Source organism: Brevibacillus sp. AG (assembly GCF_028369215.1).
In the GTDB taxonomy this organism is placed as follows: Bacteria; Bacillota; Bacilli; order Brevibacillales; family Brevibacillaceae; genus Brevibacillus; species Brevibacillus porteri.
Window position 1 is genome coordinate 173,015 of record NZ_JAQMYO010000001.1, and the last position, 115,343, is coordinate 288,357.

The 115,343-nt window shown below is 46.8% G+C and carries 117 protein-coding genes and 4 riboswitches (1 of these 121 cut by a window edge); of the genes, 84 read left to right on the top strand and 33 right to left on the bottom strand.

All coding sequences use genetic code 11. The features are described 5' to 3' along the window. Positions 1-278: 278 nt before the first annotated feature. On the top strand, positions 279-566 hold the full coding sequence (locus tag POF51_RS00650) for a hypothetical protein (RefSeq protein ID WP_069844810.1): 288 nt from the start codon (positions 279-281) through the stop codon (positions 564-566). A 111-nt stretch (positions 567-677) separates the two neighbouring features. Continuing rightward, complete coding sequence (locus POF51_RS00655; RefSeq protein WP_069844811.1) at positions 678-1,595, top strand: aldo/keto reductase; 918 nt, start codon at positions 678-680, stop codon at positions 1,593-1,595. Between the two features lie 10 nt (positions 1,596-1,605). On the opposite strand, the gene POF51_RS00660 is transcribed toward POF51_RS00655, so the two are convergent. The 4 genes from POF51_RS00660 to POF51_RS00675 form a co-directional block, all read right to left on the bottom strand. Continuing rightward, positions 1,606-2,247 (bottom strand): DUF3885 domain-containing protein, encoded by a 642-nt coding sequence (locus POF51_RS00660; protein ID WP_069845462.1) that lies wholly within the window; start codon positions 2,245-2,247, stop codon positions 1,606-1,608. Between the two features lie 88 nt (positions 2,248-2,335). Continuing rightward, positions 2,336-2,728, bottom strand: coding sequence for a YkvA family protein (locus POF51_RS00665; protein ID WP_017249055.1), 393 nt, complete (start codon positions 2,726-2,728; stop codon positions 2,336-2,338). Between the two features lie 113 nt (positions 2,729-2,841). Further along, a complete protein-coding gene (locus POF51_RS00670; RefSeq protein ID WP_271753242.1) occupies positions 2,842-3,825 on the bottom strand; it encodes a zinc-dependent alcohol dehydrogenase family protein in 984 nt (327 codons plus the stop codon). 280 nt (positions 3,826-4,105) lie between these two features. Further along, complete coding sequence (locus POF51_RS00675; protein WP_069844813.1) at positions 4,106-4,315, bottom strand: CDGSH iron-sulfur domain-containing protein; 210 nt, start codon at positions 4,313-4,315, stop codon at positions 4,106-4,108. A gap of 190 nt (positions 4,316-4,505) precedes the next feature. On the opposite strand from POF51_RS00675, the gene POF51_RS00680 reads away from it, so the two are divergent. Then, positions 4,506-4,676, top strand: a complete 171-nt coding sequence (locus POF51_RS00680) for a tryptophan RNA-binding attenuation protein (RefSeq protein ID WP_271753245.1) — start codon at positions 4,506-4,508, stop codon at positions 4,674-4,676. 89 nt (positions 4,677-4,765) lie between these two features. Here POF51_RS00680 and POF51_RS00685 read toward each other — a convergent pair whose 3' ends face one another. After that, a complete protein-coding gene (locus tag POF51_RS00685) occupies positions 4,766-5,140 on the bottom strand; it encodes a DoxX family protein (RefSeq protein ID WP_106833228.1) in 375 nt (124 codons plus the stop codon). 142 nt (positions 5,141-5,282) lie between these two features. Continuing rightward, a complete protein-coding gene (locus POF51_RS00690; RefSeq protein WP_271753248.1) occupies positions 5,283-5,810 on the bottom strand; it encodes an isochorismatase family protein in 528 nt (175 codons plus the stop codon). Between the two features lie 117 nt (positions 5,811-5,927). Between POF51_RS00690 and POF51_RS00695 the strand changes: the two genes are divergently transcribed. From POF51_RS00695 to POF51_RS00760, 14 genes are all read left to right on the top strand, one after another. Then, positions 5,928-6,572 (top strand): hypothetical protein, encoded by a 645-nt coding sequence (locus POF51_RS00695; protein WP_271753250.1) that lies wholly within the window; start codon positions 5,928-5,930, stop codon positions 6,570-6,572. Between the two features lie 104 nt (positions 6,573-6,676). Beyond that, positions 6,677-7,036 (top strand): YmaF family protein, encoded by a 360-nt coding sequence (locus POF51_RS00700; protein ID WP_083261511.1) that lies wholly within the window; start codon positions 6,677-6,679, stop codon positions 7,034-7,036. A gap of 130 nt (positions 7,037-7,166) precedes the next feature. Beyond that, positions 7,167-7,868, top strand: coding sequence for a YjjG family noncanonical pyrimidine nucleotidase (locus POF51_RS00705; RefSeq protein ID WP_069844819.1), 702 nt, complete (start codon positions 7,167-7,169; stop codon positions 7,866-7,868). Between the two features lie 73 nt (positions 7,869-7,941). After that, entirely contained in the window at positions 7,942-9,771 is a 1,830-nt protein-coding gene (locus POF51_RS00710) for a UbiD family decarboxylase (protein WP_069844820.1), read from the top strand. A 189-nt stretch (positions 9,772-9,960) separates the two neighbouring features. Then, positions 9,961-11,931 carry a BglG family transcription antiterminator gene (locus POF51_RS00715; protein ID WP_069844821.1) on the top strand — a complete coding sequence of 657 codons (1,971 nt, stop codon included), beginning with the start codon at positions 9,961-9,963 and terminating at the stop codon, positions 11,929-11,931. After that, positions 11,891-13,036 (top strand): amidohydrolase/deacetylase family metallohydrolase, encoded by a 1,146-nt coding sequence (locus POF51_RS00720; protein WP_069844822.1) that lies wholly within the window; start codon positions 11,891-11,893, stop codon positions 13,034-13,036. The genes POF51_RS00715 and POF51_RS00720 overlap by 41 nt, the downstream gene beginning before the upstream one ends. Next, positions 13,027-13,398, top strand: coding sequence for a hypothetical protein (locus tag POF51_RS00725; protein ID WP_069844823.1), 372 nt, complete (start codon positions 13,027-13,029; stop codon positions 13,396-13,398). The genes POF51_RS00720 and POF51_RS00725 overlap by 10 nt, the downstream gene beginning before the upstream one ends. Before the next feature lie 32 nt (positions 13,399-13,430). Next, the gene (locus POF51_RS00730; protein ID WP_069844824.1) at positions 13,431-13,793 is read left to right on the top strand and encodes an SFCGS family glycine-rich protein; all 363 of its coding nucleotides are present in this window, start codon (positions 13,431-13,433) and stop codon (positions 13,791-13,793) included. A gap of 3 nt (positions 13,794-13,796) precedes the next feature. Next, complete coding sequence (locus tag POF51_RS00735) at positions 13,797-14,135, top strand: DUF4312 family protein (RefSeq protein WP_069844825.1); 339 nt, start codon at positions 13,797-13,799, stop codon at positions 14,133-14,135. 21 nt (positions 14,136-14,156) lie between these two features. Beyond that, entirely contained in the window at positions 14,157-14,945 is a 789-nt protein-coding gene (locus POF51_RS00740) for a DUF4311 domain-containing protein (protein ID WP_069844826.1), read from the top strand. Next, a complete protein-coding gene (locus POF51_RS00745; RefSeq protein WP_017249034.1) occupies positions 14,945-15,595 on the top strand; it encodes a DUF4310 family protein in 651 nt (216 codons plus the stop codon). The genes POF51_RS00740 and POF51_RS00745 overlap by 1 nt, the downstream gene beginning before the upstream one ends. Positions 15,596-15,635: 40 nt before the next feature. Further along, positions 15,636-16,751: a DgaE family pyridoxal phosphate-dependent ammonia lyase gene (locus tag POF51_RS00750; RefSeq protein ID WP_069844827.1), complete on the top strand. Its 1,116-nt coding sequence runs from the start codon at positions 15,636-15,638 to the stop codon at positions 16,749-16,751. A gap of 5 nt (positions 16,752-16,756) precedes the next feature. Beyond that, positions 16,757-17,479 (top strand): KDGP aldolase, encoded by a 723-nt coding sequence (locus tag POF51_RS00755; RefSeq protein WP_069844828.1) that lies wholly within the window; start codon positions 16,757-16,759, stop codon positions 17,477-17,479. A 33-nt stretch (positions 17,480-17,512) separates the two neighbouring features. Beyond that, on the top strand, positions 17,513-17,770 hold the full coding sequence (locus POF51_RS00760) for an HPr family phosphocarrier protein (RefSeq protein ID WP_017249031.1): 258 nt from the start codon (positions 17,513-17,515) through the stop codon (positions 17,768-17,770). Positions 17,771-17,837: 67 nt separating this feature from the next. Here POF51_RS00760 and POF51_RS00765 read toward each other — a convergent pair whose 3' ends face one another. The 5 genes from POF51_RS00765 to POF51_RS00785 all read right to left on the bottom strand — a co-directional run bounded on the left by POF51_RS00765 (position 17,838) and on the right by POF51_RS00785 (position 21,241). After that, a complete protein-coding gene (locus tag POF51_RS00765) occupies positions 17,838-18,524 on the bottom strand; it encodes a DUF4386 domain-containing protein (RefSeq protein WP_069844829.1) in 687 nt (228 codons plus the stop codon). A 148-nt stretch (positions 18,525-18,672) separates the two neighbouring features. Next, positions 18,673-19,017 carry a YkgJ family cysteine cluster protein gene (locus POF51_RS00770; RefSeq protein WP_069844830.1) on the bottom strand — a complete coding sequence of 115 codons (345 nt, stop codon included), beginning with the start codon at positions 19,015-19,017 and terminating at the stop codon, positions 18,673-18,675. A gap of 260 nt (positions 19,018-19,277) precedes the next feature. Continuing rightward, positions 19,278-19,826 (bottom strand): GNAT family N-acetyltransferase, encoded by a 549-nt coding sequence (locus POF51_RS00775; RefSeq protein ID WP_069844831.1) that lies wholly within the window; start codon positions 19,824-19,826, stop codon positions 19,278-19,280. Positions 19,827-19,901: 75 nt separating this feature from the next. Next, positions 19,902-20,393, bottom strand: coding sequence for a GNAT family N-acetyltransferase (locus POF51_RS00780; protein ID WP_069844832.1), 492 nt, complete (start codon positions 20,391-20,393; stop codon positions 19,902-19,904). A gap of 173 nt (positions 20,394-20,566) precedes the next feature. Continuing rightward, the gene (locus tag POF51_RS00785; RefSeq protein WP_069844833.1) at positions 20,567-21,241 is read right to left on the bottom strand and encodes an O-methyltransferase; all 675 of its coding nucleotides are present in this window, start codon (positions 21,239-21,241) and stop codon (positions 20,567-20,569) included. Between the two features lie 612 nt (positions 21,242-21,853). Between POF51_RS00785 and POF51_RS00790 the strand changes: the two genes are divergently transcribed. Continuing rightward, positions 21,854-22,306, top strand: a complete 453-nt coding sequence (locus tag POF51_RS00790; protein ID WP_069844834.1) for a YhcN/YlaJ family sporulation lipoprotein — start codon at positions 21,854-21,856, stop codon at positions 22,304-22,306. A gap of 136 nt (positions 22,307-22,442) precedes the next feature. On the opposite strand, the gene POF51_RS00795 is transcribed toward POF51_RS00790, so the two are convergent. Then, positions 22,443-22,679 carry a hypothetical protein gene (locus POF51_RS00795; protein ID WP_069844835.1) on the bottom strand — a complete coding sequence of 79 codons (237 nt, stop codon included), beginning with the start codon at positions 22,677-22,679 and terminating at the stop codon, positions 22,443-22,445. Between the two features lie 178 nt (positions 22,680-22,857). Between POF51_RS00795 and POF51_RS00800 the strand changes: the two genes are divergently transcribed. Together POF51_RS00800 and POF51_RS00805 are read left to right on the top strand one after the other, a co-directional pair. Then, positions 22,858-23,832 carry a bile acid:sodium symporter family protein gene (locus POF51_RS00800; RefSeq protein WP_069844836.1) on the top strand — a complete coding sequence of 325 codons (975 nt, stop codon included), beginning with the start codon at positions 22,858-22,860 and terminating at the stop codon, positions 23,830-23,832. A 230-nt stretch (positions 23,833-24,062) separates the two neighbouring features. After that, positions 24,063-24,314: a hypothetical protein gene (locus tag POF51_RS00805; protein ID WP_017249020.1), complete on the top strand. Its 252-nt coding sequence runs from the start codon at positions 24,063-24,065 to the stop codon at positions 24,312-24,314. 215 nt (positions 24,315-24,529) lie between these two features. Here POF51_RS00805 and POF51_RS00810 read toward each other — a convergent pair whose 3' ends face one another. Next, positions 24,530-24,763 carry a hypothetical protein gene (locus tag POF51_RS00810; protein WP_069844837.1) on the bottom strand — a complete coding sequence of 78 codons (234 nt, stop codon included), beginning with the start codon at positions 24,761-24,763 and terminating at the stop codon, positions 24,530-24,532. Between the two features lie 176 nt (positions 24,764-24,939). On the opposite strand from POF51_RS00810, the gene POF51_RS00815 reads away from it, so the two are divergent. Together POF51_RS00815 and POF51_RS00820 are read left to right on the top strand one after the other, a co-directional pair. Next, positions 24,940-25,500, top strand: coding sequence for a GNAT family N-acetyltransferase (locus POF51_RS00815; RefSeq protein ID WP_069844838.1), 561 nt, complete (start codon positions 24,940-24,942; stop codon positions 25,498-25,500). Further along, a complete protein-coding gene (locus POF51_RS00820) occupies positions 25,497-26,549 on the top strand; it encodes a P1 family peptidase (RefSeq protein ID WP_271753275.1) in 1,053 nt (350 codons plus the stop codon). The genes POF51_RS00815 and POF51_RS00820 overlap by 4 nt, the downstream gene beginning before the upstream one ends. A 62-nt stretch (positions 26,550-26,611) precedes the next feature. Here POF51_RS00820 and POF51_RS00825 read toward each other — a convergent pair whose 3' ends face one another. Beyond that, on the bottom strand, positions 26,612-26,800 hold the full coding sequence (locus tag POF51_RS00825; RefSeq protein ID WP_017249016.1) for a hypothetical protein: 189 nt from the start codon (positions 26,798-26,800) through the stop codon (positions 26,612-26,614). 72 nt (positions 26,801-26,872) lie between these two features. Continuing rightward, entirely contained in the window at positions 26,873-27,880 is a 1,008-nt protein-coding gene (locus POF51_RS00830) for a glycerophosphodiester phosphodiesterase family protein (RefSeq protein ID WP_069844840.1), read from the bottom strand. A 165-nt stretch (positions 27,881-28,045) separates the two neighbouring features. Between POF51_RS00830 and POF51_RS00835 the strand changes: the two genes are divergently transcribed. Together POF51_RS00835 and POF51_RS00840 are read left to right on the top strand one after the other, a co-directional pair. Then, a complete protein-coding gene (locus POF51_RS00835) occupies positions 28,046-28,291 on the top strand; it encodes a hypothetical protein (RefSeq protein WP_017249014.1) in 246 nt (81 codons plus the stop codon). Between the two features lie 19 nt (positions 28,292-28,310). Then, positions 28,311-28,661, top strand: a complete 351-nt coding sequence (locus tag POF51_RS00840) for a DUF952 domain-containing protein (RefSeq protein ID WP_017249013.1) — start codon at positions 28,311-28,313, stop codon at positions 28,659-28,661. A 3-nt stretch (positions 28,662-28,664) separates the two neighbouring features. Here POF51_RS00840 and POF51_RS00845 read toward each other — a convergent pair whose 3' ends face one another. Then, positions 28,665-28,880, bottom strand: a complete 216-nt coding sequence (locus tag POF51_RS00845) for a hypothetical protein (RefSeq protein WP_069844841.1) — start codon at positions 28,878-28,880, stop codon at positions 28,665-28,667. A gap of 124 nt (positions 28,881-29,004) precedes the next feature. Between POF51_RS00845 and tlp the strand changes: the two genes are divergently transcribed. The 4 genes from tlp (at position 29,005) to POF51_RS00865 (ending at position 31,378) form a co-directional block, all read left to right on the top strand. Continuing rightward, on the top strand, positions 29,005-29,223 hold the full coding sequence (gene tlp, locus POF51_RS00850) for a small acid-soluble spore protein Tlp (RefSeq protein WP_017249011.1): 219 nt from the start codon (positions 29,005-29,007) through the stop codon (positions 29,221-29,223). 139 nt (positions 29,224-29,362) lie between these two features. Next, positions 29,363-30,475, top strand: coding sequence for a tRNA 2-thiouridine(34) synthase MnmA (gene mnmA / locus POF51_RS00855; RefSeq protein ID WP_069844842.1), 1,113 nt, complete (start codon positions 29,363-29,365; stop codon positions 30,473-30,475). 21 nt (positions 30,476-30,496) lie between these two features. After that, the gene (locus tag POF51_RS00860) at positions 30,497-30,826 is read left to right on the top strand and encodes a hypothetical protein (RefSeq protein ID WP_144615083.1); all 330 of its coding nucleotides are present in this window, start codon (positions 30,497-30,499) and stop codon (positions 30,824-30,826) included. Between the two features lie 39 nt (positions 30,827-30,865). Next, a complete protein-coding gene (locus tag POF51_RS00865) occupies positions 30,866-31,378 on the top strand; it encodes an ACT domain-containing protein (protein WP_069844844.1) in 513 nt (170 codons plus the stop codon). 31 nt (positions 31,379-31,409) lie between these two features. Here the strand turns inward: POF51_RS00865 and POF51_RS00870 are convergent, their stop codons facing one another. Then, positions 31,410-32,231 (bottom strand): alpha/beta hydrolase, encoded by an 822-nt coding sequence (locus POF51_RS00870; RefSeq protein ID WP_069844845.1) that lies wholly within the window; start codon positions 32,229-32,231, stop codon positions 31,410-31,412. 170 nt (positions 32,232-32,401) lie between these two features. Continuing rightward, positions 32,402-32,602: riboswitch (cobalamin riboswitch) on the top strand. A 162-nt stretch (positions 32,603-32,764) separates the two neighbouring features. On the opposite strand from POF51_RS00870, the gene nrdI reads away from it, so the two are divergent. The 5 genes from nrdI to POF51_RS00895 all read left to right on the top strand — a co-directional run bounded on the left by nrdI (position 32,765) and on the right by POF51_RS00895 (position 39,423). Then, on the top strand, positions 32,765-33,124 hold the full coding sequence (nrdI, locus tag POF51_RS00875; protein ID WP_271753287.1) for a class Ib ribonucleoside-diphosphate reductase assembly flavoprotein NrdI: 360 nt from the start codon (positions 32,765-32,767) through the stop codon (positions 33,122-33,124). After that, entirely contained in the window at positions 33,111-35,195 is a 2,085-nt protein-coding gene (gene nrdE, locus POF51_RS00880; protein ID WP_069844846.1) for a class 1b ribonucleoside-diphosphate reductase subunit alpha, read from the top strand. The genes nrdI and nrdE overlap by 14 nt, the downstream gene beginning before the upstream one ends. Before the next feature lie 54 nt (positions 35,196-35,249). Beyond that, entirely contained in the window at positions 35,250-36,200 is a 951-nt protein-coding gene (nrdF, locus tag POF51_RS00885) for a class 1b ribonucleoside-diphosphate reductase subunit beta (protein WP_017249005.1), read from the top strand. An 87-nt stretch (positions 36,201-36,287) separates the two neighbouring features. Then, a riboswitch (cobalamin riboswitch) is annotated at positions 36,288-36,486 on the top strand. Positions 36,487-36,631: 145 nt separating this feature from the next. Further along, a complete protein-coding gene (metE, locus tag POF51_RS00890; RefSeq protein WP_069844848.1) occupies positions 36,632-38,914 on the top strand; it encodes a 5-methyltetrahydropteroyltriglutamate--homocysteine S-methyltransferase in 2,283 nt (760 codons plus the stop codon). A 14-nt stretch (positions 38,915-38,928) separates the two neighbouring features. Further along, positions 38,929-39,423, top strand: a complete 495-nt coding sequence (locus tag POF51_RS00895; protein ID WP_069844849.1) for an acyl-CoA thioesterase — start codon at positions 38,929-38,931, stop codon at positions 39,421-39,423. Between the two features lie 144 nt (positions 39,424-39,567). Here the strand turns inward: POF51_RS00895 and POF51_RS00900 are convergent, their stop codons facing one another. Next, on the bottom strand, positions 39,568-40,020 hold the full coding sequence (locus tag POF51_RS00900) for an SgcJ/EcaC family oxidoreductase (protein ID WP_069844850.1): 453 nt from the start codon (positions 40,018-40,020) through the stop codon (positions 39,568-39,570). Between the two features lie 316 nt (positions 40,021-40,336). Between POF51_RS00900 and POF51_RS00905 the strand changes: the two genes are divergently transcribed. From POF51_RS00905 to POF51_RS00925, 5 genes are all read left to right on the top strand, one after another. Then, complete coding sequence (locus POF51_RS00905; RefSeq protein WP_069844851.1) at positions 40,337-40,711, top strand: hypothetical protein; 375 nt, start codon at positions 40,337-40,339, stop codon at positions 40,709-40,711. A 558-nt stretch (positions 40,712-41,269) separates the two neighbouring features. Then, complete coding sequence (locus tag POF51_RS00910) at positions 41,270-41,497, top strand: hypothetical protein (RefSeq protein WP_211434889.1); 228 nt, start codon at positions 41,270-41,272, stop codon at positions 41,495-41,497. Then, positions 41,497-43,353: a J domain-containing protein gene (locus POF51_RS00915; RefSeq protein ID WP_069844853.1), complete on the top strand. Its 1,857-nt coding sequence runs from the start codon at positions 41,497-41,499 to the stop codon at positions 43,351-43,353. The genes POF51_RS00910 and POF51_RS00915 overlap by 1 nt, the downstream gene beginning before the upstream one ends. Positions 43,354-43,366: 13 nt before the next feature. Beyond that, positions 43,367-44,032, top strand: coding sequence for a DUF1266 domain-containing protein (locus tag POF51_RS00920; protein WP_069844854.1), 666 nt, complete (start codon positions 43,367-43,369; stop codon positions 44,030-44,032). 269 nt (positions 44,033-44,301) lie between these two features. Beyond that, positions 44,302-45,996, top strand: a complete 1,695-nt coding sequence (locus POF51_RS00925) for a YcdB/YcdC domain-containing protein (RefSeq protein ID WP_271753302.1) — start codon at positions 44,302-44,304, stop codon at positions 45,994-45,996. Positions 45,997-46,545: 549 nt separating this feature from the next. Here POF51_RS00925 and POF51_RS00930 read toward each other — a convergent pair. The 3 genes from POF51_RS00930 to POF51_RS00940 form a co-directional block, all read right to left on the bottom strand. Further along, a complete protein-coding gene (locus POF51_RS00930) occupies positions 46,546-49,449 on the bottom strand; it encodes a hypothetical protein (protein WP_069844857.1) in 2,904 nt (967 codons plus the stop codon). Continuing rightward, positions 49,446-54,770 (bottom strand): hypothetical protein, encoded by a 5,325-nt coding sequence (locus tag POF51_RS00935; protein ID WP_271753304.1) that lies wholly within the window; start codon positions 54,768-54,770, stop codon positions 49,446-49,448. The genes POF51_RS00930 and POF51_RS00935 overlap by 4 nt, the downstream gene beginning before the upstream one ends. A gap of 174 nt (positions 54,771-54,944) precedes the next feature. Further along, entirely contained in the window at positions 54,945-56,162 is a 1,218-nt protein-coding gene (locus POF51_RS00940) for a hemopexin repeat-containing protein (protein ID WP_069844859.1), read from the bottom strand. Between the two features lie 351 nt (positions 56,163-56,513). On the opposite strand from POF51_RS00940, the gene POF51_RS00945 reads away from it, so the two are divergent. The 7 genes from POF51_RS00945 (at position 56,514) to POF51_RS00975 (ending at position 63,274) form a co-directional block, all read left to right on the top strand. Continuing rightward, entirely contained in the window at positions 56,514-56,666 is a 153-nt protein-coding gene (locus POF51_RS00945) for an SH3 domain-containing protein (protein ID WP_170831547.1), read from the top strand. 158 nt (positions 56,667-56,824) lie between these two features. Next, positions 56,825-57,712, top strand: coding sequence for a MurR/RpiR family transcriptional regulator (locus POF51_RS00950; protein WP_069845463.1), 888 nt, complete (start codon positions 56,825-56,827; stop codon positions 57,710-57,712). A gap of 40 nt (positions 57,713-57,752) precedes the next feature. Then, complete coding sequence (locus POF51_RS00955) at positions 57,753-59,054, top strand: CapA family protein (protein ID WP_069844860.1); 1,302 nt, start codon at positions 57,753-57,755, stop codon at positions 59,052-59,054. A 46-nt stretch (positions 59,055-59,100) separates the two neighbouring features. Next, positions 59,101-60,360 carry an MFS transporter gene (locus POF51_RS00960; RefSeq protein WP_069844861.1) on the top strand — a complete coding sequence of 420 codons (1,260 nt, stop codon included), beginning with the start codon at positions 59,101-59,103 and terminating at the stop codon, positions 60,358-60,360. A 63-nt stretch (positions 60,361-60,423) separates the two neighbouring features. Beyond that, the gene (locus POF51_RS00965) at positions 60,424-61,932 is read left to right on the top strand and encodes a fatty acid--CoA ligase family protein (protein ID WP_271754163.1); all 1,509 of its coding nucleotides are present in this window, start codon (positions 60,424-60,426) and stop codon (positions 61,930-61,932) included. A 122-nt stretch (positions 61,933-62,054) separates the two neighbouring features. Next, a complete protein-coding gene (locus tag POF51_RS00970; RefSeq protein ID WP_244521666.1) occupies positions 62,055-62,531 on the top strand; it encodes a GNAT family N-acetyltransferase in 477 nt (158 codons plus the stop codon). Between the two features lie 179 nt (positions 62,532-62,710). Beyond that, positions 62,711-63,274, top strand: a complete 564-nt coding sequence (locus POF51_RS00975; protein WP_069844863.1) for an NAD(P)H-dependent oxidoreductase — start codon at positions 62,711-62,713, stop codon at positions 63,272-63,274. A gap of 67 nt (positions 63,275-63,341) precedes the next feature. Here POF51_RS00975 and POF51_RS00980 read toward each other — a convergent pair whose 3' ends face one another. Next, entirely contained in the window at positions 63,342-63,707 is a 366-nt protein-coding gene (locus tag POF51_RS00980; RefSeq protein WP_069844864.1) for a winged helix-turn-helix transcriptional regulator, read from the bottom strand. A 228-nt stretch (positions 63,708-63,935) separates the two neighbouring features. On the opposite strand from POF51_RS00980, the gene POF51_RS00985 reads away from it, so the two are divergent. Beyond that, positions 63,936-64,760, top strand: a complete 825-nt coding sequence (locus tag POF51_RS00985) for a MerR family transcriptional regulator (RefSeq protein WP_069844865.1) — start codon at positions 63,936-63,938, stop codon at positions 64,758-64,760. A gap of 27 nt (positions 64,761-64,787) precedes the next feature. Then, positions 64,788-65,807: a serine hydrolase domain-containing protein gene (locus POF51_RS00990; RefSeq protein ID WP_069844866.1), complete on the top strand. Its 1,020-nt coding sequence runs from the start codon at positions 64,788-64,790 to the stop codon at positions 65,805-65,807. Between the two features lie 81 nt (positions 65,808-65,888). On the opposite strand, the gene POF51_RS00995 is transcribed toward POF51_RS00990, so the two are convergent. Next, positions 65,889-66,626 carry a MerR family transcriptional regulator gene (locus POF51_RS00995; protein WP_069844867.1) on the bottom strand — a complete coding sequence of 246 codons (738 nt, stop codon included), beginning with the start codon at positions 66,624-66,626 and terminating at the stop codon, positions 65,889-65,891. 132 nt (positions 66,627-66,758) lie between these two features. Between POF51_RS00995 and POF51_RS01000 the strand changes: the two genes are divergently transcribed. Beyond that, positions 66,759-67,763 (top strand): phosphotransferase enzyme family protein, encoded by a 1,005-nt coding sequence (locus POF51_RS01000; RefSeq protein ID WP_271753316.1) that lies wholly within the window; start codon positions 66,759-66,761, stop codon positions 67,761-67,763. A gap of 55 nt (positions 67,764-67,818) precedes the next feature. Here POF51_RS01000 and POF51_RS01005 read toward each other — a convergent pair whose 3' ends face one another. Then, the gene (locus POF51_RS01005) at positions 67,819-68,976 is read right to left on the bottom strand and encodes a GNAT family N-acetyltransferase (protein ID WP_069844868.1); all 1,158 of its coding nucleotides are present in this window, start codon (positions 68,974-68,976) and stop codon (positions 67,819-67,821) included. 311 nt (positions 68,977-69,287) lie between these two features. Further along, positions 69,288-71,411: a helix-turn-helix domain-containing protein gene (locus tag POF51_RS01010; RefSeq protein WP_271753320.1), complete on the bottom strand. Its 2,124-nt coding sequence runs from the start codon at positions 71,409-71,411 to the stop codon at positions 69,288-69,290. Positions 71,412-71,513: 102 nt separating this feature from the next. Here POF51_RS01010 and POF51_RS01015 point away from each other — a divergent pair, with 102 nt between their 5' ends. From POF51_RS01015 to POF51_RS01085, 16 genes are all read left to right on the top strand, one after another. Continuing rightward, positions 71,514-72,986, top strand: coding sequence for an aldehyde dehydrogenase family protein (locus tag POF51_RS01015; protein ID WP_069844870.1), 1,473 nt, complete (start codon positions 71,514-71,516; stop codon positions 72,984-72,986). Between the two features lie 32 nt (positions 72,987-73,018). After that, positions 73,019-73,909 (top strand): NAD(P)-dependent oxidoreductase, encoded by an 891-nt coding sequence (locus POF51_RS01020; protein ID WP_069844871.1) that lies wholly within the window; start codon positions 73,019-73,021, stop codon positions 73,907-73,909. 407 nt (positions 73,910-74,316) lie between these two features. After that, entirely contained in the window at positions 74,317-74,421 is a 105-nt protein-coding gene (locus POF51_RS32145; protein ID WP_017248976.1) for a class III lanthipeptide, read from the top strand. 141 nt (positions 74,422-74,562) lie between these two features. Then, positions 74,563-77,184 (top strand): class III lanthionine synthetase LanKC, encoded by a 2,622-nt coding sequence (gene lanKC / locus POF51_RS01025; RefSeq protein ID WP_271753323.1) that lies wholly within the window; start codon positions 74,563-74,565, stop codon positions 77,182-77,184. A 158-nt stretch (positions 77,185-77,342) separates the two neighbouring features. Further along, a complete protein-coding gene (locus POF51_RS01030) occupies positions 77,343-77,651 on the top strand; it encodes a thioredoxin family protein (protein WP_069844873.1) in 309 nt (102 codons plus the stop codon). A gap of 64 nt (positions 77,652-77,715) precedes the next feature. Next, positions 77,716-78,999, top strand: coding sequence for a LysM peptidoglycan-binding domain-containing protein (locus POF51_RS01035; RefSeq protein ID WP_017248973.1), 1,284 nt, complete (start codon positions 77,716-77,718; stop codon positions 78,997-78,999). Positions 79,000-79,095: 96 nt separating this feature from the next. Continuing rightward, entirely contained in the window at positions 79,096-79,323 is a 228-nt protein-coding gene (locus POF51_RS01040; protein ID WP_069844874.1) for a 50S ribosomal protein L7ae, read from the top strand. Between the two features lie 83 nt (positions 79,324-79,406). Next, positions 79,407-80,618 (top strand): alanyl-tRNA editing protein, encoded by a 1,212-nt coding sequence (locus POF51_RS01045; protein ID WP_271753327.1) that lies wholly within the window; start codon positions 79,407-79,409, stop codon positions 80,616-80,618. Between the two features lie 33 nt (positions 80,619-80,651). Further along, positions 80,652-81,035 (top strand): kinase-associated lipoprotein B, encoded by a 384-nt coding sequence (locus POF51_RS01050; RefSeq protein WP_069844876.1) that lies wholly within the window; start codon positions 80,652-80,654, stop codon positions 81,033-81,035. Between the two features lie 41 nt (positions 81,036-81,076). After that, a riboswitch (TPP riboswitch) is annotated at positions 81,077-81,187 on the top strand. A 199-nt stretch (positions 81,188-81,386) separates the two neighbouring features. Beyond that, a complete protein-coding gene (gene thiS / locus POF51_RS01055; RefSeq protein ID WP_007729348.1) occupies positions 81,387-81,590 on the top strand; it encodes a sulfur carrier protein ThiS in 204 nt (67 codons plus the stop codon). Positions 81,591-81,595: 5 nt separating this feature from the next. Beyond that, positions 81,596-82,369, top strand: coding sequence for a thiazole synthase (locus POF51_RS01060; protein WP_069844877.1), 774 nt, complete (start codon positions 81,596-81,598; stop codon positions 82,367-82,369). After that, positions 82,362-83,657, top strand: a complete 1,296-nt coding sequence (locus POF51_RS01065; protein ID WP_271753335.1) for an acetylornithine deacetylase — start codon at positions 82,362-82,364, stop codon at positions 83,655-83,657. The genes POF51_RS01060 and POF51_RS01065 overlap by 8 nt, the downstream gene beginning before the upstream one ends. Before the next feature lie 7 nt (positions 83,658-83,664). After that, positions 83,665-84,345: a thiaminase II gene (tenA, locus tag POF51_RS01070; RefSeq protein ID WP_017248965.1), complete on the top strand. Its 681-nt coding sequence runs from the start codon at positions 83,665-83,667 to the stop codon at positions 84,343-84,345. Beyond that, on the top strand, positions 84,330-85,112 hold the full coding sequence (locus POF51_RS01075) for an ABC transporter ATP-binding protein (RefSeq protein ID WP_020477525.1): 783 nt from the start codon (positions 84,330-84,332) through the stop codon (positions 85,110-85,112). Before tenA ends, POF51_RS01075 begins: the two co-directional genes overlap by 16 nt. Further along, the gene (locus tag POF51_RS01080; RefSeq protein WP_069844879.1) at positions 85,112-85,870 is read left to right on the top strand and encodes an ABC transporter permease; all 759 of its coding nucleotides are present in this window, start codon (positions 85,112-85,114) and stop codon (positions 85,868-85,870) included. Before POF51_RS01075 ends, POF51_RS01080 begins: the two co-directional genes overlap by 1 nt. Beyond that, on the top strand, positions 85,867-86,898 hold the full coding sequence (locus POF51_RS01085) for an ABC transporter substrate-binding protein (protein ID WP_271753338.1): 1,032 nt from the start codon (positions 85,867-85,869) through the stop codon (positions 86,896-86,898). Before POF51_RS01080 ends, POF51_RS01085 begins: the two co-directional genes overlap by 4 nt. A gap of 76 nt (positions 86,899-86,974) precedes the next feature. Here POF51_RS01085 and POF51_RS01090 read toward each other — a convergent pair whose 3' ends face one another. Continuing rightward, a complete protein-coding gene (locus POF51_RS01090) occupies positions 86,975-88,357 on the bottom strand; it encodes a sensor histidine kinase (RefSeq protein ID WP_271753340.1) in 1,383 nt (460 codons plus the stop codon). Next, entirely contained in the window at positions 88,358-89,071 is a 714-nt protein-coding gene (locus POF51_RS01095; protein WP_069844882.1) for a response regulator transcription factor, read from the bottom strand. Between the two features lie 152 nt (positions 89,072-89,223). Here POF51_RS01095 and POF51_RS01100 point away from each other — a divergent pair, with 152 nt between their 5' ends. From POF51_RS01100 to POF51_RS01110, 3 genes are read left to right on the top strand one after another with little or no spacing between them, the layout of a single operon-like run. Next, a complete protein-coding gene (locus tag POF51_RS01100) occupies positions 89,224-90,135 on the top strand; it encodes an ABC transporter ATP-binding protein (protein ID WP_069844883.1) in 912 nt (303 codons plus the stop codon). Continuing rightward, entirely contained in the window at positions 90,135-90,884 is a 750-nt protein-coding gene (locus POF51_RS01105) for an ABC transporter permease (protein WP_069844884.1), read from the top strand. Before POF51_RS01100 ends, POF51_RS01105 begins: the two co-directional genes overlap by 1 nt. A 12-nt stretch (positions 90,885-90,896) precedes the next feature. Beyond that, positions 90,897-91,628, top strand: coding sequence for an ABC transporter permease (locus POF51_RS01110; RefSeq protein ID WP_069844885.1), 732 nt, complete (start codon positions 90,897-90,899; stop codon positions 91,626-91,628). A gap of 263 nt (positions 91,629-91,891) precedes the next feature. Here the strand turns inward: POF51_RS01110 and POF51_RS01115 are convergent, their stop codons facing one another. Then, positions 91,892-92,434, bottom strand: coding sequence for a hypothetical protein (locus POF51_RS01115; protein ID WP_069844886.1), 543 nt, complete (start codon positions 92,432-92,434; stop codon positions 91,892-91,894). A 179-nt stretch (positions 92,435-92,613) separates the two neighbouring features. Between POF51_RS01115 and dacB the strand changes: the two genes are divergently transcribed. The 10 genes from dacB to POF51_RS01165 all read left to right on the top strand — a co-directional run bounded on the left by dacB (position 92,614) and on the right by POF51_RS01165 (position 105,513). Then, the gene (gene dacB / locus POF51_RS01120; RefSeq protein WP_271753346.1) at positions 92,614-95,508 is read left to right on the top strand and encodes a D-alanyl-D-alanine carboxypeptidase/D-alanyl-D-alanine endopeptidase; all 2,895 of its coding nucleotides are present in this window, start codon (positions 92,614-92,616) and stop codon (positions 95,506-95,508) included. Between the two features lie 166 nt (positions 95,509-95,674). Then, positions 95,675-96,739, top strand: a complete 1,065-nt coding sequence (locus tag POF51_RS01125) for an Ldh family oxidoreductase (RefSeq protein ID WP_271753348.1) — start codon at positions 95,675-95,677, stop codon at positions 96,737-96,739. 84 nt (positions 96,740-96,823) lie between these two features. Then, complete coding sequence (gene panD, locus POF51_RS01130) at positions 96,824-97,231, top strand: aspartate 1-decarboxylase (protein WP_069844889.1); 408 nt, start codon at positions 96,824-96,826, stop codon at positions 97,229-97,231. Between the two features lie 23 nt (positions 97,232-97,254). Continuing rightward, complete coding sequence (locus POF51_RS01135) at positions 97,255-97,947, top strand: YheC/YheD family protein (RefSeq protein WP_069844890.1); 693 nt, start codon at positions 97,255-97,257, stop codon at positions 97,945-97,947. Positions 97,948-98,135: 188 nt separating this feature from the next. Continuing rightward, positions 98,136-99,479 carry a branched-chain amino acid transport system II carrier protein gene (gene brnQ / locus POF51_RS01140; protein WP_069844891.1) on the top strand — a complete coding sequence of 448 codons (1,344 nt, stop codon included), beginning with the start codon at positions 98,136-98,138 and terminating at the stop codon, positions 99,477-99,479. Positions 99,480-99,610: 131 nt separating this feature from the next. Next, on the top strand, positions 99,611-100,816 hold the full coding sequence (locus tag POF51_RS01145) for a DUF418 domain-containing protein (protein ID WP_271753354.1): 1,206 nt from the start codon (positions 99,611-99,613) through the stop codon (positions 100,814-100,816). A 220-nt stretch (positions 100,817-101,036) separates the two neighbouring features. Then, positions 101,037-102,449 (top strand): FMN-binding glutamate synthase family protein, encoded by a 1,413-nt coding sequence (locus POF51_RS01150; RefSeq protein ID WP_106833166.1) that lies wholly within the window; start codon positions 101,037-101,039, stop codon positions 102,447-102,449. Between the two features lie 5 nt (positions 102,450-102,454). Then, a complete protein-coding gene (locus POF51_RS01155; RefSeq protein ID WP_271753357.1) occupies positions 102,455-103,249 on the top strand; it encodes a YqjF family protein in 795 nt (264 codons plus the stop codon). A gap of 127 nt (positions 103,250-103,376) precedes the next feature. Beyond that, complete coding sequence (locus POF51_RS01160; protein WP_069845466.1) at positions 103,377-104,552, top strand: acyltransferase; 1,176 nt, start codon at positions 103,377-103,379, stop codon at positions 104,550-104,552. A gap of 61 nt (positions 104,553-104,613) precedes the next feature. Beyond that, the gene (locus POF51_RS01165; protein ID WP_271753359.1) at positions 104,614-105,513 is read left to right on the top strand and encodes a DMT family transporter; all 900 of its coding nucleotides are present in this window, start codon (positions 104,614-104,616) and stop codon (positions 105,511-105,513) included. A gap of 134 nt (positions 105,514-105,647) precedes the next feature. Here POF51_RS01165 and POF51_RS01170 read toward each other — a convergent pair whose 3' ends face one another. Further along, positions 105,648-106,955, bottom strand: coding sequence for an aminotransferase class I/II-fold pyridoxal phosphate-dependent enzyme (locus POF51_RS01170; protein ID WP_271753362.1), 1,308 nt, complete (start codon positions 106,953-106,955; stop codon positions 105,648-105,650). A gap of 178 nt (positions 106,956-107,133) precedes the next feature. On the opposite strand from POF51_RS01170, the gene def reads away from it, so the two are divergent. The 3 genes from def (at position 107,134) to POF51_RS01185 (ending at position 108,941) form a co-directional block, all read left to right on the top strand. Further along, complete coding sequence (gene def / locus POF51_RS01175) at positions 107,134-107,655, top strand: peptide deformylase (RefSeq protein WP_069844897.1); 522 nt, start codon at positions 107,134-107,136, stop codon at positions 107,653-107,655. A 19-nt stretch (positions 107,656-107,674) separates the two neighbouring features. Beyond that, a complete protein-coding gene (locus tag POF51_RS01180; RefSeq protein WP_069844898.1) occupies positions 107,675-108,685 on the top strand; it encodes a homoserine dehydrogenase in 1,011 nt (336 codons plus the stop codon). A 100-nt stretch (positions 108,686-108,785) separates the two neighbouring features. Further along, the gene (locus tag POF51_RS01185; RefSeq protein ID WP_017248920.1) at positions 108,786-108,941 is read left to right on the top strand and encodes a hypothetical protein; all 156 of its coding nucleotides are present in this window, start codon (positions 108,786-108,788) and stop codon (positions 108,939-108,941) included. 64 nt (positions 108,942-109,005) lie between these two features. Here POF51_RS01185 and POF51_RS01190 read toward each other — a convergent pair whose 3' ends face one another. Together POF51_RS01190 and POF51_RS01195 are read right to left on the bottom strand one after the other, a co-directional pair. Next, positions 109,006-109,740, bottom strand: coding sequence for a CAP domain-containing protein (locus tag POF51_RS01190; RefSeq protein WP_069844899.1), 735 nt, complete (start codon positions 109,738-109,740; stop codon positions 109,006-109,008). Between the two features lie 7 nt (positions 109,741-109,747). Beyond that, positions 109,748-109,900: riboswitch (cyclic di-AMP (ydaO/yuaA leader) on the bottom strand. 84 nt (positions 109,901-109,984) lie between these two features. Further along, positions 109,985-110,329 (bottom strand): rhodanese-like domain-containing protein, encoded by a 345-nt coding sequence (locus tag POF51_RS01195; protein WP_244521669.1) that lies wholly within the window; start codon positions 110,327-110,329, stop codon positions 109,985-109,987. Positions 110,330-110,759: 430 nt separating this feature from the next. Between POF51_RS01195 and POF51_RS01200 the strand changes: the two genes are divergently transcribed. After that, positions 110,760-110,963 carry a cold-shock protein gene (locus POF51_RS01200; protein WP_007729289.1) on the top strand — a complete coding sequence of 68 codons (204 nt, stop codon included), beginning with the start codon at positions 110,760-110,762 and terminating at the stop codon, positions 110,961-110,963. Positions 110,964-111,207: 244 nt separating this feature from the next. On the opposite strand, the gene POF51_RS01205 is transcribed toward POF51_RS01200, so the two are convergent. Further along, the gene (locus tag POF51_RS01205; protein ID WP_020477524.1) at positions 111,208-111,477 is read right to left on the bottom strand and encodes a hypothetical protein; all 270 of its coding nucleotides are present in this window, start codon (positions 111,475-111,477) and stop codon (positions 111,208-111,210) included. A 444-nt stretch (positions 111,478-111,921) separates the two neighbouring features. Next, positions 111,922-112,293, bottom strand: a complete 372-nt coding sequence (locus POF51_RS01210) for a hypothetical protein (protein ID WP_271753373.1) — start codon at positions 112,291-112,293, stop codon at positions 111,922-111,924. Positions 112,294-112,482: 189 nt separating this feature from the next. Between POF51_RS01210 and POF51_RS01215 the strand changes: the two genes are divergently transcribed. The 3 genes from POF51_RS01215 to POF51_RS01225 all read left to right on the top strand — a co-directional run. After that, positions 112,483-113,223: a 2-phosphosulfolactate phosphatase gene (locus POF51_RS01215; RefSeq protein WP_271754166.1), complete on the top strand. Its 741-nt coding sequence runs from the start codon at positions 112,483-112,485 to the stop codon at positions 113,221-113,223. Between the two features lie 80 nt (positions 113,224-113,303). Next, positions 113,304-114,893: a catalase gene (locus tag POF51_RS01220; protein ID WP_069844902.1), complete on the top strand. Its 1,590-nt coding sequence runs from the start codon at positions 113,304-113,306 to the stop codon at positions 114,891-114,893. 146 nt (positions 114,894-115,039) lie between these two features. Beyond that, positions 115,040-115,343, top strand: the 5' portion of a protein-coding gene (locus POF51_RS01225) for a TetR/AcrR family transcriptional regulator (RefSeq protein WP_069844903.1). It continues 272 nt past the right edge of the window; 304 of the gene's 576 nt are visible here — the first part of the coding sequence; it begins with the start codon at positions 115,040-115,042; the stop codon falls past the right edge of the window.

Sequence of the window (115,343 nt, forward strand, 5' to 3'; positions counted from 1 at the left end):
TCTCCTCCAGATATTTTTCATTAGGTGAATTTCCACAAATAACTTAATATCCCCTTTTTTGAAAGTTTACTTTCATGAACAATGGAGATGCCTTGCCCATTAGTTGAATAATTTACCATCAGTCTAGTACTTGATTTTCTAGTCTAAAACTTTATTTTCACGGAACAAGCGAAACTTTTAAGTGGTTCATGAGTATTTTCATGTAGATAAACCCGAAGGAGGGTGTGCGATGAAGGAGATGAATTACGGTCATTAACTTCCCAAAAAGGAGGTTAGTGATGAGTAGAAGTTATAAGAAGTTCCCGGTTGTAAAGGACAAGACTGGACCAAGTAAAAAGTTTGCAAAACGGTTAGCAAGTAAGGCTGTAAGAAGATACAGCTCTGGCATTCATGCGGGACGCATGTATCGAAAAATTTTTTGCTCATGGATTATTAATGATTTCTGGTTTTACAAGTCATTTCGAGAGGCTATTCGAGATTGGGAGACAAGCGATGTCCCTAAGGTGAAGGCGAAGACGAGAAAACAAATCATCAACGAATGGGCGAAATATTACTACCGAAAATAGAAGAATCACGGGTGTACAGGGAAGTTACACCAAACAAAGAGTCCTTCCAGGTAATTGGGGAAGGCTCTTTGCTCTATCGCACGACCCACTTATTAGAATCGGAGGTTTGACATGAGAACCATACCACTCGGCACGAGCAAGTTAGAAGTACCAGTCATCGCAATTGGGTGCATGAGGATAGGGTCACTAGACAAGCCGCAAGCGGAGCGCTTCGTACAAACGGCGCTTGAAGAAGGTGCGAATTTCTTCGACCATGCAGATATTTATGGAAAGGGCAGATGTGAGGAAGTATTTGCAGAAGCGATTCAGATGAGCCCTAGCGTTCGTGAGCGTATCCTTTTGCAATCGAAATGTGGCATTCGGCCCGGCATGTTCGACTTTTCCAAAGAATATATTTTGAATGCTGTGGATGGCATTCTACAACGTCTAAAAACGGAATATTTAGATGTATTGCTGCTGCATCGCCCAGACACTCTTGTCGAGCCGGAAGAAGTAGCGGAAGCGTTCGATCTTCTGGAAAGCACGGGTAAAGTACGCCACTTTGGCGTCTCCAATCAAAATCCGATGCAGATCCAGTTGTTAAACAAGTATGTGAAGCAACCAATCGTCGCTAACCAGTTGCAACTCAGCATTATGAACGCGACGATGATTTCGCAAGGCTTCAACGTCAATATGGAGAACAACTCGGCTGTGAACCGCGATGGCAGTGTACTCGACTTTTGCAGGCTGCATGATATTACGATTCAGCCTTGGTCGCCGTTCCAGTATGGATTTTTCGAAGGATCTTTCCTTAGGAACGAGAAATTTCCTGAGTTGAACAAAAAAATCGATGAAATGGCAGCTAGATATGAAGTATCCAACACAACAATCGCCATCGCTTGGCTACTACGGCACCCGGCGAACATGCAACCTGTCATTGGCACGACGAATATCGACCGAATGAAAGAGTGCATGAAAGCGACCCATATTCGTTTGACGCGAGAAGAGTGGTATGACATCTATCGCTCTGCCGGAAATGTTTTGCCGTAACTGATTTCATTTACAAAAATACCTGATCGATCTTGGCTCTGTCATAATCTAATATCCAATGAGGATAGGTGTCATATATCCCTCTGATTGTTTCAGGAGAAGTGGCTAATAAATCACAGCCTCGATCATCATAGATGTGAAAGATGGTATGTTTGCTCGTATTGATAAAGTAGACCCGATGAAAAATACGTGGTTTTAATCCCATATCCTGACGGGAGATTGCTTTTATCATGGGAACATAGGCAAAGTCCGACGTCTTACACTTCAAGAAGAACCGATGCGTTCGATAGACTTCATTTTCATCGTCTTCTGGAAAAACATAAGGAATGGTATTTTGCCTAAGCTTATACAAAAGTGATTTATTCTTCACATACTTGGAAAAGGCGTTCAATTTACGGTTAAAAGCCCCACCGTCTCCAAAATCGTTTACATCCACTACAATATAGATGTCATCGTTAGGTGCATGTAAAGTCTTAAATAAAGTAATTGCTCGCCTATTAACCCCCTGTAAATAAGGGCAATTTTCATAAACGTTATGGTAATCGTAGTTCACCCCCAGCTCAAAACGGATTCCAATATCCCAGCTATAAAACAAGGGTGGTCTAAGCAATAACGTTGGAAATGTATGATGTAAATACTCGGGTAACGTCATCAAAGTACCTCGCTCTACTAGAATCATTCGGATAAAAAAATAGGAGAGAACAGAGACTCTCCTACTATCCATTGAATGGATTGTTCCTCTATTCCTGTAAAAAATCTTTTTCTTTCCACTCTTTGTACAGAGTAAGGTCGCTGCTCACTTGTCGAAACACCAATCCTATGATTGTCGCGTCATCTAGTAAACCAGCAACAGGAATAAAATCTGTGATGGCGTCTATGGGTGAAACAAAGTATAAAATCCCGCCAATAATCATCAATATGGATTTAACAGGGATTGTTCGATATTTTCCACTCGTCCAATCCCCGAAAATATGAAAGAGGAGCTGTAAATTCTCCCAAGCATCTCCGATCGCTTTTTTATCTGCTTTTTTCATTGCTTTTTTTAGGAGATTTGATGCTTTTTCTTTATCGTTCAGATATTCAGAGGCTTTTGATTCATAATTTTTAAGAAACATCTTTTCATGTTTAGCCATAGGACCTCCTATGTTTCGTCAAAGCCAAAAAGGGCGAGAATACGCTCATTTTTGGCTTCATGTTATGTAAACCACTTGTACATCCCTACAGAACGAGAGCCGTATAGGACCAATTACAGCAAGATGATTTTCCCCGTACGCTGACGGCTCTCCGCAAATTGCACTGCTTCTTTAACATCATGCAAAGCAAATTTCTCTCCAGGCTCTGCTAAAAGGAGCTTCCCATTCTGAACGAGCTCGATGACTTTCTCAAACGTTTCGTGCCAGGTAGACACGGAAACTCGTTGATTCCAGTGGCGCAATAAAAATAGTTGAGGGAGAACGCCAAGCTCTTTCGAAATGATCGACCAATCCACTTGAACTCCCGATAAAAGGCCTAACGATAAGAAAATCCCGCCGGCACGTGTAGACTTTGCCAGCTCTAAACCATCTGGGCCGCCAATGGAATCAATAGACGCATGAGCACCTTGTCCGTTCGTTACACTCATGATGGCATCATAAATAGACACACGTGAACTGTCGATGACATGCCACGCCCCAAGTTGCATCAACTCCTCGGTATATCTTGCGTTTCGGACGATGGCGATCACTTTAAAACCAAAAAGAGCGGATAGCTGAATAAATAAACGGCCAATGGCTGAGTTGACTGCATTGACTAACAAAAACTGATGGGAAGACAGTTGAAGCGTCTCATTGCAGATGACCCACGCAGTGATGGGATTGATGTACAATCGACAGGCGATATCATCTGGGATCGAATCGGGAACCGCAATGGCTAGCTCGGCTGTCGTTTTTACGTATTCTTGCCATGTACCCTCACCGCGCAAAGGCAGAACACGTTTACCGATAAGAGAGCGGGGAGCAAAAGGACCTGTATCCATAACGGTACCAACCCCCTCATACCCAGGAATGGCGGGAAGGTTGATGCGATGCTTGTAGGCACCACGAATCGGAATGACGTCAGAAGGATTAATAGGACGTGCGCTCATTTTTACCAAAATTTCATCTTGTTTAAGAGGTTCAATCAGCCGCTGTTCAACCTTCAATACTTCATGGGGTTCGCCAAATTGATCGTAACGTACTGTTTGTGCGTACATGGTTGTGAACTCCTAACTTTGTCAGGCATAACTGAACGAAGGATCGTTCTTCGTCAAAGCGTATGGGATCGGAATGTCATTATTGTAGGTATAAAAAATAAACGCCGTCAATCAAAACGAGAACTTGGCTTGCGGAATGTTAGAGAATCTGGACAATCATGAAAAATAAGACGGCTCTCCTAAAAATGCCGTGGTTCTTCAAAATTATACCAATGAGGAAACAAATTTACATCATAAGTGATCGATAAGTGAAAAAAGAGCGCATCTGCGCTCTTTCAAATCATGCTTTTGCCCGTGGTGCACTTTCAAAACCTACTTTTTTATGCGTGCCATCACAGAACGGTTTCTTCTCGGATTGACCGCATCTACAGAGTGAAAAAGATGAACCGACTTCATACTTGTCGCCTGCTCCATCCAGCAATTCAACTGCACCAGTAACACGAATTGATCCATTGTCGTTAATCTTGATGGTTACTTTTTCTTGATCCACATGTCATCCCTCCTTTTTTACTATCTTTACCTACTATGATTGCGAGCAGAAGGGTATGTGATAAATAATTGTTTGACTACATAGGAAGAGCCAGCCATCGCGATAGTGAACTTGCTGGCAGAACATGACGAATTCGTGTTAAAATCAGGACAAGGTACGGTTATTTTTAGCAGGGAAAGGGTTTTGCCTCATGACGATTTCAATGGATGACTTAGAGCAATCCTGCTGGGAATGCGAAGGCAAGGGGACTCTAGTGAATGAAAACAAGCGAGAGGAATCATGCCCCAAATGCCAAGGTAAGGGAGCGATTCTTACCGCACAAGGTCAGACCCTCTTACACTTTATAAAAAAGCATTTGTAAACGAACGAGCTTGAAGAAAAAGCGGGAGGCCGTCAGATCCTCACCTGGCTACGGGTGGGAACTGACGGCCTTTTTTGTGAGCAGTCGGATTAAATCGGCGTAGCGTTATTCGGCTGTTTTTTGCTACCACTCTGGCGACCGATAAGCAAGAAAACAAGGAGTAAGACAAACGGAATCGCTACAGTAGTCATATCACCGCGTAAAAGAAGAGTGATTGTAGCACCAAGCATAATCACTGCGAGCGTATAGGCGGCGTACCGCGCATACTTTTTCATCAGTAAGCCCAGTCCGCCGAGCACTTCACCTAAACCGATCACAACTTGGAACCAATGGGGAAACCCCAATGCTTGGAAAGCAAGTGTTGTCTCTTGATGTCCAATCAGCTTATAAATACCAGCTGAAAGGAACATCAAGCACAACCCTACGATCATTACCCATTTTGCAAAAATACGCAGACCTATCATACTGAAATCCTCCAATCGTTTCGTTGATGGATTCAGTATAAACCGACCATTATGACATCTTTTGTCATATAGCAATGACTGAACGTTCTACAAAGGATCGTGTATCTGCGAGTCCTCGGATAACAGGTACGACCTGCTCACATCACTTGTATTTTTCAGTGTACTCAGTGTAGTTTACTACTTCAATGACACTTGACCAATGGAGAACGGTTCCTACAAACTGTTTAACGTCTAATCCTTGCATGCCGTATGATTCAGCGGTATTGGTTGTTCCAGTTGCGTCCTTAATGAACGTCACGTTATATCCGCGATCATAGGCAGCGATCGCCGTAAACATACAACAAAATTCCGTCTCAAAACCAATGATAAAAAGATGATCGACCCCTAACTTTTCTAAAGTCTGTGTGAGTTCAGTTTGGAAGAAAGAACTAGGGGTTTGCTTCTCAATGATGAAGTCGGAATAGTCTTTTAATGAAGAGTGTATTTCAGAACCGATAGAGCCTCTTTTCAGGGGACTTTCTTCTGCATCATCCACATGCTGGACAAAAATGACAGGACAATTGCTATCTTTAAAATCTTTGATCACCTGTTCCATCAAAAAAAGTTCCTCTTTGTAATCCCCACAACTCACAATTCCGTTTTGCACATCAATCACTAAGAGTGCGTTCATTGTTTCACCTTCCTTCTACCATGTAGAGAGAGAATTCGGAAGGAAAGGGTGGACTTCCTGCAAGGGAAATACCATGAGATAATGAGGGGAAGGAAATAATAGGAAAGGTTGAGTGAGATGAGAATTTCATTTTCTTATGCATTCATTTTTGTCGCATTCATTCTCGTTACAGGATGTGGTTCAACGAATTCAAGTACTTCTTCCGTGTTTTCCAATTTAGCCAAACAAGGCTCTTCTTCCACGAGTGAAGGTACAGAGGCAGTTGCGGAATCAGAAAATAATAATGTCGCTATGTACTTTTCGATGGCTGTACTCGCCTTACATGAAGTGAATGGCTTTGAAGCTGGAGAAGAATTTCCACCGGAATCCAAAGCGTTTTTGGCAAAGCATGCTCATCTGTTTCCGGCAACTGGGGACAAAGTGAAGGAAGCTCAGCAGTTAGTCGATCAAAATGTGCAACCGAAACATATCAATAAAAACATTTCCAAGTATCATGCTTCGATGATTCGAGATAAAGGAACAGTGTTGAGCATCGAAGAAGAAGAAATACCGGAAATCGGGATGATTTCCGTCTTGCATGTCGTCAATGACGAGGAGGATAGCTACCAAGTTGTTTACCTAGGTGCATTAGATGTCTATGAAGATGATACGGTTGAATTTGTTGGGGTCCCAACCTTGCTCTCAGGTTTCGAAAATGTAAGTGGTGGATACACGAATTCGATCATCATGGCAGGGAGCTATGTAGGAAAAAGCGCGAATTAAGTTAGGGTAGTATGGATTTTCGTAGGAAACAAGCTGTTGACCAGTTCGCCTCCTTGTCACACTGAATACAGTGATAGCAAGCCAGGGATGGAAGGATGAAAACAATGGCTAATAAAAAAAGATTAAAATGGAAGTTAAAAAGTAAACGTACAACAAGAATTCAGAGACATGTTCATGAGTTTTTAGGTAGCACGCAGCTTGCAGAAGAAGGAGCAGATCGACACAATCACCGTTTTGCTGGCGTCACTGGTCAAGCAATCCCCAGAGGAAAAAGCCACGTTCATGTCATTCGGTCCAATACAGACTTCTTCAATCATCTCCATCGCGTACGAATTGTAACTGGACCCGCAATTCCGGTTGGAAATGGAAAACATGTTCATTTCGTAAGTGGGAGGACCACGTTTAACGACGGACATGTCCATCGGTTCAAATTCGCCACGTTGATCCAGAAGCCGCTCCTCTAATAAATCTCTCACGGCCTCGAATGATACAGTTCGAGGCTTTTTGTATGCAGGTTGGCCTGCTGTTTTTGATATGATAGAAAGGTGTTAGTTCGTACGAATACTTGATCAGTAAAGATTTATGGAGGTTACCATGCGCTATCAAGTCATATTATTCGATGTAGATGATACACTTCTCGACTTCAAAACGACAGAAGAAAATGCTTTACAAAAGACGTTTTCTCAGTTTGGACTCGCTACGGGATCTTCTGATTATGGAGTGACTTACAAAGAGATCAGTAAAGGATTGTGGGAGGATTTAGAAAAGGGGCGAATCACTCTAGCAGAGCTGGGTGTAGAGAGATTTCGAAGACTTTTCAAAGCTGTTCAGCTAGACGTCGATGCAGAGGCGTTCGGCAGCGCCTATCTCGAATCCTTGGGCAAAGAAGTGCATTTGATACCGGGAGCGGTTGAATTGTGCAACAGTTTGGAGGATTGCCGCTTGGCGATCATTACGAATGGGTTCGCCTCTGTGCAAACGGCAAGAATTGCCGCTTCACCGCTTAGCAACTCTTTTGAGCACCTGATTATTTCCGAAGAGGTCGGTTACAAAAAGCCGGATCGGGAAATTTTTGAATACGCGTTCTCCAAACTGCAATGGACAGAGAAGGCGAACGTATTAATGGTGGGAGATTCGTTGACCTCTGATATACAAGGGGGAGCCCTTTACGGGATCGATACGTGCTGGTTCAATCCTCTAGGCAAGGAAAATCAGACGAGCATTCAGCCAACCTACGAAATCAGAGAACTGAGCGACCTTCAAGAAATTGTGCGGAAGGGTAACGTGAATTTGTAGGATCTTTCCTGTATGATGAGAAGGTATTGATCTACAGGTAAATCTAGAAACTAGTGATTGGAGCCTTATAGATATGTATCAGAATTTAGAAGAGTGCATCCTTGACTTGGAAAGGCACGGACATTTGGTCCGTATTTGCGAAGAAGTTGATCCCTATCTAGAAATGGCCGCGATTCACTTGAAGGTGTACGAAGCTGGCGGGCCAGCCTTACTGTTTGAAAATGTAAAAGGCTCAAAGTTTCGTGCGGTATCGAATCTTTTTGGCACAATCGAGCGCAGCAAGTTTATTTTCAGAAGCACCTGGCAAGCCGCTGAAAATATCATCGCTATGCGCAATGATCCGATGAAAGCGCTAAAGCAGCCATTTAAAAATATCGAAAACGGCTTTGCTGCTCTAAAGGCTTTGCCTGCAAAAAAATCGACTAGCATGCCGGTAACCGCACAGGAAATCAGCATAACAGACCTGCCACTTATCCAAAGCTGGCCGATGGATGGCGGAGCTTTTGTCACGTTGCCCCAAATCTATTCGGAAGATCCGGACAAGCCTGGAATCATGAATTCCAATTTGGGTATGTACCGTGTGCAGTTGACTGGTAATGAGTATGAGGTAAACAAAGAAATTGGCTTGCACTATCAAATCCATCGTGGAATTGGTGTCCACCAAGCCAAAGCGACCAAAATGGGGATGCCGCTGAAAGTAAGTTGTTTCGTTGGCGGTCCGCCTGCCCATACTTTATCGGCTGTAATGCCGTTGCCAGAAGGCTTGAGCGAAATTACTTTTGCCGGTTTGCTTTCTGGGCGTCGTTTTCACTACAGCTATATCGATGGTTACTGCGTAAGCAATGATGCGGATTTTGTAATCACGGGAGATATTTATCCGGGAGATACGAAACCAGAAGGACCATTCGGCGACCATTTGGGCTATTACAGTCTGATCCATCCATTCCCTGTGATGAAGGTAAAGAAAGTGTACGCCAAGCCGAATGCGATCTGGCCATTCACAGTTGTGGGCCGTCCACCACAAGAAGATACGTCATTCGGTCAACTGATTCACGAGTTAACGGGCGATGCGATCAAGCAAGAAATCCCAGGTGTAAAAGAAGTACATGCTGTAGATGCTGCCGGTGTGCATCCGCTGCTGTTTGCCATCGGAAGCGAGCGATATACGCCGTATCAGCAAGTCAAACAGCCGACGGAGATGCTCACCATTGCCAACCGCATTTTAGGAACTGGCCAATTGAGCTTGGCCAAGTATTTATTCATTACCGCAGAAGAAAATCGACCATTGACGACGCATGATGAAGTTGATTTTATGACCTATATTTTGGAGAGAATCGACCTGCATCGCGATGTTCATTTTTATACGAACACGACCATTGATACGTTGGATTATTCGGGAACAGGCTTAAACAGCGGCAGTAAGGTTGTCCTCGCTGCTTACGGCGATCAAAAACGAGAGCTGTGCAAAGAGGTGCCGGATGAGCTGAAGGATTTGCGAGAGTTTGAGAATGCCCGCTTGATTATGCCAGGTGTGGTGTCGATCCAAGGTCCTGCTTTTACCGATTACGCGAGCGCCCAGCAGCAATTACAGAATCTGTGTGACGCGATTCAAGCGAGAGGTCCGATCCCGTCTTGCCCGATGATCATCCTTTGTGACGACAGTACATTCATGAGCGCGTCTCTTCAAAACTTCCTGTGGGCAACCTTTACACGCAGTAATCCATCCCACGACATTTACGGCGTGAACAGTTACTACGAGAACAAGCATTGGGGTTGTGATAATCTGATTATCGATGCACGTACCAAGCCCCATCAAGCACCGCCATTGGTACCCGATCCAACTGTCGAGAAAAATATCGAACGACTGTTTGTCAAAGGTGCGAGCTTGGGTGGAATCCTGTAAGTGAGCTCTTTTTAAAAGTAGAGGTCCGTAACCTTTCGTTGCGGGCTTTTTTATGCGCTGTCGAATCGAACTGATAATTGCAAAAATTGCACGATTGATGGGGAAAGGAATCGTTCTTTACCACCGAGAAAGCGTTTTCTATAATGAATCTCAAGTAAGGACACAGCTTTTTATGGAAAGGAGAAAGGAATGGTCTTTTTAACCACACGTTCCCATGCATTACTGAAGGTGATACTCGACAGCTACTATCCGCTGAAAATTAAGGACGTCGCGCGCGATTTCCAGGTAAGCGAACGCACCGTCAAGTACGACCTGGATAACGTCAGGCAATGGCTAAAGGAACGAAATGTCATCCTCCATTCTCAACCGAATAAAGGGCTGTGGATCACGGAAGAGCAAGAGCATCGAAATGCTTTGAAGGAAAATTTGCAAAGGGATGACAGCAAGACACTCATTCTGCCGCAAAAGGATCGGGTCAAGCATTTTTTGTTCATTCTTCTGCTGTCAGAAGGGTATCAGCGGATGAACGATTTGGCCGACCATATGGGAGTCAGTCGCAATACTGTCGTGGCCGATGTCAAGGACGCGGAAAAGCTGCTCGATGGCTGGCGTCTCGAGCTCGTCACGAAGCAAAGGTACGGTGTACGTGTGGACGGGAGTGAGCGGCACAAGCGGTATGCTCTCGAAAACTTGATTCACGATCTGCTGGATGGAATCGACATGTATCGGATGGTACAGGGAATGCTTTTAGAGTATGGACAAGAAGCGCGAACAGGTCCGTTATTGGAGAAATGGCTGATCAGCCGGACAGAGTTAGGGGAGATCATTCACAGCATCAAAGCATGGATGAATGCTGCTGCGGAGACGCTGGCAGACCGAGTGTTGATTAGTTTACTGATTCGCTTATGCATTGTCGTCCATCGTGTACAAAGGGGCCAATTGGTCACTGCGGATGATGCCGAGATGGGAGAAGCGAGGCATTGGAGCGGGTACGAGCTATTTTCACACGAGGTTCGAGCATTCTGTCAGCGATTGAACGTCGATATTCTCGAACACGAGATTGCGTATGCGTGCCTTCCGCTACTAGGGACTGAACAGGTGCCAAGAGAAGCGCGTGCAGGTAGGATCGTTTTGGACGTTTTCCAGGCAACCAAGGAGCTGACAGAAGCGGTTAGCAGTCGGATGTTGGCACCGTTGTACGAGGATCAGGAGCTGGTCAGACTGCTTTTTGCTCATCTGGATGATAGTTTGAACCGTTATCGTCAGGGAGTTCTTTTTGCGAATCCACTGACGGAGGAGATTCGCCGTTCTTACGCACGCATGTTTGATGCAGTCAAACGCTCTTGCGAAGAAGTATTTTGGCATCGGGGGGTCTATTGGCTTGATGCAGACATTGCTTACTTTGTCCTGCATTTCCAGGCAGGTTATGATCGCTGGCTGGAGCAGAAAAAGGCAGATGCGCTTGTCGTTTGCGGAACAGGCAGAGGAACTTCGCGGTTTTTGAAAACGTATCTGGAAAGCGAATTGCGTTCACTTCGGGTCGTAGGTCTGTGTTCCAGCACAGAGGTAGAGAAGTATTTGGCGAGTCGTCGCGTGGATGTCATCATCAGTGTCCTGCCGATCAAAGCCGAGGTGCCTGTTGTGATTGTCAGTCCTCTTCCAACACGCCAAGATATCAACCAGATTCAGAACTGTCTGGAAGCTTTGCAAGTGGCGGAAGGAAATCGACAACAGGCTGTGAATGCTCGCAAGGAAGCTTGGTTCCCAACACTGACTACTGATCTCAATCCGTCAGATTTGCCGGTGGTGGAGAGATTGTCCCAGGATGTCATCTGCAAAGGGTATGAGATCAGTCAAAAAATCGTGACTGCTTTTCGGGAGTACGTAACGGAACAAATGGCAAGCGGACTGACGCTGCACCTGCTGTTGATGGTGAATCGACTGGCTTTTGGCTCACCCTATCAGGAGGAGTGGGAATCGGCGACTGAGGCAGAATCGAAAGAATGGAAGGCATGGCGTGAAAAGCTGAACCAATTGATGGCTGCGGCAAACCTCCAAGTTCCGCCTAGTGAAGTGACGGCCATTATGCGCTATTTTTTAGGAAAGGGGACGGTAGAGAGTGAAAGTGGATCTACTCATACGCAACGGACAGGTCATTGATCCTTCCCAGAACGTGAACGGGCACTATGATCTTGCTATTCGGGAAGGGCGGATCGTTGGGTTGTATGAGAAAGGGAAGACAACCGATGACCAAGGGATGAATCTGGAAGGCAAGGAAACGATCGATGCAGGGGGATACGTGGTGACTCCCGGTCTAATCGATCTGCACGCTCACGTTTTCCCGACAAAGACGAGTTTGGGCGTAGTCGCGGATCGGGTCGGCGTCGAGCAAGGAGTGACAACCGTAGTAGATGCTGGCAGTGTCGGGCTATGGTCGTTTGATGCTTTTCTTGAAGAAGCAGTGTATCCTTCTGTTACTCGTGTTCTGGCATTTCTGAACATTTCAGGGGATGGCTTGTGCACAGGCGGCGGGGAGCTCGCAGACATGTCGCGGTTAACCCCGAGAGAAGCAGCAGCCCTCATAAGAAAACAACCGATATTACGAGGGATAAAAGCCCGCATGAGCGGTTCTGTCGTCAAGCAAAACGGGATCCATCCCTTGCTCGTAGCCAAGGAAGCGGCGAGGGAAGCGGGCGTACCCATGATGGTACACATCGGAAACGCTCCGCCAAAACTCACGGAAATATTGCCTCTGCTAGACCGAGGGGACGTGGTGACACATGCGTTTCACGGAAAAAAAGGAGGGATGTTCGACGAACGAGGCGAGTTGATTCCAGAGGCGCAAGACGCGTTGGAGCGGGGAGTCTTACTCGACATCGGGCACGGCGAAGCGAGCTTCAGCTTCCAAACACTGCGTCATGCGCAGGCCCATGGTATTATGCCACATGTCATTAGCACGGATGTTCACCAGCGCAACATCGATGGTCCTGTGCACAGCTTGACGCACACACTTACGAAGTTTCTCGCTATGGGCTACTCGCTCGACGATGTGATTGCGGCGAGTACGCTAGGTCCATCACGAATTCTCGGGCTGGAAAACGAGATTGGAACGTTGAAAGTAGGGGCATGCGCGGACGTATCCATTTTGCAGATCAAAAAAGAGCCGACAATTTTGATGGACAGTGAACAAGAAACATTGGAGACAAAGGAAAGAGTAGTGGCTTATCAAGCGATTACTTCAGGAAAGGTACTGACATGCAAATGATTGATGACATTCTCAAGGAACTGGCTGAGACAAAATCGGATTATTTATCTGAAATTTCTGAATCAAAACAGATTCTCCAAAAAATAGAGGAGGAGTTTCGCCTCTTGGAGATTCATATACCGCGAGATCGCTGGCTAGCCATCGGGGCTCATGTAATGGCATTTGTACGACGGATGACAAACGGTGAAAAGCTGCCCGTGATTGAAGCGGAGTTATTCGCCGAAATTCATCCCGATATGGTTACGCTCTCGCACAAAGTCCTCTCGGAAGAAAAAAGTGCGTGGCAGGCAGATGATACAGAAGCGTTTCTGTTGGCTGTCCATTTTGAAGCCATTCGTGCCATGCAGATGGGACCATCGTAAAACATCGCTGTGAATAAAAGGAGGTTATGTATATGTCTAAGGTAAAAATCGTGATTGGTGATCGTCTCGGAAAAGGACAGAACATCGCAAAAGGAATCGAAGCTGCTGGCGGGACCGCGATCGTCATTCCAGGTGTTGGCGCTGATATGAAGGTAGGAGATGTCATGGTCAGTGAGAGTGCAGATCTCGGGCTGTCTTTTTGCGGAAGTGGTGGGGCTGGGGCACTGACTGCCAAGACCAAGTATGGTTTTCCGGTCGAGTACGGCTTGCGCTCAGTAGATGCTGGTATTACTGCCTTGCGTAGCGGCAAAAAAGTGATTGGTTTTGGCTTCATGGATATAGAAGAGCTGGGCAGACGCATGGTGGAAGAATACATCAAGCTGGGAGGGAAGTAATCCATGTACACGGAGACGACGCAGACCTTGCGATTATCCGGCAGTGGCGATACGAAAGAAGGGGCCTTCAACAAGATTTTTTCCCAAATCAAGCATGTCGTAGCGAGACAGACGAGTGATTTGGTCGTGCGAATCGAACCAGTAGGAGTTTCCATTGTGTCTGCGACAGAAACAGTGAAGCATGAGCGGTTTTTTGGATTGTTCTTTCCACGCAAACGAACGCGGTATGACATCACTGTAGATATTCAAGTGAGGCTGGGACTGGTCCAGGTAGAAAACATAACGTTTCAGCAGCAGACCGAGCAGACTGCGGGTATGGGGCAGTTGGTTCGTCAGCGATAGAAGCAGACAGGGGGTAGGTTCATGGTTACTTTGATGATTGTGTTGAAGTCGATCGTCATCGGGGCATTGGTCGGCTTCGGTGTTGGTGCGGGGGCGGCGAGGATGTTCCATGCACCCAATGTCCAAGGGATGGGAGCCTTCCGGACTTTTGGAGAGCTGAACGCATGTTCGGGCGATCCCATTTCCCACTTTTCATTTGGACTTGGCTTTTTGTTCAACTCATGGGCGTCTGTTGTCGGTGCCGGTGCTTTGACGCAAGATGTGGATCATCGCGTCATCCCGAACTGGGCAGCGGCTGTGCTGCTCTGGCGTAACAAGAATGTGGCAGAGACGTTGCACAATCCAAAGCAAATGGCAATTGCCGGGGCGGCGGTTGGTGTCGTGGTTGTAACACTGCTGAACTCAACCGCTACGGCGATTCCCGAATCGATGCAGCTTGTAGCGACGAAGGTACTGGTTCCTGCTGCGAACTGGTTGATCAACCCGATCATGCCGATTGTGTTCTGGATGGCGGCAATGGATGCAGGCAAACGGACAGGGATTTGGGGAACGGTCTTGGGCGGTTTATCGCATTTAGTCATGGGCAATGCGGTGCCTGGAATCGTCTTGGGTATATTGATCGGTAAAGGCTTGGATGACAGTGGTTGGAACAAAATTACGAAATCCATGTTTATTGCAGTCATTCTCTTGTTTGTATTCAGTGGCTTCTTCCGCGGTTTTGACGTCGCGCTCTTGAAGAGTATGTACGTGGAAATTCCACAGTGGTTGATAGAGCTCCACGAAACATTCGGATCGGTGGTGAAAAAGTAATGGGTGAATTGCAGGCAAAAGGGTTTTGGTATTCAGAATGGGCATTTCCCCTCTTTGTGGCGTGCTTGTCTTCAGGAATCTTTGCGGGTACTCATTTGTACTATGTGTATCATGTCGGTGCTTTTAACGATATCGCCATCGTTGCGATGCTGGAGGCAGGGATCAAGGGTGGCGGATACGGTGCGGCTGCTGCGTTTGGTGCGAGCTTTTTGTTCGCCCGCGTTTTGGAGGGACCGCTGGTTGGAATTCTCGATATTGGCGGCTCGTTGCAAACAGGTATCGGGATTGGCGTTCCAGCGTTGATGTTGGGAGCAGGCTTTACAGCTCCGTTGACTTCTTTTCCTTTGGCGCTGGCGACAGGTGCACTCTTGGGCTTCATCATTGGTACCGTGATTATTTTGATTCGGAAGTACACGATCAACGCATCGAACTCCACCTTTGGTGCGGATGTCATGATGGGAGCCGGAAACGCAGCAGGTCGTTACTTAGGTCCATTGATTGTCATTTCGGCGATTATGGCTTCGATTCCAGTTGGACTCGGCGCAACAGCAGGTGCAGCGATTTTTTACTATTACAACAAACCGATTGCGGGTGGTGCGATTATCGGAGCCATGATCCTCGGAGCCATTTTCCCGATCCCGACACAATGAGGGAAGAGCGAAGAGTTTTCACAGGAAGGATGGGCAAACCATGGGAATCTATCAGCAGCTAGGGTTGAAGCAAGTCATTAACGCAAGCGGTAAGATGACGGCACTGGGTGCAAGTGCCGTCCATCCTTCTATCGCACAGGCTATGGGAGAAGCGGCCATGGATTATGTAGAAATTAGCGAGCTGATGATTGTGGCAGGTCGTCATATCGCAGAGGCGACCGGAGCAGAAGACGGTTGTCCTACCTCGGGAGCAGCTGCAGGCATTGCCATTAGTGTAGCGGCAGTCATAGCCGGTCGCCATCTGAGTTTGATCGAACGGCTTCCTCTTTCCGACGGGTTGAATAACAAGATCATCATCCAAAAAGGACACGCGGTGCACTTCGGTGCTTCCATTCAACAGATGATTGCACTGGGCGGTGGGAAAGTCGTAGAGGTCGGGCATGCCAATCACGTAGAAGAAGACCATTTGCGAGAAGCCATTGATGATCAGACCGCAGCGCTGCTCTATGTCAAATCTCATCATGCGATTCAAAAAGGGATGCAGTCGCTCGACACGATGCTTCAACTCGGTCGGGAGTTTGGACTTCCGGTAATCGTAGACGCAGCGGCGGAGGAGGATCTGCGGCGCTATGTAGCGATGGGTGCCGATCTAGTCATCTACAGTGGCGGAAAAGCAATCGGCGGGCCAACGTCTGGGTTTATCACAGGTCGTGCCGATCTGGTGGCTGCATGTCGCGCGCAATATAAAGGCATCGGTCGTGCCATGAAGGTAGGAAAGGAAGCCATTGCGGGTTTACTTGCAGCGATTGGACAGTACGACCCCGAAAAGCAAAATGTTCCCGAGCAGCGTAGACGAGTGGAGTGGCTGGCAGGGGAACTGAACAGCTTGCCTGGTGTGAAAGCAGTGATCGCACAAGATGAGGCAGGCCGGGCGATCTATCGTGTGCAAGTTCAGCTTGACGAACGAGTGACGGGAATGACTGCTCGGGAGCTTACACGCCAACTGGAGCAAGGAAATCCAGCTATTTTTACCCGCAACCATTATGTGAATACGGGTATGATTGCCTTTGATCCACGACCGTTTCACCAGGGGCAAGAGCACATCATCGCAGCGCGAATGAAGGAACTACTGCTAAAACAGAGAGAAGGAGAATAACAAAAGTGGGCACACCGAAAATTCGTTTAAACGTTTTGGCAAGGGATGTAGAAAACGCAAAACAAATATGTTCCGTGGCTGATGGCCGCGCTCTTATCGGAATCTTAGTCAAAGGATTTGCGTCCGTAGAAGCAGCAATAACCGCAGTTGAACAATATCAGCAAGCAGGTGTACCAGTGTCTGTAGGGCTGGGCGCAGGTGATCCAACTCAATGGAAAAAGGTCGCTGAAGTCGCGGTGCAGACACAGCCAGATCACGTCAATCAGGTATTTCCGGCAGCAGGCTATACGCTCGGGGGGCTACAGGCAGTCGGCAACTCGCATACCATCGTGAATGCATTGATTGCCCCCGGCGGACAACCAGGAAAGGTTCAAGTCACAACGGGACCAATGAGCAACAAAGTGTCTGAATGGCTCTCTTGCGATGCAGCCACCGCGATGTTGGCGGAGATTGGCGTACACTCGGTCAAATTTTATCCAGTTGACGGGCTGGAGAGGCTCAATGAAATCAAGGCGATGGCAGAAGCAGCCGTACGTTACGGGATTCCCGTTTTTGAGCCGACTGGCGGGATCGATGCAGCTTCGATTCGCCCGATTGTGGAGGTATGCCTTGCCGCAGGTGCAAAGCAGGTCATTCCGCACATTTATACATCGATCGTCGACAAGGAAACGGGATTGACTCGTTTGGATCAGGTAGAAGAACTGCTGACTGCTATAGAAGGACTGTAGCAATTTTACGAGAAAGGGGTAGGAGTGAATCAGATGAGAGAGAGACAGGTCATCGTCGGGTTGGCACAGGGATTACACGCGCGTCCGGCTACTTTGTTTGTGAAAGTGGCAGCTTCCTTTTCCAGTGAAATCGGATTGAACAAGGATGAGAAGAAGGTGAATGCCAAGAGTATTATCGGCGTCATGTCCCTTGCTGTTTCAAAAGGACAGTCGGTCGTCTTGACTGCGGATGGTGCAGACGCGGAACAGGCGCTGGATGCATTGGAGCGCGTTTTGGTAAGTGTGGAGTAAAGGGATGCGTGAATGCGTGTAACAGAAAAGGGATGTCTCCAGTGAAAAGTCAGGAGACATCCCTTTCTCAATCCTGTTTCGTTGAGTTGAATCCTTTCATGATTAACCATATAGCCAAAACCAATTGTTGAAAGGCTATTGGAATGTTCAACGTCATGTAGGTTGCATCCAGACCGATGAAGCGAACCATAAAGAATAAGCTTGCCGATATGGACAATGTAGACCCAATAAGACCCCAGACTGACAACCAACGTGGAACTAATTTTGTTTGGTAAAATACGCAGGTAAACAAGAACATAGCTAGAACAAATGCCAGTGTCGTTGCCACATGGTTAACCAAATCACGTCCTTCCCGTAACAATCCACCCAGGATCTGAAAATACGATACATGCAAAGTTCCAAGTTTTGCAAATTCGTGACTTACTGTCAATAGCAACAGAAGAGTGATTACACCAATAATAATGAACACACCCGCAATGATCCCAAAAGCAACAGAGCCAAGAGCTAAACCTTTATGATGCTTACTTAAAATCGGATACAACAAAATAGGTATACCAACATAGGCAACGACCATTAACAACTGGAAAAACGCACCTATTCGTACCTGATTTTCATTTGTAGAAGCTTCGACAAGGTAGTTTGTTCCATCTATAACAGGAACAACACTACATATACCTGTAACTAACCCGACTATTAATAACACCCCAGTCATTACTGCTGACCTTCTACCTGCATTTGTACTCTTCCTCAGCATAATGAGCCTCCTTCTCATACACTACCTTTGGCGGATGAAATGAAGTGATGCTGCCTTCCTCGATATCAATATTATTCAGTTGAGATCCATGATTTGCTTCATTCTGAAATTCTGAAAGCAAAACCGAATATCTCCGAGCTCCGTTTCTTTAAAAATGCTGCCAAGTAAAATCAATACTCAAATACCCAATCTGTTTCTCCTTGAAGGTCAGCGCTTCTTTCGTTGCCAATTCCGGTTTGCGAAAACAGACAAGCTCTTTGTAATACCCAAAAGCGCGACACACTTCCGGTCGAACGCTATGGATGCCACACTGATCTTTTTGCATGTCGTAGAAGATACAAGTTCCAAACATTCTCGGTTGATTTTTCAGATCGTCACGTAGCTTTTTTGGAAGCGCTTTCAATTTTTTGTGTATCATTTTATACTCCTTCTCTGTTATGGGAACTGGACCACAGCACAATCCTTTACAGCCTTGGCAAGGCAATGCATCCATATCATCTACAACCTTTCGTCATGTGATGTTTGCTAGAAAGAACAAAAAAGATGATCCTCGCTGTTTCAGGAGATCATCTTAAGAACTACCGCATTCAATTGTGTTGGTTATTCAAAAATTCGGTAAGAAGAGAATACTGTACTTTTATTATAACACATGTAGGAAGATTTTGACGAATGCTTTCGAAAGAATGGCGGAACATTTGGGGAGGGGAGTGAAGGGGCTGCCATACAGCAGGCCCCTTTTGTATGCTCTCTTGTTTATTTCGTCAAAACATACAACCATTCACCGTTACAGTCCTCGTCGTCCTCAGTCAGGCCATCTAAGACGCGTTCAAAAGAGAAGCCGAGTTTCTCAATGATGCGTAGCGATGCTTCATTGTCTGGGTGTGCTTTTGCGTACAATCGATCCAATCCGATTACATCAAATGCGTACGTAGTAAGAGCGGAGGCAGCTTCAAAAGCATAGCCGTTCCCCCAATAATCCCGTCCGATTAAATAATAGAGCTCTTTTTCCGGAGCCAGAAAATCGAGAACGCCAACACCACACCAGCCAATGAACCTGCCAGTAGCCTTTTCGCGTATGGCCACAGAATATTTAAAAGGCTTGTCAAAAGGGGTTTCATAACTGCTTCGTAGCCAGCGAAATAAGCGCTTGTAGTTTTCCAGAGGCATTACGTCCATGGGCAGGTAGGTAAACAACTCCGGGTTTTGCATGAGTTCAAAAGATTCCATCAAATTATCTTCTGCGTAAGGACGGATGATGAGGCGTTCTGTTTCTAAATGCATGGCAGATATCGTTGCTTGCATGTAGGATGTCCCTTTCCATTTAGAAATGATCGCTGCATAAAAAAAGGAGAAGCGCTCACGGAAGCGCTTCTAACCTCATGTGTGTTTGATCAAAATGAGTTCTTCCACTTCTTCACTTCGTGCCTCCGAAAATGCCCGATCGACACCAAAAGGCTGAAAACCGTTTTTTTCTAACACTCGTATGGATGCAATGTTGTCATGAGCGACACGCGCATATACAGGACGTGTTCGGAGTTCCTCTAAAAAGAGGGTAAGTGCATTTGTCGCGATTCCTTTACCCCAAAAGCTTTTGTCAATCCAGTATCCAATCGTAGGCAAGCCAAACAGTTCAAAGCACAAAACATGACCGACAATCTGCCCATTCAAGACAATGGCTTTTTTCACAATCGAATCATTGTTCAAAATCCTTGTCCAATGAGCGGTGAATCCGTCTCTATCTTCAGGGTCCTTGACAGTAAAGGCCGCCATCTCATGAGCAGATTTGTCCAATTGTTGCCTGTAAAATATAGGGAGATCTGCCTCTGTTACTTCACGTAAAGCAAGGGACTGAGCACGCAATGGCTCCAAGGAAAAGCACCTCCAAAAAACATCAGCTATTCTCTCTTCACCAACACTTTGATAATCAACGAAAGTACCGCGAGAACCAAAATGACATTAGCGATGAGCATAAAGCTAGGTAAACCAAGCCTAAACAAGATGTACACACTCCTACTCGTTACAACCTTTGAAAGTGAAAAAGACTAGTTCTCTCCGGTGACAAGCATGATCGCAAAGCCATCATAGCCCTTGCTGCCAACTGTCTGTACAACGGTTCCACTGACACGCTGCTCTTCCGCTACCATATCGGTGAATTGACGTACACCGACAATATTAGGATCCGTGCTTGTTTCGTCCAAGACTTGACCACTTCGTACAACATTATCCGTGATAATCACAGTACCTTTGCGAGAGAGCTTCAATGCCCATTGGAAATAGTCGGGGTTTCCTTTTTTATCTGCATCTATAAAAATCATATCAAAAGGACCCTGATTTTCTTTGTGAAGTTGGATGAGGGAATCAAGGGCAAGTCCGACTTTCACTTCTACGATTTGATCGAGTCCTGCGCGGGCAATGTTCGATTGTGCAACTTCTGCATGCTTCGGATCATATTCGAGAGTAATGAGACGCCCGTCAGCAGGGAGTGCCCGGGCTAGCCAGATGGTACTGTATCCACCAAGAGTGCCAATTTCCAAGATCGAACGAGCGCCTTGGATCCGTGCTAACAGATGAAGGAATTTACCCTGATTGGGTGCTACATCAATAGCTGGAAGGCCTGCAGCTGCGTTCTCTTGAAGAACTGTGTCTAGAACGGAATCGGCTTCTAGTAATTTATCCGTAAAATAGTGATCAACCGCTGTCCATTGCTCTCTATTCATGATCTCAACTCCTCAAGATTTTACAGGGATATCATAACACGATTAGAAACTTCTGGCTGGCTTTTTTGTAGCGAATCACACATTTCAGCGGAAGGTTTCTATAGTGGATCAAGCCCTATAGGTAATATTTTCACTTGTTACCATTATTTTCGCATAGCGTGAACGATGAGTTTTCAAGATAATAGAAAAGTAATCCAAGCTAGCTAGTATAATCCAACCTTGGGGATTCTATTCAACGCGTTCGACTAAATGATGCAGTCAAAGTCGGCGCAATTTTTTTGTTCCATCGATAGGCAAATGTACCTATTATTGTTCGTTGTCAATTGAAGCGAAGTCCTATATGCTTATATCATTCACGTATGATATATGCGTACTACCCCGTACGCCCCAACCACTTTTTGTTGGTTGGGATTTTTTTTGTTCCATGTTATATCCAGCTATCTCCTATCGCGTTTCGATGCGATTTTTTATATCCTTATACATAGGACTTGCAATGTTCTTGGGGTCCGCGGTGACTCAAATTATGCAGAGGAGTCACCGCTTTTTTTTTACATACTTCCTCCGTTCCAGGTCAAGCTAGTAACAGGTGATTTTGGTCAGGAGGTGTTTTGTGTGCGGGCAACTTTCGTGGTGCTGACGCTGGCTTTTGCTTTGATTGTAACGGGGTGTACGAAGCAATCTGGTACAGAAACGAAGCAAAAAACGGAAGTGGAGTCGTTGTGCATGCCTGTTCCCGTTAGACATTATCAATGGGAAGAGCGCGCTAGATCGATTACAGCGAGCGTGAAGGGCATAGACAAAATAGTGGCAGTGCAAATCGACAAAGAGCTCGACGTAGCTATTCAAGTAACGAATTTTAATCGGTTCAAGTTGGAATCGATTCAAAAAGAAGTCGGAAAGAAATTAAAAGAGGCCTTTCCAGATGCCGATATTCATGTGACAGCTGACAAGCGATTGATAAAAGATTTGCAAAGGCTAAGTGACGAACCGTGGCCAACCGATGTAAAAGCGGCATGCCAGAAGAAGAAATCCTTAAAAGAAATAGAAAAGAAAATGAAGGGCTAGCCTATTTCAAAAACCTCACACACTATATGGGTAGAGTGAGGTTCTTGCTGTCTGTTTTGACAGAATGATCAAGGTGAAATGAATATTCTGTGATTACCTAACGAAGAAGAACTCCCTAACTGGGAGTCTATATAGGCTAGTGGTGATCATGATCGTAATGATGCGCGCGCTCTCGATCTCGATGGAAGTCGATGCCGCGTAATTCACCCTTGGCTTTTTCCACAAGTACTTGATAATCTCTTACCACTTCCGTCAAGGTCGTAACGGATTCCTTATAGTCGGGATCATTACAGATTCCATCTATCGCTCGATGGAGGTGATACATCTTATCTTCGGTTTTTCGGATAAATTCTACCCAATCCATTCCGTTCATAAAATACCTCCTTTCCGTCATAGGCTTTACTCCCATGCGCGAAAGTATGCAAGGTGAAATTGCGAATATATGACTTGTATGTAATCTACTAATGAACTTTGGTCTTGTAACAATAATCTGTTCATGATAACATACCTCACATCAATAGCATCAAAGGACGAGACTTGAGGTGTATCAGATGAGCGGGTTAGCCAAACTGAATCGAACGCTAGAGAAAATCATGCCCATACTCACGCCGAGTAGTGTTGCCATTGGCGTAATAGCAGGAACACATTTGCAACCGTTTGCTTTTTTGTCTCCTTGGGTATTTGCCTTCATGACATTTGCCGGCAGTCTGGGTTCAGGATTTAAAGAATTTGCAAAGGTACTGACCAGACCACTGCCTTTAATCGTCAACTTATTCATTCTACATGCACTTATGCCGCTAATTGCTTGGTCAATGGCACGGTTGTTTTATCCAGATGATATCCATGTCATCACGGGCTTTTTATTGGCTGCTTTAATTCCAACGGGGATCACGAGCTTTTTGTGGTCATCGATTTATTTCGGGAACATCGCATTAACGCTATCCATTATTTTGTTGGATACGATGCTCTCCCCATTGATTGTTCCGTTGGGGATGTCCTTGTTTTTAGGGGCAACAGTGGAGATGGATTTGGCTGAACTGATGAAGGGTTTATTTTATATGATCGTGTTGCCATCGCTTGTCGGTATGCTGCTCAACCATTTATCAAAAGGGAACGTCAAAAAAACGCTGGCACCAAAATTAGCGCCATTTTCTAAGATGGGAATGGGTGTTGTCGTCGCGATCAACAGCTCGATGGTCTCGTCTTACTTTCATATGATGGACGCAAAACTGGTGGGGATGGCGATCCTTGTGTTGTTTGTAGCTATTTTGGGTTATTTGATGGGGTGGGGGATCGCAAGGCTGTTCGGATGGGAGCGGGATGTGATCGTCACGTTAACCTTCAACAGTGGAATGCGAAACATTAGTGCTGGGGCAGTTATGGCGATCACGTACTTTCCTGCGCCTGTTGCGCTTCCCGTTGTTCTCGGTATGCTTTTTCAGCAAATACTCGCTTCTACCTTCGGAAAGTTTTTGGAGCTGGTCGAGAAAAGACCGCAGCATCAAACACAGGAATTATCCAGTTAAAAGTAAGAACCGTTTTCCAATTAATTTTTGGAAAACGGCTTTTTTCTTATGGTCCTCAAGACTTGGCAGAACAAATGGGGAGACTTTTAGAGAGGAACCTCTCATAAGGCAAGTACCTACCGTTTTCTCTCACCGTTCATGAGGAATTGAAAAAAAGGTTGCGAACTTGTGTTCGTAATCACTATAATGGAAATACAATTTCTCACACAGGATGAGGCGGGTGGAAACGCGTGGCTAACGGCGATCTTGAAGTAACGGACAAAGAAAGAGAGGCATTTATGTACATGCTGCGAGATTCGGGAAGAGAAAATTATCCATTGAATGTGAGCTGGTGTGTGTCCTTTGAGGGGGAGCGGGGGAATACGTGCAGCATGTGGGGTGTGGTTAAATGGGTAGACCCGAAGGCCAGGCGTGTTCAATTAGCAAACCAAACGATTAGTCAATGGATCGAGATGGAGAAAATTATCAATGTCCATGCATAGCTGTGCGTGTGGAAACCTTACATGAAATTCAACTCATGTAGGGTTTCTTTCTTTTCGCACAAAAATCCAAGTCTATATGTAATGAAATCTAACACAAAAATACAGAAAATTCGAAAGTTTGGTTGACATCCGTTCTTTTCATGTTAGAATATGTTACATAGCATGCATTCTCTCCACTTCCTATTTGACCCAATCATTGGGTCCTTTTTTTTTGCCTATGTTTCATTCGTCGGATATGGCTTCCCATCGGCTTGAAATAACTTGCTCACCATTCCATAAAGACGACCTGACATGTTAGGAAAAACGAAGGAGTATTCATTCGCTCCTTGATTTAGCAAGACGATCGGTGCTTCCACGATGTAGGGGACTTTCATTAGATCAAGCATCTTTTTATATTCCTCTACCTTGGAATGGTCGACCATATAATAAAATGATTTGGAAAAATTCATGCGAGCACGCTCCTTTCCCTTATTGTAGCATATCCACAGTCAGGCGAATAAATAAACATAATAAATATTATGTAAACAATGTAATTTCCTCTTTCTAATATGAAGAGAGAAGATTCACAAAGACTTCTACCTATGATAGAATAAAAGACCGAAATTTTACCAATAGGAGAAAAATGATGATAATCAGCCAACAACTACTTTCTGTGAATGGGTTATCCTACACGATTCGCTCTGCAATAGAAACAGATGCAAAACAGTTGTCGGAATTGCGACTGCAAATCGATGGAGAGACTGAAAATTTGGACAGAGAAAGAGGAGAGGCTTTCATTGATGTGCAAGGATTCGAACACATCATCAATACGGATGCAGAAAGTCCAAGAAACTTGTTTTTAGTTGCGGTTGTACAGGATCGGATTGTCGGGTTTTCCAGATGTGCAGGTGTTTACTTAAACAGATTTGCACACAAAGTAGAGTTTGGTGTATGCGTCTTACAAGAGTTATGGGGTTATGGCATAGGGAAGAATCTCTTGCAAGAATCAGTTGCCTGGGCAGACGCCAACCACATTACCAAAATGACGTTGAATGTGATGGAAACGAATGAGAAAGCCATTGAGCTGTACAAACGATTTGGTTTTGAAATCGAAGGGGTACTCAGGGGTGACAAAGTTCTTTCCGATGGCAATTACTACAACACCATTATTATGGGAAGATTCATAAATGACAGGAGAGTAACATGACGAGAAAACGAGCGAGAGAATGTGGCGTATTGATTGGGACGGGTACCCCAGGTGTGTATAATGCAATTACAGATGTAAAAGGAGTCCGAGTCGGCCACAAAACGATTCACAAGGAAGACGTTTGTTCAGGTGTCACGGTGATAGTTCCCAACGACGGACAATTGGAGGGGCAGCATTTTCCTGCTGGTTTTTTCTCCTTTAACGGTACGGGAGAGTTTACGGGAAGTCACTGGATAGAAGAGACCGGTACGCTTGTGACACCGATCTTATTTACGGGAAGCCATCTGCTAGGGCTGGCACATCATCATCTTGCTCGTGCGACGAGAAAAATCGAGGGGCTTGAACCGTTTTCTAATGGAATCGTCGCGGAGACATGGGATGGTTGGTTAAGTGATCTCGAAAAGACGCAGATTCAGTATGAGGATTTGGAAGAAGCGATTGTAGAGGCGCATACAGGAAATGTCGAGGAAGGCAATGTAGGCGGAGGTACCGGGATGATCTGCTTCGAATTCAAGGGCGGAATCGGAACCTCCTCACGCATCGTCGAGACTGAATGTGGCACTTTTACTGTTGGGGCATTAGTGCAGACGAATTTTGGCAGAAGACAGGATTTGAAAGTGAATGGCATTCCTGTGGGCCAGATGATCTCCGAAAATGAAGTTCCTTTGCCGTGGGTAACACCAGAAAATGATGGTTCTTTCTTAGTCACGATTGCGACAGACGCGCCTCTCTTGCCGACACAATGCAAGCGCATTTCCAAGCGAGCGTCACTCGCGATGGCACAGCTCGGCGCGATTGGCGAGGAGGGTAGCGGTGATTTCTTTCTGACCTTTTCCACAGGAAATTGCTATTCATATGGCGACGAGCAAATGAGCACAATGAAAATGTTTCCGTCCGAACAACTGGATGCACTGTTTGAAGCAGCAATCGAAGCGGTCAAGGAAGCGATCCTGAACTCCATGTTAATGGCGGAAACGATACAAGGCCAGAAAAACAGAACCGTACATGCATTACCACTTGATCGTTTCGTAGAAATCATGTCTCGTTAAATGAAAAAACTCCGCTAGCGCTTAGCGGAGTTTTGTTGTCAGCTCATTTGTTAAACAATTGTTTAACTACTGAAGAAGCTACGGCTGGAACGCTTTCTTTTATAATGAGAGCTGCCGTGATGGGAATGGCCGTACCGATTACTACTAGAGCTGTATTTTCTGCGATGTTTGTAATCGCTGCTGCTGTATTTCCGGTACTTGTGCGAAGATGAGTGATTACCGAGTAAATTTTTCAAAAGCTTCTTGAGCATATCAATCACTCCTAGTTAGGTTGGAAGTCTATTCCGTATAAGTATATACGAATATGTTAGAGAATCGTTTCATTATTTTTCTACGTTTTCGTGAAAGGCTGGACCGATCAGATCAATCCGGTTCGTCCATATGCCCCCTGTAAAGCTTGCAGGCACTCGTTTTAAATCAGTCGGAACATCAAAGCCTTGCGACACATCTCCACTGCCTGCGACTAAGATCACGCGGGTGTCTTTTGCTTCCATTCTTGCCATGAAACGATTCGGCCAACCCCAGAGCCATGGGGCAATCTGATCGGGAATATGTAGTTGAGTCTGTGAACAAGCATCGGGCACATATCCAGACCAACCTACTGCCATGTACGGAATGAGGCAGCTTTTTAGTGATGCTTTGGACATGACACGCAGCTCTGGCATTTGTTGTTTCAGTATCTCAATAGGATTGTCACCGCCATAAACAGAAAGCTGTGCCAATCGTTCAGCGGGCAATGCTGCCAAAACATCCGCCAACGCTTTCCCCTCAAGTGGGTCATTGCTTTTGATATGAATAAGCAGGGAGCGATCAGGGAAAGTTTGTAGCACATCATCGAGAGAGGGCATCATACCAATCCCTTTTCCACGGAAGGGAAAGGTCTTCCCTTCATCCGCTGTGTAATTGTGGCCAATGTCGAGCTGTTGTAATTCGGCCAAGGTATAATCTCTCGTGACACCTGTACCATTTGTCCGACAGTCGAGCGTCCAGTCATGAAACACGGCGAATCGATTGTTTTTGGTCCATTGCACATCGAGCTCGACGACGTCCGCGCCTGCATCAAAAGCCGCTTTCATGGAAGGAATCGTATTTTCCAGGTACGGGTGCTCCGGTGGATAAATCCGTTCTGCCGTACAAGTTTCATTGGTGATGTTCTCCATATGAAAGGTTTGTGCCATCCCGCGGTGAGCAAGTAAAAAAGGCTCGCCTTCAGGCTCTTTTGCAAAATAAGAGCTGTTACCCAGAAACAGGAATGCGATGAAAAGAAGGGGAATCCAGATGCGTTTTCGCTGGAACCATCTCTTTCGTGGTTGATCTCGTTGTTTTGACATGATGGGATACCGCCCCTTCCTTGTAATACTGTGTTCATTGTAGCAAAACGCAAGGGAGGAAGGTACAACCTTTGGGAGTAGTGCTAGGGGCTTGGCATCATTCGAAAAGACTGGCACAATAGACGGAAGATAAGATGTATCCATGCGAAAGCAAGGGGAGGTTCCATGAAAATCGCATTACACCAAATCGCTTATCAGATCGGCATGCACCCAACCGAGATGGCGAAGCTTGTCTACGAGGGTGAAATAACAGGAGACGTACCTGACCGCAATCCGCAAGCGAAGGATGCCTGGGTGGATTTGCACTCTCTGCGTAACTTTATTCAATGGCGATATGATCAAGGGCAGATGGACCAGATGTTCTATGATAAAGCTATGCGTCACCTGAACAAAGCAATGCCAAAAAAATAATCAAATTTGGAGGAGAAACATGCAAGACTCTATCATTTACTGCATGGTACCAAAAGCATATTGGGAAAAGTGGATGGACAAGGATCACTACTTACCGCGCGATTACGAGCAGGAAGGCTTTATTCACGCGACAAAAGGGGACGAGCTGCTTGAAAAGGTAGCAAACCGCGTCTACGCACAGTTTGACGAGGAGTTGTATGTACTCGTTGTCGATGAAACCAAAACGACTTCGGAAGTAAAATACGAGGCAGCGAAGGATGGATTGCTGTATCCGCACATCTACGGACCGTTGAATCAAGATGCGATTGTGGATATGAAGCAATTAAATCGGATAGACGGCCAGTGGCGTCTGGGAACGTCCATCCGCTAATCTCTACCAGTTAAACCATTTGAGTAGCGCAAGCACTTCTTGGCGCTTGGCCTCAGGTAGCTTGTCGAGTCTGCGCAAGAGAAGATCGATTCGCATGCGCTGTTCCACCTCGGATACAGGTACCTTTTGCCCCTTCACCCATTGTCGTTTCAGGCGGACGGGATCTGTATCAGAGATGATCCGAAGCAGCTTTCTTTCCAGCAAATCTAAGGAAGCCATAGGGGAAACCCTCTTTTTCGTTTAATCCGTTTCTTCTATTATAACACGGGTACATAAAGAAACCATGATTGGCGCACAATGGTAAAGGTGTTGCATATAACCCTTTGTAGGAGGCATATCGATCATGGCGAAGCCGGATGACCGTTCTGACAACGCAGAAAAGCTGCAAAACATGATTTCTAATACGGAAGAGAACATTCGTGAGTCCGAAGCTTACCTAGCGGCTAATGCTGGCGAGATTTCCGAGGAGGAAAGAACAAACCTCGAAGCGAAAAATCAGCGTCGTGAAGAAAGCATCGAGGGATATCGCGCGGAAATCAAGGATGAATCTTCGCAGGCTTAACCTTACTACCAAACGTCTGGCGCCAACTATGCGTCAGGCGTTTTTTCATTCTATTGGGCAAAAGTGTAACAAAACATGATTTGTTTTGCGAAACATGGTAATCTGTAATGGTACAAATTGAATAAGAGGAGAAAGACTTATGAAGCGACCAGAAGATACACGCGTCGTTGTCGGCATGTCCGGCGGAGTCGACTCCTCCGTGACGGCTTACCTGCTTAAACAACAGGGATATGACGTCATCGGCATCTTCATGAAAAACTGGGATGATACCGATGAATTCGGCCACTGCACGGCGGAAGAAGACTTCCAGGATGTCCGGCGCGTCTGTGAACAGATCGGCATTCCATATTACACGGTAAACTTTGAAAAAGAATACATGGATAAGGTATTCCAGTATTTTTTGGATGAATATAAACGAGGCCGTACACCGAATCCGGATGTCATGTGCAACCGTGAAATCAAGTTCGGCGAGCTTCTTGCCAAGGTCATGGATCTTGGGGCGGATTATATTGCCACCGGCCATTACGCGCAGGTCAAGCACATTGATGGCGAATACAAACTCATTCGTGGCGCTGACAACAACAAGGATCAGACTTACTTCTTGAATGTATTGGGCCAAGAACAGCTTTCCAAAACGATGTTCCCGATTGGTCATCTCCCGAAACCTCAAGTAAGGGAGATCGCAGAGAAAGCAGGACTCTATACAGCGAAAAAGAAGGATAGTACAGGGATCTGCTTTATTGGAGAGCGCAACTTCCGTGAGTTCCTGCAAAACTATTTGCCTGCCAAACCAGGAAATATCGAGACCGTAGAAGGAGCAATCATCGGCACGCACGACGGACTGATGTACTATACATTGGGTCAACGACAAGGCTTAGGAATAGGTGGAGGTCATGGCACGAGCGGACAGCCTTGGTTTGTTGTAGACAAAGATCTGGAGCGTAATGTCCTGATCGTAGGTGAAGGCTCTGATCATATTCGTCTGTACTCGAAGAGCCTCTTGGCAACCAACGTTAGCTGGGTGAGTGATAAGAAGCCTTCCGAAACGTTTACTTGTACAGCGAAATTCCGTTATCGCCAGCCAGATCAGGGAGTAACTATTCACCTGCTGGAGGACGGAAACGTGGAGGTCATTTTTGACCAGCCGCAAAAGGCGGTAACACCTGGTCAGGCTGTCGTCTTCTACGATGGGGAAGTGTGCTTGGGTGGCGGTACGATTGACAAGGTACGCTTAGTTGATAAAGAGAACTAAGATAGACGGGGGAAGCACTCGGTGGATGCTACGAAAAAATCAAAAGTGATTATCGTTTCGTTTTTGGCGGGAGCGGTTCTCTTGGCGATCATCTCTTATTTCGGGATGGCCTCCATGGGTAAAGAGCATATGGCGACGATCCAAAACGTCATCAAGGAGAACGGCGGGGTTGTAGTTGCGGGTGGAGTGACAGCGGTTCCGAAGGAGGAAAGTCCTTTTACCAATAGCGGAAAAGGCAATACCATCTACCGAATCTACTATACGAAAGATGGACAAACGTTGACGGCTTGGTATCGTGCTGATAACGAATCCTCCATCAAGAAAGAGCCGGAAGCTTGGATTCTGCCGTGAAAACAAGGATAAACCTGACTGGGAGAGTGAAGGCAACACATGACCCAATATGCTGGACTGCGTGAACTAGCTGAACTGATTCAAAGACTCGAGCCAGAGTTAGCGAGTGCACAATTAAGTATTCTTGCTCATGAAAATAAAGAGGAAATCGCAACGCAGTTAGTGGAAGGACTCGGGACGAAGGTTCCTGTCCAACATAGCTCCGGCGAATATGCGAATCATTTGGCGGTGTTGCGGGTAGGAGCGAATAAGTACACCTTGGCGCAAGATTGGAGAGAAGTGTACATCAGTGAAATCAATTACTGTGCGTGTCGCATACCTCCAGGGGCCCATGGATTGTTGGTTCGCCATATCGATTATCCAGGTGTGATTTATGATGTCTCACGAAAACTGGCCGAACATCAAATCAATGTTTCCAAGTTGAATGTATCGCGTGAGCAAAAAGGGAAGAATGCCCTGCTTATCTCTGTGACCGATGAAGAGATTACACCGACGATTGTATCTGCCATCGAAGAGCTGCCCCAAATCACCAAAGTGTTATCTCTACAGTAAGCGAATCATGATAAACAAAAACTGCCCGTTTTTAGCGGGCAGTTTTTTTCGTAGCGAATTTGAGTCCTTGGCTAATTAAGACTGGCAAGACGGACGAATGATTTTCGTCAGCAAATTCTTTAAAGGATGCCTTGATCTGACCTTTGCCCATGGAGGACAATCGTTCGATCATCGCCAGAGATTTTTCTTTGACCAAGAATCGCCCATCGTTTTCCAACTCCCCGATGGTGAGGAGTGCATGGACGTCGAGGTCATCTGTCAGCAGGCTCGGTAATTGACTCTCCTTCGCAAGCAGTACGCTCTCATTCCAATGGATCGAAGGACTGCCAGCTATATAACGCTGAAAAGCGTGTGGTCTCGACAAAAGTACATGCAAGACAAACAAGCCACCTAACGAATGTCCAAAAATCGCTTGTTGCGTCCGATCGATGGGGAAGTCGTTTTCGATACTCGGCTTGAGCTCCTCCTCTAAAAAGGTGAGGAACTGCTCTGCTCCCCCCATCTGAGGCCAGTCTGCTCCTTGTGGGTTGCCAGGAAGCTCTGAGACGGGAACTTCATACGTGTAATCAAAGAAACGGGCAGGGTGGTACGGACCGTCCGTTGGATACCCAATCCCGACGATGATAGCAGGATACACGCCAGTTCGTTCAGGGCCACGTGATTGTATCCGTATCGCTTCGGTCATGGTTGCAAAAACAGAGTTGCCATCTAGCAAATATATGACGGGAAAGCCTGATTCCGGAGGGGGATCGGCAGGTATACTTACGAAAATGTGATAGTCACGCTCTTGATAAGTCATGATTTTACTGTAAGAACGAGGAATGACGACAGGTTGATAGTCGGTGCTTTTCATGAGGGCTACTCTCCAATCTATCCAAGGCTAACCAACGCACACAAAATCTATTATATGAACGATAACCAGAGATTGGCAATAGCCGAAAAAGGAGAATAGTTAGTTTTCGAAAAGAGCGCATACTGAGCTTGACTCCTACGATATATTGAGGTAAAGTAAGTTTTACCAACTACATATTGATGCGGTGAGGTGTTTACCAGCCAGATTTGGTAGACTTAATAGGGAAGTCGGTGAGAATCCGACGCGGTCCCGCCACTGTAATGAGAGAGTTCCATTTGGGGAAAGAATGCCACTGATCTTGAGGGATCGGGAAGGTGAAAATGGAGCGATGATCCTAAAGCCAGGAGACCTGCCTAACCGCTTGCACTGTTTAACCTACGGGAGATAGGGAAGTGTTCGAGCGCGCAATTCGTATTGGCGAATTGCTGATGGAAGTCATCACGCGCATTCGGCATGTAAACGTCGGATGCGCTTTTACTTTGGCTAAATAACATACATACAGAGTAAAAATAGCAGGGGATAGGATGAGGGACATGCTAATCGCTTATGATTCAAAAACAGGAAACGTCCGAAGATTCGTCAACAAAATTAATTTGCCACATGTGGAAATTAGTCAAGATATGGTGTTGGACGAGCCATTCATTTTGATAACATACACGACGGGATTCGGACAAGTGCCGGAGAAGGTGGCGACGTTCCTGAAGCGAAATCATGTCCATCTGCGGGGAGTATCCGCCAGCGGTAACCGCAACTGGGGAACCAGCTTTGCCAAAAGCGCGGATACGATCGCGAGCCAATATGGCGTTCCGGTGATTTCTAAATTTGAACTGTCCGGTACCGGCCGTGACGTGGAACAATTTACGAGTGGGGTGGCAGCAATTGCGGCATATTGAATTGAACAACGAACTGATGCAGCGTGGCAATGACGGATTTTATCAACTGGAAAAGGATCGGGAAGCGGTTGCGGTCTTCATGGAAGAAGTGCAGTCCAATACGATGACTTTTGGCAGTGTCAAAGAGCGCATGGACTATTTGATCGAGAATGACTTCTATGAAAACGTCTATGAAACATACACTGTTGAGCAGGTCGATGAAGTTTACCGTTTGGCCTATGACGCTGATTTTCAATTTGCTTCGTACATGGCTATCTCCAAATTTTATAAAGATTACGCTTTGAAAACGAACGATAAATCGATGTATTTGGAGCAGTATCCAGACCGGGTGGCCGTTGTGGCACTGTCCCTTGGACAAGGTGACTTTGAGCTCGCCAAGCGTTTGACAGTATCCATGATGGATCAACGCTTGCAACCAGCGACACCAACCTTCCTGAATGCAGGCAAAAGCCGCCGTGGAGAAATGGTCTCCTGCTTCTTGCTCGAAATGGATGATTCACTGAACTCCATCAACTTTATTTTGGGAACTTGTATGCAGCTATCCAAAATTGGCGGCGGTGTGGCCGTGAACTTGTCCAAGCTCCGCGGACGAGGAGAGCCGATCAAAGGCGTCGAGGGCGCAGCAAAAGGTGTTATGCCCGTTCTCAAGCTGTTGGAAGATGCGTTTTCCTACGCAGATCAAATGGGGCAACGTAAAGGCTCGGGTGCAGCGTACTACAACATCTTCGGTTGGGATATCAACGAGTTTCTCGATTGCAAAAAGATCAATGCCGATGAAAAAGCACGCATCAAAACATTGTCCATCGGCCTGATCGTACCAAACGTGTTCTACAAGCTGGCTGAGGAAAACAAGCCATTGAATGTGTTTGCTCCGTACTCCGTGTACAAAGAATACGGTGTGCATCTGGATGATATGGACCTCGATGACATGTACGAGGAGCTCTTGGCAAACGATCGCATCAAGAAAAAGACCGTGATGAGCGCACGCGAGATGTTGACCAAAATCGCGATGATTCAAATGGAATCGGGCTATCCGTACATCATGAACAAAACGAATGCGAACAACAACCATGCACTGAAAGATCTTGGTTCGGTGAAAATGTCCAACCTGTGCACGGAAATCTTCCAGTTGCAGGAGACTTCGACGATCACCAATTACGGCGAGATGGATATCATCCGTCGCGATATTAGCTGCAATCTAGCATCGCTCAATATCGTCAACGTGATGGAACGCAAAATGATCCGTGAATCCGTCCACGAAGGAATCGAAGCCATTACAGCCGTGAGTGACATGACGCGTGTAGAAAACGCTCCAGGCGTTCAAAAGGCAAACAGTGAGCTGCACTCAGTAGGTCTCGGTGCGATGAACCTGAACGGTTATCTGGCAAAGAACAGAATCGCTTACGAAAGTGAAGAAGCCAAGGATTTCGCTCGTACGTTTTTCATGATGATGAACTTCTACTCCTTGGAAAAAAGCATGGAAATTGCCAAGGAAACAGGCAAGACCTTCTTGGGCTTTGAACAATCGGAATATGCAAAAGGCACTTATTTTAACAAGTATTTGACGAACGATTACAGCCCGCGGACGGAAAAAGCAAAGCTTCTCTTTGAAGGAATGCACATTCCGACGTCAGAGGATTGGGCGGAACTACAGCAAAAGGTGCAAAAGTATGGCGTTTACCATGCGTACCGTTTGGCAATTGCACCGACACAGAGTATTTCCTACATTCAGAATGCGACTTCTAGCGTGATGCCAATCGTTGAGCACATCGAAACGAGAACGTATGCCAACTCTACGACGTATTACCCGATGCCGTACTTGTCGCAGGAAAACTATTTTTACTACAAATCGGCGTATGTGATCGATCAATTCAAAGTGATTGATCTGATTGCCGAAATTCAAGAGCACATTGACCAAGGAATTTCGACTGTGCTGCACGTGAACAGCAATATTTCAACCAGAGAACTGGCTCGCTATTACATTTACGCAGCGAAAAAAGGTCTGAAGTCACTCTACTATACGCGTACGAAGCATTTGACTGTAGAAGAGTGCATTAGCTGCGCGATTTAGTGAACGAGCTTCACAAAAGGAAAAGCATCAGCAAAAAGAGAAGAGGAACGCCATATGAAAGCAGTCAATTGGAACAGGCCGGACGACGATTTTACGATGACGTTTTGGAATCAGAACATCATGCAGTTCTGGACGGATGATGAGATCCCACTGTCAGATGACAAGATGTCCTGGATGGAGCTCAGTGCGACTGAACGGGACACGTATAAAAAAGTATTGGGGGGTCTCACCTTGCTGGATACGGTCCAGGGTGGAGTAGGGATGCCGAAGATCATGGAGCATGTCGATGGACTGCAAAGAAAAGCGGTTCTCGCCTTCATGGGCATGATGGAGCAAATCCATGCCAAATCGTACAGCAGTATTTTTACAACGCTGGCATCGACAGAAGAGATTGACGGTATTTTTTCGTGGGTGGAAAACAACCCGCATCTGCAAAAGAAAGCGGCCCTCATCTCGAAACGCTATCAAGAAATTGAGAAACCGAAAGACTTGTACATGGCGATGGTAGCCTCTGTCTTCCTGGAAAGCTATCTGTTTTACAGCGGCTTCTTCTATCCGCTCTATTTGGCGGGGCAAGGAAAGATGACAAGCAGCGGGGAAATTATCGACCTGATTGTTCGCGACGAGAGCATCCACGGACTCTATGTCGGCGTTCTCGCGCAAGAAGTATATCAAGGTCTGAGCGTGGTCGAGCAGACCGCAGCAAAAGAGGAGCTGTATGCCCTTTTGCATGAGCTGCAAGAAAATGAAGAGGCCTATACGACTTCGTTGTATACGGAAATCGGATTGGCTGACGAGGTTCATGTGTACGTGCGTTACAACGCGAACAAAGCATTGATGAATCTGGGGCTGGACCCGTTATTTCCAGAGGAAGAAGTGAACCCGATCGTACTGAACGGCATTCGCACGCAGACGAAGCAGCATGACTTCTTCTCGAAAAAAGGAAATGGTTATGTCCGCACGCTAAACGTAGAGCCGTTGACCGATGATGATTTTAAATTTTAGTATGACAAAAAATGGATTCTGTGTTACTGTATGAACAGTATGCTGCCCTGCTAGTTTATGGGGGGCACTTCACAGAACCATGACAATTTCATAAGAGTGGAAACAGGTTCTTTGGTCATCAAGCTTGACCAAGGATGAAAAGGGAAGTCGGTGAGAATCCGACACGGTCCCGCCACTGTATGAGGGGAGTCGGCACATTTTTCAGCCACTGATCCAAACGGATTGGGAAGGCATGTGCAGATGATGATCCCAAAGTCAGGAGACCTGCCTGTTTCGACGACACTGCTTAACCTACGGGAGATAGGGAGGTGTTAGGATGCTGTGATCTCAGTGCTTATTTGGCATTTCTAACGTTCTTTTTGATCGTTGGAGATGCCTTTTTTATTGGGCGGATTCAAATCAAGATCGAATAAAGAATGGAGAGGAAGCTCATGAAAAGCAGCAATTTGGGATATCCACGGATCGGGAAGAACCGCGAGTGGAAAAAGGCATTGGAAGCATTTTGGGCAGGCACCATCGATGAGGTGAGCTTGGAGCAGCAAATGGAACAAATCCGTCATCAACATCTACTGAGTCAGCAGGAAAAAGGGGTCGAGCTGATCCCTGTGGGTGACTTTACGAACTACGATCACATGCTGGATATGGCTGTGATGTTTGGAATGATCCCCAAGCGTTATGAATACGAGGGTGGCCCGGTTTCGTTAGCCACATACTTCGCCATGGCTCGCGGTTCGAAGGAAGCTGTCGCCAGTGAAATGACGAAATGGTTTAACACGAACTACCATTATATCGTCCCGGAGTTCGGTGAACGCCAACCATCCATTACGGAGAACAAGCCTCTCCAGGCATATTTGGAGGCCAAAGAAAAGTTTGGGATCATCGGAAAGCCTGTCATTGTAGGCCCGTATACGTTTGTCAAATTGTCCAAAGGATATGAGAAAAACGAATTTGAGCCCATCGTGGATCAACTCGTTCCGCTTTACATAGAAGTTCTCCGGGAGTTGGAGCTGCACGGCGTGGATTGGGTGCAAATCGATGAGCCTGCATTTGTACTGGATGTCTCGGTGCATGATCGCGCCATCATCAAACGTATCTATACGCAAATCGGTCAAGCACTACCGCATCTCCAGTGCATGCTGCAAACTTATTTTGAAGCGGTGGATTGGTATGAGGAGCTAGTTTCCTTACCGGTAAAAGGAATCGGTCTTGATTTTGTACACGGAGCGAAGCGTAATCTGACCAATCTCAAAACACACGGGTTTCCAGCAGAAAAGATTCTCGCAGCGGGAATCATCGACGGTCGAAACATATGGCGTGCATCGATTGAGGAGAAGTGGGAACTGGTCAAAGAAATTTCCGAGATTGTTCCACTCGAAAAGCTGTGGTTGCAGCCGTCCAGTAGCTTATTGCATGTACCAGTATCGGTTGAAGCAGAGACGGACTTGCCTGAGGAAGTCATGCCTGCATTGGCTTTTGCGGATGAAAAGTTGGGGGAAGTTCAGCTTTTAGTCCAAGGATTCCGATATGGAAAATATGTCATTTCAAAAGAGATTGCTCAAAATGAAGCGGACTTGCTCAAGCTGGCACTATCCCCAGCGAGGAATCGTCAAGAAGTGAAGAATGAGCTACGCCAAATGGCAGCTGGAAAACCTGAAAGAAGCGTTCCATACCAAGAACGTCGTGAGATTCAACAAAATACGTGGAAGTTGCCACTGCTGCCAACGACCACAATTGGTAGCTTCCCGCAGACGTCAGAGGTTCGCCAAGCCCGACAACAGTTTAAAAAAGGTAACTGGGCAGCGGAGCAATATGATGCTTTCATTCAAGCGCAAATCAAGGAATGGATCGATATACAAGAAGAGCTCGGTCTGGATGTCCTCGTCCATGGGGAGTTCGAACGAACAGATATGGTCGAATATTTTGGAGAAAAGCTCGATGGCTTTTTGTTCACGAAAAATGGCTGGGTGCAGTCGTATGGCTCCCGTTGCGTAAAGCCACCTGTTATTTACGGAGATGTGGAGTTTGTTGCACCAATGACAGTCAAAGAAAGTGTGTATGCAAAATCATTGACGGACAAACCAATGAAGGGTATGTTAACTGGTCCAGCGACCATTTTGAATTGGTCGTTCGCGCGGGTCGATGTCTCCAGACAAGAAGTGTGCGAGCAAATCGCCTTGGCATTGCGAAAAGAAGTAGAAGCCTTGGAAGAGGCGGGTATTCTCATGATCCAAGTCGATGAGCCAGCACTGCGCGAAGGATTGCCGCTCAAAAAAGAAGAGCAAGCAGCTTATCTCGAATGGGCCGTCAGAGCGTTTCGTCTAGCGACCTCTACCGTTGCACCAAGTACCCAAATTCATACCCATATGTGCTATTGCGAATTCCATGATTTTATGGATGTCATCAGCGAACTCGATGCCGATGTAATTTCGATTGAGACTTCCCGCAGCCATGGAGAGCTCGTGTCTGTGTTCGAAACAGGTACGTATGACAAAGGCATCGGGCTCGGCGTATATGATATCCATAGCCCCCGAATTCCAGCTGTCTCAGAAATGGAAGATATGGTAGCACGGGGTGTACAAGTACTTCCACCCGATCAATTTTGGATTAACCCGGATTGCGGGCTGAAGACAAGAGGGAGAGAAGAAACCGTTCAGTCATTACGAAACATGGTTGCGGCAACGAAGGCGATTCGGAATCGTTTGACATCCCAGTAGGGAAGGTGCACACGATGAGAGGAGCCACACAAATGATGACAGAAGCACGACCGATCCAACAATCGAGAACCTTTTTGACTGATCTCGTCTTGCCACCGGATACCAATCACCACCATACCATTTTCGGCGGGAAAGTCATGGCATATGTAGACAAGATCGCCTGCATCGCAGCCATGCGACATTGCCGTAAACCTGTTGTCACTGCGTCCAGTGATTCCTTCGATTTTCTCGCACCAATCAAAACAGGGGAAGCGATCAACCTGGAGGCCTATGTCACCTGGACTCATAAGACATCGATGGAGGTATTCGTGAGAGTGGAAGCGGAGAACTTGTTGACGGGGGAAAAGCGCATGACAGCACGTGCGTATCTGACGATGATTGCCCTCGACGATCAAGGAAAGCCGACGATCGTACCTGGTGTCATTCCTGATACAGAAGAAGAGCGCATACAGTATGAAAAAGCAAAGGAACGCCATGAATTGAGAAGAAAGCGTAAGGTAGAGATGTAAAGAAGACGATGCCTCCATTGACCTTGTATGCAACAGGTTACTGGAGGCATCTTTATTCGCATTCATACACCATTTTCAAAAATTCAAAATGACTTCCATTTCGTAAAACGCATACTGCATGATGCATGATGCGTAAGTCCCTCCTTAAAGCAACCCTTGCCGCAGCTCTTCTGTAAACTGCTCGACTAGCTCGGGTCTACCGTGGAACTGAGCAGGGGTATTTTGAAAGAGTGTGACTTCCCATTTGTCGCCTTGCTTTGCCGCTACGAGCGTCTGATGCGTATTCAATGCGGGGTCCAACTCGCTTTTTCCTGGTGGAATCATGCCTGCTATTGCTCGGACGATACCAACTTCTTCGCTCAACAACCGTACCGACCGGATTTTATAGACAAAGGGAGGTGTTTGATGATGGGAGAAAATTTCGTCGAGATGACTGAAAATCTCGTCACGCCCAATGATCTGACTGCCATCAAAGCCAATCAATTCACCTTCTGTTGCAAAAGGAGTGGACATGCCGGTAGCACTGCGATCATTCCAGCCTGTGATGAGTTGCTCATAAAGGGTGCGTATCGCATTTGCGCTTGTTGTTTTTTGCATGTTTGTTTCCTCCTGCTTTTCCAATTGGAAGATAGCTTATCATAAACGATCTTTTGCATGCAAAAAAGCCGCTGTCATACTCAGCGTGGAGAATCTTATGTCAGGAAGGGTGAGAACTCAAGCTTCTTTCCAAAACACAGGTCAACAGATGATGTAATGACTGCTATTTCCCTCCATAAAGAAAAATGGAACGGAAATGATACAAAAATGGGAAGGTAGTCATTCATCTGGCATTAAAATTGAAATGTGGCTAGACAAAGATGGAAGGATTACTACAGCTTACCCAATTTATGAACCGTAATCTAGGAGGATTCTTATGATACCTTACAAAATTTTTTTCGATGATAAAGCTGATAAACTACGAATAAGCTTACCTGATCACCTCACCTTAGTGGAAGAGTATTTGGAAGGCCAGGTTAGATCGGAACTTTCAAAAAACTTAATCTTAGATAGGATACAACGAGTTGTTTCCGGGGAAACAGAAGTATCAGAAGGGACAGGAAATTTATACAGTTCCGAAATACGGAGGGATTATACTCGAATTTATAACTCATACGTTGAGGAACAGCTAGAAGCGGGTATAGACACTGGCGAGGAATTGGAGTCGTTCATTGAAACAAAGTATTTTGCGGAGCTCGTTACGATTTGGATGGATGCTCTAAATGAGCATCGACAACAACGTAAGAACTGATAGTATTTGAGAAGACCGAAGTAGATAGCCACATAAAGCCGCTTGTTTAGTTAAGCGGCTTTTTCATATATGCCTTCATGTACGCATAATATGATCGCGATTGAATTATACCCATGTTGAGAGCTCAAAACCCCCTGTAGGAAATGTTGTTTTCCTGTATGGGATATGAAAGGGTACAGAGTGTAACTTTCTGTACCTTTTTTTATGTTAAATAAAATGTTCGCATAACTAATCGTTATTATCTTACCACTTTAACGTTTTCCTCCCTTTCCACCATCCACTAAAAAAACATTTACGCCTTATCCCTAAATATGGTATAACCGTCTCCATGATCAATCTTCCAATAAGGAAGCCGGTTTCATTCGCTTTCTCAGGGATGACGTGCCACTCTCCTGAAGATTCCCGTCTCTCCCAAATGTTCACGCGCTCAAGGGCATCTCGCTGGAAGTTAGTCAAGGCGAAGTCGTCACGCTGATCGGGGCGAACGTCGCGGGAAAATCTTATCATGATCGCCAAACTGCGACACCTTGCCAATCCGCGTCAAGTGGCCTTAACGAATTGAGAGATATCAAAATCCATCGGTGTGACAGGGCCGAAAATAGACTGTTGCTTGCTCGGGGTGAACGGATGTATGAAGAATCCCTTTTGGACAAACGCACAGAAATTGCATATTTACTGGAAAAGTTCGAAGCTGTGTTAGCCACACAAGAGCAGCAACTGATAAAAAAGGCAACTTTAGCGTTTAAAAAACAACTGGATCATGTAGAAGGGCGGTTCGACTACTAATGGGTGTGTGGGAAGTACTGGGGATTGAACCCACAGAAGATATTCAATCGATTAAAAAAGCCTACTCCAAAAAACTGAAGGTTCACCACCCAGAGGATGATCCGGAAGGCTATCAAAGGCTAAGAGAAGCATATGACCATGCAGTGAAGGCTGCGAAAAAGGGAGACATCAAAGAAACTGGCCCGTCGTTCAGCGATGAAAACAACATCCATATCTGGCCCAATCCTCCCAACACAGTCGAGCTAACAGTTGAAACTATAGACCGACTAGAAGAGATTGACCCAGTAGATGAATTCATGGAACAAGTTGAAGAGCTGTATTCTGATTTCTCTTCCCGTATCAGGCATGAACAATGGTCAAAGCTTTTAAATAACGATATTGTCTGGAATGTAAGGCTCAAAGAAATAGTAGAAGTAACATTATTGGATTTCTTGCATGAACATCGGTTTCTCCCTAAAAGAGTTTGGGAATTCATCGAATACTGTTTTCGTTGGCGTGAACTAGCAACAGAAGATCCGGATGATCGAATGGAGCATTTCACCGAAGAGTTTTACCATTTTTATTGTGGACAATTGGATGAACCTGCTCTTCGTTATACCTTTATACAGCATGCAGCCGATTTAGACTACGATGTGTTTCTGAACAAGCGGGAGACGGCATATCAGGCACTTAAGGAAAACAATCTGGAACTGGCAGGTCAATCGCTTGATGAAGCATATGCGATGTATTCAGATGATCCTGACTTGCTTCGGCTACAGGGTGAATACTTCCTTCGAATGGGTGAAAAGGAGTCTGCTCTTGCTGCAATGGAACACGGGATCCGAATTTATCCAGATGACATCGATTGGTATCTGATTCGATCTCGGATATGGTATGAAACCCATCAATTCGTAGAAGCAAAAGACGAATGTCTGTACATCCTCTCAAGTATGCCTGCCAATATGGGTACCCTGCGTCTGTTGGGGAAATGCCTCATTCAACTTGGTGAGTTAGAGAAGGCAGAGGAGAACTACTTGAAGATATTGGAGAGTTTTCCAAATGATATTGATGCCATAACCAGCCTTGCACATATCCGTTCTGAGATGGTGGAGCGGGCCAAGCGGAGGCCCTTTTTCACCAGAAGATCAGTCATAAAGAGATTGTATAAAAAGCTTGGGAAGCCAAATTTTTTTGGCAGTGTGAAACTGTTTTGGATGCAGTTGCCCAAAGTAGGTGTCGTATTCACTCTATCCTTAATTCTTTTTCTACATGTTTTGTTATCTAATTCTTCCATCAATGATACCGAATTAACACCTATCTCCTATCTAAAAAATATGATTCATCCTGTAGAACTATCTTCCACTGAGGTGCTGAATCAACTGGATTATTCTGATATCGCCCAATTAAAGCTTCCCAGTGTTCATTTTCTAGGAATAACAGAGTATCAAGCAAAAGCCCAAACCGGTGCTATCAGTACTCGATATAATTCTTCCTATAGTAAGCAACGTAATTGGGCTCGAAGCATTCTCTCCACAGGATGGTTTTATGTTGCTAAGATTGATAACTCATCAATCGTTTTATTGGTCTCAGATGCCAATCAAGCAGTGCAGATACAAAAAAGTAATTTCATTGATTCGCCAGGAACAATCGTGAAAATGCCGCAAGAGTTACCTGAGTATGTATGGGAAGTTTTACAGATTACAGACTTTGGATCCAAATACAAAGATTCCAAATTTGTTGTCGATAAACTAATTGTTGTACATAATGTCACTAATGAAGTTCCCGTTAAAGCAGTGATTTATTCCGTATTGTTACTAGTTCTCTATGCATTTTTGCTTCGACTGTTTGTCAGAACCTACAAAACGGTCCGATTCTAATAAGGAGGAACCGATGGCACCCACCGTTCTTACATATAATCAGAAGGGTCACAGATTATTTCTGCGAGCTCTTTCGTCTGTTTGCTTTAGCAAAAGTGGAGCCTACTATCATGCGTTATATCATGAAAATTTAAGTAGACGAACGTGCCTATTTCTTCTTAAGGAAAAACAGATTACAGATAAGAACGCACTAATTGATACAATAAAATGGCTCATATCGGAAGGGAAGAGGGAAGAATTCAATCGTCTCCGTCATTTCTTATTTACTTTTTCCGAATCAGAACGAACGGCATACATTCAAGCGTTACCCGAGGACCATCAATCGAAATCTCAGTTGATTCTTGTCGATTACTATTCGAGATGTCTACCTTCAGAGGGGATTGCTGCTCATGACTATGCTTGGTGTATCCTTTTATCCAGAGCTGGTTTGAAACTGGGTTACTTGCAAAAGGATCAGGCAATCGAATATATGTTGAGTGCTGCAAGACTGGCACAACAAGCGTATTCCGGATGGAGTGAATATATTGCCGGTTTTGTGGCAGGAATTGATTTTTTAATTCCGGATACGTCTTTCCAAACTGCTAAAGAAAATCGAGGTTTCTACACCAAGCTGCTCGCCTCTAGGCACAGTCCCATGCGTCAAGTTGATTGGAATGTAGCTCTCAACAGTAATGAATGATCTGACCTTCGTGAAATAGCAGTCCTCAATCGTATCAAGAAGATGAAGGGCTGGCTTGATTTTGAGTAAGCCAAACAAATGTTCACAACATAGAGTGGTTACCAACACGTCCTCGTCGTTTAACACGAGGGCGTGTTTTTCAATAGAGGTATGGGATTATCTTAAAATACTGGAATAATATGTGACACAAATAATTGCCCCTCCGTCTTACCAGTGGTAAGGTCAAACCGAACTTATCCGCAAATCTGAACACTATTTGGAGGTGCCCAATGAAACTAAATCCATCCATGATGACGGTTATAGCGGCGTGCTTACTTGCCTCTGCACCTGCATGGACTACCCATCAACCAACGGTACAAGCAGCAAGCGATGTGAAAAAGGCAGAGTCTCAAAAAAATGATTATTCCCAAGATGTTCAGAATTCTCTGGACAAGCTATTTGAGACGATTCCAGAGTTGAAAGGGTATCGGCTAATTGATAAACATTATGAGGAAGACAGCTTTCGCGGTTATCCGTCACCGATCTGGAGCTTGCACTTCACCAACATGCCAAAAACAGACGAAAAAAAAGAGTATGACGCATACTCATCCGTTAGCCTTGAGCTGGATGCGCATACGGGCCGACTGCTTTCCATGGATATCCAAAATCCAGCATGGGCTTCAGCCGATTATCCGGAAGAAAAGCTTGCCAGAGACAAGGCTGCAACTTTTATCGAGGAATTATTCCGTACGGAAGCAAAACAGTTGAAAGCCGAACAAAAACTCGGCAGAGGAAAAGCAGGATCAGGTGACGGGAAAGGCAACAAGCTGGAGTGGGCTCACTCTACCGTGAAATTCCACTCTATTATCAATGACCTCCCTCTGTCCAACAATTCTATCTCCGTATTCGTTGATTATGCTGGCCATATTATTGGTTATGAAGCGTATGATTTCATCGATCCTAGCAAAGTGAACTGGCCTGATCCGAAAAAAGCGATAACACTTGAGGAAGCAAGCAAAATCTATAAGGACAAGCTTAAGATGGACCTGGTATACGTATCGGAGCAGCCGATTTCCTATGCTCAAAATGGAAAACCGGCAGAAAAGAAACCAATGCTTATTTATCAACTGAATACCATTGGTTGGATCGATGCTCTAACCGGCAAAGTCATAGGGGAAGAAGCCGAACTGGCAGGGGAGGGTGTTCGTGTAAAAGGAGAAGGGAAAAGCATCAAAATAGCTTCCCGCGAACAAGGAGAGAAATGGCTGAAAACACAGTTTGGTATTGATGTTTCAGGTGCGACCTTTGAATACGATGATCACAAGGACAATCTTTTAGAAGGACTTCAGACAATCGAATCCTATCGTTGGATGAACGATTCAAATAAAGGTACGCCTGCATTTGAGTTGGTGAGCCTCACGACAGATGAACAGAGTGATCGGCTCATCGGCTTCAATCTGATTTTGCCAGACCAACGAAAAACAGAGCAGAAAATCAGTGTAGAGGAAGCGAAGAAAAAAGCGATCGCAGCACTCGTACCTTATCTTGACCCGGCGTTAACGGAGCTATCGCTTATCGTAGAGACTCCTGAAGCAGATGTTCCGGAGTGGGTAGACAAGAACAAGCTGGATAAGGAAGAGGATAAAGAGTATTCATTCACTTTCCTCGTAAAACGCAACGGAATCGAAGTATCTGACGAGTCTTATATGGTGGGGGTAGACAAGGCAACGGGTACGATTACAGAGTTAAACCTCCACCCTCTCAACCCGGGCATTACCCTTCCAGATTCCAAGAAGATTGTAAGTGCAGCAGAAGCAAAAGAAACGATCCAACAAGAAATTGAGCTGGAGCTGGTCTACGTGTGGGAGCAGTTTGATGGTCAAAGAGCTCCCGAACCGCAGTTGGTCTATCAGCGCAAATGGAAGAATGGCTATAGCTTTATCGATGCTTCGACAGGGGAGCTCGTCAAGGTGTCCCGCCAATAAATGACGTAACAGCCGATTTGCTCTCACAGCAATATCGGCTGTTTTTGGTGAGCCTAGCATGGGCGTAGTCTCAAGGGGGAAAGTCCCGAACAGGGGCTGGCGAACAAGGCAGCGTCCAAAGCAGCGTCCAAAGCCGCCAAGGGCTATTTGGGCGACCGCCAACATAGTGCCGATATTGTACTGTGAGACCTTAGCGGTCGTTAACGTGGTTTTTTCGCGTTTTGCTGGCGGTACCATAGCTAATTACGGGGTACAGCGGAGATATGCATAAAAATGGGTCACAGTTGAAGGGGCTAGCCACATAAAGGCTACGCCCCCTTATTTATGGGTGATAAGGTTGTAGGTGATATCGATAGAACCGTGAACATGACAAGCCTTCATTTCCACAGTCGTCGTAAGGAGCAAGATGGGAGGAGAGGAGCGGAGATCCACATCATTATTCTGCCCAACCTGTGTAGACTTGTCATGAGGGCGGAGAATCGCCGGGATTTGATGCAGTATTATTTGGTCTTGTAAGAGGAGGGTTAATTCTCGTCCTTGCTTGCTGCGCTAAGAGAGAGGTGGCACATCGGCCGAAACGCTGCGGATGCGCCGCAACGGGTCAATTATCTTAACAGTAACGCTGAAGGGCTGATCGACGGCCGGGCGGGTTAACCATGCGTAGATGCGATAACTATCCGCATCCCCAACACGAACGATAGCTGAACCGCCCGGGATAGCGTGCGGTAGGTCATTTCGATTGTCAACAGCAGTCAATGCGTCGAGGTGTCCTTCAATGCGGGTAATCGTCGAACCTGCCGCATCACGTGTCTCAAGTACAATGTTGTGAGGACCCAAAGGCGTGACAGCTACAGGTGCATGACTAGTCCAACTAACCAATACTTCGGAGCTACTCGAACCGGGTTCATTGACTTTCAGATCAATGACTTCGGGCGGATTGTTAGGCGGCAGCAGTACGGATACAGCCGAAGAGGCTGGCGAGCGAGCCTCAATCACTCCGCGTTGATCGTCACATGCCGACCAGGCCACGGCACGATACCAGACACGCCGCCACCCGGGAGTGAGTGTATCATCGGTGAAGCTAATTTCGGTACCTGTAACATTGAGAGTGGCAATTGGAGGACCCATGGTATCAACGTTGGTCGCTAGTTTATCGTTAGCGACTCGGTAGAGTTCGATTTTGTCCATGGGAACGCCGTAACCAAGCTTTATGCGTAAGTTGACTAATGCTTGCGCTGACTCTGGTAGCGGTGACACTTCCAACGATGGTGCTACCGGCACGGCTAGACGTGGAGCGGCTACGGCAATAAACTTTTTGCTATTATCCGGCCAACAAGATTCCACCTGGTTATGGCTCATCGCCGTCACAGCGTAGAAGTGCATCACTGTGCTACCTCGAGGAAGTGCCATCTCGTAAACCGTCTCAGGCTCAGTACGAGGGATCAACTCCTTTCGTACTCGCCGGAAAGCGCCACGCAGTGCAGTAAGATTGGCAGCACGCAATACCGCTAGCCGCTCAGTGAAGGGCTTAGTGGTATCTGGTCCTGGTAGACCAAGCGCGGCAAGGAGGGTTGTTTCGGTTGCTTCGTATAGTACATATCCCGCGACATTTACGTCACCAGACCACCTTAACAGCACACGGTTCACACCTGCGATGTCGGACAAGCTGGCCCACTGCGGCTCTTCCGGCACGGTCGGGAGAGGGGGCGGCGTAGTGTCATAAATTTGTGTTCCTACCGCTTGGCAGAAGGGGCTTACGTTCCAGTCTGGGATTGCAATGTGATGAATGTGACACTGGCCTCGAGCCTGAACCTGGAAGAACCGACTACGTTTTCCGGCGAAATGGATGGGGATCGAAACGATCAATCTGTAGAAGCGAACCTCCGGCTCCAACGGATCTCGATCCTGCGCTCCGCCCCAGCCAGCGGCAGGATTTCGTTTGGAGTCGAGGGGGATGACCTCAAAACCACTAGGCTTAGGTTCTTCATAGCCACCAAATTCCAAACGGGTTGTGAACAGCCGACTGTCGGGAGTGTCTTCGTAAGTGCCGATCAACTCGATGAATTCTGGACTGCGATCGGACCAATCCCAGGAAAAATCGACCATGAACGCACCGGACGGATCTGATTTGACTGAAAGAATCGAGGGCGTTTGAGGTGGCTCATCTGGCCCCTGGAATTCAAACGCGGTCCAATGACTCCAGCGGCCAAAAATATCTTGAGCGGCGACCACATAGGCGCAATGCAAGCCGCGTGGGCTAGCAGTCAATTGAGAGTCACTAAAGGTCGAGCGCACGATGTGATCGGCAAAGATCACGGGACGAGCTGTATCTGGCTTGCTGGCAACGAACGGGAGCCAACCTCTCACAGGTTCGGCACGTCTGGTCAACAGGATCTCCGATTGAGGGAAATGAGGGCCAAAACGCCCAACAGCGTAAGTGACCGAGAGACCCGTGTTGTTCGGCGGTAGGAAAGAGTAGTTAGGATTCTCGGACCGATCCCAACTGACGCCGACGGTTTCTAGCGCTGGACCATCAAGTTTTTGCGGCCGATTGTGCCCAATAATGCGGGCGGATAGGCCAGTTGGCGACTCTGGTACGGGTAATTGCTGGTTTACGGTGACAACATCGGCCAATTCGAATTCATACTCCTGATCCTCAACCTGCATTTGGTGGCGCACCGAAACCATGAAGAGATCGTCGGTTTCACCGTCATTGCTTCGCGCGGTGCCAAAGCCCAATGCCAAGGCTGCCAACGGGTCCGTTCCGGCTCCCACCAACAGAAGCCCAAGTGGGTGCCATTCACTACGGGCGGGTTGATTAAGCCCAGCCACAACCCGGCACTGAGGAAGAAGCAAGCGCGGGTTTACCCGCCCAGGGTTAGACTCATCCTTCTCTATTACTACGTACTTTTCATGTTCACGCCCATTTGGCAAGTCGCGGAGCATTGCTTGGATACCGCGCAGTAGCCGGGTTTTAAGCAAATCTTCAAGGTAAGCTTCCAGGTTGGATGGCTCCCAATCGGGTAGCGAGAAGTTGTTCACATTCAACCGGGTCCAGCCGATTCGAGGCGCACCCAGCTGTAGACGTTGAAGGGCTGCTTGGATCGGGGGCAGTGGATTCTGAATCGGCCCTTGATCATTTAGGTCGTAACCAGTATCGTACCACGAATCGTCGACCGGAAGGCCAATGACTTCGAGTGGTTGCCAGCCAGGGATGTTCGCCAATTCCTGGGTGCTCAGGTTGCCGCCTGGATGACGATTCCTCCACAGGATGAAGGGCTGTCGGGGGAGGCCAAGGACAGGGTGCAGTAACCAACGAAATTGGAGGGGAGCTTCATCCATTCCGGTCTGTAGGACGGCGCCTTCGTATCGTAGACGAGTATACTCATCGCTCCAATGTATTCTTGCTGACTGTACTTTAAACAAATGGGGTAAAACCCAACGCGTGCTCATGATTGATCCTCCCAGGGGGCCATTGCCAGGCTGACCGTCTTCAGCACAGCTGTTTTGACGGCAGTATTTCCTTCGAACAGAGTATGATGGGTGCGGCGCAGAGTCAGAGATAGCGTTCCCCCACCTGACGATGGATTAAGTACGACCAGTGCACGACCCCCGCCACTAGAATGGACGAAACGAGATACGAGACGCATGCTGGCTGATGTCTCGAATACGTCTAACCAAGCACAGGGTTGCTGTTGGTATCGGCGCGTACCGTGCTGATCAATCACTTCTTGCGGCACATCACGCCAGCGCCATAACGGTTCGGTGGTCTCTATCAGTAGAGCAAAGGGCTGTGATGGCGCGCCTCCCACACCGTCTTTCCAGATCACCGTCAGGCGGGGGAGCTTCGGCCGAGCAAGATCACCCCAGTGTGCACTCCGTAACGATTTTTCGATATCCTGATCGCTTACCTGTAAGACCGACGATCCCGGATTCTGAGCGGCGAGTGCCTCTAGCGACGCAACATTTGCGATGCGGCGGTGCTGCACTTGTGTATTGTTAACGGCGGCCGCCAGCGCCTCCATACTCTCGTATCGCGAAGTGCTGAAATGTCGCCGGAACATGGGGTACGAAGGTGCGGTGGCAGAAGGCCGCGCTTCAAGGTCGAGAATATAGTCGGTTAGCGGCTCTAGTTTCATCTTCAGTGTAACTAGCTCGTGAGCAACGGTTTGGTGAGCGTCGTTTAAGCAGGGTTGTCCGGCTAGGACTTCGCGTAGAGCACTTTCAAATGGCGTCATGGCAGCTGCCGCAAATCCTACCGGGGGTAATAAACTATCTCCCAGTTTGACTACCGAAGCATCAAAAAAACCCGGCGTCGCCTGCGGGTGATTGCCGGAGGCTGCCTTGACCACAGCGAATAGTTCCTGATTGTAAGACTTGAATAGCTTACGTGTCGCATTTGTGGCAAATACAACTCGAAGTGGGTCGCCATAAAAGAAGAAATTCTCTGCCGGTCCAGGATCAGTCGCCAACACCCATGGATCGAGTCGCTCGGGTGGCTTCGTGTCAGTCTTGAAGCGAAACTGCTGCCTTTTCCCAATCAGTTCCTGGATCTCGCCTACCTTTGGATTGCCATTACCGTCACTGTCCGTCCATTCTACATCATAAGTCAGATCAACCGTATAAATGGCGTTAGGACGAAGAAGGGCTCGCTTGCCCTGATCTGCTCCAAGTGCCCCATTCACAACATTGATATTCTGATTACGAGCTTCGTTGTCATAGCTAAAACGTAAGAATTCGGACTCGAGCTGCCCCTCGATGATCAGTAAACCCCAGTTCGGGCAAAAACCCAATTCCTCCTTCGAGCCACAGTCACTAAAATCGTTCGTGAGGCCAATCTCGATCTGCGTCGTACCCTTCGGTAAATCAGTTTCATAGAATACCAGCTTAGCCCGCTCTGCAATCATTGATAAGCTCTGGAACCAAAAGTTGCAAACCCCTTCTGTTAATGGCTTCCAGGGACGATTGGTATCTTTCCATTCTGAGGGTAATTCGCTCAGGTCGGCTATCACGTGGCTTGTGCCAGGGCGGATGACTTGCTTGAAACCAGTTGTGTTGCCTGCTGCATCCAATGATTGCAAAAGCAGCAGCCCGTTTTCCCATACTGCAGGGTGGACAAAGAGCAGTACACGGACTGTTCGCAATTCGTCGCTGTTCAGGCGAATGGCGTCGGCGAGGGCGTTGAGTTTCCCAGGCCGCAATGTTTGCAATAAATGAGCGAACTGTTGATCATCGTCAATGGCAGGGAGCAAACGTATTCCCGTATGTGGGGCGACCAACAGTCGGTCGGGCTTCCCCTGCCTGGCACATACGAAGGCAGGATCGACAAGAGTCATTCCGTCGGCAAGAAGGTCACCCGAGCGCCATGGCTCCGTCACTTGCAGGTGGGTCTCCGGCGGCGTGCTGCGGAACGTCCCAGGTGAGTCAGGACACGCAAGGCCTTGCAATCTCCATCCGGACGCCGACGTTCCGCCCGGAGCCTGTCGGAACGTCCAGAGAATTTTGGTCGGAGGGGCTACCTCCATGCACACGTTGCCCCAGCGATTCTTGATCCGCAGGTCAAGGCTGGTGGTGCGCTCGGCAGCGGCCGGCGTTGCGTCGGGAATCCAGCTTAACAGGGCCAACTGCACCTCATTATCGTCGCCACCACTTGGCTTGCTGGACCGATCCCACCAAACGATGGGTGTTTCCCCTTCGTCTATGACGGGATTCAGTTGAGCACCATTGACGTCCGTGCCGATGAGCTGGATCGACTTGAGTGTGTAGCGATAAAAACGCTCACCGCGTCGCACCCATCCATTCGGCGGTAGTTTGGAATCAATCGCCTGACTAAAGAACTTGCACGTTGGATCGATGCATGGTCGCATTTCCATTTGCAACACCGGGATGACATCAACAGGTACAATGGGTAACTCCCCAACCCAATTACCGTTGAAATGAGCGGCGTTCCCCAGGCTCCCATCCACTGGACGGTCGACAGCAGAACCGGTCAGTAGAGCAGGGGAGCGGCTGTGAAGTGACAGCGCCCGCAGCAGCGGTTCAGGCTCCGGTGTACCCGGCCGATCGCCCAGCTCTAGCTTGACGCAGCCCTTTACATCGAAAAAAAAGAAATCAACAGAACCGCACACTTCTGCGCCTATGAAGTACCCTGTTGGGCTGATAATCACCTCAGCCGAAGCCGAAGCTTCAATACTGACGATGAACAAGTGCAGTTCACCACGGAGCGACATTTTACCCATAACCAAGAAGGGTTTAAAGCTGATGCCTACGTCTGCCTGAGCGGCGATTTTAAGATACAATCCGATCTCCTCTGGACCCCAGGTGAATGCAGCACGGATGCCGGCAGCCAAAGAAAAACCATGCAACGGGCCGAGCGGAAAGTCTAGAATACCATTACCGTGGATAAGCAGATAACCATCGGCCCGCATTTCCTTTAGGAACTTAACCGAAGCAGGTAAACGTGGTGGGATACCGCCAACATCCAAGTGCCAGTTCTCTGACTGTATGAAATCAAAGTAGGCCTCGACGGGAACGCGGAATTCTAGCAGCGGCTTGATGCTGTAGTCAACGACGATTCCCATCGTAAGAGACTTATCTGGCCGAATATCGATGACCGCAAGAAATTTACCGGTTTCGGGACCTCGCGTAGCAGGGCGCCCTTTTAGAATGTCGGCGTTCATTACCAGTAGTAAGCCCGGGCCAGGGAGCTCGATAACGGCCATCCCCTTGGCGTGGGTCAGAAACCCTCCCTCGACGCTACCGATTACTGCTCCTAAGCCCAGCGCCCAAGCGTTTGCACTAGCTTTCCAAGCATGAATGTTCGTTGCATCGCCTTGGGCGCTATCCACGAACCAATTCAGCGCAGTTTGTGAGGGAAGCTGATTGCGCTGGAAATGCATGCCGAACATGCCAAGCATTCCAAATAGGCCCATACCCGAGTTTGCTAATGGGATGGGCACCGGCAATTCGACACCTAACTTGGCCAGCACGGCGGTGAGCTTTTGACTCGATGAGATGTCTCTAGCGTTCTCAATTTTCAACCCGGCTGCAACGCGCACTCCAAACGGGGGAGTAACTGCCGTATCCAGGCTCCCTTCAAAACCGCCATCCGGCAGCAGCTTAAGGTAGCCACTACCCGACAAAGCGCCGGGTACGTTGATATGAGCGCCAAGTGCGGTCAACGTGGGAAGGGCGAGCGAGTCGATCGGAATACGAACACTGGCACGGTCGACCGTCACCACACCAAGGTCTGCCTTGAGCACCAGGTCGATCTCAAAGTTGAGCGGGTTCTCGCGTGCCATTCGAGCTCCTTCTGGCTGGATAATGTCACCCAGTGGAGCTGGCACCTCCAATAAACCAGGATCGCTTAGGTCGAGGCTGAACCCCTTCGTCGGGTCAAAGACCGGCTTTAGTTGAGGTGTGCCTCCGCCGGGTCCGAAGTCGAGTCGCAGGCCGATTGCCCTTTGACGCACCTTAAGCGGCCGGCGGGTTGCCAGTAGCTTCGTGGAACCGACTTTCATTTTAAAATGCAGCTCGGTTTCCAGGTCAAAGAACAAGAACGCCTCGGTGGGGGCTCCTACCGGCTGTTTGACAACCAACTCGCAGCCATACAGAGTAACCGACTGGGTGCTGACCGACTGGCTGGTCGCAAGCGCACTCGCTGCTCCTGCGCTGAGTCCCAGGTCTACGTAGCCGCTGCTTCCTGCACCCGGAAGGTTAGGGATCAGTAGCGGACTGAAAACGGCATACGCTCCCAGTGTATCTCGGGGCAGGTCTTGCGCAGCCGGGTTTGGGACAGGACGCTGCGTGCGCCAGAGGTAGTTTCGATTACCGTTGGCGTTCAAGGTGAGTGCCGCCTTCCAACCACCATCGAGGGTTAAGCTCAGCACGTAATCAATCAACTCAGAGGGATCTTCCTGCAGACCGACAAGGGCTCTCAACTCGCCCGGCAGGTCAATCTGGCCAGTTAGTTCGAACAAGGTGACCGAATTGCGATTGAGGCGCAGATGAATCGCCATGTTGTGAAGAAATCGCGGGCGTGCCTGTGTGTGAGCGCCATCGGCAAGTCCTAGGCGGAAGTCGCCAGACAGACCGCCTCCGCTCAGGCCCAAGTGGAGATCGTGGCCGCCACCGTGCATCGCCAAAGCGGGGATACCGGGAGGCGAAACATAGATTTCGACGGTAGGGACAAATATCTCCGGCTCACCTGGACCATCAATCTTAAGAATCGCCCGATCAAAGCCGAACCCTAACACAGTAGTACTACGGGGGCCGAAAAGTGCAAAGGGGGGCGTCATCGTCACTTCCTGCGCTTCTGTGGCATTGTGGGAGGGGGCGAGCTTTGCTCTGCTGCCAGTAATCACAAGTAGAAGGTCGGGGAAATGCAGTTCAACTTGACCGGTTGACTCCTGTAAAGTTCCGTCAAGCTTGACTTGTGCGGGGCGTAAATAGGGAAGAGGCACAGTAAATGATAGCAGCTTCAACTCCACTTTCGGCTCTGCATGAGTGGCGTCGGGTGGAACCAGCGTGAAGTCCAGAGGACCCACAGGCAAAGTAAATACCAGAGCATCAGTGGTCTGAGCGGCATGAACACTGACACCATCGTCCGTAACTGTCAAGGTCAGTGGGGTTACATCTACCTTGCCAGTGAACATCTGGTCATTAAAGGGCGGTCTAGGACGAAGGCTGTTCAGGATCTGACCTCTATTGGAGTCTGGGTCAATTTCAACGCCAAAACGCGTCTTTATTACATCCAGCAAAGTTGGAACGGACATTTCAATCCTCCTTAGTAAGAAGGTAGAATCTTTGAGAAAGAGCTTGGCACCCGCCAAGACTAGGACGGGGACTACTTCTGGTGCCAGGAATAACAAGGCGAAACAGCGCAGGTATGCTTAATTTTACGATCTGTTGGTTGTCTTCACCAATTGTTAGAAACGTGGAATTCAGGTCTACAGAAGGGAATCAATGTCAATCGCACCCGGGTCCCAATGGTTTTGACCGGGCACATGTTGGTGACCACACCAGCCGGAGAAGACCGTCCATTCTTGAACCGACATTCGGTTTCCCGGGTTGGCGTTCACTCCCGCTTCATTCAGGAAAGTTCGGCCCGATCTCCTTGGAATTGGCACCAAGTCATCAACCTGTCTCATTACCTCACGAATGAACGCCAAATGTTCAGGGGGAAGATTTGGGGAATCTTTCGCCCGACCGACGATTTCGATCTGCACGCAATGGGCCGAGTTAGACGCCAGAGTGCCACCTGCGTCTCCCATTGACCTCGCCCCGACGTTCAATGGAATATACTGGACTATCTTCAGAGTCTTCGGGTCTATGACAAGATGTGGCCAGATTCTTTTGGAGTCAAATTCCCCCTCTGCACCGGAAAGGTTATCTCCCTCTGTCGTGTGCAGCACCCCACGCCAAGGCATAGGCTTGTACTTCGGCCCGACGGGTTGTCTTGGTCGCTTTTCGGCTCCCGGAACCCAGATCTCGTGACTCAAATCGAGCAGATCGAACGCCGGCCCCAGGTCAGCCACAATACCTGACTCTTTCATACCAGGCCAGTAATCAGCGATCGACAAGGGTGGGTTGTAGCCGTCGTCCACCTTGTCCATAGCGATGTCGTAACGAACATACTTGTCCTTCTTAAAGAAGTAAACCTTACCGTCACCCCAGTTTATTGCGGTATCCAGATCCTTATCAAAGCCAACCTCCTTCATACCGTGCCAGTAATCAGCGATCGACAAGGGGGGATTGTAGCCGTCGTCCACCTTGTCCATAGCGATATCGTAACGAACATACTTGTCCTTCTTGAAGAAGTAAACCTTACCGTTACCCCAGTTTATTGCGGTATCCAGATCCTTATCAAAGCCAACCTCCTTCATACCGTGCCAGTAATCAGCGATCGACAAGGGTGGGTTGTAGCCGTCGTCCACCTTGTCCATAGCGATGTCGTAACGAACATACTTGTCCTTCTTGAAGAAGTAAACCTTTCCGTCACCCCAGTTTATTGCAGTATCCAGATCCTTATCAAAGCCAACCTCCTTCATACCCTGCCAGTAATCAGCGATGCACAAGGGTGGGTTGTAGCCGTCGTCCACCATGTCATCACCTCGATCGTAGCGTACGTATTTATCCCTAGCAAAGAAATAAACCTTTGTTCCCATAGTTTTTCCACCTTTTTTATTGATAACAGCCATTAGCTTTGCAATCATGTACTTCATTTTATAAAGTAAAAACGGCTTACTAACCCAAATATGCCTCTTTATTATGAGGTTACGAGTAAAATATTGTTTAATTTTCCCTATGGATTGTTCCCTTTTAAAATCTTAATATGCAAATAACGGAACTTTATTTGGATTTAATTAGACCCTATTACTGTAGAGTGATAGAAACTCCGTCTGTACTAGCATTTCTAAACTCTTTAATTATGAGAGAGAAAATGGCAACATCTAAGTCAAATGAATTAGGCAGAAAAATACCCGCCAAGGTAATGCATCTGGAGGGGGGGACCTGATTTGACCGCCGCTTATACAGCAAAAGAGCTAAACGTGGACGCTGGTGATCGCGTAGTCTTTCTACATGAGTTGAATGGATGGAGCTGGTGCGAATTAGAGAGCACCGGGGAATGCGGCTGGATTCCAAATGAATGTCTCAGCACGGAACGATAAAGCCGAGAAAGGGGCCTTCCAACTGTGGGGGTCCCTTTTCGTTATCCACCAAAATGAAGCAAAAACTACATTTTCTAAGAGGTATTGAAGTGATTTCTTGCAAGAGATATACTATTCTCAAAATTAAAACAAATACGAATGATAAAGGAGCTTCAGGCATGGCACAACTCGTAAAAGAACGGATTCGGAAGCAGTATGGAAAACTGACAGCAAGCCAAAAAATCATCTGTAAGATCGCGATTGAAAAGCCGAGCTTACTTGCGATCCATACCGCCAAAAAAATCGCGGAGTTTACGAATACCAGTGAAGCGACCGTCATTCGCTTTTGTTACGCATTGGGTTACTCTGGATACACAGAGCTTCAGGAAGAAATCAAAAAGTCTCTATTAATAGGTGATCAAAGGAAGGGGCCGATCCAGAAATATCGAGACACCGGGGTTACACTCGATCAGAGCAATTACGCACATCAAGTGATGGAAAGTGATATTGCGTATCTCCAGCAAGGCTTGCAGCAAATTGACTACACGTTGCTCCATGAGGTGGTCAAAAGCATCGTGCAGGCAAACCGAATTGTAGTGGTAGGATTTCGTTGGTGCCATATTCCTGCAAAATGGTTGTTCTCAGCGTTGAATGCCATCAAAGGAAACACACATCTATATACGGGAGCAGTTGATAACGCAGATTATTTTCTCACCGAACGAGATCAGGAATGGTTGGTCATCGCGATATCATTTCCTCGTCATCCTAGCGAGACAGTCGCCATGGTCCATTCAGCAAAAGAGCTGGGAGCGAAGATTTTGGCGATTACGGAAGGAGAGTTCTCCCCCATCAGCCAAATCGCAGATCATCTTCTGAAAATCACCACCCCCCAACCCGTTGCCACTAGCGGTATGCCCACATTATTCTCCATGCTAAATGTCTTAATCAAAGGCGTCATGCTCCACGACGCGGAAAATGTCCAGAAACGATTACAGCACTATGATGAAATCAGCTCGAAGCTATACTCGTTTGTCGGAGAGGATGAGGAAGACTTCTCGATCTTTTGAAAGCAGAAAAAATGAGAAAAGGGAAAGGGGAATCCTGCCAATGACCAAGCCGATTTGGTTTACTGCGACTGGTGACAGCTTTATTACACGCAATCTGCCATACAGAGACCAAGCTTTTCAAGAGGTTTCCAGCTTGCTGCACCGTGCCGACGTACGCATTGCGAATCTGGAGACAACCGTACATGATAATGAGGGCTATCCCAGCGCGCAAAGCGGAGGCACGTGGGCGATGTCACCACCTTCCGTTTTGCAAGTCATGAAAGATTACGGCTTTAACATGATTGGCTGGGCGAATAACCATACGCTCGATTATTTGTATGGCGGACTAGAAGCAACCGAACGATATCTCAATGAGTATGGCTTCGTCCATGCTGGCGTAGGCAAAAATCTCGCAGAAGCGGGGGCTCCGCGTTATCTCGAATGCGAAGGGGCCAGGGTAGCCTTGATCGCTGCAACGTCGACTTTTCATCCATGGTGGGCGGCCGGAGATCAGCGTTCGGATAGTATCGGCAGACCAGGGATCAATCCGATGCGCTATGTCATGACACACCACATTACAGAAGAAAAGCTCGCTGATCTGAGGGCCATTGCGGAATCGACGGACATTAACGCCTTCAACAAGCTTCTCATCGAGGAAGGCTTCATGAACGATCCGGGCAAGGAGATCTTTCTCTTTGGAAATGCACGTTTCATGGTAAGCGACGAAGAGGGGACGACTACCCAACCGCATCCGCGCGATCTGAACAGAATCGTCAAAACGATTGAGGAGGCAAATAGGCGGGCTGATTACGTCATCGTGAGTATTCACGCACATGAAATGAAGGGAGAAGCGAAAGAGATTGCAGCTGATTTCTTGCCTGTTTTTGCAAAAGCTTGCATCGATGCAGGCGCACATGCTGTTGTAGGACACGGCCCCCATCTATTGCGAGGCATTGAAATCTACAAAAATCGGCCGATCTTTTACAGCTTGGGAGATTTTATTTTTCAGACAGAAGCAGTTACGAGTCAACCCGCTGATTTCTACGAGCACTATGGCCTGAATCACACCCATAATGTGGCAGATGCGTTGGAAGCGATGAGTGCCAACTACACACGAGGACTCTGTGTGCACAAAGAGGTGTGGGAGTCGGTTATTCCCATGTGGAAAATGCAAGATGGTGAGCTGCTCGAACTGGAGCTGCATCCGATTGAATTAGGCTTTGATCTGCCTGTACATCGTATGGGGTGGCCGAAATTAAGCGGGGATACCTCAATCCTGGAGGGGCTCAAGACTTTAAGTGAATCATATGGCACAGTGATTGAGATCATGGATGGAATTGGGCGCGTCAGGCTTTCAAAATAGCGGGGAATCATGGCAGTCTATTTCCTAGACAAATGGAGTGATTCACATGATGGCCAGAATCACAATGGTTATGTTGTTTGTGCTATACATGATCAATTATGCGGATAAAACGATTGCGGGATATTCTGCCGTGCCGATTATGACTGAATTTTCGCTGAACGAGAAAGATTGGGGACTTGTCGGAAGCAGTTTTTTCTGGTTTTTCTCCATTGCAGGGATTGTAGGCGCGGCATTGTCGGACCGTATCGGGACGAAAAAAATGCTGGCGATCATGGCACTGTCCTGGACGGTCATCCAATTCGGCGCTTATGCAATCGCGGGTTTGCCGATGCTTGTCGTTGCGCGGGTATTGCTTGGAATAGGCGAAGGGCCATTTTGGGCAACGGTTGTCAGCCATTTGAACAAATGGTTTCCCGAAGAAAAGCGTGGACTGGTTTATTCAACCGTGAACTTCGGTGCATTCGTCGGTGCGGTTGCCTCCGCACCGATGATCGTCGCGCTAATTGATAGCTATGGATGGCGGTTTTCCTGGGCGTTTATGGGTGCACTCAGTCTGATATGGCTCTTGGTCTGGATCTGGATTGGAAAAGAAAAACCACTTGTCAGCGTCGCTCCTGCAAAAGTAGAAGCTCCCGTCTTATCAAAAGCGAAATGGTCGGATATATCCGGTGTCTTGCTCTCATCCACGTTTCTATTCTGTTTTTTAATCTATTTCGCACAAATTTGGGGGACCACCTTCGCATCCGTATGGGAGCCTGTTTATCTCGTCAAGGTTTTCCAGTTTACAAATCAAGAAATGGCCTATGCGATTGCTGGCACGGGACTTTTGGCTGGACTGATGACCATACTGATTTCATCGATTGGCGATCGTTTCTTTAAAAAGCATCGTAGCTATCGCAAATCATACGTTCTGGTTGGTGGTGTTTCGATTATTTTAGGGGGACTGTGTTTTTACGGTGTTACCCTTGTTCAATCTACGGTACTTGTTTTGATCCTTTTGTGCCTAGGAAAAGGATTTGCCTTTTCTGTGGGGACAGCTGCTTCTGTTATTGTTAGCAGCTTGTTGCCGGAACGAACTGGACTTTTGGTAGGCGTATTGTCCAGCCTGGTTACATTGGCAGGGATCATCTCACCGCTGGTAACGGGCTCTATCGTTCAGTCAGCCGGAGATATTGGCACTGGTTTTGGCAACGCCATGATCGTGAACGGGTTGCTCTTTGTCATTTGCGGCGTGCTTTTCCTACTCTTTGTGAAGCGCAATGAACAAGTCAGTCAAACAGCACCGCCAATCTCCCATGTTTCCTAAAAGTAATACTTTATAGGCTTGGTTCTAGATGTTAAAATTTTCTGAAAAGGAGGTAGATGTGTGGTGTATCATTTGAATGAAAGCCTCATGCAGAGCGCGAAACAGTTTGCGGATCGTCCAGCCTTTGTCTTTATGGGAGAAACGACTACGTATGCACAATTCAATCAGCAGGTCGAACATCTCGCAGCAGGACTTGCCCAGCACGGGATTGGAAAAGGGGATGCTGTCGCCCTACTCATGGATAATCGGCCGCATTTTGTTAGCGCTTACTATGCGATACTCCGCGTAGGAGCTGTTGTTGTTCCCATGAACCCCATCTATACGGCGCGCGAAATTCGCTTCATTCTATCGAACAGTAAAGCAAAGGCAGCCATCGCCTTATCCGCGTTGCAGCCGGTACTAACCCCGATGAAAGACCAAATAGAAGATTTGCAGCTTCTCATCTACACGGAATCCATTGAAAATGAAATCACGATCGATCAGCTTGTACAGGAAGGGCAAGAGTCAGAGGCAGGGTACGTGGAGCCGGAACGAAACGAAGATGACCTCGCTGTAATCCTGTACACATCAGGTACAACTGGTCAGCCAAAGGGTGCGATGCTCTCCCACCGCAATATGGATTCGAATGCAGAAGCGATGGGGATATTGTTCGAGCTGGTGGCCGAAGATCGCATGGTCGCGGTACTTCCGATGTTTCACGTCTTCTGCATGACGGTGTGCATGAATGGCCCGATTCGCACGGGAGCAGCCATTATTATCGTGCCGAAATTTCATCCAGTAGACGTCCTCCATACGATTCGGGAGCAAAAAGCCACCTGTTTCGCAGGTGTTCCGACTATGTACAATTATCTGCTCCAGCTGCCGACTGCGACAAAAGAAGATTTCTCCTCTATTCGGATATATTGCTCGGGAGGTGCATCCATGCCCGTCGAGCTCCTGCATAAGTTCGAAGCGAAATATGATGCCAAGGTACTGGAGGGCTACGGTTTGTCAGAAGCAGCTCCAGCTACAACCTTTAACCCATTGCACGGGACTAGAAAGCCAGGATCGGTTGGAGTCGATATCCCACTTGTGAAGAACAAGGTCGTCGATCCCGAAGGTAACGAAGTCGCACGTGGGGAAGTGGGTGAATTGGTAGTACAAGGGCCAAACGTTATGATAGGGTACCTCGGGTTGCCAGATGATACGGCCGCGGCGCTTCGAGATGGTTGGCTGTATACGGGAGACATGGCTCGTATGGATGAAGAAGGATATGTGTACATCGTTGATCGCAAAAAAGACATGATTCTCGTTGACGGCTATAACGTATACCCGCGTGAGGTAGAAGAAGTGCTTTACCAGCATCCTGCGATTATCGAGGCGGCTGTGATCGGGATTCCCGATGAGGTGCATGGCGAAGCAGTCAAGGCATTTGTGGCATTGAAGGAAATAGCGGTTTCTCAAGAGGAAATCATGGCATTTTGTCGTGACAAGCTGGCGAAATACAAAGTTCCTCGTCAGGTCGAATTCGTAGCAGAGCTTCCCAAAAACAGTACAGGGAAAATCTTGCGTCGCTCGTTGCGCACCTCTTAAACGATCGCACGAAGAAATGAAAAATGCCAGCTCACACCATGATCCTTTTGTTGTAAGCTGGTTTTTTCGTGTCATCGACCTGCACGAGTTTCAGTTTGTAGAATGTAGAACGGGATGTGGAGGTGCTTGGATTGCTGCGTTTGATTCATGCAACGGAGGAATATGAATACGATCAAGCACGTGAACTTTTCTTGGAGTATGTAGATTCATTAGGAGTGGATTTGAGCTTTCAAAACATTGCAACCGAATTGCAAAATATACCGGGCGAATACGTACCCCCTGCCGGTTGTATTTTGCTGGCGTTAGATAACGAGCAGCCAGCAGGATGTGTTGCCTTACGAAAAATAGATGATCAAGTTTGCGAAATGAAGAGATTGTACGTGAAGCCTGAATGGACGGGAAGAGGCTTAGGGAAAAAATTAGCCTTGGCGATCATGGACGAAGCAAAATTACGAGGCTATTCGTTCATCCGATTAGATACGCTTCCTACGATGGAACAAGCGATTCAGCTGTACCGCTCATTGGAATTTTATCCAATTGAACCCTATCGTTTTAATCCGATTGAAGGCACGCTGTATATGGAGAAAAAGCTAAAATAAAACAATTGCAAAGGGGCCTCCCAACGATACAAACCTAGAATCATTAGGTCGAGGGGAGGCTTTTTTCTGTTCTTTACACTCACCTTTATGTAAGTAACTGAACAAAATGTGCATACTTACAAATTTGCAGCAAGCATTTTATACTCATAAAACAACAAACCTTCAAGGAGGAACCTACTTTGAAAACTCTTGTCATCGTCACTCATCCAAGCATCGAAACATCCGTTATCAATAAGCGATGGGTAGAAGAACTCAAAAAATATCCAGAAAAGTATACCGTCCATGAATTGCATAAGGCATACCCAGATGGAAACATTGATGTGGAAAAAGAACAGCAATGGATTGAATCGCATGAGAATCTTGTTTTACAGTTCCCGGTTTACTGGTTTAATTGTCCGCCGCTCCTGAAAAAATGGCTTGACGATGTTTTCGCATATGGGTGGGCATACGGTTCAAAGGGAGGCGATAAATTAAAGAATCGCAAAGCTGCATTAGCCGTATCTGCTGGAATTAGGAAAGAGGATTATCAGGAAGAGGGAAGATATCGGTATACACTTGAGCAAATATTGACCCCTTTTGAAACAACCTTCCGTTACTGCCATGCGGATTATCGTTCATTCTTTGCGTACTATGGTGCAGAGACTGAGTCAGGCGAAAATGTACCTGGTGAAGAACTTGAGGCGACCGGCAGCGTATTGGATAAGAGCGCGCAAGATTATGTGAAATTCATTGATAACCTGTAAGAAGACCCATGAAAAAAGAAGTATTTCCTCGTTTGGGAGATACTTCTTTTCCTGTTAGAAATAATCGTTATGCCTGCTGTTTTACATCCTCCTGAGGGGGCAAGCTGTTTTTCTCTCCCCAGTCGCACATCATATTTAACAAGGGGATGAGAGAAAGACCACGCTCTGATAAGGAATATTCCACTTTGGGAGGGACTTGGGGAAATTCCTTGCGGATGATCAAGTCGTCTGCCTCCAGCTCTTTTAACATCAAGCTCAGGGTTTTAAAGGAAATGGTACCGATACTTCGCTTCAGCTCATTATGCCGCATCACCTTATTTTCAGCGAGCCAATACAAAATGATCATTTTATATTTCCCGCCTATTAAAGACAACGTATATCCAAAGCCAGTGTCTTTCAGCTCCACACCAGTCGGAACACAGGTTTCACGCACAAAGTACACTCTCCTTTGGGAAGTATGGTTTTAAATGCACATACTCTACCATACAACATTATGCAACTTTTTTGAATGTGATGTAAAGGAAGAAAAGGGTGAGCCTTTCTGATTTGACACCATTTTTTGATGAAGCACGCTAAGCTTTTATACTTGCAGTTGACTTTGCCCTTAGGGGAAGGGGTATAAGTAGAATATCGATACAGAATGAACAAGGGAGGTGAGCCTGTGCTATCAATCGGAGAATTCTCAAAGATATGTGGAGTGTCTACCAAAACGCTTCGTTATTATGCTGAAATCGGACTAATGAACCCAGACGAGATTAATCCTGAAAATGGCTATCGGTATTATTCCATCAAGCAACTGAAAAAGATGATCTTCATCAACCGTTTGAAATCGTATCATTTTTCGCTGGACGAAATAAAAGCCATTTTGGAATGGGAAGAAGATCAGTCGGAAGAGAAGCTTGTTTCCGCCCTTCTTCGCAAGCAAAGGGAGATGTATGAAAAACGAAACGCTTTGGACTATTCCTTAAAACAACTGAATCATGATCTTTCCAAAATTGAGCAGGGTATCCCCATGATGTCATACCTTGACAACATAGAAGTACAGCTTGTGGAGACCCAGCTGATCCATCTTCTTTCTATACGTCAGATGATGACGAGTGATGATTATGCAACAGGATATGGAAAATATTTCAGTAAGCTGTATGAAAGGATTGCGACTGAAAAGCTCACCTTGTTCGGTACGCCGATGACGATCTATCATAGCCCTGAATTCAATCCCGCAGGAAATGATACCGAGTTTGCGCTTCCGGTCGCGGAAGCTGTAAAAGGAACAAGAGATCTGCCAGGGGGACTTTGTGCAAAGTCAGTATGTAAGGGTCTTTACTCAGAATTGACTGCGGTATATGCCAGATTGCGGGAATGGGTAGAAAATGAAGGTTATGAATTGGTGAGATCACCCTACGAAGTCTATGTAACCGCAGCCGATCAAGCAAGTGTTCCTGAGGAGCTTGTTACGGAGGTGTATTTTCCAGTCAGAAAAAAATGACATTCTCTTGTAGAGGAGGGAATTATCATGCAAAGAAGCGATTGGCCCACTACAGAATGGCAAGCAGTAGATCCGGCCCTCTTGAACATAGACGCTGAAAAACTAGGGGAGGTAGACCCTCTCATAAAAGCCGCGTACAGCAACATAAATGGGATCGTGATTGTGAGAAATGGGTATATCGCCCATGAAAGCTACTATCATGGCTATGGACCAAAAGATAAGCACCATGTAGCGTCTGTAACGAAAAGTATTCTATCGGCTCTCATTGGTATTGCCATAGAGGAACGGTTTATCAAAAATGTCGACCAAAAGGTGCTAGAATTTTTTCCAGATTATACACCCGATCATAAGGATACGCAAAAACAAGAAATCACCATTCGCCATCTCCTCACGATGACAGCCCCCTATCCTTTTGAGGACTGGCACGAACCACTGGACAAGATGTGTATGCAGTCCGATTGGGTAACCTATACCCTGGATATGCTCGGGCAAAAAGGAGAGATTGGAGCGTTTAAGTATTCGACTGCTGGGGCGCATCTGCTTTCAGCCATCCTCACGCGCAGCACAGGAAAAAGTGCTCGAGAATTCGCCAACGAACGCTTGTTTACACCCATCGGTATGGAAGTAATCCCGGATTATGAAATGAAGGCGTTTGCATTTGAAGATTTATTCGGGAAAGAAGTGAGAGGATGGGTGAAGGATCCAACTAACAACTCCGCAGGAGGATGGGGTCTCACGTTAACTCCCCGTGACATGGCACGTTTTGGTTGGCTCTATCTGAATCGTGGCTGTTGGGGCAATCATCAGATCATTCCAGAGGCTTGGATAGATGAATCACTAGCAATGACCCCCAATCCATACGGGTATCTATGGTGGTTGCGTGAAGAGGACGGTGTTTTTGCATACGCAGCAATGGGCGATGGCGGTCATGTTATCTGTTGCATCCCAGAAAAAAACCTCGTTGTAGCCATTGCATCGGAATTCATGCCGAATCCTCGGGATCGATGGACGCTAATCAAGGAGCATATTATCGGGGCGGTAATCTAAGGCATCAGATAGGAATGAAACAAAAAACCGGGGAGTTGCAGCTCACCCGGTTTAACTGTCAAACGATCGTTTAACTATACGTTACTTGGAAGCAAAATTTTCGGCAGCAATGCAAATGTAGTAGCTTAATCCCGTTTGCTGTTCTTCCAACATAGTGCGGTGGAACTCATCTGATAGGAAAAACCTTGACTGCTCGGCAAAAGCTCGCGCATCAATCGGATGGTCTTTTTGTAAAAAAGCAAGATGATTATCGATTGCAGAAACAACCGTTTCATCATCAATACTTTTGTTGTTTTTCAACGCCTCTGCCATAAATGTCATGAAAGCAGTCGCTTCGGCAGCTTTTTCATTCATGGAAGTTACGTCCAGATTCTCTGTATCCAATTGAAAATCGTAGGCTTCCTGCAAATGCTCATTTTGTTGAGTGAATGCCTGCTTCCATTCTTCTTCGTTTAATCCATCAAACATTTTCTCAGTGGACATATTTCCTCTCTTCCTTTCGTGTCGAATCGTTTCTTCTAAAGTAAGCAAGATGCGCTCCATTCGAAGCTGGCGTGCCTTTAACATCGCTTGCTGCTCAGATAAACAACGAAGTCTGTCTGGTTCGTGATCAAGTGCAGCTTTGATGCTGTCCAACGAAAAATCCAGCTCACGATAAAACAAGATTTGTTGTAACCGCTTGAGTTCATTCTCACCATAATATCTGTATCCATTTTCTGTAACAATTTCGGGCATCAGCAAGCCAATCTTTTGATAATGGTACAGTGTCTTGATTGTGGTACCAGACAGTTTGGCTACCTCGTTAACGGTATACAACATGGCGATTCACCTCCTGAAAATGAGTTTGCAGTCTGACCTTAGGTTGGAGTCAAGCGAAAAAAAGAAAAGAGGAGTATGGCGAAAATCAAACGAATGTAAGCATATGAACCATATATTGGATGGGGGATTCGCATGACGAGGTTATTTCAGTTGGATTCTGAAGATGACATCGAGAACGTAATGGCCCAGTTCAAGCAAATCGCACAAAAAGCAATGCACGAATACGACTTGGATGGGGAACAGATTCGTTTCAACCAACTGTCCGACACCTGCACGTTTGTGATAGAAACAGAGAAGGATGGTACCTATTTACTCCGTATTCACGGAAACAAGAACAGAAATGAAATTGATTCCGAGCTTGCCTGGCTCCGCTATTTGCATGAAAAAATAGAGGTAGCGATTCCAACGGGAATAGCGTGCCGCAATGGTTCGAAGACAGTGAGCATTGATCTTGCGAATGGTGACTGTGTCTTCGTATCCGTCATGCATTGGGTCGAAGGGGAGCATGTTGATGATGAACTTACGGAAGACCAAGTTTACAAAGAGGGCGTCTTGCTAGCAAAGCTTCATACAGTATCCCAGGATTTCCAATTGACCCCTGAATTTGCTCGTCCGATCTGGGGAGAGGATCGCTTCAAGGAGTCCATGACTCGTTTAAAGGAGCATTACCAACGATTTCTGACAGACGAAGAGTTCGAGCTATATGAATTGGCGGCGGATAAAATACTCACTTGTCTTGCCAAAATGGACAAGAATAGCAGCAACTACGGAATCATTCACGGCGATCTGCACCAAGGTAACATCGTTTTTTACAACGGAGATCCTCGTCCGATTGATTTTGGAAGATGTGGGTTTGGTTACTATCTTTATGATATCGCCCATACCCTTTTGGGTATATATCCTGCACAAAGAGAGCTTGTCATAAAAGGCTACGAGAGTTTGCTTAAACTAGATGGGGACTGGCTCCCCACACTTGAGAGCTTCACGGTGATGGTCATGATTGAAAATTATAGTCATCATGCTCCTGACCCCAGGGAAACCGAGGGGCTAAAAGAAGAACAGCTCTATGCAATACCTATGATCAAAAACTACTTGAACGGCAAGCCATTTCTTTTTCGTTCAAATGTAGAGAAATAGAGGCAAAATGGTTGAGCTCAGCAAAAAGCCGCCGATAAAACGGCGGCCATTTCCATTAGATTACTGATTCAGCAAGAATTCGAGCGATCTGATCGCTGTCCTGCTCTCTGTACACATAATCATGATAATGCGGGTGGTGAATGCTTACCCAGCCATGTTCGATAGCCTTTTTGTAGTAATGCTTTGCACGGTCCTCTTCACCATTCAGATAGAACAAGCAAGCAGCATTCCAATACAAGGCCGGATCGCCACCCCAATCCCAGCCTTTATCAAGTGCTTGGGCATAACTCCATGCGGCGCGGGCGTAGTCTTTTTCCACTCCATATTTCAGATCGCCACGCATATAGTGGTTGCCGTTGACAAGGAAATTGTTTAAAGGAAGGTTCCAACCGAACAGAACCGGAAAATCCGCGAGCAGCTCGAAACCGACAGACAAGGCTGTTCGCTGCGAACCTATATTATTTGACCAGCACTGCCATCCCACTCTTTTGATTCCGCGTTGTTTGGCGAGTGAGAGAGCACCCAATGCTGTCTTTCGAGCCCATCCGTTACCCCGATAGTCTTCATCGGTTTCTATACCCAATTCACATTCGTCTTCTACTACCCAATCCGTCATGCACCAACTAAGAATGGTAGGCCCCTCATCGGTATCTTGAATCGCGGCACAACCGAAGCCTTTGTTTTCATAGGCTTCTATAGATGGCCAGTTCTCTGCTATTTCATCGATAACATCCTCAAGACCTATTAATTCTTTACGCTTCAACAAGGTACTGTCTATCGGGACAATATAATCGTCAGCAGGAGGGGATAGATCCTGTAGATGGTGTGTAAAGATCATTCGGCCGCTTCTCATGGGTAATATATCTTTCATCACGATATCGAGAATGTCATCCCACTTCTCATCAGTAGGATAAAACAGGACGTAGTCAAGCTGTTCATCAGCAGCAAGCTGCGGTAATAGCTCCTCTTTGAGCAATGCATTCACTTCTTCAAAGAAGAGCGGATTATCAACACTGCCTCCTAGAAAAATACCTTGGGGGCTTGTCAACAAGGCTGATCTCGCGTCATTTGACAGGAATACTCTACCAGGAATAACACCTGTAATGACCCCTTTGATGGATACATGATGCTTCAACGCTTCGAACAGATTGGTCGCGTTATGGAAGCAATCGGTTGTGAGTTCCGTTCCTTGAACCATTTTTTGAGCAAACATTTCGTTCATTTCCTCCCATAGCATATGAGAGAATGGATGAAATTATCGTTTGGAACCTCTCATATGCTTTTCCATTTGTTTTTGTGAATCCAAAACATCATCACTCCTTTACCTGTAGTAGGGCGCGAATCTCTGGGGTGTTTGGTGCCTGATGCCCCCATGTTCATTATGGATGATTATCCAAATATTACAAGAGAGAAATACGCGTCTCTTTTTTCACGAATTACATGAAGTGATAATTTACATAACGAAATTATGGTAAACCAACCTAGGACTTTTTCCCGTCTAAAGCTACTCCTGCCTTTTTCGATTTATCCTTCCTGGCGCAAATGACAAGCGAGCTGTAATTTCAGCAAGTCTTCGGGATTTCGCAAATCGATATGTAGAAGCTCTTCGACTTTGCGCAATCGCTGATACAACGTATTGACGTGAATGTGCAGCTCTTTGGCGGTCAATTGAGGAGATTGACTACATTTCATATAGGCCATGATCGTCTGTTCCCATTCCTGATATTTTTCCGGGTCTTGCCAGAAAGGGGCAAACACATCTTGAATGAATGCATCAATATCGTCCTGACTCTGGTTCAGCATGAGGCGATTGACACCCAGGTCTTTATAGTGCACCACACCAAAACGGCTGCGGTTGGTCAAGTAGTGAGCGGCTTTCTTGGCTTCTTCGTAGCTTTTGCTGATTTGTTCAATCCCGCTTGCCATACTTCCCACGCCAATCGATAACGATGCTTCCTTGCCCAATTCCCACTCATAAGACGCCTGCTGCAGCCTCTCCCGGATGTCCTTGCCATCTCGGGAGCCGAGAGACCGGATGAGGAGGGTGACATGGTTATGGAAGCCGTAGACAAACATCTGAGTTTTACTGAACTCCCATTTCCAACGAGTAATGAGCCGATGAATGTTTGCTTCTAGCAAGGCCAGATCGTGGCACTGCGTCAGATGGGCATAAACCACGTAGTATTTTGCTTGCGGCTGTAACCCCATCGAACGAGCGCGGTCAATCAGTTCATTGCCTTTGCTTGCGATCAGCTCTTGAAAAAGATCATGTGCTCGCTTGTATAGCACGGAGCTGATCGATTGCTTTTTCACTAAATCGAGTATGAGCACTGCACTCCCTTGCTCGACCGTCATTCGTGCGAGATCAGATAGCCCGCGTTCGTCTAAGGGAATCATGAGACCTCCGAGAAAGATGCTTCCATTGATCAACGGATACAAACAGAACAATTGATTGTCACCAGTATCGGGAGAGTACAGCTTGACAGAAACAGGCTGTCTTCTTTTGTTCAGCAATGTATACAGTTCATCCCAGCTAAAAAATAAAGCACTCTTTTCAGGATACAATTTTTGCTCAAGCCAATCGGCAAAATAGATGGAATGTCCTGTCATTTTGCTGAGGGTTTTTACGATTGTTTCTGCCCCTTTATTTTGCAAGGACAACTGCTTGATGGATTCATGGATATGGTTGCGCTGTATCAAATCATCGTGCTTGGCTTGCAGTTGGACGCTAATGGCAGCCATATGCTCATACGCTTGCTTGACTTCTGCATAGAGCTCGGCATTTTGCAGGGCGATGGAAGTTTGGTCTGCGAAGCCTTGGAGGAGGTCGAGGTCGTACTCCGTAAACACATTTTCTTGATGAAACTGATGTAGGACTAGCACGCCGATACGCTTTTCTTCACGTGATATCGGAACGCATAGCAACCCATTCAAGTCTCGCAATGTTTTGGCGTGGTTCAGGGAGTGAAAGTTGTCAGCAGAGATGTCCTTCATCGCGTGGGTTGTTTCTTGGCTGGTTTTGTACATGCGTGGGATTCCGTCCTCAAACACTTTGCCCGCGATAGATTCGCCAACCCGCATTTTGAGATCTTTGAACACCGTATCATGAAAACCGACTGTCGCTTTCGGAATCAAAAGGTCGATAGAGGGATCATACAAGTGCAAGAGACCTGCGTCAGCAGCCGGGATAACAGCCAGTGCGTTACCTATGATGCCACGGATGATTTGGTGAACGTCAAGGGTAGCAGATATCGAGCGAATCCCTTCAAAGAGTTTCTTGCTTTCCTCCGCTTTTGCTGTCATTTTTTCTTCTGCCAACAACAGGCGAATCCCGAACCACAAAAGTTCCCACTGGTCAGAGGTAAGGATGGGCGGTTGGCTTGCTTTATGCGAAAGGCAAATAACAGCTTGTCCTTCCTTTTCGTAGAAAAAACGGTACATCTGTTGGGCATATGCATAACGCATGTGGCTAGCATCGTTGTCACAGAGAGGTAATGTCATAGGGGGAATATTCGTGGTAGTGTTTTCATGAAAAGAAGAGAAAATATGCCGAAAATGTCGATCACGCGAAAATTGGAACCAGATCGAAAAAGGCCGATCGCCAAACCATTCATGCAGCTTTTCAAGCAGGAGCGAAAATGAATTCATCCACGTGTCCTCCATGTAGAGAAATACACATTAATAGTTGGAAATAAGTGTCTGTATATACATTGTATTCATAATTTTTACTATATACAATAACCCTATAAGATGCGGAAGGTGGGAGACGATTTGACAGCAACCTACAATAACTACATCGATGGAGCTTGGGTGACGAGCCATACTGGACAGGTTTTCCCAAGCACGAACCCTGCCAATACGAATGAGGTTCTCGGTTTTTTTCAAAAATCGGACGGGCTGGATGCGCGTTCTGCCATTGAAGCTGCTGCCAATGCTTTTGGTGAATGGTCACAAAAATCCGCTCCCACACGTGGAGAATTCTTGTTCTCCCTCATTCACTTATTGGAAAAACACAAAGAAGAGCTCGCAGAAACGATCACTCGTGAAGTCGGAAAAACTTTGCGGGAAGCGAGAGGCGAGGTCGCCAAGACAATCACCTCCATGAAGCAGTTGACTGGGGAAGCCACACGCTTGACAGGTCAAACGGTGCCTTCCTTTGATGAACGGGTAATTGGTTACACCGTGCGAGAGCCAATCGGGGTTTTCGCGATTATTGCGCCATGGAATTTTCCGCTGGGGATTGGCTTGTGGAAGATCGTCCCGGCTATCCTCGCAGGCAATACAGTTGTGTTCAAGCCAGCGAGCAACACCTCTTTGATTAGCGTAAAGCTGATGGAGCTCCTGATTGAGAGCGGCGTTCCGAGTGGTGTCGTGAATTTGGTAACAGGACCGGGTGCGGTCATCGGTGATGAATTAGCGAATCATCCACTGGTCAAAGGGATTTCATTTACGGGTTCTTCGGAAGTGGGACTTGCTTTGGGGAGAGCAGTTGGAGCCAGAGGAGGCAAGATTCAGGCAGAGATGGGCGGGAAAAATCCGGCGATCATTCTCGCGGACGCTGATATTGACCTCGCTATCGATTCCATTGTACTGAGTGGATTCTTCGATAATGGCCAACGTTGTACGGGGACCAGTCGTGTATTGGTTGTTCCCGAAGTAGCTGAACAAGTAAAAGCAAAATTGATCGAGCGAGCGAAGGGCTTGAAAATCGGGAATGGTTTCGATCCAGACAATCATAACGGGCCAGTAGTGGACGAGCATCAGCTCAATTTGTATCTTCATTATGTACAAAAGGGGATCGAAGAAGGTGGCGTATTGGAATGCGGGGGTAAGCGCCTTGTAGAAGGTGATCTCGCCCAGGGCTACTTCGTCGCGCCGACGGTATTTACCGGCATTACGCAGGAGATGACGATTGCCAACGAAGAAATTTTTGGCCCTGTGATCGCCGTGATCGATGTGGATTCTTTCGAACATGCCATGCAAGTGGCTAACCAGGTTGAATTTGGCTTGTCCTCCACGATTTTTACGAACGATTTACAAAAAGCTTTCCAATTTGTCAAAGGCATTCAGTCAGGTGTCACGCATGTTAATATGCCGTCGACTCATTTTGAATCACAGTTTCCGTTTGGTGGCAAAAAGATATCTGGATTGGGTCCGAGAGAGCAAGGGGAGTCAGCGCTCGATTTTTACGTCGAGACCAAAACGGTTTATATTCGGCCATAAGTATAAGTATAGGAAAAGCAGGAGGAGCGAAGATGGAAGCGATTGGTGTAATCGGCATCGGTGCAATGGGTAAAGGGATGGTCTGCAATCTGTTGCAAAAAGGCTACCACGTGTATGCCTATGATCCAAGTCCAGCAGCAAAAGCCTGGGCGAAGGAAAAAGGAGCGATAGTCGTCGAGTCTCCACAGGCAGTGGGTAGCGTAGCACGTGTCGTTTTCACTTCGCTTCCAGGTCCTGCGATTGTTGAGGAAGTTATGCTGGGTGCGGACGGGCTTTTCTTATCATTAGGGGAGGGTAGTTTCGTATTTGATACAAGTACGATCGATCCTGCTACAGCAAAACGTCTGAATCAGCACGGCGTAGAAAAAGGGATCTACTACTACGATTGTCCGGTGAGTGGAGGACCTGCGGGTTCTGTGGCCGGAACGTTGACCATTATGGTCGGCGGAGATGAGACAAAGCTTCCAGAAATCATGGACTATCTCAGAGCAATTGGAAAGGAAATTTTTTATCTGGGGGAATCTGGCTCTGCACAAGTGGCGAAGCTTTGCCACAACTCTGTCGTTGCCGTCATCACAGCAGCATTGGGCGAGGCGTTCAGTGTCGGTGCAAAAGCAGGTGTCGATCCACACAAGCTGGCAGCCGTCATGGACAAAGGTTCTGCCCACAATCGTGTGCTCTCCGTTTTTGGGCCTAACATCTTGTACGGTACGTATGAAAATACGGTCTTTTCATTGGATCATATGCACAAAGATTTGCAGCTCTATGCGCAAACCGCACGTGAACAACAAGTGCCTGTTCTCGTTGGTGGTACGGTTGCGCAAATGTATGAGGCAGCAAAAGCACAAGGCAAGGGTAGCTGGGATTCGAGTGCCGTCTGTACCGTGACGGAGGAGTTGGCTCATACAACGATTGCGCGTTAAGCGTTGAATCTGAAAGAGAAAGTAGACTACAGCAACTATTGCTTGTAGTCTGCTTTTTATCTTCGTAGGCTTCTCTTCCCCAAATAAAAGATGAAAAACTCAGTAGAGGTGACTCTCCAAGAATCTTCAGTAACCGAGTGACAGCTATTGTGGGGCAAGTGGCGCTGGAAAGCCCTTATATAGGTACCATCAGCTATTCAAGAAATTTTCTGAATATATTGCAGATTTCGAATTCATTTGACAATAATATCAATTATTGTTAAAATATGTAATATAGATTCGATTTAAAGGTGGTTAGAATTTTAGTTCGCGATGAAGACCGGAGTATTAATATAGTACAAGCTTTATAGATTTGAAAAATAATAGGCACGACATTTCATCTAAATTTTGGAAGGAGGTGAATGATAATGAATCAAGTACTGAATTTACAAAAACTTCCTCAAAACGAGGCAAGTGAAGCAGCTGCTAGGTGGTCGTTGTATAGTAACATTTGCCCTTGGCCATGGGGGTAATGGTTGTAAAGTGCTTCTTCAGAGAAGACCTAGTTGAAGGGTAACTTCAACTAGGTCCTTTTGATTGAGACGAATACATAAGATGTAGCTTACAAATTATTGGGAGAGGTTCATAAATCATTTATGAGAGGAGAGTATATCATGAAGGCAGACATGGTTTATTATGATTATTTAAATGAAAACTCGAAATATTTCACTCCTAACAAATCAATCGTTACTGAGAGAGAATTTAATGTGACGAATTTATCAGATGATTGTGTAGTTAGCAGGGAAGAAAATTCTGTATGGAAAATGTACAAGTTTAAAGAACGATCCTTGCAAGCTCAAGGTTGGAAAATCCATATTAGTGCAACACTTGATAATGCAGAACAGATTTTACAGAAGGTCAGTCATATATTGGTTGAACGTAAAGTCTATTTCAAACATCTTGCAAGCGAATGGGATTATTTCACTTCAAACTCAAAGATTGCAAATAGAGCAAGTTCGGGAAAGTTCATTACGATCTATCCTCCTAGTGATGATGATTTTTTACATTTATTAGATCTACTATATACCACCCTTCATTCTTTTGAGAGTGGTCCATACATTCTGAGTGACAAGTGTTGGAAAAACAGCAATGTTTACTATAGGTATGGTGGATTTGCAATGATATTCAACGAACAAGGCGAACTGTGCATAAAAGATGAGAATGGTGAATTGCTTGTAGACGAAAGAGTTCCTTACTATCAAGTACCTTCTTTTGTTAAAGAATTTGATCAGTATTTAGATACTTTAAATACCACATCTATTGAGGCTGAAGTAGAAAATAATAAATTTGAAGAATACGAATTTCAAACTGCACTTCGCTTTACGAATGGTGGAGGAATCTATGTAACAGAAAGGAAGAAAGATAAAAAGAAAGTCATTATTAAAGAAGCAAGGCCAAAATCAGGATTGGATGGTCAAAAAGTTGATGCATTAGAAAGACAAAAAATCGAACTTGATGCTTTATCAAAGCTATCGAAAGTAGATGGAATTGTAAATATACTAGATTACTTTACACATTGGAAACATAGTTTTCTTGTGGAAGAGTATGTGGATGGAATGGACTTAGATTCCTGGATTGTAGCGAACTACCCTTTTATTAATAATGATGATATCAAAGTCTATAAGGACAAAATACATAATATTCTTACTAAATTGGTGTCTATTGTTGAAGAAATGCATAAAAATGGTGTAGGAATGGGAGATTTACAACCAGTAAATATCATCATATCCGAAGATTTAAACGTGACTCTGATTGACTTTGAAACAGCACGACCTAAGGATTCTGAAGGAAAGCCTACACTGCAAACATACGGATTCTCTCATCCCCGTAATAAAAATAACGGAGAAAGGGATTGGTATGCAATAAAGAAAATCCTACGACATTGCTTATTGCCAATTGGACCAATCGAGGATATTGATTCTGATATGTTTTATTATCAAGATCAATGGATTGAAAAGGTTTATGGAGAGGATTTTCTACTATTTGTAAAAATGATAAGGGAAAAATGTAATCAACATTTATCATTTATAGGAGAAGAGAATAGGTCGCATGCCATAAATAAAAATGCGATGAAAAAGGATATTTCCTCCATTATTGAAGGTCTCAGAAATGGTATTGAGAAAAATTTTGTTCCTAGCGAAAAATTAATTCATGGTGATATCAGGCAATATGAAAGCAAAGCAGGGAAATACAATGTACAAAATGGAGGCACTGGAGCTGCGCTAGCATTTTTTAGATCTGGTACTGTGAGTGAGAATATAAACCATTGGATTGAAAATGAATTAATGAAAAACATCGATTCTATTGAACAAGGTGGATTATTAACAGGTAAAGCAGGCATAGGGACAACATTGTATGAAATCGGTTATAAAAAAGAAGCAATGAACATCTTTGCAAACATAAATCTTAATTCGTCTGATCTATCTTTAAGGTCAGGATTGTCAGGTATAGGTCTGGGGTTCGTTAGTCTTTATTTAGAAGAAAAAGATGAACGTGTTCTGGATAAAGCAATATTTGTAGCGAGTATCATTGATACTTTTATGAGCGAGAAGAAAGAGTTAAAAGTTCAGGATTGGGCCGGGATTCCAATCGGTATAATGGACGGTTGGTCTGGAGTCTCGCTGTTTTACTCGGCTTTGTATGCAGTCACCAAAAAGGAAAATTATTACTTGAAATCTATCGAATGCATTGATAAAGATTTAGAAAAAACCAAAGAAGACAAAAGCACATTGCAAACGATTGATGACTCCAATCGCTTATTACCTTACCTTTCAGGGGGATCGTTAGGCATAGGAATAGCAATCGTATACCTAAATCATGTTAGTGATAAAAAACGTTACCAAAGAGAATTGAGCTTAATTACGAATTTATATCGTGTTAGATGTAGCATAAGCGGGGGGCTTTACGATGGCGCTGGAAGCTTTTTGATAATACCGCCTCTCTTAGGAAAAAGTGAGTCTGCGTATACAATCAAAAAAGATTGTGTAATTGAATTGTTACGTCTATTTTTAATTCCTAAGGAAAATCATATTTTATTTCCAGGGCAGTTTTGTTATCGTTTATCTGATGACTTTCAAACAGGGAGTTCTGGTATTATACTAGCTTTAGAGGGGATATTGAAAGATAACCCATTATATTGGCTTCCATTAATAAATATCGATGATTTTTATAAAAATACAAAATATAGCCAAGATGTAGCATGTGTAAATGCCGCCCCAACTACAATCAAGCAATGAGGCGTAGAGTAGTGGTTGGCTTTGTTCCATAATTGTATAAGAGTACCAAATGGACAGTGCTACCTTATGGTTGGTTACTGTCGTTTTTGGTTTGCGAAAGAGAAAAAGGTTGTTTAGATCCTGTATCATGTCCAATGTGCAGAAAGGAGAGATACGACTTGCAAGAACTAACCTCAACAGAACTGATCCAATACCTGCCAGAAAAGGAGTCGTTCGCTCTTTTTGTCTATACACCGATGTGTGGGACCTGCAAGCTCGCAGCACGTATGCTCGGCATCATGCAAGAAACATTACCTACCGTTCCTCTGTATCAGATCAACATTAATACGGCGCCTGCATTGGCAGAACAATGGCAAGTGACCAGCGTTCCCGCCTTGCTTATTTTTCACAGAAATGAATTGTTGGAACGCCATTATGCCATCCAGTCCGTTGGATTTTTATACGATGTACTGAAACCTCTGGCCTAGACATACACCTATTTCCTTCGCCATGAATATGACAGAGAGAGAAGAAATGCGAAGGAGGAGGCGTATGCAAATCCACGTGGTGGAAGAAGGACAAACCTTAGCGAGCATCGCCGAGACGTACGGCACGACGGCAGAAGCGATCACCAAGGCAAATGAATTGCCAGATCCCAATAAGCTGGCAACCGGACAGGCGATGGTGATCCCGATTGTAGGAAGCTACTATTGGGTCAAACAAGGAGATACGTTGTATACCATCGGTCAGCGTTACCAGATCAGCGCAGCAGAGCTTGCTCGCGTCAATGGGATTTCTCCCTATAAACCGCTACAAGTCGGGCAAAAGCTTTATATCCCGCCTCGCCCTAGACGAGCGGCTGATTTCAATGCATATGTGGAACCGCGCCGCACTGTCCCACCAGCGATGGAAGCGGATGTTCGGACGGCTGCCCCTCATCTGACGTATTTGGCACCGTTTAGCTTTCGTATCAAACGGGATGGCACCCTCGATCGACCAACGCTGAACAATTTTCCGGCGATCGCAAAAGAAAACCAAGTACTACTTATGATGGTCGTGACGAATTTGGAAAAAGGTCAGTTCAGTACGGAACTGGGCGCACTCATCCTGAACGATCAAGAGCTCCAGAACAAATTGTTGGATAATATTCTCGCGACCGCCCGTGAGCTGGGAATGGGGGATATCCATTTTGATCTGGAAGCATTGCCCACAACAGGTGCAGAAGCGTACGCGAACTTCTTGCGAAAAGCAAGGGACCGTATACATGCAGCAGGGTTGATGATGTCTGTTGCGCTCGCACCGAAGACGAGTGCCGAGCAAGCTGGCAAATGGTATTCCGCCCATGATTACAAAGCGATAGGAGCGCTTGCCGATTTTGTCGTGATCATGACGTATGAATGGGGCTATAGTGGTGGTCCTCCCATGGCGGTTTCTCCGATCGGACCAGTGCGGCGTGTTTTACAGTACGCTATTACCGAAATACCAGCCGAAAAAATTTTGATGGGCCAAAATCTGTACGGATACGACTGGACCTTACCGTACGAGCGAGGAACGACAGCGAAAGCTCTGAGTCCACAAGCCGCAATTGCTTTGGCTGCGCAGCATAATGCAGTGATCCGGTATGACTATCGCGCACAGGCTCCGTTTTTTACGTACACCGATGATCAAGGCAAGCAACATCAGGTGTGGTTTGAGGATGCGCGGTCGATCCAAGCTAAGTTCAATCTAGTTAAACAACTTGGTTTGAGAGGCGTCAGCTACTGGAAACTCGGTTTGCCATTTCCGCAAAATTGGCTGTTGATCGAGGAGAACTTTCGCGTCCGTAAGCGTGCATAGTCATCTGGCGTACATTCCATCGCGGGTTGTACGCCTTTTTTTCGAATGAAAAATCATGGTATGATGAAGATGACAGTAAGGAAAAGGGGAGAAATCATGGGAGAATGCAAATTGGATCACAGCCATGAGGACGTACTCAAAAAACTGGCAGAACAAGCTCCACATCTGTCGGAGTTGCGTGTGAGTCAATTCAAGAATCAGTTGAATGGCGAACTCAGCCAAGAGCGTCTAAATGAGCTGTTTCATTTATTGAAAAAGTATGACCTGGCAAGCCCAGAGGAGCGCCAAGAGCGTGAAACACAAATGGATCACTTGTTTGGCTAAGTTTTATACATACGTTTTTTTTGTTTTGCCCCCAAGTGGGAGAATCAGGCTGGAACCATGGTTCCATGCAGCGAGGAGTAACGATGGACGACAGACTCTATTATCAGGATGCCTATACGAGAACGTTTTCGGCCCAGGTGACGAGGGCTGGTGTCGAGCAAGATGGGACACCTTACGTGGTACTAAATCAAACGGCTTTTTACCCTACTGGAGGTGGACAGCCTTCCGATCTGGGCGTATTGGAAGAGATTCGTGTGGTAGATGTGGAAGAGGTAGAAGGCGAAATTCGCCATAGACTGGAAGCTCCCTTATCTAAAAGCATAGCGGAAGTAACGGGTCACATCGATTGGGACCGTCGCTTCGATCATATGCAACAGCATGCTGGACAACACATTTTATCTGCTTCCTTCCTGGAAGTCGTGCAAGCGGAGACCGTTGCCTTTCACTTGGGCAAAGAACGTGTCACCATTGATGTACGACTAGATGAGTTGACAACAGATGTATGGGAGAAGGTAGAGAAGCGAGCGAATCAGATTGTTCTGGAAAACCACCCCATCATAGCGCGGTTCGTTGATGACGAGGAATTGGCAACGCTGCCCTTGAAAAAACAGCCGACCGTTACTGAAAATATTCGTGTCGTGATGATTCCTGAGTTTGATTACAACCCATGCGGAGGAACACATCCTGCACGTACGGGCGAAGTCGGGATGATCAAGATCTTGGGCTGGGAGCGACATCGCGGAAACATTCGTCTGGAATTCATCTGTGGCTGGCGAGCTTTGCGGGACTACAACCAAAAGCAAGCTGTCGTTCGTGATACGGCGAAGCTGCTCGCTACCAATGAAGGTGAACTGATCGCACAGACGGAACGCCTCCTTGCAGAACGTGACACCTTGAAGGCAAAATTGGCAGAAGTGGATAAGCAGCTCTTAGAGGTGGAAGTCAATCAACAACTATCTGCTGCTAGCCAACTCGGTCATTCTCGCCTCATTATGCATACCTTCACGGACAAAACCATTCAACAGCTTCAGCAGTTCGCACAGCTGGCTACTGCTCTGGCGCCAGATGCGATTTGCCTTTTAGCTGCTACTACCGAAGACAAAATGCAAATCGTGTTTGCTCGTGGGCAAGAAGTCAACGTAGCTATCAATCAAGTGTTGAAAGAAACCTTGCCGGTCATTGAAGGAAAAGGCGGAGGAAATCCTGCTATGGCACAGGGTGGTGGTCAGTCAGTAGTGGATGCGGAAGAAGTATTGCTGCATGCTCGCAAACTGCTGGAAGCCTCACTCATGTAAATACATTTGATTGAATAAAAGGAGGAAACCGCGATGAACTGGAATCCGGGAGATATCGTTCGCGTGGCGCAGCGAACTGGAGAATATATTGCAGAAGTATTGGAAATCCACGATTCGAAGCTGCTGGTAAAAGTGTTGGCCGTTACTAAATACCCGACGCAAGGCGATTTGCATTCTTCCTACGAAGTAGATGTGCCGCTGTTTCACCAGCGTCCAGCACTCTCTTACATGGAAAAATTCATGACGCCTGTCCAAGGGGTCATTCGCTATAATGGCGCGATTCCGGACTACAAGGAATCTGTGCGTCAGGCGATGGAGAGAGAAATGGAAAAGCTTTCGAAAATGGCAGCTTGGGCAGAGCGTTGTCTCGTTGAGCTGGAAAAGATGCACAAGGAAGCCTTTACAAACACGAAATAGAGTGGTACTGTAGTACTCGAATGTACGACAATTGCATAGCTTTACTACCAAACGGGGGCCAAGCAACGTTGGCTGAGATTGTAACGAGTGTGTTACTGACCGTTGAACCTGACCTGGGTCATGCCAGCGGAGGAAGAGGTATTTGGAATCAGTATCACGGTGTCGCATCCGAGCAGAACTATGCTTGTTTGCGTGCATGCATGATCAGATCTCACTTAACCATCCGAGGCGGATGGTTTTTTTATGCCATTCGTCTGGGGAGATGGGATGGGTATACGGCTTCTTCTGTTTGTCTGAATCGACTCAGGCAGGCGGGAGAAGCCGTTTTTTTCCAGTAGAAGGAGGTAATCAATGATTGTTCAGCTGAATGGGAAAAAAGTAGAGTTGGCGGAAGAGATCACGACAGTGCGAGCCTTGCTTGCTTCTTATTCCCTGCAAGAGAAGATTGTCGTCGTAGAACGAAATGGTGAAATTATTGATCGCTCCGCGTACGAACAAACACCGATTGCAGACGGAGATCGCATAGAAATCGTTCATTTTGTCGGAGGAGGATGATCATCATGATGGATACATTGAAAATTGGACCTTACGAGTTTCGCTCCCGTTTGCTTCTCGGGACAGGTAAATTCGCTGATTTGGATACACAAGGGAAAGCGGTAGAGGTGTCGGAAGCAGAGATTTTGACATTTGCGATTCGTCGCTTGAATTTGGAAAATCCGCAAGAACCAAACTTTTTGGAACAGCTCGATTTGAAAAAATTCACCTTGCTACCTAATACAGCAGGTGCCTATACCGCTGAAGAAGCAGTGCGCATTGCTCGTTTGGCTAAAGCATCAGGATTGTGTGACATGATCAAGGTCGAAGTCATTGGAGACCCGAAAACCCTTCTCCCTGACCCGATTGGTACGTTCGAGGCTTCGAAAATCTTGGTGGAAGAAGGCTTTATCGTACTGACCTACACCAATGACGACCCGATTCTTGCTAGACGTTTACAAGAAGTTGGCGTACATGCGGTTATGCCAGGTGCGTCACCAATTGGTTCCGGACAAGGGATTGTCAACGAAAACAACCTCCGCTTTATCATCGAGGATGCTAAGGTACCGATTATCGTCGATGCAGGAATTGGCGCGCCAGCAGACTGCGCGAAAGCGATGGAACTGGGTGCTGACGGTGTCTTGTTGAATACAGCAGTCGCTCTCGCTGACAATCCTGTCTTGATGGCAGAAGCGATGAAGCTCGGAGTGGAAGCAGGTCGCAAAGGCTTCCTGGCAGGCCGTATCGCGAAAAAGCGTTACGCGTCCGCAAGTAGCCCGACTGAAGGGATGATTGAGTAGCGTGGATCGACTGACAGAAGCGGTAGAATCGATTGCCAGCCGCAAAGAAGAGCTGTTCGCATTACTGGCAGAGCTCGTTTCTCATCCGACTGTGAGTCCTCCCGCGCGAAACAGCGATGCCGCACAAGGAGTAATCGCCTACAGACTGCAAGCGATGGGATTCGAGGTCGATCGCTGGACGGTATATCCAGGAGACGACAATATCGTCGGCCGGTTATCAGGGAGTGCTTCTAGTCAGGCAAACAGTTTGATTGTCAACGGGCATATCGATGTGGCTGAAGTCGGAGATGATACGGGGTGGACCTATCCACCGTTTACTCTGACACATGGCAAAGATGGGCGCCTGTACGGCCGTGGTGTTGCGGATATGAAAGGTGGACTGGCAGCGAGTTTGTTTGCGATCCAAATGCTGCGCGAACACGGAATGGAGCTCCAAGGCGATCTGCTCTTTCAATCCGTCATCGGAGAAGAAGCGGGTGAAGCGGGGACATTGGTCGCCATCGAGCGAGGCTATCAAGCTGACTACGCCGTTGTAGTGGATACGAGCAATCTCCAAATGCAAGGACAGGGTGGGGTCATCACATGCTGGATCACGATTGAGAGTCCGACGACGCTGCATGACGGAATGCGCGCACAGACCATTCATGCAGGCGGACGCGTACGGGGAGCTTCTGCCATTGAAAAAATGACGAAGGTGATCAACGCACTACAGGAGCTGGAGCGGGATTGGGCTGTCATGAAGTCCTACCCCGGTTTTCCACCAGGCAGCAATACGATCAATCCCGCAGTCATCGAGGGTGGTCGTCACGCTGCGTTCATCGCAGACCGTTGCGCACTATGGATTACCGTTCATTTTTATCCAAATGAATCCTACGAAGAGATCATCCGAGAGATCGAGGATCATGTCGGGCGTGCAGCAGCAGCTGATCTTTGGTTGAGAGACAATCCTCCAACATTCCGGTGGGGCGGACGTTCGATGATTGAGGAGCGCGGTGAAATCTTCCCTTCACTGGAGTTGGATACGGAACATCCGGGGTTGGCAACGCTGCAATCCGTCTATGAAAGTCACATGCATCAAGCGCCTGTCGTTAATATGTCGCCTACGGTGACGGATGCAGGCTGGTTTGCGCAAGCAGGCATTCCAGCTGTACTATTCGGACCCGGTGAGCTCACGTATGCACATGCCGTAGATGAATCCATTGATCCTGACCAGCTTGTTCATTTTGCCCAGATTATGGCCCGATTTATTGCGACCTGGTGCAATACCCCAAAGGAAGCGAAGGAGTGAGTATCGCATGACAACCTTTACTGATCGTTTGAGAAAAAGTGTAGCCCCGATCTGGGAGCGTGTCCATCAACATCCTTTTGTCACCGGACTTGGAGATGGCAGCCTGCCCGTTGGAGCATTCAAATATTATATGAAACAAGACTACATCTATCTGATTGATTATGCGAAAATGTTCGCGATTGCGAGTGTGAAGGCGTACGATCTGGAAACAAGCTCCAGATTCGCTGCTTTGCAAGAATCGACGCTGAACACAGAGATGGAGCTGCATCGTCAGTATGCTGAGCGATTTGGCATCTCTCGCGCGGAGCTGGAAGCGACAGAGCCTTCGTTTGTCATGCTGGGATACACCAGCTACATGCTGCGTGTCGCTCATCAAGGGTCGTTGGCAGAATTGGTGAGTGCACTACTCCCATGCACATGGAGCTATTGGGAAATCGGCAAGCGCTTGGCACAAGTAGAAGGGGCGTTGGAACACGAACTGTACGGGGAATGGGTACGCATGTACAGCTCCGATGAGTTTGGGCAGTTGGCGATCTGGCTGATGGATATCATGAACCAATTGGCGGAAGGAAAGAGCGAGCAAGAGCTGGCCAAACTGGAAGAGTATTTTGTCAATACCTCCAAAATGGAGTACATGTTCTGGGACATGTCCTACAGAGAGGAAATGTGGCCGTGGGAGAACAACTAGCTTTCGCCGACGTCAGCTTTTCGTATGGCGACAAGCAGATTCTCGATCATTTTGATCTGCGTGTGGAAAAAGGAGAGTTCGTCAGTTTGATCGGTCCAAGCGGGATCGGGAAAAGCACCTTGTTTCAACTCATCGCAGGTCTTCTTGAGCCGGGGCAAGGCGAAATCAGACTAGGCAGTGTAGCAGTTGCAAATCGTTTGGGGCAGGTCGGCTATATGCCCCAACGCGATCAGCTCATGCCATGGCGTACGATTGTCGAAAATGCAGCTTTGCCGCTAGAAATCAAAGGTATGAAGAAAAAAGAAGCGCATGAGCGCGTCAGACAGCAATTGCCAAGGTACGGGCTCCAGGATTGGGCTGACAGCTATCCAGCCCAGCTTTCCGGTGGGATGCGTCAGCGGGTTTCCTTTTTGCGCGCGTTGTTTTCTGGTGCAGAGATGATGCTGTTGGATGAGCCGTTTAGTGCATTGGATGGAATTACGAGAATGGACATGCAAGAGTGGCTGATGGAAAAGTGGCAGGAAACAGGCAGTACGATGCTGATGATTACACATGACATCGACGAAGCCATTTTACTTGCAGATCGTATTATCGTGCTTTCGGGTAGTCCGATCACCAAGCCGATCGAATTAACCGTTCCGGTAAGCAGACCTCGGACGGCAAGCAGTCGCAATCAAGCCGGATTTTTGGCATTGCGTGAACAAATTTGGGAACTGCTGCGACAGGAGCGCCAAGCAGCAACGAAGCCGTTGAGGAGAGAAGCATGATGGGGAGAGGCATCTGGTTTGGCATCTCCATCGCCATTTTTCTCCTGGTGTGGGAAGCGGTATGTCGCTTCTTCGGAGTGCCGCCATTCATTTTACCGCCGCCTAGCGCTGTCGTTGTGTCTTTGTGGGATTTACGTGCCTCTCTAGTAGGTGTCCATCTTTGGGCGACGTTACAGGAAGTGTTACTAGGGCTATCGATCTCGATTGTGTTTGGAATCTCTCTTGCCTTCGCGATGATTCGCAGTCGGATTGTCGAGCGCTTGGTCTATCCGTATATCGTCATCTCCCAAACGATCCCCATTATTGCATTATCACCCGTATTTATTTTGTGGTTCGGGTATGATTTATCTGGAAAAATCGCTGTTACGATTCTGTTTACTTTCTTTCCGATCGTCGTCAACACGTATGATGGACTTCGCTCGACGGACAAGGAAATGCTCCAGCTGTTAAAAACGATGGGGGCAACAAACGGACAAATTTTCACCAAGCTGCAACTCCCGTCGAGTTTACCCCATTTCTTCAGTGGTCTCAAAGTGGCAGCTACCTACAGTGTGGCTGGGGCGACGATCGGAGAATGGCTGGGGGCAAGCGAGGGTCTCGGGTACTTTGGCAGACGGGCATCCGGCAATTTTCAGGCTCCCGCGTTGTTTGCCTCCGTCCTGTTGCTCTCGATTCTCGGCATGCTGCTGTTTTGGCTGGTTGGACGAATCGAACGTCATTTTTCCCCGCATATGAAAATTAAAGGAGAACAACAATGAAACCTTTCAACAAGTGGACGAAAGCATTCATGGCACTCACATTGGCAACAGGTCTTGCTGCTTGCGGCAATCAGGCGAGCTCGGATGCTGGCCAGACGCAAGCTCCTGCTGATAAAGGAGCGGAGCCGACAGAGCTGACGATTGCGCTGGATTGGTATCCGAATGCTGTACATTCCTTCTTATATGTCGCAGAGGAGCAAGGCTATTTCAAAGACGAGAACCTCAAGGTGACCATGCAAATGCCTTCAGACAGCAATGATCCGTTGAAGATGGCGGCGGCGGGTAAAGTAGATTTGGCAATCAGCTATCAACCACAGCTCATCCAAGCTCGTGCAGAAGGAGTACCTGTCGTATCTGTAGGTGCACTCGTTCGTCATCCGTTAAACGTCATCATGACGCGCCAGGACAGTGGAATCGATACGCCGCAAAAGCTGGCTGGAAAAAATATCGGTTATCCATCACTTCCACTCGATGAATCGATCGTACGTCAAGTCGTGAAGCATAATGGTGGCGATGATTCCGGACTGACCTTCACGGATATCGGCTTTGACATCGTTCCAGCGTTGACAGCCAAAAAGGTCGATGCTGTAGTAGGTGGCTATATCAACCATGAGCAACCGATTTTGGAGAAACACGGCGTTCCAGTCAATGTGTTCAAGCCTTTTGAGTTTGGTGTACCGGACTACTATGAGCTCGTATTAGCGACAAGTGATGATACTTTGGGCAAAAAGCAGAAAGCTGTGGAAGGATTCCTGCGTGCGATTGGCAAGGGCCAGGACTATGTGAAACATAATAAGGAAAAGGCACTCGATCTGTTGTTTACCAAACAGGCTGCCGATTTCCCGCTGGAACAAGACATTGAGACCAAAAGCTTGGATATCCTGATTCCGTTAATGGATGCGGGAGAAAAGCCTTTTGGATACCAGACGGTGGAATCATGGCAAACACTGATTGATTGGATGAAAAAAGAGAAGTTGATTACGGCTGAAGTTAAAGCAGAAGAGATCATGCGCGATCTCGCAAAGTAATCAGCCAAAAAGCACCCCCTTTGCACGCTTTTGAGAGCTACTCTTCATTGGCGAGACAGAGGAGGTGCTTTTTCGATCAGGAGGAGAGGGGGAAACAAAGTTCTGCTGTCATCCCTTTTCCTGTATCGCTTGATAACAGCAGGCGTCCATGATGAGCGGCAGCAATACGCGCAACCATGGGCAAACCGAGACCATGACCATTGTATGAGGGAGATTTTCGTTTTGATGAATAAGGCAATTCCACCAAGTCAGGCAGCATGCATGGCTCGATGCCTTTTCCGTTGTCAGTGATAATCAGGAGAGCATTGCGCTGATTGCCTGACAGGGTTGTTTGCACGTGGATGTGACAGCCTGATGGGTTATGCACGATACTGTTTTGAACCAGATTCGTGATGGCGCGTCCAAGAAGTTTTTCATCGCCCATCACGAAGCATTGCTCAGTCGTGACATCCAGCTCGATGGTAAAGCTCTCTGCCAAATCATTGTTCAAAAAGTCAGTGACAATTTGCCGCGCAAGTGTCGATAGCCGAATCGGTTTGGTATGTATGGGCTGCATTTCGTATTCCAGCATGGAAACGAGATTCAAGTCGCTGACCAAAGACCGGAGTTTTTCCCCTTGCTTTCGAATAATGCTTGCTTTTTGCTGCTGTTCGTAAGGCACCGCGTTGCTCTCTTCCAATTCACTGGCATACCCGAGCACCATCGATAATGGCGTGCGTATATCGTGGGAGATTCCAGCGATCCAGTTCGAGCGTGCTTCGTCTCTTGCTTTTAGCAAAGCGTTCTTCTCTTGCAGAAGCGACGATGCATGATTGATGCTTTTGGCAATCCCGCTGAACATTCCTTTTGCCTCGACATGTGTATGCTGATCTTCTGACAGAGCGTGAATCCCGCTAATCAGTGGGCGGATTGCCCGAATGAGTCGAGAGCCGATGAAAAGCGAGAGAAGAGCGGCAAGTAGTATATTTCCGAAAAGCAAAGCCAGTAATCGATACGGCAAATCGCTTATCCAACTGATCGGGAAATGAAACTGGTACTTGGCGAGACTGTCCTTCGGATAGCCCACGACGACCAGCCCCATCTCATTCTCCCATACAAAAACAGGATAGTCCTGTAAGTAATTCCGCGAAAACTGCGCCACTTCTGTCAGAGAATAGGCGCGGGGCAATTGGTCCGGTATGGCGTGCTCCCAGACGACTTTCCCATCGTTCGTAATCAGCATGGCCCAAGCCTGGCTCTTTTGCAACCAATCTTGTGCATTTGGCTCCAACGTATAGCTGGTACCGTTCTTGTGAAGGCCTTCTGCGACAGTTTGTGTGACGTGAACGGGAGAAGAGCCTTCGTTCATGCCTTTGAAAACAAATGTACCAAGAATAATGTAATTGACGATGAGCAAAAAGACGGCGATCAGGATAGAAGCACTTGTATAACGACGTAAAATTCGTGCGGCTCCATCCATCTACAACTCTTCCTTTACGAGTAATTTGTATCCGAGTCCTCTTACCGTCAGCAAATATTCAGGGGTGGACGGACATGGCTCGATCTTTTCGCGAATGCGCCGCATATGAACCATCAGCGTGTTTTCATACCCGTAGTAATCGTCACCCCATACAGATTGGCACAGAGCATCACTCGTGACGATTCGTCCCCGATTTTCATAGAGTTTTCGCAAGAGTGCGTGTTCCTTGGCGGTCAAAGCGTATTCGTGGTGATCTCTCGTCACGATTGCCGCTTCCAAATCGATCGTACTGTCACCAAGCTGGAAAACGGGCAGACGATCGATTTGGGGAGGCGCGTAAACGCGTCGTAAAATGACCAGGAGACGAAGAACGAGCTCGCGCGGTAAAAATGGCTTCACAATATAGTCGTCAGCCCCCAGGCCAAGTCCGAGCAATCGATCTTCATCTTCCCCTCTCGCTGAAAGAAAAATGACAGGGATTTGCGAGAAGCGACGGATCGAAGTCAAAAGTCCAAATCCATCTCCATCAGGCAGCATGACATCCAGGATCGCGACATCAGGCTTGTCCGAAGCGCAAATCACTAACGCCTCTTTACAACTACCCGCATGAAAAATACGAGAGTATCCTTCCTTACGCAAAAATCCATCGATCATATTTCTGATTTCAAGCTCATCTTCCACGATGAGCACTTTTTTCTGTTTCCATTCTTCCATATTGAATCACCCGTATTCATTATACTCGCTCGAATTGTGTGTTCTACCCACTCGGAGTCAATTTAAGGTTGTTGTAAGGTTCCTGTCAGCTTATCGACGGGTTGGGACTCTATGATTTCGTAGGAGAGACCAACAGATAGGAGCGAGAAAAGATGAATACTGTGATTCGAACGGAAAACCTTTCAAAACGCTATGGAGGGGTCTATTCCGTCCAACGGGTGAATCTTGCGGTAGGAGAAGGGGAGGTCTATGGCTTCCTCGGTCCAAATGGTGCAGGAAAATCGACGACTCTTAAAATGCTGCTAGGATTAGTCAAGCCAAGTGAAGGGAGTGTATCTGTATTCGGGAAGGATTTTAGCAGGAACCGACTTGAGATTTTGAGTCAGACGGGTTCCTTGATCGAGGCTCCTTCCTATTACGGTCATCTTACCGGCCTGGAAAATATGCGCGTCATGCAGCGGCTACGAGATGTACCGGACAAACATGTAGAAAAAGCCTTGCAAATCGTCCGTTTGGAAAAACAAAAGAACAAAAAGGTAGATCAGTATTCTCTCGGGATGAAGCAGCGACTGGGAATTGCCATGGCTTTGCTGCATTTTCCAAAGCTCGTCATCCTCGATGAACCGACAAACGGTCTGGACCCTGCGGGAATCGGTGAGATTCGGGAATTGATTCAATCGTTGCCACACGAGTATGGAATGACCGTCTTGCTCTCCAGCCATCTGCTCTCGGAAATCGAGCAAGTGGCCACGTCCATCGGCATTATTCACGGGGGGAAACTGCTGTTTCAAGGGAGTATGGAGCAGTTGCAACGGAATAGTCAGCCTCATGTGTGGATGAAAACGCAGGACAATGAAAAAGCGAGAAGAGTTCTTCAAGAGATGGAGCTTTCTCCAAGTCTCCAAGATGGCTTCCTGGTCATGGAAGGCATGGGGGATAGAGAGGTAGCGCAGACAAACCGGGCGCTGATTATGGCGGGCATAGATGTTTATCGGATTGAAGAGCACAAAAAAAGCTTGGAGAGCATTTTCCTCTCCCTTACAGGCAAGGAGGGGAGCTTGTAATGAGAACGCTTTGGCTGGAGTTTTATAAAATTCGACATAAGCGTTTGTTTCTCATGCTCACCATTCTTTTGAGTATCGAACTGGCATGGGGGTTTATGGCTGTCAGTATCTCCATGACAAAAAATCCGGATGCCGCGACGTGGAGCGCCATTCTTGTCACGATTACAGCCATGAACGGATTGTTTTTGCCGATCGGTTCGGCTGTCATTGTTTCACGGATTTGTGATATGGAACACAAAGGGCGTACGTGGAAGCTGCTGTTGGCTGCCTCTGTCAGTCGAAAAGCGGTTTATGCGGCAAAGTTCGTCTCTGCGGCTGTTTTGATCGGGGGAGCCGTCATTTTACAGGTAGTGGCGATCGTGGCATTTGGCATTGGCTATGGTTTAGCAGAGCCAGTCCCGATTGGCCTATTACTCCGCTTTGTAGCAGGGACAACGCTTACGAATCTCGTGGTGATTGCTCTGCAACAATGGATATCTCTCGCCATCAAAAATCAGGCATTTAGCCTATGTCTCGGGATGATCGGGGGGTTCATTGGGATGACAGCGAGCTTGTTTCCGCCACAAGTCGGACGCCTTTTCATCTGGTCGTACTATGTAGACTTTTCGCCCGTTACGTATCAGTACGTGAACGAAACCATGCTGTTTACTACGCGTGAAATCGGCGTTCATTTGCCGATCATCGTCGTACTCATGGGCATCTCATTCTACCTTGCTGGGAGCATTCACGTATCCCGGCAAGACGTATAGGGAGGATTTTTTATGCTACTCAGATGTTTGGGAGCTGAATGGGTAAAACTGCGTCGTTCTCGTATTTGGCTCGTTTTGCTTGTGCTTCCTGTTTTCAGTACGCTGATCGGCTTCGCCAACTACTGGATGAACCAAGCGATCCTGCAAAATGGCTGGTATAGCCTGTGGACGCAGGTGAGCTTGTTCTACGGAGAATTTTTCTTGCCCATTCTCATCGCGATCTGCTGTTCGTTCGTGTGCAGACTGGAGCATGTAAATCGGAACTGGAACATGATACTGGCAGCGCCTGTATCGACTCCAACGATTTTTTTCGCGAAGGTAGTAGTGGTTGGCGTTCTCCTTTTTGCTGTGCAGCTTTTTTTCCTCGTGCTGTATATTTGCGCGGGTTTCAGCGCTGGACTACACGTACATTTTTCGTTTCCTCCGGAAGTGTTCGGATGGATCATGCGAGGCTGGCTGGCTTCGCTCACCATCATCGCCTTCCAACTATGGCTTTCCACGCGGATACAGAGCTTTGCTGTACCTGTCGGCATTAGTGTGTGTGCTGTTTTTGTAGGGCTGGGCTTGTATGTGTCTGGGCTCGGGATGTTTTTTCCTCTGTCGATTTTAACGATTGGCATGGGCGTGCTCAGTCAAGAGAGTTTATCGCTAGGAGAGCTGGGGACGTTTGCAGTCATGTGTGTACTGTTTGTGACGACCGGCTGTGCGCTGGGGATTCGTCATCTGACGAGAGCAGGTCTTTAACAGTTTTCACCACATTAACGGTTTCCCTTTCCTGTCAAACAACCTTATAATAGAAGGTGAATGCTTGTAATGAGGAGAAGTTTCCATGGACGACAAACACATAAACAAGACAAATAGCAAATGGGTGATCTGGGGTTTTATTCTCAGCGTACTCGCTTGTGCAGTGTCTATGGCGATTTTCATCTACGTGATGCGCAACTGACAGCACAGGGTGGAAACGTCAAAAAACCGCTCGTTTACGAGAGCGGTTTTTTGCTGTGGCGTTAGCGGGATATCGCTGTTATTTTTCGGACGGCTTCTTCTTGTGACAGCTGGTTCAACTCCGTAAAGCCAAGATTGGACAGGGCGATCGTTTTTCCTTGATAGATCGGGTAAACGCCCTGCCAGAGACCTGCTGTACTGTACAGCTGTGATCCTCTCACTTTTCGCAAAAACAATAAATAATTCCCTTCCGACAGCGGTCCAGGATATTGCAGGTTGAGCGGGCTGGAGGCATCGGGAAGCGGCTCTACACCAGTGCTAACCACAGTTAATCGTCTGGACGACGTGCCTTTTATCGTTGTTCTTACTTGGAGGTTTTGTGTGTAATTCACGATCTTGCCTTGGGGAACGCTGCGTCCCGTTGGATAAGGCTGATGAGCACCGTTTACCCATGCGATGACGATCAAGTCTGACCTTTTTACAAGATCGGCAAGAGAAGGATACGGTGCGGGATCTACTTGTACACGACCGATGTCAGTTTGGGCAAGTGCGGAGAATGAAAAGGCGCAGAGAAGTGACAAACAGAGCAGCAATCGATAGAACATGAAGCCATTTCCTCCAAACAAAAGAAGTTTTGAAGGTAGTATGAACGGAAAGGGTATCGTTCATGCCTGTAGACTTTTAGTATAATGGTAATATTCCGAATAAATAGAATACGTGCTATCATGATGGCGTACTGTGATTTATTGGTTGAAATCGCCCAGACTATGACAAGGAGGTTATCATGAATCATTTGTTTGCTTTTCGACGTGTTGGTACGTGGTTTTTCGTGTTGGCTCTCTTGTTGCAGGTAGCAGCTTTGCCTGCACTAGCCAGGGAAGAGGTCACTTCCTCTAGTCCTCTGGAACTCAGCATAGAAAAATTCCTCGCCGATTTGAAAAATGACGAGAATAGCAAGGGCATGTACGCTGGAATCGCGGTTTACGATCTAACCGACAAAAAGTACGTATATAAACACAATGCCGAACGTAATTTTATCCCGGCTTCCAACATGAAGCTGTTTACGACCATTGCGGGTCTGGATAAGCTGGGGCCGAATTATCAGTGGAAGACTGAGGTGTTTGTTTCCGGAAAGATAAATAACGGTGGCGTGTTGCAAGGAGATTTGATTTTAAAAGGCTATGGGGACCCTAGCCTGAAGCCAGACGATTTGCAACAAATGGCAAAAGCCATCAAGGATTTAGGGATCAAACGAATCAATGGAAACCTGCTTCTCGATGACAGCTATTTCGATGAGACCAGATTGGGTACGAGCTGGATGTGGGATGATGAACCGTATGGGTACAGCGCTCAGGTCAGTGGATTAGCCGTAAATAAAAACTTTACGACGCTAACCGCAACCCCCGGTAAAACGGTGAACGATGCCCCCGTCCTGACCATGAATCCGGCTACCACATACATAACAGTCACAAACCAGTTAAAAACGACAGAGGGCAAGGAGAGCAATGTGCTCGTCGATCGCCCGCGTGGAAAAAATGAAATCATCGTATCCGGTACGATCGGGATGCAAGCAGCTCCTTATGAAGAAGAGGTCACGATGGAAGACCCGGCTTTTTATGTGGGCGATCTATGGAAGGATCAGTTGCTGAAACAAGGGATTGCCTTACATTCGAAGATCGAAGTGAAAAAAACAGTGCTGCAAAGCGGAGTGCCGCTCTATACCCACTTATCCAAACCGTTGAGTGAGATCACGGTGGAGCTCAACAAGGATAGTGACAACTTCTATGCGGAGATGCTTGTAAAGACGCTGGGGGTTACCCAGAAAAGTGAGGGGAGCTTTTACGCAGGCAGTGAAGCGGTAGCGGACGTGATGGAGCGCGCTGGCATTGAGTCGGGCTTCCGCCAAGTAGATGGCTCGGGGTTATCGAGATTTAATATGATCACTCCAGAACAGATGGTCGAAGCCCTCATCTTTTTGCAAGAGCAAGAATATCGAACGGAGCTGGAAAAATCACTCCCAATCGCAGGGGTGGACGGCACCTTGAAAAACCGCATGAAAGGAACCAGTGCGGAAACGAATCTAGCTGCGAAGACAGGTTCATTAAGCGGAGTTAACACAATGTCTGGTTATGTAACGGCAAAAAATGGTCATAAGCTGGCCTTTTCGATTCTGATCAACGGCATCTATAAATCGAAGTATGCGAGGGAGCTACAGGATCAAATCGGGATTTTGTTAACAACCTATCCGGATATCGCAGCACCGGAAGGGTTCAGCCCTCCAGAGAAAAAGACGTACCCACTCTCTTCTTTGATCGATCCTATCCTCGATACGCCGGAAGCAGCAGGTGTTACGGCAGGCATCATGATCAAATCATTGGATTCAACAGGTGATTCCGTCTTATACGAGCGGGATGCGGACACACTGCTTACCCCTGCTTCGAATCTGAAGCTGCTGACGACTGCCACGGCGCTGAATCAGCTTGGTTCGGATTACGTATTCAAAACGGAGCTGTATGGAGACGCACCAATCACCTCTCCAGGCGTACAAAAAGGCAATCTATATGTGAAAGGATACGGTGACCCTGCTTTGCACACAGAGAATGCGCTTCAGGTACAGGAAGGTGTGTCGATTGAAAAAATAGCAGGGTGGATCAAGCAGCAAGGAATCACACGTATCAATGGGAATCTCGTGATGGATGAAAGCTACTTTGACCAACAACGGCTTGGCCTCGGCTGGGCATGGGATGACGAGAGCTATTATTACAACCCGACCATTGGGGCTCTAGCATTGAACCGTGGGACGGTTATGATCGAATTCAAGCCCGCTAACGATGCTGGCGAACCAGTGGAAATCAACGTGCTTCCCAAAACAGCATATGTGCAAGTGATCAATGAAGCCAAGACCGTACAAAAAGGAGAAGAAAATACGTTTGCTATCCTGCGGGACCGTGGCACAAATACCATCAGACTGTCAGGGAACCTCCCACTTGATCACGAAGGCGATTACGAGCGTGTGCCTGTGGAAGAGCCAGCCAAGTACGTGGGGACCGTACTGAAGGAAACGTTGGAGCAGAAAGGTATTACGTTTGCTCCGAAAAGCGAAGTGCTGATCCAGCCAGTTCCTCCAGCAGCAGTGAAATGGACACAATTTGAGTCACTGACGCTGAAGGAAATCGTTCAGTACCTCAACAAGCGCAGTGACAATTACTACGCCGAAATGCTCCTCAAGACACTCGGAGCTGCAAAGAAAGGGAAAGGGAGCGCAGCGGCTGGGGCAGAGGTCGTTATGGAAACCGTATCTTCGCTCGGCGGGAATACCAGCTTCGACATGATGGATGGATCAGGATTGACACGCTACGATCTTATTTCTGCTCGGCAAATCGCATCCGTACTGGAGGGAATGACCAAGGAATCTACATTTGCTACTTATGATGAATCTTTACCCATAGCGGGGATGGATGGTACGCTGAAAAACCGCTTGAAGGACACACCTGCCGCTAATAATCTTCATGCGAAAACAGGTTCGATGACGGGTGTGAATACACTGTCGGGCTATATCACGACCAAAGGCGGGGAGAAGCTCGTCGTTTCGATTATGTTTAATGGCTATGTCGAAGATGAAGAGCTGTTTACCAAGATGCAGGACCAGATCATCACGATACTGGCCAGTTATGAATAGGAGTCACGTAAAAAGGAGCCCCACTATCGGGAGCTCCTTTTTTGCGTTGACAGTCGATTGAACTGGGTCAATGCCTGTAGCGGTCAATCAGTGGGTGACATATCTATATTCAGATTAGGAAGCAGGCGAAGTACAGAACAGCGGTGAAGGAGGGGAAAAAGAGAAGATGCACCCTGCACTCTTTCATTGGAAGCGTTTGGAGCAAGTCGTAACAGAAGTGATTGTACAGGCAGGTGCCAGACGCGAGCATGCAAGGCTTGTCGCAGAATCTCTCGTCCATGCTGATTTGCGCGGCATCGAGTCCCATGGTCTGGCGAGGCTGCCGATTTATATCCAACGAATCGAAACAGGCTTGATTGAATTGAACGATGAACCAGTGGTATGGAAACAGGAGGGGGCAACAGCACTGGTAGACGGCAAAAACCAGCTGGGTGCGGTAGTCGGGGTGGCGGCTTTGGAGGAATCGATCAAGTTGTCACAGCAGATGGGAATCGGGGTTGTTGGTGTTCGTCATTCCAACCACTTTGGCTCCTGTTCGTACTATGCAGAACGATCGATCGCAGAAGGAAGGATTCTGCTTGTCCTTTCCAATGCCCCCGAAGCAATGGCACCTACAGGAGGGATACGCCCTTTTTTCGGAACAAACCCAATTGCGGTGGGAATACCGGCAGGGGAAGAGCCATCCTTTTTGTTAGATATGGCTACGAGTGTCGCTGCCAGGGGAAAAATCGCCTTAGCCGTAAAAAAAGGGGAAACGATTCCTGCCGATTGGGCCATCGATCCCGATGGGAAGGAAACGACTGATCCCACACAAGCCTTGCTTGGCTCACTTTTGCCGATCGGGGGAGCAAAGGGCTATGGATTGGCGATGTTCATTGATATCTTGTGTGGGCTGCTAACGGGTGCAGCAACGGGACCACATGTAAAAAGCCTGTATGACAATTGGAATGATCCACAAAACGTTGGACATCTATTCTTGACGGTGGATATTGAACGATTTATGCCACTGCCCGATTTTTGCGCCAGTATGGATGCATACATTCGTGAGGTGAAAAGCGTACCTACGAAGAAAGGGGTATCCGAAATTTTCATTCCTGGGGAGATCGAGAGCCGAAAAAAGCAAGAACGTATGGAAAACGGTATTCCTTTCGATCCGAATCTGACGAAAGAACTAAGCCAATTATGCAGCACCTATGGCGTCGATTTGCAGGCTGCGTATCATGTCCCTTAACCAGATTTCCTATCGTGGTAGGTTTCATGGACAATACATTGCACATAGACTAATGTCATCGGTTTGGAAAGGAGTGAACCGCCAATGCAACGACACATGTGCAAAGGCAAAATTCACAGGGCGACAGTTACGCAGGCCGAACTGGATTACGTGGGGAGTATCACAATTGACGTTGCTCTTATGGATGCGGCAGATATCAAGCCATATGAAATCGTGCAAATAACCAGTTTGCGTAATGCCACGCGCTGGAAAACATACGCGTTACCCGGGGCATCGGGTAGCGGAGTCATCTGTTTGAACGGACCACCTGCCCACCTATTTACGCCAGGAGATCTGGTCATCATTTTGAGTATGGGCATGTACGATGAATCCGAGATCGAACAGCTTGTCCCCAAGGTCGTGTTTGTGGACGAACAGAATCGTATCACGAAAATAGAGGAGCATCATCTAATAAAGAATGGAGAGACAATGCCATTAAACCGCCAAACGTAGGAAAATGGGGCAAGCATAAGCACATGGTCCAAGACGAACTTTTGCAGGAGTATTTGCCCAAAACCCGCGTGTACTCTCCTGAAGAGCTATGGGAGTATGCAGAAGCGTTTACACACGTGATGCTGAAGCCTTCGGGAGGCGGCGGTGGGGCAGGAATTATTCAAGTAACGGCGCGAGGAGAAGAGCAGTATTTGGTTCATAGTGGAAGTCGCCGTCGTCTCGTGGATGGGAAAGAAGCCACGAGACGATACGTGGAATCGTTGTTTCGGCCAAAAACATACCTGCTCCAGCCACTTATCCCACTTGGTAGAATCAACGGCAAACCTTTTGATGTGCGTGTCATGATCCAGCGTAGGAGCTACAAGGAGCCTTGGGTCATAACAGGGTGGTGTGCAAAGCTTGCAGGTCCTGGCTATGTTGTGACAAATGTAGCTCGCAGTCGTGGAAAAGTTTTACCCATCGGCACGGCAATCAAGCTGTCGAATATAGAAGCAGGCCCGCATCTCTTGAGTGACATCCGCATGGTAGCTACGGCGGTAGCTAATCGATTGGGAAGAGCCTATCCGACACTCCGGGAGATCGGTTTAGACTTAGGGATTGATGTGGATGGCAAACCGTGGATTATTGAAGCCAACTTCCGACCCGCTCTTTCTCTCTTTCAAAAGCTAGAGGATCAGTCCTTTTACAAACGAATTGTCTCCATGAGAAAACGATAAGAGGAAAACCACTTGTCGATGTTCAAACGGTAAGAAATGGCATGTGGTTTCCTTTGTTTTTCTACTTTCAATTATTGTAGGAAAAATGATAATGATCTTGCAATTACAACTATGGCGTTGCTACTAGCGAAGGAACGCAAAAGTTGATAGAATGCCTCTCAATACGATGGGAGGTAATATACACGTCGATGATAACCTTGTCTAAGAAAGAAATGTTGCTGGTCAGTTTTATGCTGTTTTCGATGTTCTTTGGTGCAGGGAACCTTATTTTTCCACCCTATCTGGGTCAAGAGGCTGGTTCCTATGTTTGGCTGTCGATTGCAGGCTTTGTATTATCGGCTGTCGGTCTTCCTATCCTTGGGGTGATTGCCATCGCAAAAGCAGGGAGCTTTTACCAATTAGCGAGTCGTGTTCATCCAAGCTTTGCTCTTATTTTTCCTATTTTGATTTATGTGTCGATTGGACCCGCACTTGCTATCCCGCGTGCAGGTAGTCTCGCGTACGAGATGGGAATGGCGCCATTTTTGCCGGGACAAGCCGCTGATTCCACCTGGAGTCTTTTCTTCTATACGATCGTATTTTTTGGCATTGTCTTTTGGTTTAGTCTGACTCCTTCCAAATTGATTGATCGCTTTGGGAAAATACTGACTCCTGCACTGTTGACCATGATTGCCTTGATCTACATCAAGAGCTTATTCACACCACTGGGCCCAACGGGGGTACCAGCAGGAAAATATGCCTCCAATCCAGTTGTGCAAGGTTTTCTGGACGGGTATTTAACAATGGACGCTTTGGCTGCACTCGTATTTGGTATCGTGATTGCCAATACGCTACGGAGCAAGGGAATCGAAGACAAAAAGCAACTGTCTGCGAATATGATCAAAGCAGGTCTCGGAGCAGGTATGTTGCTGACATTCATCTATGTCATTTTGGGATTGCTCGGTTCATCTGGAGCCTCTTTAGGTAGGCCGGAGAATGGCGGGCTGCTCCTGACAGCTATCATGAGGCAGCTATTTGGGACAAGCGGTACGCTGATTCTTGGTGTCATTTTTACCGTCGCTTGCCTTTGTGTATCGATTGGACTCGTAACTTCTTGCAGCCAATACTTTCATGGACGATTCAAAGGTTTGTCCTACAGAGGATGGGCAGTGATTCTCTGTGTCCTGAGCATGGGAGTCGCAAACTTGGGATTATCGGAGATTTTAAGCGTATCTGTCCCGATTTTGGGCGCAATTTACCCAATTGCGATCGTGCTCATTTTGTTGGCGTTGCTAGAGCGCTGGATACCTGCTCATTCGTCTGTGTATATGACGACTGTCGCAGTTGTGACGGTTTTTGGTGTCGTGGATTTGATGAATCTTACGTTTTTTAATCAGAGCTGGAACGATATCTTGGGTGTTCTTCCTTTTTATAAGGAAGGGGCCGGTTGGATCATGCCCGCAATATTTGCTGGTTTTGTCGGTATTCTGCTCGATTTTCGGAATAGGACAAACCGCACAGGAACAGGAACAAAGACTTCCCCATCAAAATAAGGCAGCACGTAAGAGAGGGCTTCGTTTTCGCGAAGCTCTCTTGTTGTGGTAGAAGCATTTGTTACTTTTTTCGAGGTTCATTCGTATTAAATGTGTTAAAGCCTAAGGGGCAGTTGGGGAGGTTCATTTACGTGAAAGTAGCACCTGTTGCGGAAGGTGATCGAATTCGGCAGCTAGACGGGATTAGAGGCTTTGCCCTCTTGGGGATCTTGCTGGTGAATATGCCGTCATTTTTGTATCCCATCATGTTCTTACCAGATGCAGGGATGGTCAATACCCATTCAGAAATGGATGGTTGGATACGGCTCTTGTTTAACATGTTTGTACAGACGAAGTTTTACACTATCTTCTCGTTTTTGTTTGGCGTAGGCTTTTTTCTGTTTATGCATCGTGCCGAGAGCAAACAGCTGCCTTATCAGGGCCTGTTTGCTCGCAGATTATTGGTGCTCTTGATTGTGGGGATGGCACATCTTGTTTTCCTCTGGTATGGAGACATTCTTCATACGTATGCCCTAGCTGGTTTTCTTCTGTTGTTGTTTTACCACAGGCAAGAAAAGACGATCAAAAGATGGGCGTGGACGCTCTTGATCGGTGTGCAGGCCATGTACGCTCTTATGCTGACCGTTCCTGAAGACCTCGTTCCTATGCCAGATCAATCACCGCTCATACAAAAAGCAATCGATACTTATACCAATGGCTCGATCATCGAGTGGTTGCAATTCCGGGTTGCTTACGAAATTCCGGTCGTTTTCTCCCTTGAGTTTATTGTTATCCTATCTGTTTTGCCGCTCTTTTTATTCGGATTTCTGGCAGCCAAGCGGGGAGTATTTGAGAGGACGGAAGAGTTTATTCCGGCCATTCGTCGCGTATGGTGGATTGCGCTGGGCTTGAGTGCTATGCTTGTACCGATGATTCCGCTTATTCAATTCGGCATTGTTACATTTCCAGCCTCGATCTCGATTGCCGTTCAGACATTTGTTACCTGGAGTGGTCTTTCCCTGAGCGCTTTTTACATTACTTCACTTCTGCTTCTGTACCGGAAAGAGAGCGCCAAGCGCATGCTGAAGCATTTGGAACCGGTAGGCAGAATGGCGCTAAGCAACTACTTGAGCCAAACCATCATCGCTGTATTGGTTGTGCGTGTTGGACATTTGTACGGAACGCCTGGGTTGGCTCTCGGATTGGTGTTTAGCTTGGTGATCTTCACTGCGCAAATCTTCGTTAGTCGCTGGTGGCTCGCCAACTATCAGTTTGGTCCTGCGGAATGGCTTTGGCGCTGTTTGACATACGGCAAATTTGTACCAATGAAACGAAAAGGAGGATCTCATGCGATTTGACACTATCATGACAATGGCTGTCGTGCTTGTGCTGACGTCCTGTTATTTTTATTTATGGAAAAGGCTTCGCTCGAAAACGTCCAGTTAATCTGGGCGTTTTTTCTAGCTTTAATGGCCAGGGGAGATCGTAGGATAAAAGTGGCATGATTGGGGCAAAATTTTCCTATCTCACATACCTAGTAACAGCAGCAGCGCTCTGACAGTAGGAAGGAGAAAGAGGATGGCTGGCAATTGGATTTCATTTTTGATCGGCTCCTTTGTAGGATCGATAGCTGCACTCCTCGTGGTGGGACTGCTTTTGATCTGTCTTTTTCGACCTCTTACCCAGTGGCTGCTCGCCAAGTTCATGAAGCGCCTCATGTCAGACCGCTATCCGGAAAATATTTTTGAGATGGTCTCCGCCATGACCAAAGTCAGTCCACGCTACGTCCTGGAGAACAGCTTGCGAGCAGCTACTGGACAAGCCATCGAACGTCCTTTTGGAAGTCCGCGCAAGTTCTTGAACTTCGATAGCTTGATATTTTCTCCTGCACAGCTGGCCAAGCTGCCTTCGAGTGAAGATACAGAAGTGGACATGCAAATCACGATTGGGCCCATGGCAAAAAAGCCGTTAACCTTGGACATTCCGCTCATGGTAGGGGCAATGGGGTACGGTATCGGTGTAAGTGCCGATGTGAAAATCGCGATTGCAAAAGGAACGGCCGCAGTGGGGACTTTGACGAATACGGGTGAAGGCCCGTTATTGCCGGAAGAAAGGAAATTCGCCAAACACCTGATTCTCCAATACAACTCGGGAAAGTGGGCAAAGGAGCCGGAAATTTTGCGACAGGCTGACGCCATCGAAATCCATTTTGGGCAGGGGGCGACTGCAGCTGCCGCGAGCTTTATCCCCGCTGAATATATCCAGGGAAGAGCTGCTGAAATCATGGGGGTTCAGGATGAAGAGATGATTATCATTCCTTCGCGGCATCCGGAAGTATCGAAGCCGGAGGATCTTAAGAAGCTCGTAGACAAGTTGCGCACAATAACAGACGGCGTTCCGATTGGTGTCAAAATCTGTGCCAGTGCCATTCTTGAAAAAGACCTGGAGATTGTAATCCAAGCCGGTGTAGATTTTATCAGTATTGATGGCGGACAAGCGGGGACAAAAGGTGGACCTCCAATCTTGGAGGATGATTTCGGTTTGCCGACCATTTATGCGCTGACCCGGGCCGTGCGCTATTTGAAGAAAAAAGGTGTGAAAGAACGAATTACCTTATTGTCTGGGGGCGGATATAATACCCCGGGTGAGTGCTTAAAAGCAATTGCTTTGGGAGCAGACGGCATATTTATGGGGACGGCTGTTTTGTGGGCGATGACTCATGATCAGGTGACAAAAGCAATACCGTGGGAACCACCGACAGAGCTGACCACCTATCCAGGGAGCTTGAAAAACAAATTTGACCCCGATTCAGCCACGAAATACTTGGCTAACTTTTTTCTTTCGTTTGTGGATGAAATGGAAATTGCCATCCTCGCGCTGGGGAAAACGTCTCTTCGTGAAGTTACGGCTGCGGATCTCGTCTCACTCGATGAGATGACGAGCAAAGTGACGAAAGTACCCCTTGCCTATCATTCATCCTCTTCCAGTTAAATTGCTTGATCGACGTACGAATGGGAGGGATTCGTATCGAACAGAGGATCATCCAAATCAAGTCGGCCGCACAGTACAACGGATGGACCATGACACAGACGTGGGAGCATCTTCTTTTTTTACATTGGGCGATTTCACCATCGTCTATCAAAGCGCTCATTCCAGCAGGACTTGAGCTCGATACATATGATGGCAAGGCATGGATCAGTATTATCCCGTTTTTGCTGAGTGGCGTGCGTTTGCATCGGATGCCATCCGTACCATTCACGACGACTTTCCCTGAAATCAACGTGCGGACGTATGTGAAGGCGAAAGGGAAGACAGGCGTGTATTTTCTTTCGCTGGATACGTCGAATCCCCTAGTAATCCAGATTGCGAAATTTTGGTACCGACTGCCTTATTATCGGGCCCAAATGACTTTTCATCGCCAAGGGGATCGGATCGATTTTACCTCTCGACGTCTATCTGGTCTACCTCAGTCACCCTGGTTCGAAGGCAGCTACCAGCCTCTCACTGACAGATTTTTCGTCAAAGAGGGAACGCTGATGCATTGGTTGACGGAGCGATACACGCTCTTTTGCAGGTGTAACAGAACGAAGCAAATGATGTATGCGGATGTGGTGCACGAGCCGTGGCAACTACAGGAGACAGCCTTTCATATTCGTGAAAACTCGATGACCGAAAACCTGTCAATCCCACTCACGGATTCTCCGCATCTAGCCCTGTATTCACGTGGAGTACAAAGTCTTATTTGGCCGATTCGAAGTCTAGCGGATCTGTCTTCGGATCAAGGTGGATAGTAGTGACTGATACCAGTACAAAAGGGTATCAGTCTTTTGGATTTGAGGCTTGCCAGACTGACTTTTGGTCGGTAAGATGAGAGATAGCACTTTTTTTCGAAAAACAGGAAGGATCTGGTATTTGGTTATGGCTCGAAAAGAACGAATTGGTGAGTTGGATCTAATCCGGGCCTTTGCATTCTTGGCTGTGGTTTATCAGCATGTCATTGGCGTGTATATCCGTGAGCCGGGACTGACAGAGCAGGTGTCGATCGTCTACGGAATGTTGTTTCATTTGTTAAAATTCGCGGTACCTGCATTCATTTTCATCACAGGGCTTGTTCTGTTTTACAACTACTCCGAAAAAGTGAACTATATTTCCTTTACACGTAAACGGGTAACGGAGATTTTGGTTCCGTATGGAATATGGTCGGTGGTTTATCTTTACTTGATGGAGAAGCCCTTGGGGGAGGGAGCAGTGTTTGTTTGGAATGTAAGCAAAAATTTCCTGACAGGGACATCCTCGTATCATCTGTGGTTCGTCGTGATGATTTTTCAGTTCTATCTTTTGTATCCGTTTTGGCAAAGAGTATTTGAACTTTTCCGCAGATTCGTGACAAGCCGCTTTCGTCTCGTTGTCGCTCTTGGTGTCTCCGGATTGGTTTATGGGGGCCTCATGTGGTTTTCAGCGCGGTACATCCCCGCGCACGGTTTCCGATTCGATATGAATTGGCTTGATACATATTTCATCAAATACCGCGATCGAAATGCGTTCTATTATTTCTATTACTTTTTGTTCGGTGGTTTAGTCGCTTTTACGCTGCCTGCATTTCGTTCACTCCTGAAAAGATACTGGCAATGGATCATTGTTTCAGTTGGTGTCCTGTACGCAGTCATTGGCTATGAACTTTTCCGTGATTCAGGGCAAGGCCAGATCAATTTAAACGTAGCGACATCCTTGAAACCGTCCATGTTCCTCTATACGATGGCTTGTTTATTGGCTGTGTACGCTCTCTGCCTATGGATGAGCAAAAAGCAGTCCAAATGGACACATTGGCTAGGACTCCTTGGGAAATATTCGTACGGAGCTTATTTGATTCATGCGCTGATCTTGACGTACTTGATGAAGATTTTGCGCGAGCTTCAGCTTTTTCACACGGGCGTGTGGGGAAGTATGGTAGCATTCGCCTTGTGCTCCATTCTTTCTTTTGCCATATCATATGGGCTGGGAAAACTGCCGTTTGGTTCTTGGCTGGTGGGGGCAGCAGAGAAAAAGACAAAAAAGATCCCGTCATCTCAAAAAGAATGGCAAAACGCGGGTTAATCGCAAGCAGTTTGGCCATATGTAGAGAATTGTAGGAGGTTGAAGGGAGAAGCGAGTCGTCATGCTGTTAGCTTACATTCAGTTAGCCTTGGCTATGGCCTTGGTCGGAAGCAACATCTCCATCGGTAAAGAAATAGTTTCCCATGTTCCTGTGTTTTTGTTTTCGGAGCTGCGCTTTTTGCTCGCGATCATCATCCTATTGCCGCTGCTGGCTATGCGTGGGGAATGGAAAACGTCTTGGAGCCGTGAGGAAGGCAAGGTGTTATTCTGGCAGTCTTTTTTCGGCGTGTTTCTCTTTAGTGTATGCATGCTGTACGGCGTTCAGTGGACGACCGCTACTGCTGCCGGTATCATTACGAGTACGGTACCTGCCTGCATCGCTTTGTTTTCGTTCTGGCTGCTCAAGGAAAAATTAAACACCAATCGTTTAGTGGCGATCGGTCTTTCAGTGGGCGGCATCGGCTTCATTACGTTTACTGGAGGCGACGGGGAGCAAAACTGGATAAGCATGCTCGGCAATCTCTTCGTATTTTTTGCGGTCGTCAGCGAAGCGCTTTTTACGATTTTCGCGAAAAGACTTGCTGGGAAAAATACACCTTTTCAAATGACGGCTGCGATTAATGTCATCAGCTTTGTCTTGTTTCTTCCGTTTGCGATTTGGGAAAGCTTGCGGTTTGATTGGAGTGCTGTACCTGCAAATGTATGGTGGCTTCTTGTGTACTATGCGTTTACGGCCAGCGTCTTATCCTTCTTTCTCTGGTACAAAGGAGTGGAGAAGGTGGAGGCTTCCAAAGCTGGCTTGTTCACCGGATTGATGCCGATAAGTGCTGCTCTCGTGGCTGTCTTTTTCTTGAACGAAACATTTACTTGGATGCATGGAGTGGGGATGATCCTCGTACTCGCCTCCATTTTTATCGGTACACAGCAGCCACGTCGTATACATTCGTCGATTGGAAGCTAATAGAAAAATTATGATACAACGGTCTCGGAAACCCTCGCATTTACTCTTCGTGGGTATCCGGGGCTTTTTTTGAAAGAAAACGAAAAGCGCCCTGACACGAGGCCAAGACGCTTTTGTAAGAGTGGTTGTTCCAATTATTTGGTTACTGCATTTTCCAAATCTTTCACACCGCTGTAGACTAATTCGAACAAGTCAGCAATGTTTTCTTCTTCAATGCAAGAGAAGGCAATGCGCAAATCGGTTTGACCAAGAGCGATCGTACCGACGCCATACTGTTCCAGCAAGTGCTGGCGCAATGTTTCCGCTTCGACAGTCTTTAGCTTGAGGCACATGAAGTAGCCGGAGTTGAATGGATAGTAAGTCCACACGTCAGCGAATTTTCCGCTGTCGAGCACTTCCTTGACGCGGTTGGCACGGCCTTTCATGATATCGAATTTCTCCTGCTTCTGTGCTTTGTACTCCGGAGCAGTGATTGCGTGTAATACGAATGTTTGGGAAGGATGCGATCCGCTGGAAAGAGTCGCGCGGATGATTCCCATTGTCTTTTGCTCCAAAGCGCTGAGCAAGTCGCTGGATGGAGATGCATACGTAATGAAGCCAACACGGAAGCCCCATACGTAATCTTCTTTGGTAGCCCCATCTACTTTTACAGGCAGAATGCGCGGGTGAACGTCGCATAGGCTAGCGAAGAGAGATTCGTGCATTGAGTCCTCGAAGAACAAGCCGAAGTACGCGTCATCTGTCACTGCGACAATGTTGATTCCAGCCTCGGCGCCTTCTTTGAGTGCAGCGACGATTTGTTTTCCTTCCTCTGGACCTGGTGTATAGCCAGTTGGGTTATTCGGGAAGTTGAGTACGACGATGGCTTTGCCTTTGTCTTTTTGTGCGAGAATCGCATCACGCAAAGCAGCAGCATTAAATTTCATCTCGTCGTTATATAATGGATAGTAGACCATTTCTGCACCACGGCGGATCGAAAAAGTAAGCTCGTAGTTTTCCCAGTTTTTGTCCGGGATGATGACACTGTCGCCGTTGTCAGCGAACAAGTCAGATACGATGCTCAGGCCATGCGTCAATGCGTTTGTAACGATTGGGTTACTAAACGTATGGTTAGCCAGTGAAGGCTGTTCCTCAATCATTTTTTTACGCCATGCTGCACGCAGCTCAGGCTTTCCTGCTGGGGGAGCATACTCGTAAATGTCTTTTGGCTGGTAAGCAGACAGGTTATCCTGGATGACCTTAAGGTGCATCGGTTGACCGTTTTCCAGTGCAATCCCGATAGTTGCGTTGTACTTTTTCGCTTTTGCTTTCGCTTCTGCCGACTGGCTGAGAATCCCTTCTTTTGGGAAATAAATCAGTTTCGCGATGTCAGACAGCATTTCATACACGTGCGGGTTTTCCCGCTGGATGGTTTGGTTCAGCGTTGATGCCAATGAATGCATGATAGCCTCCCTCTTCATTTGAAAACATCTATGTTTACCAATAAAGATAGCGTATCTACAGGCATTTGTCACCCTTGCCCAGCGGGATATTTCAGATTTTGCGAGGTTCCTTTTGACAGCGAGGAGCGGATTTGCTACCTTGAAATCGAAAACTGAGTAATGCGGGAGGGAGAAGGAAATGGCTGAACGCAGGATCGTTCGCCTGGGGGACCCTATCTTGCGTGAAACTTCAAAAAGAGTACCGTCCATTACTCCACAGGTTGAAAAGATTTTGGATGATATGGCCCAAACGATTTACGCTGCGAAAGGTCGAGCAGGCTTGTCCGCGATACAGATTGGCATCCCAAAGCGTTTAGTTGTGATGGATTGTGGTAGCGGCTTGATTGAACTGATCAATCCGGTATGGATGGAAAAATCAGGTGAGCAGGAAGGGCAAGAAGCTTGTCTTTCGATACCGGGTGTGTTTGGAATCGTTCGTCGGGCGAATTATGTCAAAGTTCAGACGCTGAACCGCCAAGGAGAAACAAAGACAATCGAAGCCGAAGATTTCCTCGCTCGGTGTATTCAGCACGAGATGGACCATTTGGAAGGAATTTTGTTTATTGATCATACAGAAGAGCTCTACTCAGCAAAAACAGGAAAGAAACTGAATCGCAAGGACTTGCACCGGATACAGGCTAAAAGTAGAAACAGAGCATAAACAGCAAGGAGATTGACTCATGAAGCGTTGGAATATTATGTTAACAGGCTTTGGAACAGTAGGACAGCAAGTAGCCAGACTGCTGGAACAGCGACGGGACCGATACCGCGAGCTATATCAAGCGGATGTCAGACTCGTGGGAGTCATTCGTTCGGCTTCCGGTCTCTATGATGAGAACGGAATTGATTCAGGAAAATGGGAAGACTATGCACATACAAAACAAGCAAAGAACCCATCATGGAACGCGCTGGAATTTATCCAATCGGTTCAACCGGATGTGCTCATCGAGGCTGGTCCTTCTGAAAAAGAGGGAGGACCCGGTCTTACTTTTATTCGCTATGCATTGGAACATGCTATACATGCAATCGCGATTTCAAAAGGTGCGCTTGTTGTCGATTATGCTGGCTTAGCCGCTCTAGCCAAAAAACATGGCGTCGCGTTGAAAGTGAGTGGGGCAACAGCAGCAGCCCTGCCGACGATCGATCTATTGCAGTATAACTTGGCAGGCTGTGAAGTGAACCGAGTCGAAGGCATTTTTACGGGAACGACTAACTTCGTGCTCACAAAAATGATGGAAGAGGGGCTCGCCTGTGTGGAAGCAGTCGAGCTCGCTCAGAAGATGGGGATTGCCGAACCGGACCCTTCTTACGACATCGATGGTTGGGATACAGCTTCAAAGCTCACGATCTTGGCAAACGCCGCTTTTGGTGCGCAAGTAAATCTGACTGATATCACACGCGCAAGTATTCGCGAAATAACCTCGTTACAAATCGAGAACTGGAAAAAGCATACGAAGATTCCCAAGCTGATAGGAAGCATCCAAAAGGAAGCAAATGGCACACTTTCTATAGCAGTGGAGCTTTGTGCAGTGGATCTTACCCATCCATTTGCATCTGTATCAGGTACGACAAAAGCCATACGGGTAGAAACAGATGTCATGGGGGATTTATTGGTCGTTGGAGGAAAATCAGATCCTGTCGCGGCAGCAGCGGCTGCCTTAAAAGACCTTGAACATATCATTAGCAGATAGGTTCATTTGCATGTGCTTCCAGTGTTCCTTAGGAATGAGTCCTTTACAACCGCGAGCATACTAGGGATGCACCACAAAAAACGGCGAGGGGGCCATACGGATGAACCAATCGTCTGATGTCAATGCCGAGCTGCAGCAAGTATCTGCTTACCCAACCAAGCAAAAAATGAATCAAAAGAACGTCGCTTTGGTAAATGAGCAGGATAGCTGCTGCTGTACCCCCAAAAAGCAGGCATCCGAAGCACAGCAGGAATGATGCCTACACGAAAAAGCCGGGTCTCGATTAAGAGACACCGGCTTTTCATTTCGTACAATGCGTTTTATCCGATAAATTCTTGTACCCAGTAGCCATTTGTGACGCCTACACCAATTTTTGTGAACGCAGGGTTCATAATGTTTTGGCGGTGACCTTCACTGTTCATCCATTGTTGCATAACTTCTTGTGGACTTTGTTGTCCCATGGCGATATTCTCACCTGCAGTCGAGTACTGAATGCCATACTGCTTCATCATGTCAAATGGGGAACCGTACGTTGGGCTGTTGTGGTCAAAATAGTTGTTAGCAGACATATCTTGTGCTTTTGCCAACGCTACTTTGGACAATGCTGCATCCATTTGAACAGGCTTGAGACCTGCTTTGGCACGTTCTTGGTTCACCAAATCCGCGACTTGTTTCGCAAAATCACCAGTTTTTCCTTGTTCCGCTTGATTTACTGGTGCGGCAGGCTGAGTGACGTTATTTCTAGGTTGCGCTGGTGCTGGTTGAACTGGTGTTTGTTGTGCTGGTGCTTGTTGCACGGGTGCTGATTGAAAAGATCCTGGTTGAATTGGGTATGGTTGTACAGGTGTAGTTTGTCCTTGTTTTTGATAAAAGTTAAAGAACTGTTGTGCATTTGGTGCTTTTTGGAATTGTCCCATATTTTGACCCACATTGAATTGGAATTGTCCGTTCTTCAATGGGCAGTTAGATGCTGCGGAAGCAGAAGAAGCAAACCCTGTCAAAGCCAAGCCTAGACCAAGAGTCATCGCGATTGTAACAGAACCAAAACGTTTCATTAAACAAATCTCTCCTTTTTTTTGCCTACGAGGTTAGTTGTCGGATTCGGGTTGAGGAAACAACCCTACGCCAATTCGGCGATTCACCCCATGTGGAATTGCTCATCCACTAAAAAGTCCCCCGCACTTCCTTTTCAGAAAGTCTCGGCTTATTTCGTTTGGCATGAACAACGATATCAGACAATCCCAATCGAAATAAAGGAGTAATATATGGCAAAAAGCTAGAATCGTTGATAAATTAGGCTCATTTCGCTTCGTTTGATTGTTCCTTCCATGCGGTTAAGCCGCCTTCCAATGCATTTGCTTGAAAACCATGCTCACGAAGAAGAGCGGCAGCTTTTTGAGCCTTGTTACCTGTTGTACATACAGTAACAATCTGCACATTTTGCGCAAGTTTTTCGGTTTCTTCATCGAACGGCTTGTCCTGTTCTTTCATTAGAAGATAGGGTGCGTTTCGGGTCGATGCATTTTCGTGAACGAGGCTGCCGGTGATAAATTTCTCGACGTCGCGTACGTCCACTAATAGTACAGGCACTTTCTTTTCAAGCATTTCTGATAATTGAATAGTTGTCAAAGTATGATTTTGCAAATGAAATCCCTCCCAATGCTATTGTAACAGAGTATCGACTTCCCAGTATAAGGGTGAACGGTTGCTTTTGTTGGACAACCATGGTAGAATGAGATTGCTACTTGAAAAATTGATACCTAATCATTCATCGAGGTGTTTGTATGCTGATGGATAACATTTTTGAATCCCCGATTCACACTGGCGCGGTCATCGGAGCCGCAAGGATGGAAGAGAGGAAGGGCTTTCATTGTTTTAGGTTTTCAAAAGGTTTAGTTTTTAATTTTGCAGTTCCGTCCCATGACATTTGCATATTTGCTGAGTAGGTAAAATTCACATATCATGAAGGCATATCATAGCACATGATCTGGTATTCCTTCATGATATGTGAGCTTTATTTGCTTCGGTAAATATGACTAGCATATTCAAATTGAATTTTTGGAGGTTTTTTTAAATGCAAACGAACGGAACAGTAAAATGGTTTAACGCAGAAAAAGGTTTCGGTTTCATTCAAGTAGAAGGCGGAGACGATGTATTCGTACACTTCAGCGCAATCCAAGGTGACGGTTTCAAAACTTTGGACGAAGGTCAAAAAGTTCAATTCAACATCGTTCAAGGCAACCGTGGCCCACAAGCTGAGAACGTAGTAAAACTGTAAGTCTCCTTTTAAAAGAAACTGTCCTTTCGAGGGCAGTTTCTTTTTTGGCGTGGTCGTAGAAGTAAAATGTAATGCTCCCCGTTGTCAAGACACGATTTTTTGAGGAATAAGTTATGTCCTCCTTTTCGTAGTCCTAGTGTTTAGGATGCGATTTTTTCGATAGTATGGGCGGAAAATTGATCGGGTTTTGCTTCATTTAGAGATTGATGAGGGCGCTCCTGGTTTTAAAATTGGACATAACGAGCTATCTCTCTGAACTCTTAACGAACTTTATCATCAATACACCATCTTGCAGTTCGGCAGAATAACAATTTTCGTTTAAATTTTCAGTTGAATATTGATATTCGAGAATTGCATCTGCCATTTCTTGAGTGAATCTCCCCTTAAAATACGGTATATTTAGTTTAGTTCCAACTTGAAAATCTTCATCACAACAATTAATATCAATGTGTTCTATTATCGTTTTAACTGGATCGCTTAAATCAGCCCATTTTAAATTACATTGATTATTCACCACTTTCTTCCCCCTTAAAATTATCTTTTCATTACATCAGAAGTTAAGTCATAAAGCACATTATTATTACCCTCAAGTACGATATATCGATGATTGAATTCGTTATTTGTTTTTAGGATGCGATTTTTTCGATAGTTTGGACGTAAAATTGATCGGGTTTTGCTTCATTTAGAGACTGATTTCGTACTTGCCAGCAATTTCGTTCACGGTCTGCTCCTCCCGGAGGACCTCCAGGACAACCTTTGTTTTAAACTATGAGGTATATTGGTTCCGTTTTTCCATGCTCTTATTATAACTTATTTTTTAACCTCCCGTGTCTCAGTCTATGGGAGCATTATAAAAGGCGTTGGGATCGTCCTCAGCGCCTGTTTCTGCATGCGAATGGGATAAAAAAAGGAACTATGGCGTCCCACCATAATTCCTCATTTTCTTCCTACAAAATAGTTAAATACAAGTTTCGATTTCGACAGTTTGGAATTGACTGTCAAGTACAGTAAGACCAACAACTTGACCGCCGCCGATAGTAGTACGGCCATAAGTGGTGAGAAGGACATTTCCGTTGTTTTCTGCTACGGTAAGGCGAACTTCATAGTGGAAAGAAGCGGGGACCAGCGCATTGAAAGCAGTGCGAGTATTCGCAGGGATAAATTGCGTGATGTCAAGCAAGGTGCTAACTGGATTCGTTTGCGTAACTGCGTTACCCCAGTTCAATACTTGCACACGTACTTCAACCTCTTCTGTGTTCAGATTTACCAGGTCGAGGTGAGCGGTGAGAGCACGGGCGAGGTTGTTTTGCAAAATACCAGTCGTTCTCACAGTATTTCTTCTTGGGCGTCTGTGACTTCTTCTTTCCGTAACATCTTGATCGTCGTCGTATTCGATTTCAGACATCCATGTTCACTCCATTCTTGTGTAATCTAGTGGGACAATAATACGATATTGTTTCTTGCCTTGATTTGTAACGGCGAACGTAAGGGGACGAGTAACTATTTTTGATAGAGGATGGTGGAGGTTTTGGGAGAAACGCCTGTATGCAAACAACTAAACTATACGGCTCGATTTGATTGGGGATACGAAGGGGTGGAACAGGTCGGTGCAACATCGGATATGATCGTCATTATCGATGTGCTCTCCTTCAGCACGTGTGTCGATATCGTAACGGGACGTGGAGGGATCGTCTATCCTTATCAGGTAAAGGATGAGTCAGCCGTAGCATTCGCTAAACAAAAAGCAGCGCTGCTCGCTGGAAAACGTGGAGAACCAATCTCCCTTTCACCCGCCTGTCTGAAAACGGTTCCGATGGGAAGTAGAATGGTGTTGCCCTCGCCAAATGGATCGACCTGTACCTTGCTGGCAAAGAAAACAGGGGCGAAGGTAATCGCTGCGTGCTTGCGAAACGCATCATCCGTCGCCAGATACATACAACAGCAGAAAGGAACTGTGACGGTTATTGCTTGCGGTGAACGATGGGGAAATGGAGCATTGCGACCCGCTATTGAGGATATGATTGCGGCAGGTGCGCTGCTTCACGAATTGGAGGAATATCGATTGTCACCAGAGGCCAAAATGGCGGTGGCAGCTTTCCGATCAGCCCAAGATCATCTTCTTGCTTACTTGCAGAAATGTGCTTCTGGCCAAGAACTGATCAGCAAGGGATACCCGGAAGATGTCGCACTTGCAGCGGAATGGAATCAGAGTTGCACGGTTCCAGTGCTTAACGCTGATTTTGCTTACGAAGCTAATTAGTCTTTTCGCATAAAGAATCCCTCATTCGGTAACCATGGTTATGAACCACACATGAGAAAAACTGGACAGGGAGGATTCATATGGATGATAACAGCAAGTCCATCAACCAGTCAGAAGAAAATATCCTGACGAATCGCCAAGGCCATCCGATTACAGACAACCAGAACCTGCGGACCGTTGGAAATCGCGGGCCAACGGTTCTGGAGAATTACGACTTTCTGGAAAAAATCACACATTTTGATCGGGAGAAAACACCTGAGCGTGTCGTGCATAGCCGAGGAGCAGGAGCGCGTGGCTATTTTGAAGCGTATGGAACCGCTGGTGATGAGCCGATTTCTACGTACACGAGAGCAAAGCTGTTTTCGGAGCAGGGGAAAAAAACGCCTGTGTTTGTACGGTTTTCTACGGTTATTCATGGCACACATTCTCCCGAAACATTGCGCGATCCACGTGGGTTTGCGGTGAAGTTTTATACAGAGGACGGGAACTGGGATCTGGTTGGCAATAACCTCAAAGTTTTTTTCATTCGGGATGCGATGAAGTTTCCTGATCTTGTACATGCGTTCAAGCCTGATCCTGTCACAAACATACAAGATGTGGAACGGATCTTTGACTTTATCTCGAACACGCCTGAGGCCATGCATATGATCACGTTTTTGTTCTCCCCGTGGGGAATACCAGCGAACTATCGACAAATGCAAGGCTCTGGCGTAAACACGTACAAGTGGGTAAACCACGAAGGAAAAGCGGTCCTGGTCAAATACCATTGGCAGCCATTAACGCAAGGGATTAAAAATTTGACACAAAAACAGGCGGAAGAGATCCAAGGGAAAAACTTTAATCATGCCACACAGGACTTGTACGAAGCGATTGAGCGAGGAGAATATCCGGAGTGGGAAATGTGCGTCCAGATCATGAGTGATGACGATCACCCTGAGCTCGATTTTGATCCACTTGATCCAACGAAAATATGGCCCGAAGATCAATTCCCGTTTCTTCCTGTAGGCAAAATGGTACTGGATAAAAATCCGGATAACTATTTTGCAGAGGTCGAGCAAGCAGCATTTGGGACAGGTGTTTTAGTGGATGGACTTGATTTTTCTGATGACAAGCTACTGCAAGGTAGGACCTTCTCCTACTCCGACACGCAGCGTTATCGGGTTGGCGCCAACTACTTGCAGCTTCCGGTCAACGCTCCCAAAAAGCATGTCGCTACCAACCAGGAAGGCGGTCAAATGCTGTACCATGTAGATCGAGCGCAGCGGCATATTAACTATGAGCCATCGACGATTGGCGGATTGCAGGAAGCCAAGCAAGCCGCTCCTGATCATCAGCCAGAAGTAGAAGGGAAGGTCGTTCGTCAAAAAATTGATCGCACCAACGATTTCAAACAGGCGGGAGAACGTTATCGCCTCATGGAAGACTGGGAAAGAGAAGACCTCATTGCCAATCTGACGGATGCACTCCTCTCCTGTGATCCTCGCATTCAAGAGAAAATGCTTGGATACTTCTTGCAATGTGACGAAGAGTACGGTCAGCGTTTGAAAGCTGGAGTCGCACAGGGCAATGGCGGAAATAGCAAAGAGATGGGCGGACCGATGGGCGCAACGAATCCCGGGGCGGCTGTCAAGGAAGCCGAACAGAAGTCTCGTCCGTCCAAGCCTTACTGATGACCCGAGTCAACAACAAGACTGAATGAACAGCGGAGCTTTGCCGAAGCCATGGTAAAGCTCTTTTTTTGTATCCGGTTGCAATTTGACTTAACAATCAGTAGGCTAAAACGTATGGGATCGATTTGCCAAAGGAGACGTCATTCATGTCAAAAGATAATAAAACACATCAACATATTGTAGAAGCAGCCTATCAATTATTCGCGGAGCATGGGATTGAAAAGACGAGCCTGACGATGATTGCTACAGAAGTAGGGATTACGAAGCCGGCGATCTACTACCACTTTGCATCAAAGGACGCACTTCTCGATTATTTGTTTGATCAACTGTTTGGAAACTATACATTCTCTCATTTTTTTACGGTTACAGATTTTACAGCTGACAATTTCACGGAACTTCTTATCGAAACTGGGTTGAAGCTATTGCCGAGCGAGGAAGAGGATTATGCCT

Excerpts from the sequence above, each read along its gene's own strand:
- POF51_RS00650 (WP_069844810.1), top strand. The coding sequence starts at position 279 with ATGAGTAGAAGTTATAAGAAGTTCCCGGTTGTAAAGGACAAGACTGGA.
- POF51_RS00655 (WP_069844811.1), top strand. The coding sequence starts at position 678 with ATGAGAACCATACCACTCGGCACGAGCAAGTTAGAAGTACCAGTCATC.
- POF51_RS00660 (WP_069845462.1), bottom strand. The coding sequence starts at position 2,247 with ATGACGTTACCCGAGTATTTACATCATACATTTCCAACGTTATTGCTT.
- POF51_RS00665 (WP_017249055.1), bottom strand. The coding sequence starts at position 2,728 with ATGGCTAAACATGAAAAGATGTTTCTTAAAAATTATGAATCAAAAGCC.
- POF51_RS00670 (WP_271753242.1), bottom strand. The coding sequence starts at position 3,825 with ATGTACGCACAAACAGTACGTTACGATCAATTTGGCGAACCCCATGAA.
- POF51_RS00680 (WP_271753245.1), top strand. The coding sequence starts at position 4,506 with ATGACGATTTCAATGGATGACTTAGAGCAATCCTGCTGGGAATGCGAA.
- POF51_RS00685 (WP_106833228.1), bottom strand. The coding sequence starts at position 5,140 with ATGATAGGTCTGCGTATTTTTGCAAAATGGGTAATGATCGTAGGGTTG.
- POF51_RS00690 (WP_271753248.1), bottom strand. The coding sequence starts at position 5,810 with ATGAACGCACTCTTAGTGATTGATGTGCAAAACGGAATTGTGAGTTGT.
- POF51_RS00695 (WP_271753250.1), top strand. The coding sequence starts at position 5,928 with ATGAGAATTTCATTTTCTTATGCATTCATTTTTGTCGCATTCATTCTC.
- POF51_RS00700 (WP_083261511.1), top strand. The coding sequence starts at position 6,677 with ATGGCTAATAAAAAAAGATTAAAATGGAAGTTAAAAAGTAAACGTACA.
- POF51_RS00705 (WP_069844819.1), top strand. The coding sequence starts at position 7,167 with ATGCGCTATCAAGTCATATTATTCGATGTAGATGATACACTTCTCGAC.
- POF51_RS00710 (WP_069844820.1), top strand. The coding sequence starts at position 7,942 with ATGTATCAGAATTTAGAAGAGTGCATCCTTGACTTGGAAAGGCACGGA.
- POF51_RS00715 (WP_069844821.1), top strand. The coding sequence starts at position 9,961 with ATGGTCTTTTTAACCACACGTTCCCATGCATTACTGAAGGTGATACTC.
- POF51_RS00725 (WP_069844823.1), top strand. The coding sequence starts at position 13,027 with ATGCAAATGATTGATGACATTCTCAAGGAACTGGCTGAGACAAAATCG.
- POF51_RS00730 (WP_069844824.1), top strand. The coding sequence starts at position 13,431 with ATGTCTAAGGTAAAAATCGTGATTGGTGATCGTCTCGGAAAAGGACAG.
- POF51_RS00735 (WP_069844825.1), top strand. The coding sequence starts at position 13,797 with ATGTACACGGAGACGACGCAGACCTTGCGATTATCCGGCAGTGGCGAT.
- POF51_RS00740 (WP_069844826.1), top strand. The coding sequence starts at position 14,157 with ATGGTTACTTTGATGATTGTGTTGAAGTCGATCGTCATCGGGGCATTG.
- POF51_RS00745 (WP_017249034.1), top strand. The coding sequence starts at position 14,945 with ATGGGTGAATTGCAGGCAAAAGGGTTTTGGTATTCAGAATGGGCATTT.
- POF51_RS00750 (WP_069844827.1), top strand. The coding sequence starts at position 15,636 with ATGGGAATCTATCAGCAGCTAGGGTTGAAGCAAGTCATTAACGCAAGC.
- POF51_RS00760 (WP_017249031.1), top strand. The coding sequence starts at position 17,513 with ATGAGAGAGAGACAGGTCATCGTCGGGTTGGCACAGGGATTACACGCG.
- POF51_RS00765 (WP_069844829.1), bottom strand. The coding sequence starts at position 18,524 with ATGCTGAGGAAGAGTACAAATGCAGGTAGAAGGTCAGCAGTAATGACT.
- POF51_RS00770 (WP_069844830.1), bottom strand. The coding sequence starts at position 19,017 with ATGGATGCATTGCCTTGCCAAGGCTGTAAAGGATTGTGCTGTGGTCCA.
- POF51_RS00775 (WP_069844831.1), bottom strand. The coding sequence starts at position 19,826 with ATGCAAGCAACGATATCTGCCATGCATTTAGAAACAGAACGCCTCATC.
- POF51_RS00785 (WP_069844833.1), bottom strand. The coding sequence starts at position 21,241 with ATGAATAGAGAGCAATGGACAGCGGTTGATCACTATTTTACGGATAAA.
- POF51_RS00795 (WP_069844835.1), bottom strand. The coding sequence starts at position 22,679 with ATGAACGGAATGGATTGGGTAGAATTTATCCGAAAAACCGAAGATAAG.
- POF51_RS00800 (WP_069844836.1), top strand. The coding sequence starts at position 22,858 with ATGAGCGGGTTAGCCAAACTGAATCGAACGCTAGAGAAAATCATGCCC.
- POF51_RS00810 (WP_069844837.1), bottom strand. The coding sequence starts at position 24,763 with ATGAATTTTTCCAAATCATTTTATTATATGGTCGACCATTCCAAGGTA.
- POF51_RS00815 (WP_069844838.1), top strand. The coding sequence starts at position 24,940 with ATGATAATCAGCCAACAACTACTTTCTGTGAATGGGTTATCCTACACG.
- POF51_RS00820 (WP_271753275.1), top strand. The coding sequence starts at position 25,497 with ATGACGAGAAAACGAGCGAGAGAATGTGGCGTATTGATTGGGACGGGT.
- POF51_RS00825 (WP_017249016.1), bottom strand. The coding sequence starts at position 26,800 with ATGCTCAAGAAGCTTTTGAAAAATTTACTCGGTAATCACTCATCTTCG.
- POF51_RS00830 (WP_069844840.1), bottom strand. The coding sequence starts at position 27,880 with ATGTCAAAACAACGAGATCAACCACGAAAGAGATGGTTCCAGCGAAAA.
- POF51_RS00835 (WP_017249014.1), top strand. The coding sequence starts at position 28,046 with ATGAAAATCGCATTACACCAAATCGCTTATCAGATCGGCATGCACCCA.
- POF51_RS00840 (WP_017249013.1), top strand. The coding sequence starts at position 28,311 with ATGCAAGACTCTATCATTTACTGCATGGTACCAAAAGCATATTGGGAA.
- POF51_RS00845 (WP_069844841.1), bottom strand. The coding sequence starts at position 28,880 with ATGGCTTCCTTAGATTTGCTGGAAAGAAAGCTGCTTCGGATCATCTCT.
- tlp (WP_017249011.1), top strand. The coding sequence starts at position 29,005 with ATGGCGAAGCCGGATGACCGTTCTGACAACGCAGAAAAGCTGCAAAAC.
- mnmA (WP_069844842.1), top strand. The coding sequence starts at position 29,363 with ATGAAGCGACCAGAAGATACACGCGTCGTTGTCGGCATGTCCGGCGGA.
- POF51_RS00865 (WP_069844844.1), top strand. The coding sequence starts at position 30,866 with ATGACCCAATATGCTGGACTGCGTGAACTAGCTGAACTGATTCAAAGA.
- POF51_RS00870 (WP_069844845.1), bottom strand. The coding sequence starts at position 32,231 with ATGAAAAGCACCGACTATCAACCTGTCGTCATTCCTCGTTCTTACAGT.
- nrdI (WP_271753287.1), top strand. The coding sequence starts at position 32,765 with ATGCTAATCGCTTATGATTCAAAAACAGGAAACGTCCGAAGATTCGTC.
- nrdF (WP_017249005.1), top strand. The coding sequence starts at position 35,250 with ATGAAAGCAGTCAATTGGAACAGGCCGGACGACGATTTTACGATGACG.
- metE (WP_069844848.1), top strand. The coding sequence starts at position 36,632 with ATGAAAAGCAGCAATTTGGGATATCCACGGATCGGGAAGAACCGCGAG.
- POF51_RS00895 (WP_069844849.1), top strand. The coding sequence starts at position 38,929 with ATGAGAGGAGCCACACAAATGATGACAGAAGCACGACCGATCCAACAA.
- POF51_RS00900 (WP_069844850.1), bottom strand. The coding sequence starts at position 40,020 with ATGCAAAAAACAACAAGCGCAAATGCGATACGCACCCTTTATGAGCAA.
- POF51_RS00905 (WP_069844851.1), top strand. The coding sequence starts at position 40,337 with ATGATACCTTACAAAATTTTTTTCGATGATAAAGCTGATAAACTACGA.
- POF51_RS00915 (WP_069844853.1), top strand. The coding sequence starts at position 41,497 with ATGGGTGTGTGGGAAGTACTGGGGATTGAACCCACAGAAGATATTCAA.
- POF51_RS00920 (WP_069844854.1), top strand. The coding sequence starts at position 43,367 with ATGGCACCCACCGTTCTTACATATAATCAGAAGGGTCACAGATTATTT.
- POF51_RS00925 (WP_271753302.1), top strand. The coding sequence starts at position 44,302 with ATGAAACTAAATCCATCCATGATGACGGTTATAGCGGCGTGCTTACTT.
- POF51_RS00930 (WP_069844857.1), bottom strand. The coding sequence starts at position 49,449 with ATGAGCACGCGTTGGGTTTTACCCCATTTGTTTAAAGTACAGTCAGCA.
- POF51_RS00935 (WP_271753304.1), bottom strand. The coding sequence starts at position 54,770 with ATGTCCGTTCCAACTTTGCTGGATGTAATAAAGACGCGTTTTGGCGTT.
- POF51_RS00940 (WP_069844859.1), bottom strand. The coding sequence starts at position 56,162 with ATGGGAACAAAGGTTTATTTCTTTGCTAGGGATAAATACGTACGCTAC.
- POF51_RS00950 (WP_069845463.1), top strand. The coding sequence starts at position 56,825 with ATGGCACAACTCGTAAAAGAACGGATTCGGAAGCAGTATGGAAAACTG.
- POF51_RS00955 (WP_069844860.1), top strand. The coding sequence starts at position 57,753 with ATGACCAAGCCGATTTGGTTTACTGCGACTGGTGACAGCTTTATTACA.
- POF51_RS00960 (WP_069844861.1), top strand. The coding sequence starts at position 59,101 with ATGATGGCCAGAATCACAATGGTTATGTTGTTTGTGCTATACATGATC.
- POF51_RS00990 (WP_069844866.1), top strand. The coding sequence starts at position 64,788 with ATGCAAAGAAGCGATTGGCCCACTACAGAATGGCAAGCAGTAGATCCG.
- POF51_RS00995 (WP_069844867.1), bottom strand. The coding sequence starts at position 66,626 with ATGTTGTATACCGTTAACGAGGTAGCCAAACTGTCTGGTACCACAATC.
- POF51_RS01000 (WP_271753316.1), top strand. The coding sequence starts at position 66,759 with ATGACGAGGTTATTTCAGTTGGATTCTGAAGATGACATCGAGAACGTA.
- POF51_RS01005 (WP_069844868.1), bottom strand. The coding sequence starts at position 68,976 with ATGTTTGCTCAAAAAATGGTTCAAGGAACGGAACTCACAACCGATTGC.
- POF51_RS01010 (WP_271753320.1), bottom strand. The coding sequence starts at position 71,411 with ATGAATTCATTTTCGCTCCTGCTTGAAAAGCTGCATGAATGGTTTGGC.
- POF51_RS01015 (WP_069844870.1), top strand. The coding sequence starts at position 71,514 with ATGCGGAAGGTGGGAGACGATTTGACAGCAACCTACAATAACTACATC.
- POF51_RS01020 (WP_069844871.1), top strand. The coding sequence starts at position 73,019 with ATGGAAGCGATTGGTGTAATCGGCATCGGTGCAATGGGTAAAGGGATG.
- POF51_RS32145 (WP_017248976.1), top strand. The coding sequence starts at position 74,317 with ATGAATCAAGTACTGAATTTACAAAAACTTCCTCAAAACGAGGCAAGT.
- lanKC (WP_271753323.1), top strand. The coding sequence starts at position 74,563 with ATGAAGGCAGACATGGTTTATTATGATTATTTAAATGAAAACTCGAAA.
- POF51_RS01035 (WP_017248973.1), top strand. The coding sequence starts at position 77,716 with ATGCAAATCCACGTGGTGGAAGAAGGACAAACCTTAGCGAGCATCGCC.
- POF51_RS01040 (WP_069844874.1), top strand. The coding sequence starts at position 79,096 with ATGGGAGAATGCAAATTGGATCACAGCCATGAGGACGTACTCAAAAAA.
- POF51_RS01045 (WP_271753327.1), top strand. The coding sequence starts at position 79,407 with ATGGACGACAGACTCTATTATCAGGATGCCTATACGAGAACGTTTTCG.
- POF51_RS01050 (WP_069844876.1), top strand. The coding sequence starts at position 80,652 with ATGAACTGGAATCCGGGAGATATCGTTCGCGTGGCGCAGCGAACTGGA.
- thiS (WP_007729348.1), top strand. The coding sequence starts at position 81,387 with ATGATTGTTCAGCTGAATGGGAAAAAAGTAGAGTTGGCGGAAGAGATC.
- POF51_RS01060 (WP_069844877.1), top strand. The coding sequence starts at position 81,596 with ATGATGGATACATTGAAAATTGGACCTTACGAGTTTCGCTCCCGTTTG.
- tenA (WP_017248965.1), top strand. The coding sequence starts at position 83,665 with ATGACAACCTTTACTGATCGTTTGAGAAAAAGTGTAGCCCCGATCTGG.
- POF51_RS01080 (WP_069844879.1), top strand. The coding sequence starts at position 85,112 with ATGGGGAGAGGCATCTGGTTTGGCATCTCCATCGCCATTTTTCTCCTG.
- POF51_RS01085 (WP_271753338.1), top strand. The coding sequence starts at position 85,867 with ATGAAACCTTTCAACAAGTGGACGAAAGCATTCATGGCACTCACATTG.
- POF51_RS01090 (WP_271753340.1), bottom strand. The coding sequence starts at position 88,357 with ATGGATGGAGCCGCACGAATTTTACGTCGTTATACAAGTGCTTCTATC.
- POF51_RS01095 (WP_069844882.1), bottom strand. The coding sequence starts at position 89,071 with ATGGAAGAATGGAAACAGAAAAAAGTGCTCATCGTGGAAGATGAGCTT.
- POF51_RS01100 (WP_069844883.1), top strand. The coding sequence starts at position 89,224 with ATGAATACTGTGATTCGAACGGAAAACCTTTCAAAACGCTATGGAGGG.
- POF51_RS01105 (WP_069844884.1), top strand. The coding sequence starts at position 90,135 with ATGAGAACGCTTTGGCTGGAGTTTTATAAAATTCGACATAAGCGTTTG.
- POF51_RS01110 (WP_069844885.1), top strand. The coding sequence starts at position 90,897 with ATGCTACTCAGATGTTTGGGAGCTGAATGGGTAAAACTGCGTCGTTCT.
- POF51_RS01115 (WP_069844886.1), bottom strand. The coding sequence starts at position 92,434 with ATGTTCTATCGATTGCTGCTCTGTTTGTCACTTCTCTGCGCCTTTTCA.
- dacB (WP_271753346.1), top strand. The coding sequence starts at position 92,614 with ATGAATCATTTGTTTGCTTTTCGACGTGTTGGTACGTGGTTTTTCGTG.
- POF51_RS01125 (WP_271753348.1), top strand. The coding sequence starts at position 95,675 with ATGCACCCTGCACTCTTTCATTGGAAGCGTTTGGAGCAAGTCGTAACA.
- panD (WP_069844889.1), top strand. The coding sequence starts at position 96,824 with ATGCAACGACACATGTGCAAAGGCAAAATTCACAGGGCGACAGTTACG.
- POF51_RS01135 (WP_069844890.1), top strand. The coding sequence starts at position 97,255 with ATGGTCCAAGACGAACTTTTGCAGGAGTATTTGCCCAAAACCCGCGTG.
- brnQ (WP_069844891.1), top strand. The coding sequence starts at position 98,136 with ATGATAACCTTGTCTAAGAAAGAAATGTTGCTGGTCAGTTTTATGCTG.
- POF51_RS01150 (WP_106833166.1), top strand. The coding sequence starts at position 101,037 with ATGGCTGGCAATTGGATTTCATTTTTGATCGGCTCCTTTGTAGGATCG.
- POF51_RS01160 (WP_069845466.1), top strand. The coding sequence starts at position 103,377 with ATGGCTCGAAAAGAACGAATTGGTGAGTTGGATCTAATCCGGGCCTTT.
- POF51_RS01165 (WP_271753359.1), top strand. The coding sequence starts at position 104,614 with ATGCTGTTAGCTTACATTCAGTTAGCCTTGGCTATGGCCTTGGTCGGA.
- POF51_RS01170 (WP_271753362.1), bottom strand. The coding sequence starts at position 106,955 with ATGCATTCATTGGCATCAACGCTGAACCAAACCATCCAGCGGGAAAAC.
- def (WP_069844897.1), top strand. The coding sequence starts at position 107,134 with ATGGCTGAACGCAGGATCGTTCGCCTGGGGGACCCTATCTTGCGTGAA.
- POF51_RS01180 (WP_069844898.1), top strand. The coding sequence starts at position 107,675 with ATGAAGCGTTGGAATATTATGTTAACAGGCTTTGGAACAGTAGGACAG.
- POF51_RS01185 (WP_017248920.1), top strand. The coding sequence starts at position 108,786 with ATGAACCAATCGTCTGATGTCAATGCCGAGCTGCAGCAAGTATCTGCT.
- POF51_RS01190 (WP_069844899.1), bottom strand. The coding sequence starts at position 109,740 with ATGAAACGTTTTGGTTCTGTTACAATCGCGATGACTCTTGGTCTAGGC.
- POF51_RS01200 (WP_007729289.1), top strand. The coding sequence starts at position 110,760 with ATGCAAACGAACGGAACAGTAAAATGGTTTAACGCAGAAAAAGGTTTC.
- POF51_RS01220 (WP_069844902.1), top strand. The coding sequence starts at position 113,304 with ATGGATGATAACAGCAAGTCCATCAACCAGTCAGAAGAAAATATCCTG.